The sequence below is a fragment of the Streptomyces sp. CNX435 genome, from assembly GCF_059570575.1.
Genome location: NZ_JCANTA010000014.1, coordinates 56,810 through 165,330 on the forward strand (window position 1 = coordinate 56,810; position 108,521 = coordinate 165,330).

The following is a 108,521-nucleotide window of genomic DNA, read 5'->3' on the forward strand; positions in this document are numbered from 1 at the left end:
TGCGGTAGGCGATGCGGTCGGCGGCGGCGCGCTCGCCGAGGGCGGGCAGGCCGGTCGCGCCCAGCGGACGGGGGGTGGCCCAGGTGCCGGAGGCGTCGACGACGGCGCGGGCGGCGATGCGTGTCTCGGTGCCGTCGGCCCGTACGACGTGGACCGCGAAGGGCTGCGCCGCGCGGTCGGCGTCGACGATGCGGTCGCGGCCGGCGCGGGCGACGCCGGTGACCGTGGTGCCGTAGCTCACGCGCTCGCCGAGGACGTCGGCGAGCGGCTGCAGATACTGCTCCGCCCAGTCGCCGCCGGTGGGGTACGCGGTCTCGTCGGGCCGGGTCCAGCCGGTGGGGGCGAGGAGCTTCTCGGCGGCCGGGTCGGTCAGCTCGGCCCAGGTGGAGAAGAGCCGCACATGCCCCCATGCGCGTACCGCGGTGCCCGCGTGCGGCCCGGCTTCCAGCACGAGCGGTTCGATGCCGCGGTCGAGGAGGTGGGCGGCGGCGGCCAGGCCGATCGGGCCGGCACCGATGACGGCTACGGGCAGATCCTGCGCGGTGTCCATGGCGGCTGGTTCCTCGATTCCGGTACGGCGCCGTGCGGCGAGCGGGCGCGCTCGCCCCAGCCAGCATGGCAACTGATTCGACGAACGTCAACATAGACGTTTATCGAAGAAGCGCAGGGACGTCGGCCTGCGGGCCTACGGGGCACGTATGGCACGGCGGGGCGCGGCCCGTACTAAGGAAACGGCCGCACGGCTACGCCCCCACCACGTCCGACTCGCGCAGCATGCGCAGGTGGTGGGGGAGGTTCGGCTGCGAACCCGTCTAGAGGGCCGCCGTCAGAGCTTTTCCATGGCGGCGTACGGAGCGGTGACCCGGACCCGGCGGGAGCCGAAGTCGACGAGCATCGCCACTCCGTCCTCGGCGGACACGATCGTGCCCAGGCCGTACCGGTCGTGTGTGACCCGGTCGCCGGGTGCGAAGCTCTTGGCCGCCGGAACGGCGGGGGCCTTGAAGGGACTGGTGGGCAGGTGACGCCGGGGCGCGGATGCTTTCCTCATCGGAAGGCCAGTATGGACCCCGAGGGCGCCCCGTGGGGAGGCCGCGCCGCAATCCACGTCACGCGGGCGCCGCACGCGTACGGGGCCGCACCCCGCGGCGCGGCCCCGTACCCGGCGGTTTTCGCCGCGTCTGCGTACGTGATCAGACGATGTTGATGTTCTCCGCCTGCGGGCCCTTCTGGCCCTGCACGAGGTCGAACTGCACCTTCTGACCCTCGGTCAGCTCACGGTAGCCCTGAGCGTTGATGTTGGAGTGATGGGCGAAGACGTCGGCGCCGCCGTCGTCCTGGGCGATGAAGCCGAAGCCCTTTTCACTGTTGAACCACTTCACGGTCCCACTGGCCATGATCTTGTCTCCTTCTGGGGGGATGCTGGGGATCAGCAGATGCGTGATCCCGCGTCGTCGCGATGAATTCCCGTCCGGAGCAAGCACCGAAAAACAAAAAATGCGCCCGAGGTCAGAGCCGACAGGCGCACACAAAGTACATGGGAACCACAACTGCAACTGACGCACACTAACACAGGACGACCGACCGGCTACGGAACGGCCGCGACACGAGCGTCAGCCGCGCAGTGCCGCGGCGGCGGCCATGAGCCGCTCGGCGTCGAACTCGGAGGTCTCGGGCGGGACGACCAGCAGCAGCTTCCAGCCGCACGCGGTGCCGGCCAGCCGGAGCACGTGCCGGTCACCGGGCCCGGACAGCCGGTGCAGCCGTACGTCGTGACCGACGATGCGGGCCGCGGGATGGGCGGCCACCCACATCGAACCGTGGACCCTGACCTCGTCGATCTCCCCCCAGCCGGCCGGCAGCGCCTCGAACAGCGGCGGCAGCTCCATGGGCAGGTCGCGGGAGCGGGGCCACCACGCCCCGTCGACCCGGCGGGGCACGGAACTCTGCGGCGCCAGCCGCAGCCGGGCAGGCGGCTGCACCGGCATCGGACGGGGGCGGTAAGCCATGGGAGACCGTTCCGGGTTCGGCGAGACACCCACTGTTGTCCTGCGCCGACGACGAAACCGGCCTGTGTGCCGGGATACGAGGTGCCCTCGGGCCTTCAGCTTACTCACCGCACCCGTGACTCCACCGGTTGCAGTTCCGGCGGCGCTCGGGTCAGGAGGGCAGGGGATCAGGGGATCAGGGGATCAGGACGGTCTTGCCGGCCAGCTCTCCGGCGGCGGCCGGGGCGCGGACCGCGGCCGGGTCGGCGCGCAGCCGCTCGGCCAGGTCTCCGCCCTCGACCCGAGCGGCCAGCTCGGCGATCCGGGCGAACCGGCCGGCGGCGCGGGCGTGGACCGTGGCCAGGTCGGCCAGTGGCAGCCGCTGGGCCACCTCGATCGCCAGTTCCCCGGCGTCGACGCGGGCGACCAGCCCGGCGAGCTGGGTGACGTCGCCGCGCACGAACACGTGCACCGTACGCACCCCGCGCCCGGCGTCCTCCGGGCCGGGAGTAGTGACGCTGACGAAGGCTCCGCCGTTATCGACCAGGTCCACCAGTCGCGCGTTCTCCTCGGGGCCGGCGGGAGCCAGCTGCAGCACCACGTCGAAGTACTGCCCGGCCAGCGCCTGCACCACGGGGGTCACGGCGTAGTCGACGATCCGGTCCGCGCCGTAGGAGCGGACACGGTCTCGGCTGCGCGCACCGGCGGTCGCGGTCACGGTGGCACCGGCCCGCGCGGCAAGCTGGACGGCGTACCCGCCCACCGCGCTGCCCGCGCCGTTGATCAGGATGTTCTGCCCGGGCCTGAGGTCGGCGTATTCGAACAGGGCCTGCCATGCCGTCAGCCCGACGAGGGGCAGGGCCGCGGCGTCGGCCAGCTCGACGGTGCGGGGGGCTGCGGCCAGCGCCTCCGCGGATACGGCGACGTATTCGGCAGCCGCGCCGGGCGAGCCCGCCGGCAGCAGCGCGACCACCGCGTCCCCCACGCTCCAGTCGGGCACGCCCTCACCGACCTCGGTGATGACTCCGGCCAGGTCGAGGCCGGGAATGTGCGGGAAGGCCAGTGGGAGCAGGTCCTGTCGCAGTCCCGCGCGGAGGCCGGCGTCCGCGTCGTTGTACGAGGTGCCGGCCACCTGCACCACCACGTGGCCCACACCTGGCACCGGCCGATCTGCCTCCTCGTAGACGAGGACGTCGCTGCCGCCGTAGGAGTGGTAACGCACCGCCATCATGATTTCTCTCCTTCGCTCGCTGCCTGGCTCATCGGTCATCTCCCCGGCGGGTCAGCTGGTGAAGGTCACGTGGCCGAAGCGGCCCCACGCCACGAAGGCGGTTAGTGCACCAGCGAACATGAGATGCCGACGACTCGATCTTTGTCACAGCGCAGCCGCGTGATGTACGTCACGAACAGGTACTGCTCAGCGGTTTCGGTGCCCAAGCCCCGCCGAGGAGCGGGTGCCTGGGCGGAGCCCGGGTGACAGGGAGGGGAGGCGTCAGCGTGCAGTTCGGCGCGCGGCGAACCGTCCCGCGAGCCGGCTCTACACTGTGACCTGCGGCCACTGCATGAGCTTCAGTCTTCACACACCGGTGATCAAAGGTGGCCGCACCCGTCTCCACAGCGCGTCAGGGTCACGAAGCTTCCGCCTGGCGTCCAGTGTCAGGAGGACTTGTGCAACGTGGCGACGTCTGGTGGGTCGAGTTCGACGAGCGGCGGCTGGTCGTACTGCTGTCGGGAGACGAGGCGTCCGGGATCCGGGTGATGCAGGTCGTCGCTCCGGCGGGCGTCGACATCAGCAGTCTGGGCATCGAAGTGGCGGTGGGCGCCATGGACGGACTGCCCTGTGAAGGCGTGCTGCGGGTCGCGTTCCCGCGTCCAGGCCTTACCCCTTGCACGTGGCTGACCACCGTGTCCCGGGACGACCTGATCGAGCGGGCGGGGGCCCTGTCCTCCGCGAAGCTCAGCGAGATTGAGGATGCCCTCCGTCTCGGTGGACTCGGGTAGCGGCGAAGGAGGGGCGGTCTCGTACGGCCGGGCCGGCCTGCCGGGACGGCCTTCTGACCCGGTGTCCGCCCCGGCTCCGGCCGGGGCGGATCGCGCCGTGTCGGTCAGCTCGTGGCCGCGTTGAGGGCGGCCACGAGCTGTTCCTCCTCGTAGTCCAGGTGGGCTTCCAGTTCGTCCACGAGCCGGTCGACCTCGCTCAGCACCGCCGCCGGGGCGGGGGCCGGCGCCGGGGGCTGCGCGGGGGCCGCGTCCTCCGGGGTATCGAGGCCGACGAGGGCGCGGAGCCGGTGGACGCGGTCGGCGACCACCTCGTGCTCGCGCCGCAGGCGCGCGAGCGGCTCGGCGAGTTCGGGGAACTGCTTCGCCAGCCAGGGGAAGATCCTCTGATCCTCGCCGGTGTGGTGGAACTCCAGCCCGTGGCAGAACGACAGGCAGTTGACCCGCAACTGCAGCACCAGCTCTCCGACGGGCCCCCCGTCGGCCGCCGCCCTCGCGACCTCGGCGCGGAGCAGGGCGAGTTCCTGGCGGAAGGAGCGGTGGATGGTGATCAGCGCGTCGCCCATGGGGCCGGCCGGCGGGCCCTCGTCGACGGGCGTCAGCGCGACGACGGGAACCGGGTCCTTCGCCGCGTCCCGGGCGGCGCGCAGCTCCGGGTCCGCCTCGGCGGCGCGGGCGAAGAGGCGGTCGCGCTCCGCCCCGCGGACGATCTCCACCGCGGCCCGGAACGACCAGGTGCCCACCTCGACGCCGACCTGCTCGACGCCGGCCTGCTCGTCGCCGGCCTGCTCGTCGCCGGCCAGCTCCCCGTACCAGGCGGGCGGCGCGCCGCCGGGCGCGGGCGCGGCGACGACCAGCATCCGCGGCTCTGCGTCGGGCCGGTGGTCGGGCACGTAGGCGAGGGGGGTGGTGCGGGCGGCGGTGCCGTCGGGTCCGGCGGTGGTGAGCAGCAGCAGGCGGCGGTCCGCGTAACGGCCGCCGACCAGGCCGGAGTTGGCGCGGAACTCCTCGATGACCTGCTGGACGTCCCGTTCCTGTATGTGGTTCATGGTCTCCTGTTCGGGGTCTTCCGGTCTTTTTCGGGCAACATGGAGCGCGTGCGCGAGCAGGCACGCGTACGAGGTGGTGGCACGCGGACAGCGCGAAAACCCCGGGGTGCACCGGGCGCGACGAAGCTGCGGGCCCCGGCGGTACACGGGGCCACCGGACGCGGGGGGAGGGGCGCGTCCGCGAACGTCAGCGGATCAGACGGTCCTTATGGCGCAGGCCATCACGATCATCCCCTTCAGGTCGAGTGCCACCCGCCCGCACCCGACCCGTCGGCGGTCACGCGGCACCCGATCAATGTAAATCGTGCGCTCCCCGGCTGTCAGCCCTCGAAGTAGGCGGCGGTCCGCGCGTCCGCCGGATAGTACGACTCGATCGCGACCTCGGCCAGCGTGACGTCCATCGGCGTACCGAACGTGGTGATCGTGGAGAACAGCCTCAGTTCCCGCCCGGCCACCCGGAGGATCATCGGGATCACCACGTCGGACTCGACGGTACGGGCCGGGTGCCCGTCCTCCGCCCCCGGCGCCAGCAGCTCGTCGTAGAGCGCGGCCAGTTCGGGGTCGGGCGCCACGGCGAGCTGGCGGCCGATCCGGGCGCGGAACACGGTGCGTACGTCGTCCAGGTTGACGACCAGCGGGGCGAAGCCGCGCGGGTCCAGCCCCAGCCGGAGGAGGTTGACCGGCGGGCGGAGCAGCTCGGGGTCGACGTCCGCGAGGAACGGCTCGATCGCGCGGTTGGTCAGCACGATGTTCCAGCGGCGGTCGAAGGCCACCGCCGGGTACGGCTCGTGGGCGTGCAGCACTCGCTCGACCGCGGCCCGCGCCGCCGCGAGCGCCTCGTCGCCGAGCGGCCGTTCGGGGTAGCGGGGGGCGAAGCCGGCGGCGAGGAGGAGGCGGTTGCGCTCGCGCAGGGGGACGGCGAGCTGGTCGGCGAGGCGGAGCACCATGTCGGCGCTCGGGTTGGTCTTGCCCGTCTCGACGAGGCTGACGTGGCGGGCGGAGACGTCGGCGGCGATCGCGAGGTCGAGCTGGCTGAGCCGGCGGCGGAGCCGCCACTGCCGCAGGAGGTCGCCGATCGTGTGCACGAGCGTCGAGGGTAGTCGCCGTGGCCCCGTACGCCATGAAATGCCACTTCATCGACATCCGGCACGGCTGCGGCGAGGCTGCCCCCATGAGCGTAGACAACAAGAGCATCGTCCAGTGGGCACTGACAAAAGTGATCGAGACGGGCGGCGTCGACGGCCTTGCGCCGCTGCTGAGCGACGACTTCGTCCACCACCGTCCGGACGCGACCACCTCCACCAAGGCGGAATGGCTCGCCGCGGTCACGCAGGCACTCACCCCGCTCGCCGCCATGCGGGTCGAGGTCCACCACCTGCTGGCCGACGGCGATCACGTCGTCATGCACTCGCGGCGGTGGCTCCCCGACGGCGGGCCGGAGATCGCGGTCGTGGACGTCTGGCGGATCGAGGAGGGGCTGATCGCCGAGGGCTGGGAGATCATCGAGCCGGTGGCGGAGGCCGCCGCCCACCTCGCGTGGTGGGCGGAGCCCGCCGGGCGGTGACCGGATCCTTCCCCCGGGCCGGGAGCACACCGGACGGCAGGGCCGTCCTCGGCGTAGCCTCGTCGTCCACCGGCCGGCGCGCGCCGCACGCCGTGCGCCGTGCACCGTGCACCGTGCACCGGCGAGCCGGTGGCCGGGCTCGACCAGGGGATGCGGGGAGGGGATGCGGATGTTCGGGATCATCCGGCCGTGCCGGTGCCGGCTGCCGAAGGGGCTCGCCAAGGAGTGGCTGGGGCACTTGTGCGGGCTGTGCCTGGCGTTGCGCGGCGAGGGCGGGCAGGTCGCGCGGGCGGCCACCAACCACGACGGGCTGCTGATATCCGTCCTGTACGACGCACAGGCCCCGGCCGCCGAGAGCAGGAGCGGCGGCGGCTGGCGCACCGCCGGGCCCTGCCCGCTGCGCCGGATGCGGCGGGCGGAGGTGGCGCGGGGCGACGGGGCGCGGCTGGCGGCGGTGGTGTCGCTGCTGCTGGCCTCCGCGAAGATACGGGACCACGTGGCGGACGGCGACGGTGCGCTGGCCCGGCCGGTGCTGGCCGGGCCGGCGCGGCGGGTGGCCGGGGGCTGGGAGGCGGCCGGGGCGCGGGGCGGGGCCGGTCTGGGGTTCGACACGGCGGTGCTCGTGGCGGCCGTGGAGCGGCAGCGCGAGGTGGAGGCGCTGGCCGGGCCGGGTACGCCGCTGCTGACGGTGACCGAGCCCACGGAGCTGGCGACGGCGGCTGCGTTCGCCCACACCGCACGGCTCGCGGGCCGGCCCGGGAACGCGGAGGCGCTGGCGGAGGCAGGCAGACTGTTCGGACGGATCGCGCACCTGCTGGACGCCGTACAGGACACCGAGGACGACCGCCGTACGGGGGCGTGGAACCCGATCACGGCGACGGAAACGCCGGGCGCCCGGGTGCGGCAGCTGTGCGACGACGCGACGCGCGGCGTCGCGCTCGCCCTGGCCGACGCGGAGTTCACCGACGACCGGCTAGTCCGCGCGCTGCTGGTCGGCGAGTTGGAGCGGGCGGTACGCCGGACGTTCGCCCACGCGGGCGGCGGGTTCGGGCCGCCGCCGCCGGATTTCGTACCGCTGGGGCAGGAGGGCGGGCCGGCGGAGGAGCACAGGAGGAGCGGCTGGTGCGACTGCGGCGGCTGCGGTGATCTGTGCAGTTGCTGCCAGTGTTGCGGCGGCGGAGGCGACGACGGGGGTGACGGCGGCGGCGGTTGCTGCGACTGTGACTGCGACTGCGACTGCGGTTGCTGCGACTGCAACTGCTAGCCAGCGCCGCGTCAGTCAACGACGCTTCGGACGCCGCCCACCGTGTGGTGCCTGCTCAGATCTGGTTCGTGCCGCCGTCGACGTAGATGTTCGCGCCGACGACGTAGCTGCTCTGTTCCGAGGCCAGGAAGGCCACGACCGCGGCGGCCTCCTCAGGCTGGCCCATGCGGCCCTTGGCCACGGTCGCGGCGACGTTCTCCTTGACGGCCCGGGCGGTCTCCTCGTCGCCGAAGGCGGCGGTGCCCCCGGGAGTCTCGATCCATGCCGGCGAGATCGCGTTGACCCGGATGCCGCGGCCCTTGAGTTCGTTGGACCACGTGCGTGCGAAGGACCGGACGGCCGCCTTCGACGCCGCGTACGCGCCGAACGCCTCCACTCCGCGGTCGCCGGCGGTCGAACCGACCAGGACGATCGAGGCTCCGTCGTTGAGCAGCGGCAACGCCTTCTGCACCGTGAACATCGTGCCTCGGACGTTGACCCCGAAGGTCTGGTCGAAGTGCTCCTCGGTGGTCTGTTCCAGCGTCACGAACGAACCGACCGCCGCGTTCGCCACGAGCACGTCCAGACCCCTGCCGCGCGCCCGCACCGCCTCGTAGAGCCGGTCCAGGTCCGCCGGCTTCGCGATGTCGCCGACGACCGCGGTGGCCCGGTCGGCTCCGATGGTCTTGACGGCAGCCTCCAGTTCGGACTCGCGCCGCCCGGTGACGAACACGTACGCGCCCTCGTCCGCCAGCCGTACGGCGGAGGCCAGACCGATACCGGTGCTGCCCCCGGTGACCACCGCCGTCTTGCCTTCCAGCTGCCCCATGGGAGTGTCTCCCTCACTCTCTCGATGCCGATGCGTTCGACCTCGATAGTGCGGGAGATCGCGGATACTATCCATGATGCAGAGTCCGTCGTTCTTTACGTATCGTCCAGGAGGTGCCGTCGGTGCTCGGCTTTCAGGATCCAGTGGCGGACGCGATCGGCCTGCTCCGGCCCCGCACGGTGGTCGGGCCCAGCCTCCTGGCCGCGGGAGAGTGGGCGTTGCGCTTCGACACGTTCCTGCACGTGCGGATCGGGGGCCTCGTGCGCGGCACGTGCTGGTTGATCCTCGAAGGGCACGAGCCGGTGCTCCTGAAGGAGGGTGACACCTTCATGCTGGGCAACCCGCCGCCCTACGTGCTGGCCAGCACGCTCGACGCAAGCCCGCGCCCTGCGGAGCAGGTGTGGGCGGGTGCCGAGGACGGGTTCGTGCGGATCGGCCCGGAGTCCGAGGAGGACCTCTACCTCTGCGTCGGGCACATCGCGTTCGACGACAGGAACGCGGCTCTCCTGACCGATCTCCTGCCGCCGCTCGTGAACGTCCACGTGGCCGATCCGCACGGCAGGCGGCTCGCGCAGCTGATCGATCTCCTGGCCACCGAGGTCGGGATCGCCGCCGCCGGCGGCCCGCTGGTGCAGAACCACCTCGCACAGATCCTGCTCGTGCACATGCTGCGCGCTCACGCCGGTCAGACGGACCGGCCCACCGGCTGGCTGGGCGCCCTGAACGAGGACGGCATCGGTGCCGCCCTGCGCGCCGTGCACGCGGACGTGGCCCACTCCTGGAGCCTCAAGGAACTCGCCGAGATCAGCCACATGTCGCGCTCCGCGTTCGCCCAGGCATTCAAGACCCACGTCGGGGTCCCGCCTCTGGAGTACCTGATCCAATGGCGCATGAGCCTCGCCCGCGACGCCCTCGCCCGCGACACGCTGTCGATCTCCGAACTCGCACGGGCCACGGGCTACCTGTCCGAGAGCGCGTTCAGCACCGCGTTCCGCCGCGTGGTCGGCTCATCGCCCGCGCAGTTCCGGAACCAGGCACGGCAGCCATCACGCTCGGCCGCGAACGGAAGCTGAGGGACGCGTCCTCTGCAGTGCCCGTGCCCGTGCCAGGGCGGGCGCGCGACCGGCGCCCGCCCTGGGCGCTGCCTGCCCGTCAGCCCTTGTCGAGCAGCGACTTCATCGCGTCGATCTCGGCTTCCTGGGAGCGGATGATCTGCCCGGCCATCTTCCTGGCCGGGGCGTACGAACCGTCGGCACGCTCGGTCTCGGCCATGGCGACGGCGCCCTCGTGGTGCTCGATCATCATCTCCGCGAAGGCGGTGTCGAACGCGGCGCCCGACGCCTTCTCCAACTCCGCCATGTCCTCGGCGGACATCATGCCGCCGGCGGAGCCGTGCATGGAGTGGTCCATCTCCCCTTCCGCGGGCACGTCCTCGCCCCAGGAGGTGAGCCACCCGGACAGCGTCTCGATCTCCGGGGCCTGGGCGTTCTCGATGGCGGCGGCGAGCTTCTTCACCTCGTCCGACTCCGCCCGGTCGGGCGCCAGTTCCGCCATCTCCACGGCCTGGCGGTGGTGGGGGATCATCCCCTTGGCGAAGGTGACGTCGGCGGCGTTGTGCTCCTCCTGGGCGGCGGGGGCGGAGGCGGAGGCGTCGTTCTCGCGGTCGTCTCCGGCGGAGTCGTCGTCGTTGCCGCCGCAGGCGGCCAGGACGAGGGCGACCGCGCCGGCGGTCGCCGCCGTGGCGCCGCGGCGGATCAGGGAACGTGTACGGATCATGGAAGTGCAACTCCTTCACGCGCGCCCGTATCGGCGCGCGAGCGTGTACGTACGGATGTACGGGGTGTACGGATGTGAAGGCACGCGGCAGCGCGGCACCCGGCCCCGGTCGGGGCGTACGCGGGTGCCGTGCGGGCGGCTCTATATCCGCAGGAGTTGCAGCTCGGAAAGGTCGGGCGGCGCCCGCCCCCACACCGTCGAGGCCGGGGCGGCAGCCGGGCCCCGCCCGGCGTCCGGGGCGCCGGACAAGGCGGCGTCGAGGGCGGGCGGGGCGTACGCAGAGGCGATGCCGGCCGCCGCGCAGGTACGGTCCGCGTGGGCGAGGTGCCCGGGACCGCCGTCGGTGTGCGCACACGCGTCGCCGGCCTGGGCGAGGGCGGGTGCGGACACCGGAGGCGCGGACACCGGAGGCGCGGACACCGGGAGTACGGACGCCGCGGGCGCGGGCCGCGCCATGGGCGCCTGCGCTGCCGCGGGGGCGTGCGCCGCGACGGATGTGTGCGCCGAGGGCTGCGACGGCATCTCCTCCGGTGCCGGCATCGCCACGGGCGCCTGCACCGCGGGCGCCTGCACCGCTGCTGCCGGCTCCGGGGCCCGCGCCCCCGTCGCGTCGTGGCTCATCTCGATGGCCGCCGGCCGCTCCGCGGCAGGCATGCCCCCGGGACCCAGCGCGTGCATACCCAGCACACCCGCCAGCACCGCGAGCACCAGCAGCACGAACTGCCGCCCGGCGGGGCGGTGGCGCGGTCGGATGCTGCCGGTCATGCCGCCAGCCTACGCACCGCCACCGACAACGCCCCCGGCCCTCCGCCCCGCCGACGCCCACGCCAACGCCGCCTGCCCCAGCCCCGGCCCCGGCCCACGCCGCCCTAGCGTTCTACGCGCCGCAGCCCCCGTACCGCCGGGACCGCCAGCAGCAGCACGCACGTCACCACCGCCATCGTCGAGGACACGTACAGCAGCGGCACCGTCCCCACCACCCCCGCCAGCGGCCCCGCCGCCGCCTGCCCCACCGGCTTCATCACCAGCGACCCGGCCGCGTCGTACGCGTGCACCCGCCCCAGGACCTCCTGCGGGACATGCGTCTGCACACTCGTGTGGAACATGACGGCCCAGAACGCCGCCCCTATCCCGCTGATCCCGTAACACACCGCCACCAGCGGCGCGGAGAGCCCGAGGGCCACCCCCAGCGGCATCAGCGCCCACACCGTCATCGACAACGCCCCCGCACGCAGCGGATACCGCGGCCGGAGCCTGATCGCGACAATCCCGCCCAGCACGCTGCCCGCCCCGAGGGAGGACATGACCAGGCCGAACGTCGAGGCGCCGTAGTCGGTGACCAGCGTGCTGTTGCCGAGGGTCGTGGTGGGTCCCGAGCCGGCGAGCTGCCAGAGCATGAAGACGACGATGACGCTCCACAGCCACGTCCGGACCGTGAACTCCCGCCAGCCCTCGACGAGATCGGCCCGGAACGACGGCGCGCCGTCCCGTACGGTGCCCGGGCCCATGGGGACCGCGCGGAGCAGGAGCAGGCAGGCGCCGCTGACCGCGTACGTCAGGGCGTCGAGGGCGACGACGACGGCGGGTGAGGAGACGGCGAGCAGCAGGCCGGCGAGCGACGGGCCGAGCACGAGGGTGACGGACTCGGAGATACGAAGGGTGGCGTTGGCCTTCTGTACGTCCCGGGCGACGCGCGGCGTGACGCTGGCGACGCCGGGCTGGAAGAGCGCGCTGCCCGCCCCGACGAGGGCCAGCAGCACGAGGATCTGCCACAGCCGCGGCGTGCCCAGCAGGAACAGCAGCGCGAGTACGGTCTGGAAGCCCAGCCGCGCCGCGTCCGAGACGACCATCAGCCGGCGGGCACCGAAGCGGTCGGACAGCACGCCGCCGAAGATGATCAGCGCCGCGAACGGCGCGACGAGCGCGGCCAGGGCGTAGCCGACGCCGCTCGCGCCGTAGCCGGCGTGGAGCACGGCGGCGGTGATGGCGACGGGGAGCATGGCGTCGCCGAGCAGGGAGGTGGTGCGGGCGGTGAAGAACAGCCGGTAGTCGGCCGTCCAGAGCGGCGTTGCGGCGGGGGACTTCGCGGTGTGCGTGTCCCGGGCCATCTCCGAGCCAGTCACTGCACACCGCCCCAGGTACGCCGTCGATCCGGACCAGGCGCCACTGTGCCGCCCCAACCGATGGCGGGTCAACGGAATATGTGGTCAGCCGGCTTCAGCCGGCCGGCCGGAACCGGCCCCGAGGCGGCGAACAGCGCGGCACGCGGGCCCCCGGGCGCCGGGGCGCCGGGGCGGCGGAGGGTCACCTGGCTTCGTCCACTTCAATCGGCAGCGTTTGTTCGTCGGTTCGGGAGGCAGCCGACGGTCTTCCGATAGTTGCCGTGCGCCTTCGATCAAGCAGGGGCTCACTTGATCGAAGGCTGCCCTTTGACAGCGAAGACAGTCAGGCGCAGGATGCTGACCTGCGGCGACTGAGTTCGGGTGTCCGACTGGACCTCGTTCAGTCGATGCCTTCGACGATGCGGAAGTCGCGCTCGACGCCGTCGGAGAGGGCGACCAGCGCCTCCTGGTAGGCCGCACTCTCGTGCGCCGCGACGGCCTGCTCGAAGCTGTCGAACTCGACCAGGACGGTGCGCTCGGCGATTCCGGCGTCATACGCCACGACCCGACCGCCACGGACGAGGGTCCGGCCGCCCCAGGGCTCGACGGCCAGGCGGGCCAGGTTGTTGTAAGCAGCCAGCTTTTCAGGGTCTGAAATGGTGCGGTAGACGCTGACCCAGTAGCCCTTGGGCATGGAACCTCCAGTGTTGGGATGAGTGCATCTGACTTGCGGGTTGGTCTCGGACGAGCGTCGGCGGGCGAGAGCGAGGCTTGTCAGCGTCGTGATCGCCATGGCGCCGATGCCGACCAGCGCCGCGGTGGTGTAGGCGCTGCCGTCGGGGAAGAGGTGCCCGCGGCGGGGATCAGGCCGCCGATGGCGCTGCCCAGGGAGTACCCGACGCTGCGGACGACGTAGTTGAAGCAGAGCGATGAACATCATCGAGGGGACCGGCAGCCGCGCCTCGGAGCGCTCCCGGGTAGTGCTCACCGGTTGGTCGCGGTCGTGATGGGGAGGAAGTCGGCGAAGCGAGGCGCGCCGGGCTCGTGCGGCAAGCGCGTGGCGCGCGCGGCGAAGCTGACGGCGTGGTACCACCCGCACAGCAGAAGCAGATCGAGCAGTTGGAGCTCGTCGAAGACCGACACGAGTCGTGTCCACAGCGCGTCATCGATGTCGGAACGCTCGTGCAGCGCGTCGACGGCGAGGATGAGCAGCCGTTCCCGCTCGGACGTCCAGCACGCGTCAGCGGGGTCGCCGTGCACCAGGGATGCCGCCTGCTCGCGGGTGAGCTCGACCCGCTCGGCGAACGTCATCATGTGCACGCCCCACTCGTACTCGCAGCCGCACAGCGCGCATGTCCGGTCGATGGCGATCTCGCGCTCCCTCATGGTCAGGGTCAGCTGTCGGCCCAGCTCATAGCGCCCCCATCCGTGCATGGCGCCGGCCATCGGGAGGTTTCTGGCGAACATCCGGAACAGCCCGATCGGCGGCACGTCCCCGGGCATCATGCGCGCGAGCAGCGCGCCGGCCTCGTCGGTGTACGGCGGTTCCAGCAGGGCAATTCGCGACATCGGCGCTCCCGTCGAGGTTGTTTCGAAATTCGAAACACGCTCGGATGCTAGTGTTTCGAATAACGAAACGCAAGGAGGGGCATGCCGACACCGCGCCCAGGAACACCGGTTCGTGGATCGACGACCGGCCGTCCGATCATGGCCGCGATGGACCTCTTCGGCCGTCGGTGGGCGCTGCGCATTCTCTGGGAGCTGCGTGCGGGTCCGCTCGGCGCCCGCACGCTGCTGGCACGGTGCGAAGGACTGTCGTCCAGCGTCCTCTACCAGCGGCTTCGCGAACTCACGACAAACGGCATCATCGCCCCCTCAGCTGAGGGCTACGAGCTCACTCGCCTGGGGGCCGCACTCGGTCACGCCCTACAACCACTCAACGAATGGGCGATCACCTGGGCGCAGGCGCAAGAGCAGAACGATCAGAACCCTGCGGAGGCATGAAGGTGGAGCCCGCGGTGGGTTGCGTCCTGGGCTGGGTGCGCGTTGATGGGTAGAAGACGAAATGTGGGCCTGGTTTGTCGGGATTCTTAGGGTATGTTGCCGCCAGTTCGTAGCGGTTTACGTTCGTCCGGGGGCTCGGGGTGGGTCGGTCTGCCCGGGGTCGGTGAGCGTGTGCCGCGGGGTGGAAGACTGGCCGTGTGGGCGTGAGTTACCGAGAGTTCCTCTCCTGGGGCGTCACCCCGGTCACCTCGGGCTCCGGAGCCCGTGGGCGTGCGCGTGCGCGTGGCGGAGCGGAACTCGGCCTCGGTGGGCGTGGTCTCCTCGTGTGCGCATCGACCCGGCCACGCTCGCCGTGCACCTCGTGTCAGCCGGGCGCAGCGCCGAGTCGGCCGACTCCTGGGCCTCCCACCGCGCGGCTTGGCGAAGGCCGACCCGAAGGCCGTCGACGCTTTCGCCCGAGCCGGTCGCGTCCGCACGTCCAGTCGCCGGCACCGATCCGAGCCGGTGCGCGGCTTGTCCGCGAGCGGGGTGGTCTCGCCGCGGCGGCGTCGGCCCCCGTCCGCCGGGGACCGATCCGTAGGGCCTTCGACGGGGTGCCGCTCCCCCCGGGCCACTCATAGCCGCCGGTCTTTACGGGCCGGAGTCCGGTGTCAGGGGTGGGCGAAGCCCATCGCGTAGCGACGCTCCCGTAGCGAAGCGGAGGGGGCTCCCTTGACGCCGGACGGAGGCCCGCATCATCAGGAGATGGGTGGCCCGGGGGGTGCCCGAGCGACGCCGGCAACCCCGACGCCGCCCCCTCGGACGCCGGGTTGGTGCCGTTACAGCAGGTGGTCGGCTTTGCCGGCCTTGATGTCGCGGATAAGGGTGCGGAGGGCGTCGATGGAGTCGGTGATGTGGTGGTCTTCCTGGCCTGCCACGGCGATGTGCGCGTTGCCTTCCTCGTCGGTTCCGATGCGGAAGCAGTTACCCGAGTCCTGGGAGGGTGCTGCCTCAGTGCTGGATCAGGCCGCCGACGGGGACAGGAGCGACGTGGCCGGTTGCGGGAAGGTTCTGCGCCAGCGCGAGGCCGATGTCCACCAGCGATGAACGACGCAGGCGAGCGACATCAGAGACCGCGGTCCAGACCGACTCCGCGATGTCGCCGTTCGGTTCGGGCCGGAGTCGGCCGCCGGCGACGCGGACCCGATAGAAGATGCCGACGTTCTGGTGCTCGACCCCCGCCCGTGCGACGGCCGCGGGGATCATCCTTGAGTCCACTCCCAGCAGGCGCTCGGCCACCGCGGCACAGCCGGTCTCCTCGGCGACCTCCCGGATCACCGCATCGAACGGATCCTCCCCGTGCTCGACCCCGCCGCCCGGAAGAGTCCAGTTGCTCTCCCCCTCCGGTGGTACGTGGCGGGGCGAGCAGCACCCGCCCGTCCTCGATGCACACGGCGTACGCCGCCAGCCGGAAACTCATCCCCGCACCCCCGCCGGACCCTATCCGACGTCCACTTGAATCCGCCCCGTCCATCGCTTCGCGAAGTGGAGCGAGCCGGATCGACCCCACGCCTGGAGCCACTGTTCCGTTGGAGCCGGGTAAGTGCCGGCGAACAGGCCTCCGGCCCCGGCGGCGTGGGGGCGCCGCCGGGGCCGGGTTGGGGCGGGGACGGTGTCAGCCGAGGGCGCGTACGGCCTGGTAGTAGACCCAGGCCGTGCTGTTGCAGGCGGTCTCGGTGGCGCCCGAGTAGCCGTTGCACACGCGCTTGAGGTCCTCGTAGAAGGCGCTGTCGAGGCGGGACTTGTTGGCGGAGAAGGTGCCGATCTCCTTGTAGTTGCGGTAGCCGAAGTCGTGGCGCTGGCAGGACTTCTGGAAGGGGAAGCCGAACGGGTTGTCCGGTGAGCTGCTGCAGTAGTCGGTCGACCAGTTGAACCCGTACGCCGACCAGGCGCCGCGGTTCGCCTCGGCCGACGCCCAGGCGTTGTAGCTGCTCGCGCTGGTCTGCGTGAAGCTCGCCAGCACCTGGGGCTTGTCGGCGGGGGCGGCCTCGGCGGTCGTGGCCGTCGCCAGGAGGGCCGCCGCGGTGACGCCCGCGGTGACGCCGGCGGCGACCAGGCCCTTTGTTGCGGTGGGGCGCATGGGACTCCTCGGGTAGGTGCGCCGGGTCGCGGCGCACAGCCTGGGGGTGCTCCAACTGCCGCGTACGTTCCGGCAGTCGGCCGTGCCGCGCTCAGACTATGCGCGTAGATTGACGGAGGGAAGTCATGCTCCTGACAGAATCGTGAAGTCCGTGTACGTCCCCAGCCCGCGCAACCGCGGCGCAACCGGCGTGCATTACCCGTGCATTACAACGGAAAGCGGCCGAGTCCCCACCGACGAACGAACCGACGAACGGACGGACGATGAAGCGACGCAACCTGCTCACCGGAGCCCTCGCCGGCGCGGTCGCCGCGCCCGCCGCTGTCACTCTCGGGGCGTCCACCGCACGGGCCGCGGTGGCCAACTACCCCATCGCGCTGACCGATCAGGCCACCAACAGCTTCCAGGTCTTCGACCGCACCGGCGACTGGTCCGGGGCGTCCACCTGGAGCTTCACCCCGGGCACCACGAACGGCTGGGACGACCCCTTCGAGATCCGCTTCCGCGCGACCACGCGCTACGGCACGATCGCCCTGATGACCGCCGGCCAGCCCGGCAACGGCCGCGCCGGCATCGTGGCCGTCACCGGCAACGGCAACCGGCTGGACCGCGGCGACCTCATCTGGGAGACGTCCGTCGCCAGTTATCCGCACTGCATCGAGCGCATCCCCAACGTCGCCGCCGTCGTCGTCGCCGGCACCCGCGACCGCATCCACGTATACGGCGGCGCCAACAGCGACCACTCCACGCTCCGCGAGGTGCAGACGATCACCGACATGCCCAAGCCGCACGCGGTGCTCTGGGACGACGTGAACGACCTGCTCTGGGTCACCGGCGGCACGGTCATCCGCACCTACCGGGTCACGGGGGCCAACTCCACGGCCCGGCTGGTGAAGTCGGGTACGGACATCGCGTTCCCCGGCAACGGCCACGACATCCAGCCCGACTACACCGATCCCGGCAAGCTGTGGGTCACCGACAGCGGCCGGGTGTACTCGCTGGACAAGGCGACGCGGAAGGTGACGATCATCTCCGAGGAGAACTACGTCAAGTCGTACGTCCGCTACACCGACGGCGAGGCGATGTGGACCCTGGACCCGACCCCCGCGGATCCCCCGTGGGGCGGCCCGACGGTCTACTTCTCCGGCGGCCAGTCCAAGACCCGCCCTGGCGCCCAGATCTACAAGGCCCGCATCGTCACGACCCGCTTCCACTGACACCGCCCGGCCGGCTTCGCCCCCGGGCCCGTCAGCCCGTCAGCCCGTCACGGTGGCGGGTCAGTCCTCCGCCGGCGTACGGGCCTCCGAAGCCGAAGCCGAAGCCGAAGCCGAAGCCGGAGTCGGAGTCGGAGTCGACACCGAAGCGCCGTCCCGCCGCCGCAGGTACACCGCCGTGCCCAGCGCCCCCACCGCCAGGGCCACGATCGCCCACTCCGGCGCCGCCCCCACCCGCGTCGCCAGCGTCTCGTCGGTGCGCAGCGGCACCTCCGCGGTCAGCACCTCGCGGCGCCACGGGCCCGTCTCGTCGACCGTCTCGCCGTCCGGCGTGACGATCGCGCTGATGCCCGTCGTGGAGGCGACCAGCGTCGAGCGGTTGTGCTCGACCGCGCGCAGCCGGGACATCGCGAGCTGCTGCTCGGGCTCGCCCAGGTTGTTGTCGCGCATGTACGTGGCGTTGTTGGTGGGTACGGCGAGCAGGTTGGCGCCGGTGCGGACCTGGTCGCGGACCTGGCCGTCGTACGCGACCTCGTAGCAGATGGACTCCGCCAGCCGGACGTTCCCGGCGTCCAGGCGCACCGCCTCGTCGCCGGGCTCGAAGTCGCGCGGGATGAGCTGCAGGTCGCCGAAGCCGCCGAGCAGCGAGCGCATCGGGATGTACTCGCCGAAGGGCACGAGCTGCCGCTTCGCGTAGTACGGGCCGGGGCCGCTGCCGGGGAGCCAGAGCAGGCCGGCGTTGCGGATGCGGTCGCCGGGGGCGTCGAGGATGGCGCCGACGACGACGGGGGCGCCGAGGTCGTCCACGACGTCGGAGATCTGGGCGCTGAGGTACGGGTCGTTGCGCGGGTCGCGGTCGGTGGCGTTCTCCGGCCACAGCACCAGGTCGGGCCGCTCCGCCCGGCCCGCCTCGATGTCCTCGACCAGCTCGCGGGTGGCGGCGATGTGGTTCTCGGCGACCATCTCGACCCGGGCCTGCTCCGCCAGGCTGCGGGCCCGCGGCACGTTGCCCTGCACCACGGCCACCTTCGCCCGCTCGTCGCCGCCGTCGCCGCCGTCGCCGGCGCTCGGCACCAGCAGCGTGCCGCCCGCCCCCAGCGCGACCGCCGCGGCCAGCGCGACCGCCGGCCCCCGCCGCCGCGCGGCCGGCGCCGTGACCAGCGCCGCGAGGCACCCGGCGGCGAGCGCGACGACGGCGCTGACCACCGGGGCGCCGCCGACGGAGGCCCAGCCCAGCGTCGGGGCGTCGGCCTGGCTGAAGGCCAGCCGGCCCCAGGGGAACCCGCCCAGCGGCGCCCGGGAACGCAGCGCCTCGACCGCCACCCACCAGGCCGCCGCCCACAGCCACCACGCCGGCAGCCGGACCAGCGGCGGCACGGCGCAGCACAGGGCGCCGAGGATCAGCGCCTGGATGACGCTGAGCAGCAGCCACGGCAGCACGCCGAGGTTCGACAGCCACCACAGCAGGGGTACGAAGAACGCCACGCCGAAGGCCGTGCCGAGCCAGAACGCGTCCCGCTTGCGGCGGGCGCCGCGCAGCAGCACGAACAGCGCCGCGGGACCGGCGACGGCCAGCGGCCACAGCCCGTACGGCGGGAAGGCCACCGCGAGCAGCACCCCGGCCACGGCGGCGAGCGCCGGCCGGAACCACGCCCGGCGGCCCAGCGCCGCCGCCCAGGGCGCCCGGCGCCACGCGGCCGAGGCCCACGACGCGCCGGCCGGCGTGGTCCCCGGCCCCTCCGGGGCGCCGGGGGCGGGCGCGGCTGTCGTACGCGGTGGTGCGGCGGTCACGGAGCCTCCTGGATGTGCGCGTCGTCGGGGCGCCGCGTGGTGCCGTGGCACCCCGCCGGTGGTCCGGCACACGTACGCCGCCCCCCGTATTCTCGCCCCGCGACCCCCTTCGCGCGCCAGTGACGTTCGACTCGGTCTCTTCAGCGCCCCTCGGTGGGCCCGGGAGCACGGGGTTTGCGGGTCGCTTTCGGCCGAGGGGCGCCGGGCCGCCGCCGCGGCGGCCGTGGCGGCGGCCGTGCCGGAAGCCCACGGCGCCCGCGTCGTCACGTGAGCTCCGCCCTTGAACTCCGCCCCTGAACTCCGCCCCGGGCGGCGCCCCCCGCGGACGCGCTTCCGTGCGCCAACTGCCGGGACCGGGTGAGGTTAGGTTAGCCTAAGCTCTCGTGAGAGTCGGAGAGAGCACGCCCACCGCCGCGGGACCCCGCGGGCACGCCCTGTCCGCCGCCGGCGTCACCGTGGCGTACGACGGCGTCGACGTCGTCCACGACGCCTCGCTGCGGCTGCGCCCCGGGGAGGTGACCGTCCTCGTCGGGCCCAACGGCAGCGGGAAGTCGACGCTCCTGCGCACCCTCGCGCGGCTGCAGCGGGCCCGGCGGGCGAACCTCGTCATCGACGAGGACACCGACGGGTTCGCCCTGTCCACCCGGCACTTCGCCCGGCACGTCGCGCTGCTGACGCAGGGGCGGCCGACGCCGAGCGGGCTGACCGTGCGCGACGTCGTGGAGTTCGGGCGCTACCCGTACCGCGGTCGCTGGGGCGCCGCCGACCCCGGCGGGCGGGCGGCCGTCGAGAAGGCGCTGGCCATGACCGGCGTCACCGAACTCGCCGAGCGCGGCGCCGAGCACCTGTCCGGCGGGCAGTTGCAGCGCGTCTGGCTGGCCGGCTGCCTCGCGCAGGACACCGGCGTGCTGCTGCTCGACGAGCCGACCAACCACCTCGATCTGCGCTACCAGGTCGAACTGCTCGACCTGGTACGCGACCTGGCCGACGACCACCGCATCGCGGTGGGCGCCGTCCTGCACGACCTCGACCAGGCGGCGGCCATCGCCGACCGCATCGTGCTGCTCGACGAGGGCCGTATCGCCGCCGACGGCCCGCCGGCGGACGTCCTGCGGCCGGAGCTGCTCAGCAAGGCGTACGGCATCCGCATCGACGTCGACGACGACCCGCTCACGGGCCGGCTGCGCACCCGCGCCATCGGCCGGCACCACAAGCGAAGCCACGACAAGCGAAGCCACCACGAGCAAAGCCACCACAAGCGAAGCGAAAGGCTCAGCACTTCCTCATGAGACGCCTCCTGCTGACCGCGGCGGTCGCCACCGCCGCGACGCTCACCCTGGCCGCCTGCGGCACCACCGAGGACGCCGCGGACGACGACGACAAGGGCGGCGCCGGCAAGGGCGCCGCGCAGCCGATCACCCTCACCGACGGCACCGGCAAGAAGGTCACGCTCGAAGACGGCCCGGCCACGAAGGTCGTCGGCACCGAGTGGAACGTGGTCGAGCAGCTCGTGTCGCTCGGCGTCGACCCCGTCGGCGTAGCCGACGTCAAGGGCTACAACACCTGGGACTCCGCGGTCCCGCTGACCAACGAGCCGGAGGACATCGGCCTCCGCGGCGAGCCCAGCATCGACACCATCGCCTCGCTCAACCCGGACCTCGTCATCGCCACCAACGACCTCCCCCAGTCCGCGGTGAAGCAGCTGAGCAGCAAGACCACGGTGCTCACCCTGCGCTCCGCCGACGCCTCCGACCCCATCGGCCAGATGACGGAGAACCTCGACCTCATCGCGAAGGCCACGGGCACGACCGAGCAGGCCGAGAAGCTGAAGAAGGACTTCGACGCCAAGCTCGCCGAGGGTAAGAAGACGCTCGACGAAGCGGGCCTCGGCGGCGCGAACATCGCCTTCGCCGACGCCTACGTCGTCTCCAACCAGGTCTCCATCCGCCCCTTCACCGCCGGCTCGCTGCTCGGCGGGGTCAACGAGCGGCTCGGCCTCACCAACGCCTGGGACGTCGAGGGCGACAAGGACTACGGCCTCGGCGCCACCGACGTCGAGGGGCTGACGAAGCTTCCCGACGACACGCAGTTCGTCTACATCGCCAACGACGAGGACGACTCCAGCACCCCGTTCACCGAGGGCGGCGAGCTGGCGGACAACTCGGTCTGGAAGTCGCTGCCGTTCGTGAAGGCGGGCGACGTCCACCGGCTGGACGACGGCATCTGGATGTTCGGCGGTGTCGAGTCCATGAACCAGTACGTCGACGCTGTCGTCGGCGCGCTGACGAAGTAGCCGATGGCGGTCACCGCCCCGGCCACTCCCGCCCGCGCCCCCGCCCGTCCGCCGACCGCCCGGTCGCGGACGGGCGCGGCGGCGGTGGCGGCCGGGCTCGCGCTGCTGGTCGCCCTCCTCGCGGTCGTCGACCTCACCCAGGGCACCTCCGACGCCGGCGCCCCCGAGGTCTGGAAGGCGCTCACCGGCCGGGCGGACTCGACCGACTCCTCCGTCGTCATCGCCTCCCGGCTGCCCCGGATGGTCGCGGGCCTGCTGGTCGGCGCGGCGCTGGCGATCGCCGGCACCGCGCTGCAGGCGGTCAGCCGCAACGTGCTGGCCTCGCCGGACACCCTCGCCGTCAACGCCGGTGCGTACGCCGCGCTGGGGCTGGCCGCCGCCACCGGGGCGTCGCTGCCGCTGCTCGCCTCCTCCGGCGTCGCGTTCGCCGGCGGGCTCGCCGCCGCGGCGGTGGTGCTGGGTCTTTCGGGCCTCGGCTCGGGCACGGTGCGGCTGGTGCTCGCGGGCACCGCGCTGACGCTCGGGCTGTACGCGATCACCGAGGGGATGCTGCTGCTCTTCCCCGAGGAGACGGAGGGCCTCTACGACTGGCAGCAGGGCAGCATCTCCCAGAGCGGCTGGGACGGCGTGGTGCAGATGCTGCCGCTCGTCGTCGCCGGGCTCGCCGGGCTGCTGCTGCTCGCGCGGCGCGTCGACGCCCTGGCGCTGGGCGACGACGCCGCCCGCGGACTCGGGGTGCCGGTGCGCGCCACCCGCGTCACGGCGGTGCTGCTCGCGGTGCTGCTCGCCGCGGCGTCGGTGACGCTCGCCGGCCCGATCGGCTTCGTCGGCCTGTGCGCGCCGGCGCTCGTACGCTCGCTGGCCCGCAGGTTCCGTACGTACGGCAAGTCGCGGGCGGGCATTCCGCTGGCGGCGCTGCTGGGCATGGCGCTGGTGCTCGGCGCGGACGTGCTGCTGCGGGCCATGGTGCCGGCGGACACGGCGGTCTCCGTACCGACGGGCGTGGTCACCAGCCTCGTCGGCGCGGTGTTCCTCGTGGTGATGGCCGCCCGGCTGCGCGACACCGCGGGCGCGGCCGACACCGACAAGCTACGCATCCGCTCCCACCGGACGTTCGTGGTCACCACGGCGCTGCTGCTGGCCGCGCTGGTGGGCGTGACCGTCACCGCCCTGCTCGTCGGCGACACCAAGCTGCTGCTCGGCGACGTCGCCAACTGGCTGCAGGGCCGCGCGGGTCCGACCACCGAGGTCGTCCTCGACACCCGGGTCCCGCGGGTGCTCGCCGCGCTGCTGGCCGGCGCCGCGCTCGCGCTCTCCGGCACGATCGTGCAGGCCGTGACCCGCAACCCGCTGGCCGAACCGGGCGTCCTCGGCGTCACCAACGGCGCGGCCCTCGGCGCGGTGCTGCTGGTCACGACGGTGGACGTGCCCACCCCGTGGGCACTGTCCGGCGCGGCACTGGGCGGCGCGGCGCTCACCTCGGCCGGGGTCTTCGGCCTCGCCGCCCGCGGCGGGTTCCAGCAGAACCGGCTGGTCCTGGTCGGCATGGGCTTCGCCACCGCCGCGACGGCGCTGATCAGCCTGCTGATCGTACTGACCGACCCGTTCAACGCGACCATGGCCCTGACCTGGCTGTCCGGCTCGACGTACGGACGGACGCTGCCGGACCTCGTACCGCTGGCGATCGTCCTGGCCGCGGGCCTGGCGATCACGGCGGCCCGCCGCCGGGAGCTGGACCTCGTCTCGCTGGACGAGGACACCCCGCGGCTGCTGGGCCTGGACCTCGGGCGCAGCCGCCTGTGGCTGCTGATCCTGGGCGTCGCGCTGGCCGGAACGGCGGTGTCGGCGGCGGGCACGATCGGCTTCGTCGGCCTGGTGGCACCGCACGCTGCACGGGCACTGGTGGGCCGCCAGCACACCCGGGTGCTGCCGGTGGCGGTGCTGCTGGGCGCGGTGCTGGTGTGCACGGCGGACGTGATCGGCCGCTCGGTCATCGCCCCGGCCCAGCTGGGCGCGGGCCTGATGACGGCGGTCATCGGCACGCCGTACTTCATGTACCTGCTGGTACGCAGCCGGGGCGGCGGCCGGTAGTTGGGTCTGCCGGAGGAAGCCTATTTGTCGAGTTTCACGAGCACTCCGCGCCCGTTCGGCCGGTATGTTCGCGCTCGGTTTTTTGTGATCTTTTTTTCCACTTCTTCCTGCAGGTCGATGCTGTTCATCTCGGCCAGGGCGGTGAGATAGAGGAAGACGTCGGCCAGTTCCTCGCCGAAGTCGGGGAGAGACTTGCGCCAAGCGGTGAAAGCTTCACCTACTTCTGCTGAGAGCAGGCCGAACTCAAGGGCGACATCGGTGGTGTTGAAACCTTTGTTGATCTTGTTTTCCCATGCGAGCTTCTGCGCCGAACGGATATCCAAGACTCCTCCAGTGGCTCCTGGGGATCGCGAGCGCTGCTGAGACTAGCGAGCCAGGGCCTGGCGGGGAGCGGCACTTCGATGATTCGTCACCCGGTAGAGCGGAGATCGTGGCGCGCTGTGTCAAGTGTGATCACGGTGGCGTAGTCGGCGAGAGTGCGGAAGGCGCGTTCGTAGGCGGCGAGCAGGTCGGTGAGAGTCCCCGGTTCGTCGGCTTGTCCGTCGCGTAGGAGGAGGCGCGCGCGCACGACATCGACCGGGGCGGTGAGGTGGATGAAGGCGCCGTTGCGCTGGGTAACGGCTTCCGCGAGGTCGAGGACCTGGGCCCAGGTCAGCCGGGAACGTCCGCGCTGTAGGGGGCCGTAGACGAGTTCGCTGACGAAAGAGCGGTCCAGGACCAAGCGGCTGTCTGTATCCAGCATGCGGAGGTAGCGGGTGGTCAGGTCGAGGTGGTCTGGCGTGCGGGTGGCGTGGACGTGGGAGAAGCCGTGCTCGCCGGTCAGCCGGCGGGCGAGGGTGGTCTTGCCGGTGCCGTCGCAGCCTTCGATGACAACGGTGCGGTACTGGGCGGCCGTGGTCACCAGGTCCATTGCGCCTGCTCCTCGGCCAGCCCTGCGGGGTCGGTGAGGAGGTAGCGACTGGCGTATTGGATCATGAGGTTGCGCCAGTTGGGTTCTCTGCCGGGTGCGTGGGTGTACTCGGGGCGGGGCGTGTAGCTGATCGCGGTGTGGCCGAGAGCCGCGGCGGCTCCGATGAGCAGGGCGGCGCCGGGCGGTGTCTCGGGGCCGGAGACATCGGCAATCACGGTGTCGGCGTGGAGGGCGGTCTGCCAGTCCTGCTCTGCGCCATCCAGGGGGTCTGGGGCGGTGAAGCGGTGGGCGCCGATGACCTGGCCGGATATGTGGAGCCTGAGGGCGGTGATGAGCCGGTCGGGTTCGGCGTCGTAGCGGGCGGGCTCGACGTACGTCGTACGCGTTGATCGGGGTGCCTGAGGGCGACGGCGTGGGGCGTGCTCTAGGAGGGCGGCGATGGCCTGGGTGCAGGCGTGATCGATCTGTGCGCGGTTGCGAGCGGCGAAGGCTGCGAACCGCCGGGCTGGCGCCGGCGCTTGGGCTTCCGGACCCAGATGCGCGGCTCGGATCACCGAGGTGGCCGTGGTTTCGACGAGCGGGTCGGCGAAGGCGAGCTGCTGTCCGTCGGGGGTGAGGGAGTAGGTCTGGAAGTCGGTGGTCAGGATGATCGTCGGTACCCCCAGGGCAGCGGCGTAGCCGAGTTCCATGCATACGCCGTCGTCGAGGCTGGGGCCGTGGAGGAGGGCGATCATGCCGTCGAGGTGGTTCAGTCGTTCCCGGTCGAGTTCGTACAGGCGGCGACCCTTCTCGTCGGCGACGAGGTCTTCCTCGTTGGTGTCGCAGAAGGGCAGGAAGACGTTGTCGGCACCGACCTTCCGCGCGAGGCGGTCGGCGAGTGTGGCGGCTAGGACGCGGTCGTGGGCGGCGAAGAGGCGGTGCGCGATGTAGTACAAGGCGTGCTCCCTTCAGGGCCGAAGGCGAGTGATGTGCGCGGATGCGGCGGTGATTGCGGCATGGAGGGCAGCGGCGTCGCTCGCGCCGCGCGCGTGATGGGCGAGGAAGGTGCCGGTGACGGTGTCGCCGGCGCCGCTGACTTCCACAGCCGTGGTCGGTGGCGGTGTCTGGGATGCGGTGAGGGTGCCGTGGCGGTAGACGCGGGCCGGGCGGGGACCGTCGGTGACGACGATCAGGGGCAGGCGGCTGGTGTCGCACATGCGGGTGATCAGACGGTGTTCGTCGGTGCTGGTGAAGATGGCGCCGGTGTCCGGCAGCCACGGCAGGACCGCGGGAAGAAGGCTTGCGATACTGCTGGTGATGAAGTCGACGCTGACGAACGGGCGGCTGAGGGCCTGGGTCAGCAGGCCGGGGGCGTCCAGTGGCGTGCGGCAGCAGATGTGGATCAGGTCGGCGGTGCAGGCGGCGAGGTGGTCTTGGGCGTGGCCGGTGAGGCGTTCGGTCGCGACGCCCTGCTGTGCGTCCAGGCCGGTGAGCTGGTCGTGCTGGTCGTAGGAGAGGCGGAAGGTGGCGGACGAGCCGGGCGCGGTGTGTACGGCGCTCAGGTCGAGCCCGGCCCGAGTGGGCAGCGGGGACAGGTCGTCGCCGATGACGGCGACCGGGTGGGCGAGGCGGCCGGCGTCGGCGGCTGCGGTGGCGATGTGCCAGGCGGCGCCGCCGAGGCGCTGGTGGTGGCGTCCGTCGGGGTAGTGGCTGTGGTCGACGGAGATGTTCCCGATGACGCACAGGGGTGTCATTGCAGCTCAGCCGCGCTGCGTAAGGCGTGTGGGCAGTCAAGAACGCGAGGGCAGACCGGGCGGCGGCGGCAGAGGCGTTCGTGCGGCTGGTTGAGGTAGAGGCGCTTGAAGTAGATCAGCACCAGGTGGGCCCACCAGGTGGGGGCGGCCTCTATGGGGACGGTGACGGTGTGCTGGTGCTTGGTGATCAAGTCTCGGTAGGCATCGGATGCGCTGGTGACGCTGTGCTGGAGGTGCTGCCGGAGCCGTTCGTGGGCGAGCGGGCCGGACGGCAGGTTGATACCCAGGAGCGGTGCGAGGCGGGTGACCATGCCGGAGTCGACCGGGATGATGCCGCAGTGGTAGCCACGTGCGTACAGCGTGGCGCATTGCGCGATCTTGTAGGAGGCGTGGTCGACTTCGGTGGCGAAGCGGTGGATGAACGTGTCGGCGTCTACGGCGGCGCTTGCGGGGTCCACGCCGTCCTTGTCCAGGTGCGTGATGAAGTCGGCCAGGGAACGCAGGTAGCCGATGCGGGCCTGGGTCAGGCCCAAGGGGCTGACGATGTCGGTGAGGTCGGCGTCGACCGATTGGGCCAGGACGTCGAAGCCGCGGGTGTCGGCCGCGCGGATGGCCTCGCGGTAGGTGCCGACCATGCGGTAGGAGATGCGGGTGGACCAGCCGGCGGCGAGCATCCGGATGCGCGGGTCCGTCACTCCAAGGGGCCACCAGCGGTTGTCGTCGTGGTTGGCTTCGACCTCTGCGCGAATGTCGGGCTGGGCGGCGGCACGGTCGATCACGGTACGGATGCGGATTGACTGGGCGGGGGTGATCACGGTCAGGCTCCGGAGGTGGTGGCGAGGTGGGCCGCGTACATGGCGATGGCCAGGTTCGAGGAGAGTACGGGCAGCCCGTGTTGGTGTTCTAGATGCCTGAGTGAGTCCAGTGTCGGCCAGCCGGTGCAGGAGAGCACGAGCGCATCCGCTTGTGCCAGCGCCTTGCCGAGGCGGGCCACGAGCTCGCCGATCACGTCCGCGGTGATGTCGGGGTAGCCGTCGGCCAGGTCCAGTGATGCCTGGCCGGTGAGGGCGAAACCGTCGCGTTGCAGGGCGGCGGCTTCCGCCTCGGTGATGTCCGTCGGGTACGGGGTGGCCAGGGCCACGCGCTGACACCGCAGGTTCTTCAGGGTCGCGCAGAGCGCGTCGTAGGCGGTGATGATGCCGAGTGGTTGGCGCGTGGTGGTGGTGAAGCCGGCAGAGGTGCAGGCGAGCACGGTGCTGGCGAGTTGGATGCGGGAGAGTGAGTCGGCGGCCTGGGACGCGGCAGCTTGAAGGTCGTGGAGGAAGGTGGCATCCAGAGCGGTGGTGCGAGAGGCAGGGACCAGACGGGCGTGGTGGAAGACGCAGTGCCGCAGGCCCAGGCGTGGCAGCTCGGTCTCGACTTGGGTGTTCGCCCACGGCACCAGCACGCCGAGACGGACGGTGCGTACCGCGTCGTCATCATGCTGGCGCAGCAGTGCGAGGGCGGATCTAGGCGGCATCCCGGGCGCCGTAGATCAGGCGGGGGGCGTGGCCGGTGACGATCAGGTCTGCCTGGGTGCCCAACTCGGCCGCCGTTTCGGACTCGACGATCTGAATGGGGTACGAGCCCAGCCTGCGATACCAGGTGCCGCGGTTGGTGACGAAGAAGGCGCGCAGACCGGTGATACGCGATCCGGTCGGATAGACCCGGGCCTTCATCGGCGCGTCCCAGCAGTGGTCGATATCAGACTTCCACCCCTCGAACCGCTCCACCGAGGGTGGAGGCTGTTCCTCCTGCAGTGCGGCCAGAGGGGTGCCCGGGAAGACCCGCGCCTGGCGCACGTTGGTGCGGTGACACAGCATCCCGGCGTCCAAGATCCGCTGCAGCCAGGTCAGGTTGGCCACATGCGTACGGTGGGTCTCCCCGGGAAGGCCGTAGATCAAGTTCAGGCCGGGCAACAACCTGGGCAGGCCGCCGGGTCCGCGTTCGGCACCGGCTTCGTTGATGTGTTCCATGGCTCGCAGCAGTGCCTCCGGCGTACAGGTGAGCAGGTTGCGCTTGATCACCTCAGGGTCAAAGGACTCGATGCCCATCGGCGCGCAGTTGCCCTCACTGCAGTACTCGGCGACCAGCTTGGCGATGCGCCGTCCCACTGGCGAGGCCACAGCCAGCGGGTCGGCGTTGTCGATGTGCAGCACCTCAAGCTCCGGGCACGCCTCACGGATCCCGGCCAGCAGGGCACGGATGGCTTCCTCGTTACGGTGCTCGTAGGAGAAGAAGCAGGTCTGCTGCCCCAGGCGGAAGTTGCGCACGCCTGCCGCGTACAGCAGGGCGATCTCCTCCAGCACGTCGTCGACGTCGCGGAACTCCACCCGTGCGGCTTTGACCGGCTCGTTGCAGAAGGTGCAGAACCTCCGGCGCGTGCATCCGCGATACAGCTCGATCTCCGCGATCGGCCGCCACCGCATCTGCTGGACCAATTCCTCGTAGGCGACCCGGTCGGCCCGTAACTGCGCGAAGTCGGCAGCCGCGCGGCTGCCGGTCAGTACGTCGTTGGAGGTGACCGTATGGGTGTGCACGGCGTCGAAGAGCCCGGCGTACACGGCCGGCTCATCCAGGGCATGGGTGGCCAGCGGGCCGAGCAGCACACACCGGCCCCGAACGCACGCCAATGCCCGCGCGATCTCCTGAAGTGATCCGTTCACAGCGTGCAGATGCACCGACGGCACCTTGTCACCTGCGACAACGAGCACCTCGGCGGCATCGCGCAGCAACTCGATCGCCTTGTCGCGGTTGGTGGTCGCAGAGTACGTCAGGGCGTCGCTCAGCGGCGGCGCGGCCAACGGTCGACCGCCTGCGAGGCACCAGCGCACGTCGTCGATCGTCAAATACTTGATCGCCGCCTGTGGGCGGGCACGGGCCAGGGCGGCGTACGCGGTGCGCACGTAGGTCGAGAGATACGGCGGGACGCCCAGACCGCTGGGCTCGACGGTGTAACAGTCCAGGATGACGACGGGCTGGGTCACCAGGACCCCCTCCGGTTATTGATGGCAGGCACCGTCAGTTTCAGCGCGCCCTTACCCGCGGCAGGAGGGGGCATGGGGGTTGTACGGCTGTACGTGGGTTGCATGAAGCGCCCGCTCTCCCGAACTGCTGGAACTCTGACGCGCTGACGGGCATCATCAGCAGATGGCCCCAGCCCTCCGACGCCCAGGCGGAAACAATCGACTGGCTGCTGTCCTGGCTGACTCCGGGCTGTCCAACGCAGGGTTAGCCCGGCGGGTGAACGACCTGGCACTTCGCCAGGGAGTAACCACCCGGTACGACAAGGCATCAGTCACCCGCTGGCTGCAAGGCAAGCACCCCCGTGGCCGAGGGCCGGAGTTCATCACCACCGCACTCGCCGAGCGCTTGGGCCGTACCCTTATCCCCGCCGATCTCGGCTTCGTCGAATCGGATGCGCCCCCGATCACGGTGCGCGCCCTGACCTACGCTGAAGACGTGTCCGACTCTCTGCACACGATCGCCGAACTGGGCTCCATCGACATCTCCCGTCGCAGCCTGCTGGGCGTAGTGCCCTTCACCCTGGGCTCACTCGCCGACCCGCAGCGACACTGGCTGCTGTGGCTGGCCGAACTCGACGACAGCCTGCCGCCGAAATTGGCCGCCGCCTGCGACGGCGGTGTAGTGGAGCCCGTGCACTTCATGATTCAGACCTTCGACGAGATGGACAATCGCTTCGGCGGGGCCCACGTCCGCGCCGCGATCGTCCACTACCTCACCACCGAGGTCATCCCGCTCCTGCAACGCCACGGCATCCCCGAGAAGCAGCGGCGGCCGTTGTTCACCGCCGCAGCCAAGCTCGCCGCCACAGCAGGCTGGAGCTCCTACGACTCGGCCGAGTACGGACTCGCAGAGCGCTACATGATCCAAGCACTGCGGTTCTGTCAGGAAGGGGGCGACCAAGTGCTCGGCGGCCAGATCTGGGCTGGCCTCTCACACCTGACCACGAACCTCGGGCACCCCCGAGAAGGCGTGGATCTTGCCCGCACCGGATTGGCTACTGCCAAGCACAGCGGCAGCCAGCTGGGCCTGATGCGCCTGCACGCCATGGCCGCCCGCGGCCACGCTGCCCAGGGCAACACGCACCAGGCCACGGCCTCACTCACCGCCGCCGAGGCAGCTCTGGATGCCAGCCGCGGGCCGGACCACGAATCCCCTTGGGTGCGCTACCTCGACCGCCACTACCTCGAAGCAGAAGCCGCCCGCTGCTTCCGTGACCTGGGCGACGCCCACAACGCCGCAGCCAGCGCCGCATCATCGGTCCGCGCCAACGCCCAACGCGGACGACGGCACGCCATCAGCCAGTCCCTCCTGGCCACCGCCCAACTCCAGCAGCACCAGCTCGACGCCGCCTTGCACACCGCCACGCTCGCGCTGGACAAACTCGGATCTGGGGCAGTGCACTCCGAACGCTCCGTGCAGACCCTACGCGACTTCCGCACCCGCCTGGCACCCCATCGAAACGAGTCGGCCGTCCGTAACTTCGAACAGCGCACCATCCCCGTTCTCGGCGCTGCCTGAGTCCTAATACCCATGAGCACTGGGTGCGTTCTGGGCCCGGTCGACCGGGATATTCGCACCCGATATCCCGCTGGAGAAATCTGACAACAGGAAGGCAATCACCCTGGCGACCTCCGACGGCTCCACTAGTCGCCCACCGGGGAACTCGCCCGTGAACACCGCGAACTCCTCCGGGCTCTGCTCCCGCATCCGATCCCACCGCTTGCCCGGCACCAGTGTGGAGCCGGGCGACACCGCATTGACCCGGATACCGAACGGCCCCAGCTCCCGGGCCAGCGATGCCGCCATCGCGATCTGAGCGGCCTTGGCCGCCCCGTACTGGGCCTGGGGCGACGGCTTCCAGCCGGAGATCGACGAGACGAGCACCGCTGAGCCGCCGCCTACTGCCTTCAGATGCGGAACCGCTGCAGCGAGCAGCCGGGAACTGTAGCCGGCGTTCAGCTCCCAGGTGACTGCCCACTCCTCGCCGGACGCTTCCCCCAACCCGCGCCCACGTGCCCCACCTGCACAGGCCACCACGCTGTCCAAACCGCCGAGGGCAGCCGCTGAGCGCTCGACGAATGCCTCCACGCTGCCGGGCGCGGCCACATCCAGAGCCTCACCATGGACAACACCGGAGCCGTCAGAGCGCAACTGCTGACACGCAGTCTCCGTACGCCGCTGATCCCTGCCGCAGAGGGCCACGTCAGCCCCCGCCGAAACCAGCAGTTTGGCGAGGCTAAGGCCGATGCCCCGAGTCCCACCGGCCAGGACGCACCGCTTGCCCTCAAGACCGAAATTGCTCATGCCACCGCCTTTCAACTTGAGCAACCTACAACGCCCCGAACAACCCCGAAGCCCACTCCCCACCCCCGTCCGATCTCCGCTTTGCTAGCGGTCGACCCCGAGGGCTGCCCGGGGCAGAGCAAGTTACGACCGAAATAGTGCACGTCCCCCCGGTACTTCCCAGACCAAGGAGCGTGGTGATGACCACACTCAAGCGCGTCGCTGTCGAGGTGACGGAGGTTGGGGATCCCCTCGACTTCGCCGTCATCGCCGACATCATCGAGTCCGTCCGCATGCGGCTTTACCCGCCCGGAGGCGGGACGTTGGACGGCGCTCACCGGAGCGTGCCGTGCTCGCCCGGGCCCTCGGCCCGTGGACGTGGAGGATCAGGGAGCAGCGGGGAACTCTCCGGCCCGAGAGGCGGTGTGAGCACGATGCCGAAGTCGTCCGCTACGGCTGTGCCTGCCTACTGCGCGACTCTGCCGCGCACGGAGGCATCGGTGGCCAAGGCCCGGCGGCTGGTCTCCGCCTCGCTGCGTGTCTGGTCGCTGGAAGCCTGCGACGCCACGGCGTGCCTGGTCATCAGCGAGCTGGTGACGAACGCAGTGCGGCACGCGCGCCTGGCAGCGGTTCTCGTCCGGGTGTCTCGGGTAGGGCCCCGGCGCGTCCGGGTGGCAGTCGTCGACCTCGCCCGAACCCCGCCGACGCTCATCAACGCCGGCGTGAACGACGAGTCGGGACGGGGCCTGGCCACGGTCGCCGCGGTCTCCACGGCGTGGGGTGTCGACGCGCTGCCGTGGGGCAAGCGGGTGTGGGCGGAGTGCACCGTTCCCCTGGATGACTCGTGAACGGCCGCATCGCCGAACTGGTCTACGCCGACATCCTCATCGGCGTCCTCGTCCTCCTCGCCGTCGGGATCGCCTCGGCGGACTGAACAGACTCCCCTCGGCCCGCCAAGGTGCGCTTCAGGTCGAGGGTGAGCGGTCCCGGGCCGGCGCCAACCCCCGCCACCCGGCCCGGGACCAGACCCCCGTGCGCGCTGCCGACACAAGGACTGCAATGGACGACACCTGGAAAACGATCGAGGCGCTCTGCGAGTGGCTGGACGCCGAGAGCCCCGTCACGGGCCAGACCGCACGCCTGCTGCGCATCCTCAAAATCGGGGAAGAGTTCGGCGAGGTCGCAGAAGCCGTACACGGCATGCTCGGCACGAACCCGCGGAAGGGCAAGACCCATACGGTCGACGACCTCTGCAAGGAGCTGTGCGACGTGATCACGACGAGCATGGTGGCGCTCGCTTCGATCACCGATGACCCCGACGACGTCTTCGACGCAAGGCTTCGGGAGATCGCGGATCGTTCACTCGGCTGAAGTCAGCGGTGCGGCGTAGATCCGGAGATGGCCCCATAGGTGGTCGTGGAGCCGGTCCGCGCGCCCGCCACGCGCAGGTCCGATGGGGCGCCCGGCGGCGGGAGCGGCGGTGTACGGCGGTGTGCGGCCCGGTGTCAGCGGGGGGCGACGGTGACGTGGCGGACCTCGCGGTCGATCGGGGTGCGGGTTCCGTCCCCGTCCCTGACGTGCAGCTTCCAACCGTCGCGGGTCACCGTCGCCCCGCCGCGGAGCCGGTGCGTCTCGTCGGCCGCGTTGCCGGCGGGCGCGACCCACGTGCCGCCGTCGAGGCGGCGCTGGCCGTCCTTGGCGCCGGGAGCGTCCTCGGAGGCCTGGAAGTAGACGTTGGGGGTGCCGTCTTCGTCCCACCACAGGCTGTCGATGTACACGTCGACGGCGTCGCACTTCGTGCCGGGCTCGGCGTGCACGGGGGCCGTCTCGCCCTTGCCCGACGCGATGTCGGCGACGGTCACGGTGGCGCAGGTGTCCTCCTGGTTTCCCATCAGCGCCACTTGGGTGCCGTCGGGGCTGAAGGCCGCCGCGTCGATGGAGTCCGGGCGGTCCGGGTCGAGCTTGCGGGGTTCGGCGCCGGCGGTGACGACGTACGCCGGGAGGAGGTCGTCGCCCGGGAGGCCGGCCGGCGGGTAGGCGGCGAGCGCGGCGCCGTCCGTGCCGGCGATCAGCGTCGGCTTGATCTTCTCGTCCAGGAAGCCGTCCGCGACGGGGACCGTGGCGTCCAGCGTCCGCGGTTCGCCCGGCCGGCCGCGCGGCCCGGCGGCGAGGTCGAGGGTCGTGAGGCGGTTGCCGCGGCCGAGCCAGGCGACCTCACTGCCGCCGAAGGGCACGACCGTCTGGCACTGGCATTCGAGGTTGCGGTCGCTGCAGCCGTCGCACGGCGCGGTGGTGACCTTGCCCGTCTTCGCCGACACCACCACGATCTCGTCGCCGAGCGTCAGGGTGAAGGCGTACCTGCCGTCGCTGGTGAACAGCGGGCTGGTGCCCAGGAGGGAGATCGGGGCGCGGCCGACGCGCTCGGTGCCGTCGGCGACGATCAGCTCGGAGGTCGTCTCCTCCCAGCTCTCGCCGAAGTCCACCGTCATGTACGCGTAGACGCCCGCCGACGGCGGGGTCTTCGCGTCGCCCCCGGACGCCTCTCCGTCCCCGGGCGAACCGGTCAGCACGACGACGAGCGCGATCCCGGCCGCCGCCAGGACCGCGCCCACGCCCCATGCGATCTTGCGCAACGCCATCTCTCCACCACCTCCGGATCCGACCCGTCAGGTCTATCCGTACGGGGGCGGGACCCCTCCCCGGCCGTCCCGCGACGGCCGGGAAGACGGCCGGGGAGGGGAGGCTCCGCAGGCCCCGGCGGGTCAGCCCGGCGGGGGCGGGCTGGGGTCGGGGGCGGAGTCCGGGGCGGGGGACGGGGCGGGGGACGGGGCGGGGTTCGGGGCGGGGTTCGGGGCGGGGGGCGAGTGCGGGCGTTCGGCCAGGTCCTTGATGCGCAGCAGGCGGGTCTCCCAGGCCCGGCCTATCCGGTCCAGTTCGCGGGCGAGCGCGTTCAGCCGGGCGCCCACGGCCACGTACACGACCTCGCGTCCGCGCTGCTCGGACGCCACCAGCCCGACCTCGCGCAGCACGTCGAGGTGCTTGCCGATGGCCTGCCGGCTGACCGGCATGACCTTGGCCAGCGCCGACGCCGACATCGGGCCCTCGCCGAGACGGGTGAGGATCGTCCAGCGCGTCGGCTCGCCGAGCGCGGCGCACACGACGGGGAGGGGGGCGGCGGCTGCGGTCACGGCCGCGGCGCCGGGGCGGCGGCCGGGCCGTCGGCGGAGGCGGTCTTCTCGACGTACGCCTTGCCGGCCGCCAGCTCCTCCAGCCAGCCCTTGTCGTTGCCCTCGCGCTCCTTCAGCCACACCGCCGGGTCGTCGGAGAGGCCGGAGAACCCGCTCTCCACGACGCGCAGCGTCACCCCGCCGCCGGGGCGCTCGTCGATCCAGAACTCCACCAGCGTCGAGCCCTTCGACTCGTTCCGGGACGGGGTGGAGAGCCAGCGGAAGGCCGCGTAGCGCGGCTTGTCCAGCTCCACGGTGCGGAAGCGGAACTCGCCGTACGCGGGGTGTCGGACGACGGTCACGTCACCCTCGTGGCGCAGGTCGGGCTCGGGGTCGACCGCGCCCTCGTTGATGTACCAGCCGGGCCGCGAGACGAGGTCCCAGACCCGGTCGGCGGGGGCGTCGATGTCGATCTGCCGGGCGATCCGGTCGAGTTCGGCCAGCTCCGCGTCGGTGTACGCGATATCGCTCACGGTTCCTCCTCGTGCGTCGATCGATCTGCAACTGAAGCATTGCACATGGCCTCCATTACTGCAACCCTTGAGTTGCAGTAAGCCCGTGACACCTGCGGCGGCGATGAGTTACGGCCGTTTGAACCGTCTGCACTGGCGTGGACGGCGCTCCCGGCGGGGGTGCCTGAGCGGAAGCCGGCTACGGCACGTACAGCACATACAGCAACCTCAACCGCACCAGGACAGCCGCGGCGCGGGCCGGACACGGGGCCGGCCCGCGCCGCGGCGTATGCGGGCACGTTCGTCACGTATGCGGGTACGTTCGTCACGGGCCGGGCTTTCGACATCGACGACGCCGTTCTCCACGCCACCGGGGCCCTCCTCGGCCACCTGCCCCTCGGCCGCCGCCCCGGACGGCCGGTTGAAGAACCGGTAACCCGCACGCGACGGCCGAGGCGGTAGACAAGAGCGGTAGACAATGAGCGGAGCGAGCGAAGAACGGAGTCTGGACCGATGAAGCGTGGGGTGCACGCCCGGGGTGGGCCGTCGGAGTGGGCGCGCTACCGCGCCGCCCTGCGCCGTACCCCGGTGGCCCTGTGGAACGACGACGTCACCGACTACGCCGCCGCCCTCACGTACTACGCCATCCTCACCGTCCTGCCCACGCTCTTCGTCACCCTCACCCTCATCAGCCTCGCCGACCCCTCCGGCACCGAGGCCCTCATCGCCTACGTCGCCGGCATCGCCCCCGCCGGCTCCGGCGCCGCCCTCAACGAAGCGCTGCACGACGTCTCCCGCGGCCACTCCGCCGCCTGGATCCTCACCGCCGCGGGCGCCGCCAGCGCCGTCTGGTCCGCCTGCAGCTTCCTGTCCGTCTTCCGCCGCGCGCTGCACGCGATGTACGGCACCCCCGACAGCCGGCCCGTCCTGCGCCGCGCGCCGGCCATCCTGGCGATGGCGCTGCTGCTGCTGACGCTGCTGGTGTCGGCGGCGCTCACGCTGGTCGTCACCGGGCCGGTGGCGCGGGCGGTCGGGCGGCCGTTCGGGATCGGCGAGCAGTCGGCGGCGGCGTGGGAGTTCCTGCGCTGGCCGTTCCTGGTCTTCGTGGCCGGGCTGCTGGTGCTGCTGCTCTTCCGCTCCGGCCCGCCCGAGTCGCGCGCGGTGTCGCACGCGGTGCCGGGCGGGCTGCTGGCGGGCGGGCTGTGGCTGCTGGCGTCGGCGGGTTTCGCGCTGTACGCGTCGTACGCGGCGGGGACGTACAGCAGGCTGTACGGGTCGCTCGCGGGGGTCGTCGTCTTCCTGATCTGGCTGTGGTTCTCGAACCTGGCGCTGCTGGCGGGCGCGCAGTTCAACGCGCTGCTGGCGCGTGGGGCGGCGCCGCCGGAGGAGGAGGCGGCGCGGCCGTCGCGGCGCCGGGCGGTGCCGGCGGTGCCGCGGTAGGGGCGTGCCGCGGTGGCCGCGTACCGAGGTGGCTGCGTACCGCGGTGGGCGTGCGGTGGGTGCGTGCCGCGGGCGCGGGTACGTACCGCGGTCGCGGGTGCGTCAGCGCCGGGCCAGCCGGCGTTCGCCCGCCGCGCCCGGCTCGTATGCCAGCTCGTAGTGCCCGAAGACCGCCGGCTCCTCCCCGGACGCCAGCTCGCCGTCCGTGTCGATCGACGGCGCGCCCTTGACCAGGCCCTTGTCGTACGCGACATTCAGGTGCTCCGGGCTGACGGAGGCGCCCGCCAGCGGTACGAACACCAGCCGCCGCCGTCCCGGCACCCCGGCCTTGACGGTGGCGAAGGCCGGCGCGTCGGTGCGGGTGTCGACGTAGATGGCCTCCAGCTCGCCGATCTTGCCGCCGTCCGCGCCGCGGACCGAGTAGCCGCGCCACTCACGGATGTCGTGTGCCTCGAACATCGGGCCTCCCGGGGATGCGTCAGTCCTTGGCCGGCCGGTAGACGGTCAGCGCTCTTTCGAGCTTATCCACCAGGAACGCGGTCGGCGCGCGGGCGACCTCGCCGTCGTACGCCATCCGCGTGCCCGCGGCCGGCCGGCCCCGGGGCCGGGGACCGGAAGCCGGATGCGTCAGCCCTCGCCCCCGGCGCCCCCTTCGCTCTCGTACTCTTCGTCATCCCCTTCATCGAAGAAGATGTTGCCCTGCTCATCCATGGTGGGGTGGATCTTCGTCGGGCCCTGGTGGTCCTGGTCGGAGGGGCGGGGCGGCTCGGGACCGTCCGGTCCGATCCGCATCATCCGTTCGACGCGCACGATCTGGAACGTACGCCCCCGCGCCCGCATCTCGTTCGGGCCCCGCTGCCGCATGAACCGGTCGGCGGCCTTCCCGAAGACCTCGATGTCCCGCTCGGAGTATTCCGACTCCCAGTCGATGATCTCCCGCAGCATGGGCACGGTCCTGAGGAAGTAGCCCGCCAGGGCGCGCCGGGCCGCCTGGGGTGTGCCGAACGGCTTCGCCAGGAACATCGTCCAGGACTCCTCCAGCTGCTCCAGCACCCGGAACGCGGGCGGCAGCAGCACCACCCCCGGGTGAGTCCGCAGCGCGCGCCGGGAGTCGGCGAGGACGTCCGGCGGGAAGCGGGACGAGGTGTAGACGCTCTCAAGCAGCCCGAGCCGCTCCAGCCCTTCCGAGAGCTGCACCTCCGCCGCATGGTCGACCACGAACCCCGCGGTGCGGGAGGCGGGGTCCTTCTTCTCCAGATCCCAGTGGTCGTCCTCGGGGTGATCGGTGGGGCGGGGCGGCTCCAGCCCGCCGTCACCGATCCGGGCGAACTCGTCGGTCCGCACGATGCGGTAGCGGTCCCGTCCGACGTGCACCTCGTCGGTCCGCTCCTTCTCCAGCCGCGCCACGGCGGCCAGCAGCCGCCGCCGCTCGCGGTGGTCCTTGGCCTCGTCCCTCGCGTAGAACCACAGGTACGAGTTGAGCCCGTCCCGCGCGTCCTGGGGGAACCCGGTGTCGATGGCGTCGAGCAGCCGCCACCGCGGCCGGTCCCGCGGCGTCTGCACGGCGAACCCGAACAGCGGTCCCCGAATCCGTACGCCCGGATACCGCCGCCCGCCGTGGATCGCGTCCAGCTCGGTGACCTGGGAGACGGGGTCGTCCCGGTGAGTGACGCGGATGGTGAGATGGTCTGGCGTTGCCGGTAGCTTCCCGTAATCCCGCATGTACCAAGTGTGTTGGGACGCGGAGTGCACTGTCAGGAATTCGCGCGTAATACACACGGTCACGCACCGCTCAGGGTGTCTTGAACGCGCACCAGACGACCTTGCCGGGGCCGTTGCGCTCGGAGGTGCCCCAGTCGTCGGCGAGGGCGGCGACCAGGAGCAGCCCGCGCCCGCGGTCGTCGGTGTCCGCGGGGGAGCAGAGGCGGGGCTGGCCGTCCCCGGCGTCGTGCACCTCGACCTGCACGAGGCACTCCTCCACGACGGCCCGCACGAGGAAGACCCGCCCGGCGGGAGTGTGGCGGAGCGCGTTCGTGGCCAGCTCGGAGACGCACACGCGGATGTCGTCCGCCCGGTCCGCCGCACCCACCAGCGAGGCGACGAAGTCGCGCGCCCGGCGGACCGAGCGGGCGTTCTTGGTGAACGTACGGGCCTGGGTGGTCATGGGGTGTACCTCGTTCCGGGTCGAGCCGCGCCGCGGTCCGGAGGCCGTGCCCCCTTCGTCACTCACGCGGGTCGGATACTCACGCTTTGTACTCACAGCATCACCACCGCGACGTACGCTCACCAGGCCGGGACGCTTTCCAGACCACCTGGAACAAGGGGGATTGAACCCATGACCGAGTCATCGCCCGAACTGAACGGTGAACCCGCGAACGGCCTGGAGTGGTTCGGGCGCGAGGTGGCGGCGGCCCTTGCGCACAAGGGCGCCAGTCAGCGCGAACTGGCCGACGCCACGGGCTACAAGGAGCCGTACGTGTCCAAGGTCAAGCACGGCAAGGCGAGGGCGTCGATGTACTTCGCCGAGGGATGCGACCGCTTCTTCGACACCTCCGGGTACTTCGCCCGGTTACTGGTCCGGGTGAGCGAGCGCGGGCACCCCGGGTGGTTCGTGCCGTACATCAATCTGGAGAAGCAGGCCAAGCGGATCGAGGACTACTCCAACACGCTGATCATGGGGATGCTGCAGACGGCGGACTACGCGGAGGCCACGTTCCGGGCAACGCACCCGCGCGAGACCGACGACCAGATCAAGGCCCGGGTCGATGCCAGGCTGACCCGTCGGAAGGTCATGGTGCGCGAAAAGCCGCCCGGGCTGTGGGTGATCCTTCACGAGGCGACGCTGCGCACCGAGGTGGGCGGCCGGGCCGTCATGGCCGACCAGCTCCGACACCTTGCCTCGGAGGCGGGAAACCCCCACATCACGCTTCAGGTTCTGCGCTTCTGCGCGGGGGCTCCCGCGTCGTCGCTGCCGTTTATCCTGCTAACGCCAGACGAAGGGGCAACAGTCCTGTACTCGGAGAGCAGGGGGCAGGGGCACGTGACGGACTCCGCCGCGGCGGTGGACAACGCGCGCACGGCGTACGAGCGTCTGCGGGCGTCCGCCCGCGATCCCGAGGAATCCCTGGCCCTGATCCGAGAGACCGCGGAGGAGTACACCAGATGAGCGACACGCATGCCCCTCGCCCCCTGCAGTGGGTCAAGAGCACCTACAGCGGCGGCGAGGGCGGCAACTGCGTCGAGGTTGCGTGGGCCAAGAGCACCCACAGCGGCGGCAACGGCGGCGAGTGCATCGAATGGGCGCCGGAGCACGCGGCGACCACCGGTGAGTTCCTGGTCCGGGACAGCAAGGACCCCGACGGCCCGCACCTCACCCTGACCCGGGAAGCGTTCATCGGTTTCGTGGAGTTCGCCAAGCGCCACGGCTGACCCGCACCTCCACCGACCCCGCGCAACCGGCCCCCGCCACCGGCGGGGGCCGTCCCGTCAGCGGGCGAGTGGGAGGGCCTGCCTCATCAGCTCGCCGTCGTCGAGGGTGAGGGTGCCGGTGTGGAGCGCGTCGTGGCCGTACATCGTCCTGGCGAGTTCGATGCGGCGGTCCAGGCGCAGGCTCCAGGCGGTGTCCCTGACGTCGAGGCGGCGGCCGGAGCCGCCGATGCGGGCGGACCAGCCGGTGCAGATGACCCAGCAGGCGCAGGCGTGGTCGTGCCCGCCGCCGGAGCCGTAGAGCCCCGGGGCGTGATGGTCGGCGGCGACCGCGAGCAGATCGGGGTGCTCCAGCTCCGGCACGGGCAGGACGCCGACGACCGCGGTGGAGCCGAAGGCGCCGGTCGTGGTGTAGGCGAGCAGGCAGCGGCGGTCGGGCCAGCGGTGGGTGAGCCGGTAGACGGTGACGCGGCCGGTGCCGTTCTGCTTGCTGCCCATCGTGCTCCTCGGTCCAGGTCGGCCCCCGCGGCACCGTAGCCGCGGGGACTGACATTTCCGGCTATGTCAGCGGTGGCCGGGTGACGGGTTGCCGCCCTTGGACACCGGGAACAAGAACAGCCCGACCGTGTGGATCGACCAGAAGCAAGGGGATCTCGTACTTCAGGGCTGGAAGCCGGGTCCTGAACTCGCAGCGGAATGCGCCCGGTTCGAGGTCCCCGGCCACGCCGAGGGGATCCCCGAGGGGGAGGCCGTCATCCGCATTCCCGCCAGGATGGTGCCGATGATCAGGGAGGCGTGCGATGCCGTCGAGCGCGCCGGGATTCGATGAGTTGATGGCCGACTGCACCCGCTCAGCAGTGCACCTGGAGATGCGCGACGCCTACGGAGTCGACGACGAGGCAGAGGACTTCGCCAACTGGCACCGCACCGGACGGCGGGACACCGATCCCGCCTCGGCATACTGGGCTCCGTGGGTCGACTTGATCTCACGCACAGTTGCCCGCGGTGTCGACGTTCGCCGCGCCCGCATCGTGTCTGAGCCGGTCAGCGCATACATCCGCTTCGAGCACGGTGGAACCTCGGTCAACGTCCTGGCCGGCGAGCAGGTGCGGTGGCTGCCGCGTCGGCGCGCGTCGGACGTCGCCCTGCCCGGGAACGACTTCTGGCTGTTCGACGAGCGTTGGGTGCACTGGAACCACTTCAGCGGCGAAGGCGCGTGGACCGCCGACGAGGTCACCGAGGACCCGGCCGTGGCCAAGCTGTGCGCCGCCGCCTTTGCGGCGGTGTGGGAGCGCGCCATCCCGCACGACCAGTACGAGATCCGCTGAGAGAAAGGACCGGCAAGCCGCCTCATGCCCGTCTCCCCGTCCTCCTCCGCCCAGGCCGCGCGTGAAGTCGTCGCCGGACGGCTGCGCGCCCTTCGCAAGGAGGCCGGACTGACCGTCATCGAGCTGGCTCGCCTGTGCGGCTGGCACCACTCCAAGACCTCCCGGATAGAGAACGCCCTCACCGGGCCGTCGGCGAAGGACATCCGTGCCTGGTGCACCGCTGCCCACGCGGAGGGCGAAGCCCGGGACCTGATCGCTCAGTCCCTCAACGCCGAGTCGATGTACAGGGAGTGGCGTCACCAGATCCGCGGCGGGCTCAAGCAGTTGCAGGACAGCCTCATCCGGTTCTATCGCGACACAGCGCTGTTCCGGATGTACTCGACCACTCTCGTCCCCGGTCTCCTGCAGACCGAGGGCTACGCGGCGGCCGTGCTACGGGCCGTTGTCGATGTCGAGAACCTGCCCGCCGACGACGCCGCGGAAGCGGCACGTGCCAGAGTCGAGCGCTCCCGCATCATCCACGAACCGGGGCACCGTTTCGTGCTGCTGATCGAGGAGGCCGTCCTGCACTATCGCGTCGGTGACGCCGACGCGATGGCCGCCCAACTCGGCCATCTGCTGACCGCAGGTGCCCTTCCGGCAGTGTCGCTGGGCATCATCCCGGCAGCGACCGAAGACCGCGCCCAGTGGCCGCGGGAGACGTTCCACGTCTTCGACGACAAGCTCGTGTCGGTGGAGTTGGTCTCCGCCGAGATCAACGTTACTCAGCCGGCGGAGATCGCCCTGTACCTGAAGGCGTTCGAGGAGTTGCGCCAGCTCGCGGTGTACGGGGCCGAGGCGCGGGCGCTTGTCCTACGCGCGATCGAGGCCCTGGGCTGAGCTGGGCCACTCGGCCCCGCCGCGCGGGGCGGCGGCGTCCTCGTACGCGCCGCGCGCCGCGGCCCGCGGCCCGCAGGAGCCGCGCCGCCCGGCCGCACGCCGGGGGCGCCGGCCCGCGCCGCCCGCGGGGGCGGGGTGCGGTCACGCCGGCTCGGTCAGCCCGTCGCGCAGGCGCCGCAGGATGCCGCTCAGCAGCCGCGACACGTGCATCTGGGAGACGCCCAGCTCGGCGCCGATCTCGCTCTGCGTCATCTCGGCGCCGAACCGCAGGTCCAGCACCTTCCGGTCGCGCTCCGGCAGCGCCTCGACCAGCGGCTTGAGCGACACCAGGTTGTCGACCTTCTCCAGGTCCGGGTCCGGCGCGCCGGTGCGCCGGGCGAGGAAGGACTCGCCCTCCTCGTCGACGGCGTGGTAGTCGAGCGACGACGTCGTGTACGCGTTGGCGGCGACCAGCCCCTCGACGACCTCGTCCGGGTCCAGCCCCGTCTGCTCCGCCAGCTCCGCGACGCTCGGCCCGCGGCCGAGCGTCTGCTCCAGCCGCGCGCTCGCCTTCGCCAGCGTCAGCCGCCGCTCCTGCATGCGGCGCGGCACCCGCACCGCCCAGGAGGTGTCGCGGAAGTGGCGCTTGATCTCGCCGACGATCGTCGGCAGCGCGAAGGTGGGGAACTCGGTGCCCTCGGCGAGGTCGTAGCGGTTGATCGCCTTGATGAGGCCGACGGTGCCGACCTGGACGACGTCCTCGCGGGACTCGCTGCGCAGCCGGAAGCGGCTGACGGCGTAGCGCACGAGCGCGAGGTTCAGCTCGACGAGGGTGTTGCGGACGTACGAGTACGCGTACGTGCCCTCCTCCAGTTCCGCCAGCCGGGCGAAGAGGACGCGGGACAGGGCGCGGGCGTCGTCCGCACTCACCTCGCGCAGCTCGGGCAGCGGCGGGAGGTCGAGGCCGGCGAGCGGGTCGGCGCCGAGTACGGTCTCGGGGCCGAGTACGGTCTCGGGGCCGGTCCCGGGCCCGCGGTCGCGCGTCACGAATGTCGTCATCGTGTCCCCCTGATGTGGACTTCTGCTCGACAGGCGTTGTATGCAGCTACCCGTCATCACGGCGCCCATACCTGACCGTTACTTTGCCGCCGCAATCAACGTGACCGGAGAATCCTCCTTCCAGACGGTTTTTTCACCTGCACCTGGTCCGTTTGCAGCATGCCGGAACCGGCTACGAAGAAGACGCGAAAGCGGGCTCACCCCAATGTTCGGGGAGAGCCCGCGGTTCGGCACTCGCGTCGGTGACGGATCAGTTGTGCTCCTCGTCGATGGTGACGGCGCTGCCGTTGTCGATGTCGACGACGACCCGCACGCCGCCCTTCTTGGCCGCGGCTTCGAGGTCGCCCTCGGTGCAGCGGTCGAACCCGCCCCCGCCCTCGCCGCAGATCCAGCCGTCGCCGTTGATGGTCGTGGCGGTGGCGGTGTAGAACGCCCTCTCGGAGCCGTCGCTGTCCACGAGGGTGTACTTGCCCGGGGCCAGGTAGCCGAGTTCTCCGGAGAAGAGACCGGACGGCTTGCCGGTGTCCGAGCCGTCGCCGCCGCCGCTGCTGGCGTGGTCCTCGACGATGCTGACCGCGGTGCCGTTCTCCAGCGTCACCTTGGCGGAGACGCCGTTCTTGGCGGCGGCCTCAAGCTCCTCCTCACTGCACGGGGTGGCAGCCTGGCCGTCGGCGTCGCCGCAGATCTCACCGGCACCCTGGATGTCGGTGTCGGTCGAGGTGAAGAACGCCTGCTCGGTGTCCTTCATGTCGGTGACGGTGTACTTGCCGGGCGCCAGGTAGGAGACGGTGCCGAACCAGGTGCCGGTCGCACCCTCGCCCCCCGACTCGCCCCCCGACTCAGCCCCCGGCCCGCCCCCCGACTCGCCGCCGGCCTGCGCCTCCGTGTCGTCGACGGCAGCCGCACCGCCGCCGTCGGACTTGGCGTTCGCGTCGGAGTCCGAGACCGACGACCCCCCGGAACCGCTCGACTTCTTGCCCCCGCCCGAGTCCCCTGAACAGGACGTGAGCAGAGCGGTCGTGGCCAGCAGAGCGGCGGCGGTGAGGACGGCCTTGCGGCGGTGGCTGTGAAGCATGGTGTGGTTCCCCCCACGGTGGTACGGACATGTGGCCCGTTGGTCGGCAGGCCACGCTGTGCGTTTGTTCGATCTTGAGCCTGCCTGATCCGGTGCGCTGCCGGGAAGGGCGGTTACGAGGTGATGACCTTCTGGGCGTACCCCTGAGACGCACGGGCACGACCCGGGCACGACCCGGGCACGACCCGCCGGAACAGGCATACTTCCCACACGATCCCCGCCGTTTCGGACACGGTCGGCTTTGCTGATATCTACGGAGGTGCAAGGTGAGTCGTACGGTGATCGACCTGAACAACGGCCAGACCCTCGGCACGAGCACCACAAGGGAGGCCGTCGACACCGCCCTGCGCGAGGCGCTGGAGCACCGGCGGCGGGCTCTGGCGCTCACCCGGCTGCGGGCCGCGGTCGAAGAGGGCGCGTTCGAGCTGGACCTGATTGAGGTCAAGAGGAACCGCCGGGGGTGAACGCGGCGCGGTACCTCGGTCGGGGGCCCGTTAGGGTGTAATGCATGGATAGCGATAGTGACCCTTACGAGATACGCCCCGGCGTGCCCTCCGTCGACGTCTACCGGCGGCTGCGGACCGATGCCGGGCTCTCCGACAAGGCGCCCGAGGCGGCGGCCGTGGCGTTGCCGCGGACCTGGTACGGCGTCGTGCTGTACCACCACGGGGCGGCCGTCGGGATGGGGCGGGTCGTGGGGGACGGGGGGACCGCGTTTCAGGTGGTGGACGTGTGCGTGCACCCCGCACACCAGGGGCGGGGGCTCGGGAAGCGGATCATGGGCGCGCTCACCGCGGAGCTGGAGCGGCGGGCGCCCGTCACCGCGTACGTGTCGTTGATCGCGGACGGGCCCGCGCGATTCCTGTACGAGAAGTTCGGCTTCGCCGACGTCGCCGCGCACGACTCCGTCGGCATGTACCGCTTCATGAGCCCCCGTTGACCCCGACGGACCGGCCTAACCCGCCGGACCCCGCCGGCCGCCTCGTACGGCCATACGATGGGCACATGCCGGAGCGCGACACCGACCCCTCGCCAGCCGCCCCCGTCCACCGCCACGAGTGGACCCCCGACCGGGAGCAGCTGGAAGCCGCCAGCACGGTCTTCGCGCTGCTCTCCGACGCGACGCGGCTGCACCTGCTGTGGCTGCTCGCCGAAGGCGAGGCCGACGTCACCGAGCTGGCCACCGCCAGCGGCGCCGCCCGGCCGGCCGTCAGCCAGCACCTCGCCAAGCTGCGCCTCGCCAACCTGGTGCAGGCCAGGAAGGAGGGGCGCCGCGTCGTGTACTCGCTGCGCGACGGACACCTGCGCGGCCTCGTCGCCGAGGCGCTCAACCACGCCGACCACCTCATGACCGGCGAACCCTGGCACTCCTGAGTCCGGATCCACCGCCGCGGGAATAGTCCCCCGCACTCCTGCGTTCGACGTGTGCGTACATGCGTACATGCGCACATGAGCAAGGGATGAGGGTCAGGCCATGTTCTCCGTACTCCGCAACCGCACCTACCGGCGCCTCTTCGCCGCCCAGGCCATCGCCCTCGTCGGCACCGGCCTCGCCACCGTCGCGCTCAGCCTCCTCGCCTACGACCTCGCCGGCGGCAACGCCTCCGCCGTCCTCGGCACCGCCCTGGCCGTCAAGATGGTCGCCTACGTCGGCATCGCCCCCGTCGTCGGCGCCCTCGCCGACCGCATCCCGCGCCGCGCCCTGCTCGTCACGGCCGACCTCGTGCGCGGCGTCGTCGCGCTCGCGCTGCCGTTCGTGACCGAGGTCTGGCAGGTCTACGTGCTGATCTTCCTACTCCAGTCCGCCTCCGCGGCGTTCACCCCGACCTTCCAGGCCACCATCCCCGAGGTGCTGCCCGCCGAGCGCGACTACACCCGGGCGCTGTCGATGTCACGGCTGGCGTACGACATGGAGAGCCTGTTCAGCCCCGTGCTCGCCGCCGGGCTGCTGACGCTCATCACGTACGACCGGCTCTTCCTCGGCACCGCCGCCGGCTTCGCCGCCTCGGCCGTGCTGGTCGTCGCCGTGGCGCTGCCGAAGCCGGCGCCCCGCGAGACCCGCGGGGACGGCGGGGCGTTCGCCCGGGCCGCGTACGGCATGAAGCTCCTCGGCTCCGCGCCCCGGCTCCGCGCGCTCCTCGCGCTGAACCTCGCCGTGGCGGCGGCCGGCGCGATGGTGGTCGTGAACACCGTCGTCCTGGTCCGCGACCACTTCGACCGCCCGGTCGGCGACGTGTCGCTCGCGCTCGGCGCCTTCGGCGCCGGGTCGATGGCCGTCGCGCTGACGCTCCCCCGGGTGCTGGAGCGGGTCGGCGACCGCGCGGTGATGCTGCCGGCGGCGTTCGTGCCGGCGCCGGTGCTGGCCGTCGTCGGGGCGGGCCTCGCGGCGGGCGTACGGACCTGGCCGGCGCTGCTCGGCGCGTGGGCCGTCCTCGGGGCGGCGACCTCGGCGATGGTGACGCCAACGGGGCGGCTGATCCGCGGCGCGGTGCCGGGGAAGGCGGACCTGCCGGCGGCGTTCGCGGCGCAGTTCTCGCTGTCGCACGTCGCGTGGCTGCTGACGTACCCGCTGGCCGGTTATCTGGCGGCGCGGGCGGGGGCCGCCGTGGCGGCGGGCGCGCTGGCGGCGATCGGGCTCGTGGCCGCGGTGGCGGCGGCGCTGCTGTGGCGGCCGGAGCGTACGGGCGGGGAGGCCGCCGCGGCGTACCGGGTGGCCCGCGGCGCACGCCTCACCCGGGAGCGTACGACCACCGCGGCATAGGCACCGTCATATACCCCCCGGGGGTATATCTGCTACGCTCGTCACCACACAGCCCGAACGAACCGGACCCGAAGGGCAGGACACCCACCATGAACGCCACCCACCACCACGCTCACCACGACGCCCACGCCCACCACGGCCCCGCCGGCCCCGCCGGCCTGCAGAGCTCCGAAGCCGGCTACACCCTGGCGCTGCAGACCACCACCCTCCCCTCAGGCGTCGAGACCGAGCTGCGCTTCCGCCTCCTCGGCAGCGACGGCCGCCCGGTCGCCGACCTCACACCCATCCACGACAAGCTCGTCCACCTGATCGTCGTACGCCGCGACCTCACCCGGTACGTCCACGTCCACCCCGCCGAGGCGGACGACGGCACCTGGTCGGTCCGCGTCACGCTGCCCGAACCCGGCGCGCACCGCGTCTTCGCCGACTTCGCCCCCGCCGCCCTCGGCCGCACCCTCACCCTGGGCGCGGACCTCACGGCCGGCGACGGCGACGGCCCCGTGCGCGAACTCCCCGGGCCCGCCGCCACCTTCGCCGTGGACGGCCGCGAAGTGACGCTCACCGGCGAGCCGGCGGCCGGCGAGGGGCGGCGGCTGGAGTTCGCGTTCGCCCGCGACGGCAGACCGGTCACCGACCTGCAGCCCTACCTCGCCGCCTACGGGCACCTGGTGGCGCTGCGCCTCGACGACCTCGCGTACGTCCACGTCCACCCGGACGGCTCCCCCGGCGACGGCACGACCGAGCCCGGGCCCGTCGTGGCGTTCCACGCGCAGGTGCCGGGCCCGGGGACGTACCGGCTGTTCCTCGACTTCAAGCACGAGGACGCCGTGCGCACAGCGGAGTTCACCCGGGTGGTGAAGTGACCACGCTCAGTCCTTGTCGACGGGGAAGTTGCTGCGGAAGACGCCCTGCGGGTCGCGGGCCCGCTTGACGGCCCGCAGGCGCGCCAGGCTCTCGGCCCCGAAGGCGTCCGCCGCGCGCTCGCCCGCGCTGAGGAACGTGTACGGCTTGTGGCCCGGGACGTAGTCGCCGAGCGCCTCCAGCAGCGCGCCCCGGCGGGCGACGACGCCCTCGGCGACCTCCGGCGAGACCGGCACGCCGAAGAAGTAGAGGACGTACGGCTCGGTCAGCGCCCCGTGCGGCGAGTCCGACGGGCGGGCCAGCGCACCGCCGACGTGGCGCAGCTGGACGCCGAACAGCGGGGCGATCGGCTCCGCGAGGAGCGTGTCGACCACGGTGTCGTCGAGCGCGGTGAGCATCTCGCCGCGGAGGATCCCGGGGCTGGGGACGGTGGGCTCGTTGGTGATGGTGCCCAGCTCGTGCACCGGCAGCAGGGCGCGGTTGTCGTCGAGCCGGCCCTCGACGGCGTCGAACGGCCGCAGCAGCTCGGGCCCGGCGTCCCCGGCGCCCTCGCCGAGGTACGTGGCGTGGACGGCGATCACCGGGTCGGCACCGGGGAAGCTCAGCAGCCCGGTCCAGACGGTCAGCTCGTCGGGCGCCTTCGCCGTCACCGTACGGAAGACGTCCAGCACCTGCCGGGCCTGCGTCCCCGGCCACAGCATCTGGCCGCCGTAGAGGGCGGGCGCGGGGTGCAGCCGGAACTCGGTCGCGGTGACGAGCGCGAAGTCACCGCCGCCGCCACGCAGCGCCCAGAACAGCTCAGGGTCGGAGTCGGCGGTCACCCGGGCCGGCTCGCCGTCGCCGCCGACGACCTCGAAGGCGGTGACGGAGTCGGCGGCCCAGCCGTGGGCGCGGCTGAACCAGCTGACGCCGCCGCCCAGCGTGTAGCCCGTGACGGAGACGACGGGCGAGCTGCCGGGCAGCCCGGTCAGCCCGTGCCGGGACGCCTCTTCCTGTACGCGCCCCCACTTCACCCCGGCGCCGACGCGGGCGATACGGGTCGCGGGGTCGACGCGCACCTCGTCGAGGCGGCGGGTGCGCAGCAGGACGGCGCCCGCCACGTCGCCCGAGGCGCCGTGCCCGCTGGGCTGGGCGGCGATCGGGACGCCGGCGCGGCGGGCGTAGCGGACCAGCGCGGCGACGTCGTCGGCTTCGGCCGCCACTACGACGGCGGCGGCGGAGGGCTGCGGCACGGCGGCGTTCCACGGCCGGGTGGCCGGCTCGAATCCGGCGTCGCCGGGCAGGAGCACCTCCCCGCGGACGGCGGAGCGAAGCTCGTCGAGGTTGCTCATTCTCGGATCCTTAGGGGTTGCGCGGAGAAGTGATCAGGATTCGAGCATCGCGCGTGGGTCTGACATCGGGCGCACGGGGTGCCTGCCGGCGGTTCGCACCGCGCCGCCAGCTTGCGCCGCGCAGCGCTATAGTGACGCTATGGCGACGGACAACACGACGATCCAGACCACCAGGGCGACCCGGGACCGGCTACGGAAGCTTGCCGAGGAGCGGGGCCTGACGATGGGCGAGCTGGTCGAGGAACTGGCCGACGCGGCGCTGACCGCAGCGGAGCTGGAAGAGCGGGCCCTGCGGGCCAAGGCGGACCTGGAGGCGACGCTCGGTGTCAGGGTGAAGCAGGAGGACGAGGCCGCGGGCCGGGAGCTGTGGGCGCGTATCGCTGCTCATCAGGGCGGCGGGCAGCGGGGCGCTGCCGCGTGAGGGTCTCCGTCATCCTGGATCACACGGCGCTGCTTGCGCTGTACCGGGCTCACCCGGTTCTGCTCGGGCTGTACGTCGAAGCCGGCCGGGGGCAGGGCAGCCTGCATGTGCCGGCGTTGTCGCTGTATGCCGCCGAACGCGACAAGCACGGCGTCGGGGACTACGTCCGCTCGCGCGAGCTGTTCACCATCGAACCGTTCGGCACGGATGAGGTGCTCGCAGCCGGGACCGTGAACGGTGACTGGCGGATCGGCCACGCCGTGGCCGCGAGCCTGCCCTCGGGCACCTGGCCGGACGGCAGGCCCGTGCTGTCCCTGCAGCCCGACCTGTACGACGCCACCCCGGTCACCCCGATCGATCCCGGCCCCGCGTCCTAGCAGGGTCCGGCGGACGTAGCGGACGTAGCGGACCTAGCGGACCGACACCGCGTACATCCGCCCGTCCATGCCGCCGACGTAGCCCGCCCCGCCGGCCACGAACGGCGACGACGTGACGGCCCCGCGGGTACGGAACGCCCACCGCCGCCGGCCCGTGGCGGCGTCCACCGCGTACAGGTGCTTGTCCAGGCTCTGACGTAGACCGCACCGCCCGCGGCCATCGGCGAGGAGTACGGCTCCGGAGGCGGCCGGGGCCCGGCGTCCGTACGGCTGCGAGGCGTGCCTCCGTGCGCCCCGAATGAACCTGCCGACACGCGCCGTAGGGCGTCCGCCCTTCCTGCGGTACGCGTGGGGCGACGGTGGCGGCGGGCGCGGGTGCGATGTCCGGAGAAGGGACGGTCTGCACCACTTCCGGGAGTGTGAGATAGGTCTCACCCCTGCACTTCTTATGGGGATTCTTCGTGCTCCGCGGGATTCCGGCGCTGGCACATTGTTCGATCGTCGAGCACTCCTCCCCCAGGGCGACGGAAGGACGGCAGGACCGTGACGACGATCTACTGCCCGCGTTGCGACAGTCGGCACGACCCGGCCGGAGCGCCCTGGTGCGCTCCGCCGCGCGGCGTGCCCGAGGGTGGCGTGCCCGGGATGGACCTGCCCGGGGCGGACGTGCCCGCGACGGGCGCGCCCGAGGTCTACGGGACGCTCGAGGGGCCGGCGCTGCAGCTGCCCGCGGTGCCGGCGGGCGGGCCTGCGCCCGGGGACCTGGAGCTGTTCGCGGACGGTGACAGATCGCAGCGCGCGGACCGGGACGCGGCAGAAGCCGGTGCCGACCGCGACGCCGGCGGCGTCGGCGGCGTCGGGGCCGAACTCGTGCCATACCGACCCAAGTCGCGGCACCGGCGGTACAAGCGGCGGAGCCGGCGGCTGGCCGGGCTGGCGGCGGCCGGCATGACCGTGCTGTCCGGCGGGCTGCTCGCCGCGAACGCCCTCGGCGGCGGAGGCGGGGCCAAGACCGAAAGCTCCGCGGCCCGGGCGGACGTCCCGGTGCAGCCGCTGCCGTCCGAGGAGCCCGACGACGACGGCAGGGCCACCCCGGACGGCGACCGGCCCTCGAAGGCGGCGGCGGACGACACGGAGCCCACGGAGGCGCAGACGCCGCCGGCGCAGCAGGCGCAGCCGGCCGGCGACGCGGACCGGCCGGTGGCGGAGAGCCCGGCCCCGGCGACGGACCGCCCGGCTCCGTCGACCACGACCCCGGCGGAGGGCCGCGTCACGGCGCCGGACACCGCCGCACCCGAGTCGGCGCCCCCGTCCACCGCCACCCCGACGCCCACGCCGAGCCCGGAGGACGGCAGCGACGGCGACGGCAGCGAGAGCGGCAGCGGCAGCGGCAGCGGCAGCGGGTCGGACGGCTCCGGAGGCTCCGGCGGCGGTTCGGACGACGACTCCGACGGCGGCGGCCTCGACCTCGACCTCCCCCTCCTCCCGGACCCCCTCTGACCCCGGTGCCGTAGGCCACGGACACGATCACGCCCCGCAACGGGAGCGCAGGGTTCAGAGGGCTGACGGCGTGACCGAACGCCCCCGCCCTGGCCGACTCAGCGCTCGACACGACGCGCACGCCACCCGACCGGCCCGGGGGCGGCACACCGATTTCCGGTGCGTACGCCCCGCCCCGCCGACCCGCCCCGGGCCCGCGGCCCGGCTCTCGCGCCCCGGGGGACTCAGCCCCACACCGCCTCCGCCACCGCCGCGCCGACGAAGGCCGCGCCGAGCCCGGCGACGACGCCGGCGACGACGTTGGCGGCGGCGAAGAACTTCGCCCCGGTCTCCGCCAGCCGCATCGTCTCGTACGAAAACGTCGAGTAGGTGGTCAGTGCCCCACACAGCCCGGTGCCGACCAGGAGCCGTACCGAGTCGGAGGCGGCGCCGTAGGTGACGGCGCCGGTGAGCAGGCCCAGGGCCAGGCAGCCGGCCACGTTCACGGTGAAGGTGCCCCAGGGGAACACGGTGTCGTGCCGCTTCTGCACCGTCAGGTCGGTCAGGTACCGCAGGGGCGCGCCGACGGCGGCGCCGGCGATGACCAGCAGCCAGTTCACTTCGCGTGCTCGTCGCTCCTGCCGACGTACCGGATGACCTCGCAGTCGTCGAGGATCACCAGGCCCTCGGTGACCAGGTCGTCCAGCTGCGGCAGGAAGTTGCGGACGCGCTGTTCGTCGTCGACGATGACCACGGCGACGGGCAGGTCCTCGCTCAGCGACAGCAGCCTGCTGGTGTGGATCATCGACGAGGCGCCGAAGCCCTCGATGCCACGGAACACCGACGCCCCCGCGAGCCCGACCTTGCGGGCCCGGTGCACGATCTCGGTGTACAGCGGCTTGCGGTGCCAGACGTCGTTCTCTCCGATGAAGATCGTCACGCGCAGCGCGCGACCGGTCAGCCTTGTCATACCTGCCTCCACGTCACGATCCAGCGTGTCGTCCACGCCGCACTCCACACCGCCGCCAGCGCCACCAGCGGCGTCAGCCCCAGGTAGGCCAGCCCCACGCGGGCCCGGTCGGCGTCGACCAGCTTCTGGATGTCGACCGCATAGGTCGAGAACGTCGTGAACCCGCCCAGTACCCCGGTGCCGAAGAACGGCCGCACCAGCCTGTGGGCCGCCCACACATCGCTGATCACGACCATGAACACGCCGATCAACGCGCAGCCGACCGCGTTCACCACCAGCGTGGTCCACGGGAAGCCGCCGCCGGCCGTGGGCCACAGCAGGGACGCGCCGTAGCGGGCAGACGCGCCTGTCGCGCCGCCCAGCGCCACGACGGCCACCACGGGAACCTGCGCCCGCCAGGTGCCGAGGCGCTGCACGGGGACGTGGAGGTCGACATCCGGGTCGACGGGCTCGCCCACGGCCGGGGAGTGCGGGGGCTTCATCAGGTACGACGTCTCCTACTCGCCGGGCACCGCGGTCTCAGGGTACGCGTCATCGCAAGCAGGGACCGTTGGCGGCGTCCCCCAGGGATCGACCGCGGTTCGGGTACGGCGGGCCCCACCGCCGCAGGGACGGCCCGCCCGGCGAACCGGTGGCCATCACCGTCACCAGGCTACCCGTGCCGCCCCCACCCCGCCCGGCCACCCCGCACGCCGCTCACCTGCGTAAGAAACCCGTCAACGCGGTCCCCCGCCCCGTCAGGGCACCGTCAACAACGGTCGCATCCGCCCCGCCCCGGGGTTTCTCTGGACACGTCCGTTCGATTCGACTCCGTCCAGGAGCAAGGAGCATCCGATGGCCGACGTGGCCTTCGTCGTCACCACGCTCGCGGTCTTCGCGCTGGTGGCGCTCATCGCCCGGGGGGTGGCCAAGCTGTGACCGCCGACAACCTGGTGGGTCTCATCGTGGCCGTCGCCCTGCTGGGCTACCTGGTCCTCGCCCTCGTCTTCCCCGAGAAGTTCTGAGGTCCCGCGTGAGCCCGATACTCGCCGACGTGCTCCAGGTGTCGGCGCTGGTCGCCGCCCTGGCGCTCGTCCACCGCCCCCTCGGCGACTACATGGCCGGGGTCTACTCCGGCACGAAGCACAGCCGCGTCGAGCGCGGAATCTACCGCGCCATCGGCGCCGACCCCGACGCCGAGATGCGCTGGCCCGCGTACCTGCGTGCCGTGCTCGCGTTCTCCGTGGCCGGCGTCGTGTTCCTCTACCTGCTCCAGCGGCTGCAGGACAAGCTGCCGCTCTCCCTCGGCTTCGCGGCGATCAGCCCCGACCAGGCGTTCAACACCGCGGCCTCCTTCGTCTCGAACACCAACTGGCAGTCCTACTCGGGCGAGTCGGCGATGGGCCACCTCACCCAGACCGGCGGACTGGCCGTGCAGAACTTCGTCTCGGCCGCCGTCGGCATGGCCGTCGCGGTCGCCCTGATCCGCGGCTTCGCCCGCGCCCGCACCGGCGAGCTGGGCAACTTCTGGGCGGACCTGGTGCGCGGCACGATACGTATCCTGCTGCCGATGGCCGTCGTGGCGGCCGTGCTGCTGGTCGCGTGCGGCGCGATCCAGAACTTCTCCGACACGCAGGCCGTGACGACGGTGACCGGGAACACCCAGCACCTCACCGGCGGCGCCGTCGCCTCCCAGGAGGCCATCAAGGAGATCGGCACCAACGGCGGCGGCTTCTACAACGCCAACTCCTCGCACCCCTTCGAGAACCCGAACGGCCTCTCCAACCTCCTGGAGATATTCCTCCTGCTCGTCATCCCGTTCGCCATGCCGCGCACCTTCGGCAAGATGGTCGGCAGCGTCCGGCAGGGCTACGCGATCGTGGCCGCGATGGCCGGCATCTGGCTGGCCGGCGTGATCGCCGTGACCGCGGTGGAGACCGCGCACCCGGGCACCGCCGCGCAGCTCGCGGGCGGCGCGATGGAGGGCAAGGAGCAGCGCTTCGGCGAGGGTGCCTCGTCGCTCTTCGCCGTGTCGACGACGATGACGTCGACCGGCTCGGTCAACTCCTTCCACGACTCCTTCTCCGGCCTGTCCGGCGGCGTGCTGCTGTTCGGCATGATGATCGGCGAGATCGCGCCCGGCGGCGTCGGCTCCGGGCTGTACGGAATGCTGGTCATGGCGATCGTCGCGGTGTTCATCGCGGGGCTGATGGTGGGTCGTACGCCCGAGTATCTCGGCAAGAAGATCGGGCCCCGCGAGATGAAGCTCGCGGCCTGTTACATCCTCATCACCCCCGCGCTGGTGCTCGCCGGCACGGCGCTGGCGATGGGCACCGGCAACGGCGAGTCGTCGATGACGAACACCGGCCCGCACGGCTTCTCCGAGGTCCTCTACGCCTACACCTCCGCCTCCAACAACAACGGCAGCGCCTTCGCGGGCTTCTCGGCGAACACCGGGTTCCACAACACCGCGCTCGGCCTGTGCATGCTGCTCGGCCGGTTCCTGCCGATGGTGTTCGTGCTGGCGCTGGCCGGCTCGCTCGCCAAGCAGCGGCCCGTACCGGCGACGGCCGGGACGCTGCGTACCGACAAGCCGCTGTTCACCGGCGTACTGGTGGCCAGCATCGCCATCATCGCCGGGCTCACCTTCTTCCCGTCGCTCGCGCTCGGGCCGCTCGCCGAAGGACTCGCCGCATGACCATGCAGACACAGAAACCCCCGCACACCCCCGCGGGTCCCGTACCGCACGAGCCCGGACCCCGGATCGCCGGCGGGCTGTTCGGCCCCGGGCAGCTGGCCCGGTCCGTACCCGGCGCGCTGCGGAAGCTGGACCCGCGGGCGCTGGTGAAGTCGCCGGTCATGTTCGTGGTCGAGATCGGCTCGGTGCTGACCACGGTCCTCGCGGTCACCGACCCGGGCGACTGGTTCGGCTGGGTCATCGCCTGCTGGCTCTGGCTCACCGTGATCTTCGCCAACCTGGCGGAGGCCGTCGCCGAGGGCCGCGGCAAGGCGCAGGCCGACACCCTGCGCAAGGCGAAGACGGGCACGGTCGCCCGCCGCCGTACCGCTGCCGGCGAGGAACGAGTCCCCGGCACCGACCTCCGCGTCGGCGACCTCGTCGTCTGCGAGGCCGGCGACATCATCCCCGGCGACGGCGACGTGGTCGAGGGCGTCGCCTCCGTCGACGAGTCCGCGATCACCGGCGAATCCGCCCCGGTGATCAGGGAGTCGGGCGGCGACCGCTCCGCGGTCACCGGCGGCACGAAGGTCCTCTCGGACCGGATCGTCGTACGCATCACCGCCAAGCCCGGCGAGACGTTCATCGACCGCATGATCGCGCTGGTCGAGGGCGCGGCCCGGCAGAAGACGCCGAACGAGATCGCGCTGAACATCCTGCTCGCCTCGCTCACCGTCGTCTTCCTCCTCGCCGTCGTCACGCTCCAGCCGTTCGCGGTCTACGCGGGCGCCGAGCAGTCCCTCGTCGTGCTCGCCGCGCTGCTCGTCTGCCTCATCCCGACGACCATCGGAGCGCTGCTGTCCGCGATCGGCATCGCGGGCATGGACCGGCTGGTGCAGCGCAACGTGCTCGCGATGTCCGGCCGCGCCGTCGAGGCCGCCGGCGACGTCGACACGCTGCTGCTGGACAAAACCGGCACCATCACCCTCGGCAACCGCCACGCCGCCGAGTTCTGGCCGGTCGGCACGGTGGAGGTGGCCGACCTGGCCGACGCCGCCCAGCTGTCGTCGCTCGCCGACGAGACGCCCGAGGGCCGCTCCGTCGTCGTACTGGCGAAGGAGAAGTACCGGCTGCGCGAGCGCCCGGAGGGCGAGCTGGCCCACGCCACCTGGGTGCCGTTCACCGCCCAGACCCGGATGTCCGGGGTGGACGTGGACGGCCGGCAGGTCCGCAAGGGCGCCGCCGGCGCGGTCACCGCCTGGGTCCGGGAGCACGGCGGCGAGGTGGCGGCCGAGGTGCACGAGGTCGTCGACGCGATCTCCGAGTCCGGCGGCACCCCGCTGGTCGTAGCCGTGGCCGAGGACCGCGGCGCACGGGTCCTCGGCGTCATCCACCTCAAGGACGTCGTCAAGGAGGGCATGCGGGAACGCTTCGCCGAGCTGCGCCGGATGGGCATCAGGACCGTCATGATCACCGGCGACAACGCCAAGACGGCCAAGGCCATCGCGGACGAGGCCGGCGTGGACGACTTCCTCGCCGAGGCCACCCCCGAGGACAAGATAGCCCTCATCAAGCGCGAGCAGGCGGGAGGCAAGCTCGTCGCGATGACCGGCGACGGCACGAACGACGCCCCGGCCCTCGCCCAGGCCGACGTCGGCGTCGCCATGAACACCGGCACCTCCGCCGCCAAGGAGGCCGGGAACATGGTCGACCTCGACTCCGACCCCACAAAGCTCATCGAGATCGTCGAGATCGGCAAACAGCTCCTCATCACCCGCGGGGCGCTGACGACGTTCTCCATCGCCAACGACGTCGCGAAGTACTTCGCGATCATCCCCGCGATGTTCGCCGTCGCCTACCCGAGCCTGGACGACCTCAACATCATGCGGCTGTCCTCGCCGGAGTCGGCGATCCTCTCCGCGGTCGTCTTCAACGCGCTGATCATCGTCGCGCTGGTGCCGCTGGCCCTGCGGGGCGTCCGCTACCGGCCGGTCAGCGCCGACCGGATGCTCCGGCGCAACATCGGCATCTACGGCCTCGGCGGGCTGGTGGCCCCGTTCGCCGGCATCAAGCTGATCGACCTCGTCGTCTCGCTCATCCCCGGAATCGGCTGAGGAACCTTGATGAACACTTCCGCACGCTCCACCGCCCGGCTGCTCTTCAGCGCGCTGCGCGCGCTGCTGGTCCTCACCGTGGTCACCGGCGTGATCTACCCCTTGGTCATCACGGGGATCGCGCAGGGCGCGTTCTCCGACAAGGCGAACGGCTCGAAAATCGACTACGAAGGCCGGGAGGCGGGCTCGAAGCTGATAGGCCAGACCTGGAACATCAAGGGCACGGACAAGCCCGACCCCAAGTGGTTCCAACCCCGCCCCTCCAACAGCGCCTACGACCCGCTGGCCACCGGCTCCTCCCAACTCGGCGCCTCCGACGCGACCCTGGTGAAGTCGGTGAGGGAGGCCCGTAAGCAGGTGGCGGCGTTCAACGACGTCCCGGTCGCGGACGTCCCGAAGGACGCGGTCACCGGCTCGGCTTCGGCGATCGACCCGCACATCTCCCCGGCGTACGCGGAGATCCAGGTGGACCGGGTGGCGAGGGAGAACGGTCTGTCCAAGCCCGAGGTGGAGAACCTGCTGAAGGACCACGAGGAGGGCCGCGACCTGGGCTTCCTGGGCAACGAAAAGGTCAACGTCCTGGAGCTGAACCTGGCCCTGGCCCGCCTGGCGAAGGGCTGACCAGCGCCGCGTCTTCCGCGGCATCCTGGCCGCCCTGCGCGACGAGGGCCGCGTCCTGATGTCCACCCACGACATCGCGGCCCTCGCCGAGGAGGCAGATCACGTCACCGTCCTCGACGAGGGCCGCGTCGTCCACACGGGCACCACCGAATCGTTCTTCCGCCACACCCCGCCGGACACCCCGCCGGACACCGCGCCGGCCCGCGCCGCGGACGGCGCCTGCACGGCCCTACTCAACCGCGGCTAACCGGCCGCCGTGGCGCGTGCCTCGCGGCACTCCTTCTCCGTCGTGCCCTGGTAGAGGCAGACCCGGACCGTCGGTGAACTCGCCGTGCCCGCCGGAGCGTTGAAGGTGTAGCAGCGGTCTGCGAAGGCTGGGTCGTTGCCGGTCACGGACGTGCCGGAGACGTACGCCCGCACGCCCCATCCGTCCGCCCGGTTGTCGCAGACGCGGAGCCGGAGGCTGGCGTCCGCGTAGGCCGTGACGTTGGCCCAGCCGGCGTCCTGGCCGGCGTCGGCCAGCGCCGTGCCCGTCGTCGCGAGGGCCGGGTCGTGGGCGGCGACGTCGACGACCACCGGGCGGTGGTCGGAGGCGCCGGTGGTGACCGTCCTGGCGGCCGTCACGTCGAAGGCCGGGGTGGCGTAGACGTAGTCGATGCGCGCGTCGTCGCCGTTCCCCGGCAGGGTGACGGTGTCGGCACCGGTGTTGGCGTTGAGCTGGGTCCACGCGTCCAGCCAGCCGGGCGCCGCGAACCAGGGCCGGATGGCGTCGCCCGGCCGCACGTTGAGGTCCCCGGTGAGCAGCGCGGGCGTCCGCATGATCGCCGACGACGAGACGCGGTCCACGACGGCCCGCGCCTGCCGCGCCCGCCGCTCGGTCGCCTCGGCGCCCACGCCGGCCGACAGGTGCGTGGTGTAGACCCGGACGTCGGTGCCGCCGACGTCGATCCGCACCCCGCCGAGGCTGCGGCGCACGGCGGTGGTGTCCGCCGGATACTGCGGCAGCAGCACCGTCAGCCGCTCCTGGATCGGATAGCGGCTGAGGATCAGGTTCCCGGCCGAGCCGCCGAACGCGTTGTCGTCGCTGCGCGCGAAGTGCGCCTGGTAGCCCGGGAATTCGTCCAGCAGCCGCTGCCACTGGTTCTCGCCGCCGATCGCCCGGTTGTCGTGCAGCTCCTGCAACGTCACGACGTCCGGGTTCTGTTGCCTGATCACGGACACGATCCGGTCGAAGTCCGTAACGCCGTCGGTGCCCTGTCCGCCCTGCACGTTCCAGTCCATCACCCGTAACGACACGGCGGCAGCCGCGGCAGCCCGCCTCTCGCCCGTCGCCACCGCGGCCGCCGTCGCGAGCAGCACCATGGCCAACGCCACTATCAGACCTCGTCTTTGGCTCATGGTCACCAGCATCGGGCAGCGCGGTAGACGTTCTCCACCCCTCAGGGGTGGAGATTCCCACCGGGCCGCCGTTGTTGAGCGGTGGTCGCAGGTGGCTGCCGAGGCTCAGGCGGTGGGGAACTCGCCGTCCTTGACGGCGTCGACGAACGACGACCAGGCGGCCGACTCGAAGATGAGCGCGGGGCCGTGCGGGTCCTTGGAGTCACGGACCGGAACGCCGTGGGGGTATCCGTCCGACACCTCTACGCAACCGCCCTGACCGTTCTCGCTGTAGCTGGACTTGCGCCAGGCGGGGAGGGCCGATGCGTCAGGAATCGTGTTCATCTGCGTACTCTTTCAAATATGTGCGGATCAGATCCAGGGATTCTTCATCCGTGAGGGCCAACGTGCGGACCATGTCGAACCATTGCGTCAGCACGAGAACCCTGCTCGGGGACTCTACGGGTTCACCGGAGCCGAAGCTCTCGATCCCGGCAATGGTTGCGCCGTCGGGCATCGTGTGCAAGGTGAGGCTCCCTCCGAGAATGGGGTGTCCCCCGCTGCCGAAGGGGAGGATCTGCACGGTGACGTGCGGACGGGCGGCGAGCTGCAGCAGATGCTCCATCTGCCCGGCCATGCACCGTGAGTCACCGATGGGGCGCCTGAGCGCCGATTCATCCATGATCCCCCAGTAGTACGGCGGCCCTCCCCGGTCCAGGATCCGCTGCCGCTTCACGCGGACGTCGATCAGCTCATTGATCCGTTCCTCGGATCTGCCCAACTGGGATGCCCGGAACATCGCTCGCGTGTATTCCGGGGTCTGCAGCAGGGCCGGGACGGCGCTGCTGTTGAAGACCTGGATGCGCTCCGCCTCGGGCTCCCTGCTGATGACTCTCCGGCTGTAGTCCGGAACGATCCGGTCGTGCTCCATCTCCAGCAGTTCGGCCAGCACACCGTCCGTATCGAAGAATTCGTCCAGGGCGTTGACCAGCGCTTCCGAGGGCAGCTGTTCCCCGAGTTCCACCCTGCCCAAGTAACTGTGCGGGAAGCCGCCTACGCGTTCGGAGAGCTGACGGAGGGACAGACCCCTGCGCTCCCGGAGCCGGCGAAGCCGCCGGCCGAGCCTGACCCGCGGCGTGAGCTTGCCTTCTTCTCTGTTCAACTCCACCTCGTCGAACCCCTCTGCGTATCAATTCGCTGTCACCCACGGCTATTCGGTGACGACTCCCGCATGTACCCGGCAGCCGCCATCGGCCATGTTGGGTGATGGTTGGCGCACAGAAAGTAACCAAGTGCCCTGCGAGGGGCTCACACAAGGGGCGTACGGGCGCACAACACCACCGCACCCGCGGACACAGCTCGGCTCGACCCGGAACGAGGTAAGCACCATGACCACCTATGCGCGCGGGTTCACCCGGAGTGCCGTCTCGGTCGGCAAAGCGCGCGACTTCGTCGCGGCCCTGGTGGGCACGGCCGACCGCGCCGACGACATCCGCGTGTGCGTGTCCGAACTCGCCACCAATGCGCTCGTGCACGGCACCCCTCGGGGACGCGAGTTCCGGGTGCACGTCACCGTCGAGGACGACGCCGTGCGCGTCGAGGTCCACGACGCCAGCACCGCACCCCCGCACCTGCGCCATCCCGACGCCATGGACGACTACGGCCGCGGCCTGCACCTGGTCGACGCCCTCGCCGACGACTGGGGCACCTCCGACCGCACCGGCCCCGGCAAAGCCGTCTGGGCGCTGTTCAAGCTCCCCTGCACCGCGCCCCCGGAGGCGGCGGCAAGCCTCCAGCCGACTCCGCGCCTGTGCACCGCGCACGGAGCAATGCTCAAGACCTGTGGATCGGCCTCGGGGAGCGCGCGAAGGGCGTACCTTCCCGAGTGATCGATTGATGGTCACCGAGTAGGCCGACGCTGCGAACGTCGGTCGGGAAGGTACGCCCCGTGCTGAGCGTAGTAAACGCCGATGGCTCCACCCCGAACGGCTCTCTGATCGACGAGATAGTCCGCGAGGGCGCGCGGCGGATGCTGGCCGCCGCCCTGGAAGCGGAAGTCAACACTTATATATCCGAGTTGGCCGACCAGCGCGACGAATCCGGCCGCCGCCTGGTGGTGCGCAACGGCTACCACCAGCCGCGGAAGGTCACCACTGCCGCCGGGGCGGTCGAGGCCAAGGCGCCGCGGGTGAACGACAAGCGGATCGATGAGGCCACGGGCGAGCGACGGAGGTTCTCCTCGGCGATCCTGCCGCCGTGGTGCCGCAAGTCCCCGAAGATCAGCGAGGTGCTGCCGCTGCTCTGCCTGCATGGCCTGTCCTCCGGCGACTTCGTGCCCGCCCTTGAGCAGTTCCTCGGTTCGGCGGCCGGCCTCTCCCCGGCGACCGTGACCCGGCTGACCACGCAGTGGCAGGCCGATCACACCGCATTCCAGGATCGCGATCTGTCGGCCACCGACTACGTCTACGTCTGGGCCGACGGCGTCCACCTGCGCATCCGCCTGGAGGAGGTGAAAGCCGCTGTGCTGGTTCTGATGGGCGTGCGGGCCGACGGCACGAAGGAGCTGATCGCGATGAGTGACGGCTACCGCGAATCATCCGAGGCATGGGCGGGGCTGCTGCGTGACTGCGCCCGCCGTGGCATGCGTGCCCCGATGCTGGCCGTGGGCGACGGCGCGCTGGGCTTTTGGAACGCGCTGGGCCAGGTGTTCCCCGAAACATGTCATCAACGGTGCTGGGTGCACAAAACGGCCAACGTCCTGGACGCGCTGCCGAAGTCGGCCCAGTCGGCGGCCAAGCGCGCGATCCAGGAGATCTACAACGCCGAGGACAAGGACCACGCCGTCCAGGCCGTCCGCGCCTTCGAGCGGGCCTATCAGGTGAAGTACCCCAAGGTCGTCAAGCGGCTCACCGACGATGAGGACGAGTTGCTGGCGTTCTTCGACTTTCCCGCCGAGCACTGGATCCACCTGCGGACCACCAACCCGATCGAGTCGACCTTCGCCACCGTCCGGCTCCGCACAAAGGTCACCAAGGGCGCCGGCAGCCGGGTCGCGGCCCTGGCCATGGTCTTCAAGCTCATCGAGTCCGCCCAGGCCCGATGGCGAGCCGTCAACGCACCCCACCTCGTTGCCCTGGTCCGCGCCGGAGCCACCTTCAAGAACGGAAGACTCATCGAACGACCCGCCACCGAGACTGCCCAGCAGGAAGCCGCCTAGGAAGTTATCGGCTGGGCGCTCTGGGCTTCTACGGGTACTCGTCAGGCGGGGACGGGCAGCCTGTGCTCGCGGGCGTACGCAGCTCGGCAGGCGGATGCACAGAAACCCATCGTCCGGCCCTCGTGCTTGAGTGTGAGGGCGCCAGGCCGCAGCCGTACGTGCATGCCGCACATCGGGTCGATCACGACCCCTTCGGGCAGGTCGGTGCCGTCGGCATCGTTCTGCGCCCGGTACTCAGCGGTCATGCGTCCGACGACTTCATCAGCGGTGCAAGATTTGCCATCCATCCCGATGCTCCCGTCGGCGATGCCGACGAGGTTGACCCACAGGTCGCCCTCGGCGCGCTGCCACGCGTGCAAGCGATCGAGGCGGCGCACCCCGCGACGCACCGCCCCAATGGCGGTCCGTGACATCTCAGCGCGCCACGCCTCCGGCACCGTGAGCGTGACCCACAGTGGCGGCGCATTCCCGGGTGTCCATGGACCATCGCCGGTGGTCCAGCCGTCAAGCTCACGGAAGCCGACATGGGTCATCGCGCGGGCACGGCGCATGGTCTCCTCCGCCGCGCCCTTCTCTGCGCCGAGCAGCACCTGGCACACCTCGCCGGCGAGCGCGCTTCGATCGTCATCGGTCAACGCGCCGCGCGGGCAGGCGATCTCGATGAGAAACATCCCGGCTCCTCCGTCGCTCGGTAACTCCACCACTATACCCCAGGGCGGTATTGACGCCATGCAGTCCGTGTCACCTCATCGCTCGCGCCAGCTGTGCCGCACGACATGTCACTGCCAGGGCCTGGAGCAGGGCGGCCTGCGTCACGATGGCGTTCAAGCTGGTCAAGTTCGCCCCAGACCCGCCGGCGCGCCGTGAACACCCGCACTTGGTCGCGCTGGTCCGCACCAAGCCAAGAATTCGAGAACGAGATCACCGAACGACCAGACGATCAAAGGGCGTGAAACTCAAGCCGCGTGACACGCCGATCCACAGGTCTTGACTATTCCTCCCGCGCACGCAGGCGCGGGTGGTGCGCCCTTGTCGGTCGACACCGACTTCCGCACCGTTTCGAAGGACGACACCGAGCAAGAAAGGAGCGCGGCATGAAGATGCCCGGTCACATCGATGCCGATCCGGTCGACCTCGTCCTGTACTCGCCCGACGGCGAGTCGCGCGGGATCCTCTTCCGGACCGGCGATCTCTTCCCGCTCAACCCGATTCGGCACATCCTCTCCAGCACCGACGAGCAGCCCACCCCGGCGCGTCCGTGGGGCCTCCGGTTCCTGACCGTCCCGCGGCCGTCCGCCGGTGCGCACGAGGGCGGGTCGAAGGAGACGAGTGAGGGCTCGCCCGACGGCAGCGGTCCACACAACGAAGAGATGCAGAGCGACTGAGAAAGGGGACCAACGTGGCACACGTCCTTGTCATCACCGACGAGGACGACCGGACGGCGAGCCGGGTCACCTCCGAGCTCGCCGTCCGCGGCGTCCCCGTAGCACGCATCGACGCAACTGACTTCCCGACCAAGCTGCGCATGTCTGCTCAGATCGGCGCCGGCGCCACATGGGCCGGTCAGCTCGTCGACACCGACACCGGGCGCGACATCGTCGACCTCGCTGCCGTGCGCAGCGTCTACTACCGCCGGCCGACACAGTTCACCATGCCCGAGGGCATGAACCGCGCTGAACGCGTCTTCGCCTACGGCGAGGCACGCCGCGGATTCGGCGGAGTGCTGCAAGCTCTCGACGGCGCCCTGTGGGTCAACGACCCCGCCGCCGCGGCCCGCACCGAGTACAAGCCCAACCAGCTCGCCGCAGCCGCAGCCGTCGGCCTCGACATCCCCCGGACCCTCATCACCAACGAGCCCGAGCGCGCCTACGAGTGGGCAAAGGAACTCGGGCGCCCCGTCATCTACAAGCCGCTCGCCGGTATCTGGCATGCCGACGAAGGCAAGGTGCGCATCATCTACACCAGCCCCGTCAGCGTCCTCGACGAGTTGCGCGACCCCGCCCTCGAACGCACCGCCCACATGTGTCAAGAACAGATCGACAAAGATCACGAGGCTCGCGCGATCATCGTCGGTGAACAGGTCTTCACCGTCGCGATCGACGCCGCATCCGAAGCCGCTCGTACCGACTGGCGATCCGACTACGACTCGCTCACCTACCGGACCATCGAGCTGCCTGATGAGACAGCGCAACGGCTCGTCGCCCTGCACCGGCGCCTCGGACTGCGATTCGGCGCGGTCGACCTCATCCGCGACACCTCCGGCCGCTGGATCTTTCTGGAGACAAACCAGAGCGGCGAATGTGGATGGCTCGTTGCCAAGACGGAGATTGGCGTAGCCGGCGCCCTCACCGACCTACTCATGAAGAGGGCCGACACATGACGAGAACGGGGACCGCCCGGGCGACGCTCGCGGACGCACTCACCGCATCGGGCCGGCTCGCGCCCACGTGGCGACCGGTCTACGAGGCCGTGCCGCGGCACCAGTTCATTCCCGCCACGGCGTGGGTCGTACCCGACGGCCCCGAGCCCGGCTACCCGATCGACCGCGATGAGAACCCCGAGGGCTGGATGCGGGCCGTCTACTCCGATGCGTCGATCGTCACCCAACTCGACGACGGTGCGGGCGACCTGCACGCCGGGAAAGGGGTGCCCAGCAGCTCGGCCTCCGCCCCCGGCATCGTGTTCGCCGCCCTCGACGCCCTCGACGTCCGCGATCACCATCGCGTCCTGGAGGTCGGCACGGGAACCGGGTGGACCGCTGCCCTTCTCTCGCGCAGGGTCGGCGCACCCAACGTCGTGTCCGTCGAGGTCGACGCACAGGTCGCCGCGCAGGCCGAGAAGAACCTCACGGCCGCCGGGTACACCCCGCACCTCGTCGTCGGCGACGGTGCCGACGGCTGCCCGGCTCACGCCCCCTACGACCGCGTGCACGCCACGTGCGCGGTGGCCACCGTCCCGTACGCGTGGGTCGAACAGACTCGTCCCGGCGGCGTCATCGTGACCCCCTGGGCACCTCTCTACGGTTCCGGACAGCTCACCCGCCTCATGGTCGACGACAACGACCGCGCGATCGGACGGTTCCCGGGCCCCGCCTCGTACATGATGCTGCGATCCCAGCGGCGCACGGTGAAGTGGAACCCGCACCACGCCACCGAGGCCCGCGAAACCACGACCCGGCTCGACCCGCGGGCCCTGGCCGACGGCTCGTACGGGGCAGACCTGATGATCGCTGCCCTCGTACCCGGCGTCGCCCGCATCCCGACACCGGCCGGCGACGGGTCGGGCGCGTTCTCGATGCTGCTCGCCGAGGGCGACCGGGACGAGGGTGCGTGGTCCGCCGTCGACTACGTTCCCGGAGCGACCGACTACCGCGTCACTTCATTCGGGCAACGCGACCTGTGGCAGGAGGTCTCCGACGCCTTCCTGCGCTGGATCGCGCACGGGCAGCCGGAGCGCCGACGGTTCGGCCTGACGGTCACGTCGGAGGGCCAACACCTCTGGCTCGACGACCCGCGCCATCCCCTCACCCCATGACACCGCCCCTGCTCTGCGCCCGTCGTCCCGGCATGGGCCGTCCCCGACATCCCGAGCCGGGCTATCCGATCGGCCGCGGACAGTACCGGGCCGACGACAGCGCGGGCGGCTACTCGACCCTGGAGGTCTGGGGGACGGTCGCGGGGTCGGGGGGGGCGGGTGCGGGTGAGGTACTGGGGTACGGGGGTGCGGTTGTCGCCGGTGTCGCGGACGAGGCCGTAGCGGACGAGGCCGGCCGCGGGGTCGGGGGCGGTGTGCAGGTCGGCGAGGAGGTCGTCGCGGGTGGTGGGCTGGATGATGATGTTGTAGTCCGCGCCGCGTTCGTTCTGGTTGAGGGTGACGGCCCCGTCGAGCCAGAAGTACTCGTTCTGCCACATCTGCTGGGTGCCCGCGGGCAGCACCGTGGTGCCGATCGCGGGCGAGCCCATCCAGGTCTCGTCCGGGCTGCCCGGCTTCAGGTCGTCCATCCGCCGGCCACCGCCCGAGACCACGTGGAAGAGCCGGCCCTCCAGCCCGGTCCAGGACGCCATGACCAGACCGCCGGGGCGCTCATGCGGCACGATCTGCCAGCGCACCCGTACGTATCCGGTACCGCGCAGGGTCACGCTCTCGCCGCGGTGGGTCAGGTTGGCGCTGGGGCCGCCGGTGCTCGTCAGGCCCGGCTCCGGCCGGCGGGGGAGCGGGCCGGGGGGCCGGTCGGGGGCGGGCGGTTCGTCGACGGCGTCGACGACGCTGCCGTAGCGGGGTGTGGGGCGCGGATCGGACGGCTCGTCGGACGGTGGTGGGGCGGCGCGCGTGGCCGGTGGGACACAGGTGGGAGCGCCGCGGTGCGGATGAGCGGCCCGAGTGGGAGAGCGTCGACGAGACCGGCGCAACGCGCCCGTGCCGGGCCACCGGACCTCGGGTGGCCGCTCACCGCGGCGGCGGGCCGGTCGTAGCGTCGGCGGCACGGGGCGCCGACACCGGCGTACCGAGGAGGGGACCACTGATCAGAAGTGGCCGCAGGCTTCCCCACTCTACGGCTGGGCTGCCAGGTCGCGCTGATACCAGATGCCCGGCTTTCCGCCGAGGTGGGCGCTGTCGGCAGGGTCGGCCGGGACGAACCCGGCCTTGGTCAGCACCCTTTGGGACGCGACGTTCTCGCGGGCCGTACCCGCCCGCAGTGTGCGCAGGCCGTGTCGCGTCGCCGCCAGGCGGCACAACTCCCGGACCGTCGCGGTCGCCACGCCGCGGCCGGCGACGTGCTGCGCGACCCGGTAGCCGAGTTCGGCGGTGCCATCTTCGAGGTCGTAGAGGTTGAACCGGCCCAGGACCGAGCCGTCCTCGGCGACGAGCAGGTAGAAGGCGGAGATTCCTGCGTCCTGCTCGGCCAGCAGGGCGCTGTACCGGTCGGTGAACTGTTCGTAGAACTCGTCGCCGCGGTCGGCGATCGAGGCGGCGAAGTAGGCGCGGTTCGCCAGCTCGAAGGCCAGGACGGCCGGGGCATGGCCGGCGGCCAGCCGCTGCAACTCGGGCACCGTCCGACACTAGGCGAGGCGGCGCGTCGAGGTCACCCGGGTTTCCGCCGCATCGCGGTTTGTGGTGATGAGAGCGCTCTACTGTGAGTAGAGTGCGCCCATGGGGCACCACACCGACACCAGCATCAAAGTCTCCGTGACGGCGCGCGACCGCCTGGGGATACTGGCCGCCGAGCACGGCACGACCATTCGGGCGCTGGTGGAGCAGCTGGCAGCGGAGACTCCCACCCGCGCGGAGCTCCGGGCCCGCGGCGATGTGGCCCGGGGGTACTTGCGCGAGCACATGGGAGTCGATGTCACCGCCGAGGACGAGGCCGCCGGCCGTGAGCTGCTCGACACCATCGCGCGCCGTACCGGCGGCGGCCGTGGGGGGACTGCCGCGTGACGCCTTTCCTCATGGACCACACGGCACTTCTCGCCCTGGGGTCTGGTCACCGGCAGTTGTCCGGGCTCGCGGTGGCGGCAGCCGAAGGGGAAGCGATCGGGCACGTGCCTGCGCTCTCCCTGGCCGCCGCCGAGAGTGGACGCGGAGGGCTGGGCGAGCACATCGCCTGCCTGCCCGGCCTCGATGTCGAACCGCTCGACCTCGTCGCCGCGCTGGCCGCCGGGGCGCTCATCGGTGACGGCGTGGACTGGCGGATCGTCCATGCCGTGCACCTCGCCCGGCCGTCGGCGGAGTGGCCGGCGGGGCGGGTGGTGCTCTCGCTCCAGCCGGAGTTGTACGCGGGGACGGGGGTCGTACCGGTGAACCCCGGGAAGTCGTAGACGGCGGCACGGCCGTACCGGAGCGGGAACCGCACCATGGCCCGTGCTCGCGCCTCTCAGCCGGTTCCGCTCCTGTCCCGCCTGCGCCAGGCGCCAAGCAGTTCCTCCGGGCCGTACGCAGCCTGAAGGCCGGAACAACCGACCCCGCTTCGGGAGACCGCCACGAGCGGTACCGGCTCGTCGGTGAGGGCCGCCCGGTGCTTCTGCAGCGAGGCCAGATCGTGTCCGTCGAACGCGGAGTTCTCCAGCCACTTGACCGAGCCGAGGAAGAGCAACTGCTTGGCCACCGGCTGCCGGTCGGCGCCCACCAGGTCGATTTCGACATCGTTGCTGCGGGTCCAGTACCCACCGATCGCCGGGGCTGCGGGCAGGTGCCCGTCCGGCAGGAGGCGGGCGAGGGACTCCCGGACGAGGGGCTCGATCGCGCGGCCCCGCCAACTCGTCCACTGTTCCTTGATCCGGCTCAGCGTGAGGTCTCCCCGTAGCCGCTCGATCTCCGCCATGTGCGGATCCAGAAACGCGAGCCAGAAACGCAGGTAAGGGTCGGCCACTCGGTAGCGGCGTTCCTTGGAGGGCCGCCGTGAGAGCGGCAGCTCGGCGGCCACGACTCGTTTCTCGGTCAGGACGTCGGTGGCTCGGGTGAGAGTGGTGTGGGCGATGCCGCCGGCCGCGCGCGCGATGTTGGTGAAGGTCCGCTCGCCGGATCCGATTGCCCGCAGGACTTCCCTGCTCATCGCCCGCGGTGGAAACTCCGCGGCCAGTGAGCGTTCGGCGGAGACCAGCAGCGCCGAGATCGGGTTGTCCAGCGAGTCGCGGAGGAACGTCCAGACATCCGCTCCGGCCTGCCACTCGGCGCAGATCAGGGGGAGGCCTCCCGTGATCAGAGCGGCGTCGAGGGCGGCTGCCGGGGACAGGCCGAGCATCTCGCCGATGTCGGCCGGGTTGAGCGGTCCCACGACCATTTCCCGGCCCCGTTGGTGAAAGGGGCGGTCGTAACTGTTCAGCGCCTCCATCATCGACAGATCGGACCCGACGAGGAGGAGAAGCACCGGCTTGCGGCTGAGCTGCCGGTCCCACGCCCGCTGGAGCATGCCCTCGAAGGCGTCGATACGGTTCATGAGATACGGAACCTCGTCGATGACGACGACGCTTGGGCTGTCGTCGGGCAGGATGTCCGAAAGCAGCCTCAACGCCGCGTTCCACTGCCCCGGGGTCTCCTCCGAGAACAGTCGCCGCTCCGGCAGAGTGGATGTGGCGACGGTGTCGACCAGCTCCGACAGCTCGTCCTCCGCGGTGCCGCCCGCCGCGGTGAAGAAGAGGTTCGGCGTCCCGGAACGCCGGAGGAACTCCTCGACGAGGCTGGACTTGCCGACTCGCCGCCTTCCCCGCATGAGGACGCACCGGGCTGGCTTCGCCGACCCGACGGCGTCCTGAACCGCCTGCAAGGCGTCGCGGAGCACGCTCAGCTCGTGGTTCCGCCCGATGAAACGACGCATCAAGACTCCCGGAGCCAATAGTAGCGATAGAGATACTATCGCCGTCGATACTGTCGCGCCTGGTGTGAGCCTTGCATTCCGCTTCACGATGTCCCGGACCAAGGGGAAGCCACGCAGGTGGCCGTTCACCGCCGCCGGGCCACCGGCTCCGAAGTGGCCGTTCTCCGGCGGCCGGGGCGGGACGTAGCGTCGGCGGCACGGGGCGTCGGCGTCGGCGTGCCGGGGAGGGAGCACATCGTGGCCGTGATCGCGCATATCAGTGACATGCACATCGACGACGAGCGCAGCGTCCGCCGGGCCCGGGCGGTGGCCGAGTACCTGGAGGAGCTGCCGTACGACCTGGATCTCGTCCTCGCCACCGGTGACATCGCCGACCACGGCACGCCGGAGGAGTACGCGACCGCCCGCGGCCTGCTCGCGTCGCGGCATCCGGTGCTGGTCTGCCCCGGGAACCACGACGACCGGGCCGCGTTCCGGCGCGGGCTGCTCGGGGAGCCGGGTTCCGGGGCGCCGGTCGACCAGGTGCACCGGGGAGCGGGGTTCACGGTGGTCGCGTGCGACTCGTCGGTGCCGGGGAAGCCGGAGGGGTGGCTCGGGGACGGGACGCTGGCGTGGCTGGACGAGGAGTTGCGGCGGGCGCCGGAGGGCGACGCCCTCCTCGTCGCGTTCCACCACCCGCCGATCGAGTTGCACATCCCGTACGTGGACGGCATCCGCCAGTTCGACGAGCAGCGCCTCGCGGAGCTGGCCGGCCGCCACCCCCGGCTGACCGCCTTCCTCGCCGGCCACGCGCACACCGCCGCGGCCACCACCTTCGCCGGCCGCCCGCTGCTCGTCGCCCCCGGGGTCGTCAACACCACCCGGCTGCCCTGGGAGCACCGCGCGCACGCGGACGACCATGTCCACCTCGACCAGCCGCCGGCCGTGGCCTTCCACGTCCTTGACGGGGACCACCGGATGACCACCCACTTCCGCACAGTGTCAACCGAAGGTTGACGTCGGCCGAAGTGTCAACCTAGGGTTGTCACCATGACGGAACCTGAACGCACGACCAACCCCGTACGCCTCGACGACCTGATCGAGGCCATCAAGAAGGTCCACACCGACGTTCTCGACCAGCTCACCGACGCCGTCGTCGCCGCGGACCACCTCGGCGAGGTGGCCGACCACCTCATCGGCCACTTCGTCGACCAGGCGCGGCGCTCCGGCGCCTCCTGGACGGACATCGGCAAGAGCATGGGCGTCACCCGGCAGGCGGCGCAGAAGCGGTTCGTGACCAAGGGCGCGGAAGGGGGCCTCACCCTCGACCCGAACGAGGGCTTCGCCCGCTTCACGCCCCGCGCCAAGAACGTCGTGATGGCGTCCCAGAACGAGGCGCGCGCCGCCCGCAACACCGAGATCGGCCCGACCCACCTCGTCCTCGGGCTGCTCACCGAGCCGGACGCCGTCGGCGCGGCGGCGATCAAGGCGCAGGACATCCTGCTGGACACCGTGCGGCAGGAGGCCACGGCGGCGCTGCCGCGGCCGGCGGAGGGCACGGTCCCGGAGCTGGTCCCGTACAACGCGGAGGGGAAGAAGGTGCTGGAGCTGACCTTCCGCGAGGCGCTGCGGCTGGGGCACAACTACGTCGGTACGGAGCACATCCTGCTGGCGCTGCTGGAGCAGGAGAACGGCGACGGCGTGCTGTCCGGGCTCGGCGTCGACCGCGCGGCGGCGGAGGCGCACATCGCGGCGGCGCTGGCGCCGCTGCAGAACCCGGGCGCGTAGGCCCCGTCACACCTGTTCGAAGTGGAACGCCTTGATGAAGCAGTCCCGGGGCTGGGAGACCGCGAAGAGGACGCACTCCACGAGCGACTTCGCCGTGAGGGCGTCCTCCGCCCCGCGCGGTGTGGTCTCCCATTCCTCCGAGAGCGGGTCGGGGTTGTCGAAGTCGGGCGGGTAGAGGGAGATCACCCGGACTCCCCGGGGCCGCAGGCGCTTGGAGAGGATCTCGGCGAACCCCGCCTGGGCGCTCTTGGCCGCGTAGAAGGCGTCGTGCGCGTCCGAGCGGTGGTGCCCTGCCGTGCCGCAGGCGGAGACCATGTTCACCACGTCCGGCTTCTCCGAGTTGAGCAGGAGGGGCAGGAAGTTCTTCACGGTCAGTACGGTCCCGGTGGCGCCGGAGGCGACGGTGTCGACGACGTCGGCGTCGGAGGCGGACAGCAGGTCCGGGCCGTGCAGGTAGCGGGAACCGTTGTTGATCAGGACGTCGACATGGCCGGTGTGCCGCCCGACGTCCGCCGCGAACTCCCGGATCGACGCGGGGACCGTCAGGTCGCAGGCGAAGGCGTGCGCCTGCCGGTGCCCGCGGTCGCGGATCTCGTCGCGGACCCGCTCGGCGGCGGCGAGGTTCCGGGCGGAGAGGAAGACCTCTGCGCCGAGGTCTGCGAGGCGGATCGCCAGGGTGCGGCCGAAGTCACGGCCAGCGGCCGTGATGACCACGCGGTGGTCGTCGAATCTCATGTCGGCGCTCCTGCCTGGTGGATCGGGCGTCGTGTCACGATCTTCTCAGTACGCCCCGCGGGCCCGGGCCCCGCGACGACGCGGCCCCGGTCTGGCCGGTGCCGCCGAAGGCGGTGATACGCATCAGGCGGCGCTCCTCTGCCGTGCGGGGCGGCCGGCGGTCGTGGCGGCGCCGTCCGGCGCACGGCCCCGCGCCGCCCCCTCCCCGGCGCCCGCGACCGCCCCCTGCCCGGCGTCCCGGGCACCCCGCGCCGCCGCCACCCGCTCCGCCGCCCACAGCACCACCGTCCCCGCCGCCAGCACCGCGCCCAGCGCCGACACCGCCGGCCACCCGCCCCGCGCCCAGACCACCGACGTCAGCGCGGAGCCGACCGCCCCGCCGGCGAAGAAGCTGGTCATGAAGGCGGAGTTGATGCGGTTGCGGGCGTCGGGGCGGATGGCGTACACGACCGCCTGGTTGCTGTTGAGCACCGCCTGCTGCGCGACGTTCAGGCCGACGATCCCGGCGACGAGCCACGGCAGCGACTCGCCCGCCACGCCCAGCACCACCCACGAGACCGTCAGCAGCAGCACGCCCGCGCCCGTCACCGCCTGCACATGACCGCGGTCGTTCAGCCGCCCCGCGAACGTCATCGTCAGCACGCCCAGCGCCCCGACGAGCCCGAACAGCCCGATCGCCGACTCCGACCAGCCGTACGGCGGCCGGGCCAGCAGGAACGTCAGCGCCGTCAGCTGCACGCTGTACGAGGCCAGCGACAGCGCCCCGATCGCGGACCGCCGCCGCAGCACCGGCTCCTCGCGCAGCAGCGCGACCGTGGAGCGCAGCAGCGCGGGGTACGACATCCCCGCACCCGGCGACGCCGCCGGCAGGCGCGGCAGGTGGCGGTGGAGGAGCACGGCCATGCCGGCCATCAGCAGGGCGTTGACCCAGTAGATCGTGCGCCAGCCGCCGAGTTCGGACAGCGCCCCCGAGGCGGTACGGGCCAGCAGCCCGCCGAGCAGGATGCCGGACATCACGACGCCCACGACCCGCCCGCGCTCCTCCGGCGCCGCGAGCCCGGCCGCGTACGGCACGACGACCTGCGCGCCGACGGACGCCAGCGCGGTGAGCACCGTACCGGCGAGCAGCACCGGGCCGTTGGGCGCGGCGGCGGTGAGCGCGAGGAAGGCGGCGGTGGCGACGAACAGCGCCACCGACAGCCGCCGCCGGTCGGTCACGTCGCCGAGGGGGACGAGGAGGATCAGGCCCAGCGCGTACCCGGCCTGCGCGGCGGTGACGACGAGCGCGGCCAGGGTGCTGCCGACGTGCAGGTCGCGGCCGATGAGGTCGAGGAGGGGCTGGGCGAAGTAGTTGCCCGCCACGGACAGGCCGGTGGCGGTCGCCATGAGCAGCAGCAGCCCGCGCCCGAGGGTGGCGGGTTGCGCTCGCTGGGATATCGAGTCCGTTGTCATGAGCCCAGGGTCGGCCCGGGGGCATCGATGAGTCCAACACATGGTTGTCATCTGATCCATCTCGTATCACGATGGATCGTATGGAGCTGCAGCAACTGCGCTACGTCGTCGCCGTCGCGGACACCGGCGGGTTCACCCGCGCCGCCGAGCGCTGCCACGTCGTCCAGTCGGCGCTGAGCCACCAGATCGGCAAGCTGGAACGGGAGCTGGGCGCCCGGCTGTTCGACCGTACGAGCCGGAGGGTGCGGCCCACCCGCGCCGGCGAGGCGTTCCTGCCCGCCGCCCGCGCGACGCTCGCGGCGGCGGAGCGGGCCCGCGCGGAGGTCGCGGCGGCGACGGGGGAGGTGCGGGGGCGGCTGGCCATCGGTTCGATCCCGACGGTGGCGGCGGTGGATCTGCCCGCGGCGCTGCGGGAGTTCCACGACACGTACCCGCAGGTGCAGATCAGCCTGGCGGTGGGGGCGAGCGAGCACCTGGTGCGGGCGGTCGCGGAGGGCACGTACGACCTGGCGCTGCTGGGGGTGCCGGCGGGCTTCCGCGCGGAGAAGGTCCGCGAGCGCGTCCTCGTACGGGACCGGCACCTCGCTGTCGTGCCGCCGGACCATCCGCTGGCGGGCGCGGGGGAGACGGATCTGGCGCGGCTGGCGGAGGAGACGTTCGTCGACTTCGCGGCGGGTTCGGCGGCGCGGGCGCAGTCGGAGGAGGCGTTCACGGCGGCGGGGCTGCGGCGGACGGTGGGCTTCGAGGTGTCGTCGATGGACTTCCTGGCGGACCTGGTCCGCGCGGGGCTGGGCGTGGCGCTGCTCCCGAGCACGTTCGCGCCCCGTCTCACGGGGCTGGCCACGGTCCGCGTGGCGAACGGCCCGTCGCGCGAGGAGCGGCTGGTCTGGCCGCGCACCCGGCCGTCCCCGGCGGCGGCTGTGTTTCTCCACAGCCTGGGGGTAGATCCGGACGGGGAGGAGACGTAGCCGGAGGGGGGGAGAAGTAGCCGGACGGGGCGGGAAGCAGACAGCGGACCCGGGCCTCGTCGGCCCGGGTCCGCTCGCCCCCGATTCCCCGTGGTTCAGCCGGCGGTCGGCCGGCGGTCAGTCGGCGGTCAGTCGGCCGCGGTGACGTACTCGCGGTCCTCCGCCGGCTTCTGCTCCTCCGCGTGGCGCGGCCCGCGGATGCCCGTCACCGCGATGACGAGGCCGATCAGCGCCATGGCCGCGACCACGTACAGCGCCGGGTCGAAGCCGTTCAGCAGCGCCTGCGGGCCGGTCGCGCCCTCCGCGTTCGCGGTCAGCACCGCCGTCACGATCGCCAGCCCGATCGCCCCGCCCACCTGCAGCGAGGTGTTCAGCAGCCCGCCCGCGAGCCCCTGCTCGTGGTCCTCGATGCCCGCGGTGGCCTGGATGTTGAAGGACGCGAACGCCAGCGTGAAGCCGATGCCCAGCAGCACCATGCTCGGCAGGGTGCCGACCGCGTACGGCGCGTCCCGGTCGATGGCGAGGAACAGCACGTACGCCAGGAGGTGCGCCAGCACCCCGCCCGCGATGGTGCGCCCGGTGCCGAACCGCATGATCAGCGGGACCATCCGCGGCGAGCCGAACGCGACGATCAGCGCCGCCGGCAGGAAGCCGAGCGCCGTCTCCAGCGCCGACCAGCCCAGCACCGACTGCAGGTACTGCATCACCAGGAACTGGAAGCCCAGGTATCCGCCGAAGAACACGGCGCTGCCGAGGTTGGCGCGGGCCAGCGGGCCGGAGCGCAGGATGCCCAGGCGGATCAGCGGGTGCTTGCTGCGCTGCTCGATGACGATGAACGCGGCCAGCAGCGCCGCGGCGGCCACGAACTGCAGCAGCGTACGGGCCGCGCCCCAGCCCACCTCCGGCGCCTCGACGACGGTGTAGACGAGCAGCAGCATGGCGCCGACGCCGGTCACCGCGCCGGGGAGGTCGTAGCCGCCGCTGCGCTCCTGCGGCCCCTCCTTCGGCAGCACGCGGAAGGCGGCGATCAGCGCGATGACCGCGACGGGGAACGGCAGGAAGAACGTCCAGCGCCAGCCGACCTCGGTGAGCAGGCCGGAGAAGACGAGCCCGGCGCTGTAGCCGCTGGCGCCGAAGACGGCGAAGATCCCGAGCGCCTTGTTGCGGGCGGGGCCCTCGTGGAAGGTGGTGGTGATGATGGAGAGCGCCGCGGGCGCGGTGAACGCGGCGGAGACGCCCTTCAGCAGCCGGGTCGCGATCAGCAGCCCGCCGTCGTCGACCAGCCCGCCGAGCAGCGAGGTGACGGCGAACACCGCGACGGCGACGAGGAACACCCGCCGCCGGCCGAGGAGGTCGGCGGTGCGGCCGCCGAGGAGGAGCAGGCCGCCGTAGGTGAGGACGTAGCCGCTGACGACCCATTGCAGGGTGCTGGTGGACAGCCCGAGGTCGGCCTGGATGGAGGGAAGGGCGACCCCCACCATCGACACGTCGAGAGCGTCGAGGCCGACCACGAGGGAAACGGTCAGCAGGATGCCCCAGAGGCGGGCGTCCCACTTGGTCGAGTTCGTGGACAGATGTGGTGCGGAAGAGCTCATGGACGACCACACTACATGCACAGACATCTAATGCCAACGCAATTAATGAGGTGGCATTAAGTTCACGCACATGTTACTTTGGCCTACGTGAGCGTGAGCGACATCGGCGCCGAGCGCGCCCTGGTTGACCGCTGGCAGGGCCTCATGGCCTGTCACGCGGCGGTGTGGGGCGCGCTGGAGCGCGAGTTGCAGAGCCGGCACGGGATCGGCGTCAGCGAGTTCGAGGCCCTGGAGGGCCTGGCGACCTGCGACCACGACAAGTGCCGCGCGGCGGAGCTGGCCGACGCGGCGCACCTGAGCCAGAGCGCGACGTCGCGGCTGACGGCACGGCTGGAGCGGGCGGGGCTCGTACAGCGGGCGATGTGCGACATGGACCGGCGGGGCATCTTCGTCCTGCTGACCGAGAAGGGCCGCCGGCTGTACGAGGACGCCAGGCCGACGCACCGCGAGGTGCTGGCGCAGGCGCTGCCGGACACGGCGTCGGCGAACGGCGTCTAGCGGCCCCAGCGGGCCCCGCCCGCCGGCCCCGGTTCGATCGCGACGCTACGCCACCTCAGGACTCGACGGCGCCGTCGCCGTCGCGCGCGACCTGCAGGCCCGCCTGGAAGCGGGTACGGGCGCCGAGGCGCTGCATCAGGGCGCTGACCCGGCGGTTGAGGGTGCGGACGCTCACGCCCAGGCGTCGCGCCACCGCCTCGTCCTTCAGCCCGGCGGCGAGCAGGCTGACCAGCTGCCGGTCGGACTCGTCGGCGGCGGCGGGCTCGCCCGCCGCGCCGCCGGCGCCGGGGGGCCACGGGCCGGGCACGGGTACGGGTACGGCCGTGGCCCACAGCAGCTCGAAGAGCCGGACCAGCGCGTCCAGCAGAACCCCCTCGTGGATGACGAAGGCACTGTCGACCATCTCGTGCGCCTCGCGGCTGAAGGGCAGGATGGCCGTCGAGGCGTCGGCGACGGCCAGCTTGAGCGGCACGTCGGTGTGGACACGGGCCTGCTCGCCGGCCGCGACGACCTCCTCGAAGACGTCGAACGCGCCCGGCACCTCCAGCGCCTCCGGCGCGTACAGCCCGCGCACCCGCGCGCCGCGCGCCAGTATCTCCAGCTCCGCCCGGTTGGACGCGGCAGGCTCCTGGGCGTAGGGCGGCCGGTCCAGGACCAGCAACTCGCGCTCCACCGACCGCTCCAGCCGGTCGAAGCGCGCCGCGACCGAACCACGGCCGAAGAGGATCTCCACCTGGTCCTCGGGGCGGTGCCGGCGGTCCACCGGAAGCTCGGCGAGCAGGGCGGCGGCCGCGGTCCGGGCCCCGGAGACCTGGTCCTGCCAGCGGGCCGTGAGCTGGTCGACGGCCGCGTCCGGCCGCGTCGCGACCAGCCGGACCGGGGCGCCGGGCAGCAGCGTCGCCAGGCCGAGATCCGCGAGCCGGTCGACGGCCGGGGCGATCTCGGCCGCCGGGCGTCCGGCCACCGCGGCCAACTGCGCGGTGTCGAGGGGCGGATGCCGGAGCAGCAGGCGGTACAGGGCCTCGTCGGAGGCGAGAACGCCGAACGGTTCGAACATACGGAACAGCCCCCCTCGGGCACGTATCGGACATGTCCTGCCTGATGGGGGCAGAGCGAGCGACGCATGGATGCCATGGCGTCCGTTCGCCAGCCGAAGGACGTGGACATCCAGACGATCACGGTACTTCCTGGTGAGGACAACGTCCTCAGGAGGAGATCCGGTGAGACCTCATCACCGCGCGATGACCACCGTGGCGGCCGGCACAGCGCTCGCCGCAAGCCTGTTCACGGCCGCCGCTCCGGCACACGCCGCCCAGCACGGCAACCACTGGGACGCACCGACGTGCGAACGGGTCGTCAGCGACGGCTCGCTCTCCCACACCCGGGACGGCGGCGCCACCTTCGCCCCGACCACCACCGCCGAACGCCCGCCGTACTACCAGCTGGTGACGGGCCTGGAGCCCCTCGCCACCCCGAACCGGCTGCTGGCCACCGACATCAACGGCCGGGTGACCCGGTCGACCGACTCCGGCTGCCACTGGCGCACCATCGCCTCGCTCGGAAACGGCCACTGGTTCGTCTCGCCGGCGCGCGACGGCAGCGCCTACGTGTGGGAACTGCGCGGCGACCGGGTCTACCGGGTCCACGGCGGCAAGGTCGTCCCGCTGCCGGCCTTCGACGCGGAGGCGCTCGGCGGGCTCTACGGCCTCACCGCACACCCGCGCCGCCCCGACCACCTGCGGGCCGTCACCGACGAGGGCCGGGTGCTGGAGTCCCGGAACGGCGGGCGCACCTTCCGCGCCGTCGGCACCCCCGTCCCGCTGGCCGAGGTCGGCCCGCACACGATGTTCTACGACGCGAAGATCTCCGCGAAGGACTTCGACCGCATCGTCGTCGGCGTGAGCGACGCCGGGGGCTTCACCAGCGACGACGGCGGCCACACCTGGCGACGCGCCCGGCTGGGCGCCGCGGGCGACGACGTCAACGGCTTCTCCCTGGCGATCTCGCCCGCCGACCCGCGCGTGGTCTACGCGAAGGCGCTGAACGTCACCGAGCTGGAGGCGGGCGAGAGCGGCCGGCACCTCTACCGCTCCACCGACGGCGGGCGCACCTTCCGGCCCGTGGTCGACCAGTTCCAGGACGGGCGGGACGTGGTGATCTACAACGGCGGCTGGATCCGCCCGGACCCGACCGACCCGGACGTCGCCTACTTCGAGTACGGCGACCAGTGGACCGGCACCAACCTCTACCGCCACGACGCAGACAGCGGCGAGCTGACGATCCGGCACTCGAACCACCACGGCATCGGCTCGCTCGCCGTCAGCCCGGCGGACCCGGAGGTGCTGCACGCCGGCCTGACCTCGGTGCCCGGCCACGCGCCGGCGGCGGGGGGCGGCGGGTAGCGGCGCCGGGGGACCGGCGCGGCGGCCGCTGCAGGATTCGGGTGCGGGTGTGCGCTCGGGATTCGTACGATCCCGAGCGCCGGCCGGGGTCTCACGGGTCGTACCGTTGTTCTCACCTGCCCCGGCAGGCTCAGGAAGCGAGTGCACGGATGCGGCAGCACACCGAGGTCAACGGGAGACCGGCGACCGTCGAGGATCTTGAGATCCCGGCCCTGGTCAACTATGGGCACTTCACCTACGGTCAGGTCCGCGACTACGCGCTGCGCGGCCTCGACCTGCACCTGGACCGGCTGGACCGGAGCACCCGCGAGCTCTTCGGGCTGCCGCTCGACACCGCCCGGGTGCTGGACTACGCGCGCGGCATCCTGCGGCACACCAACGGTGACGCGACGCTGCGCATCGCGGTCTTCACCCGGGACATCGGGGCCCTGGTCAACGGCGACCCCGCCGAGCCGGAGATCCTGACAACCGCCCGAGCACCGGCCGAGCCGGACACGACGCCTCAGCGGCTGCGGACCGTGGAGTACGAGCGGCTGCTGTCGCGGCACAAGCACGCCGGCACCATGGGCATCATCCACCACGGCCGTCGAGCACGGCAGGAGGGCTACGACGACGCCCTGCTGACCGACCGCACCGGCCGCATCACCGAGACCGCCATCGCCAACATCTGCTTCCACGAGCACGGCGCCCACGGCACCCACGACGACCACGAAGGACGCTTCGTCTGGCCCGACTCCACCCATGCACCGGGACTGCCCGGAATCATGATGCAGCTGCTACGACGCGGCATGGACCGCCTCGGCATCCCGCACACCACGCGCCCCGGCCTTCTCGCTCGGCGCCCTGATCGCCACCCTCTCCAGCACGGCCAACACCCGACTGGTCAGCCGCTACCCCGCGCAATGGCTGCTGCGCATCGGCCTGACCACGATGACGATCGCCACCACGACGGCACTGCTGATCACCCTCGCCGGCCAACTCGGCCGCGCCCTCGGCCTCGGGCTCATAGCGATCGCGTTCATCGGGCTCGGCCAGGTCTTCGGCACCGCCACGGCACTCGCCCTCGGCCGCGCCCCGCAGGCAGCCGGAACCGCCTCGGCCGTCCTCGGAACCCTGCAGAGCGCCCTGGGCGGCGTCGCCGCACCGCTCGTCGGACTGGGCGGCGACGACACCGCCGTGCCGCTCTTCGCCGGCATGGCCGGCTGCTCCCTGACCGCGGTTCTCGCACTGCTGCTCACCCGCGGCGGCACACAGCCACCGGACGCACCCACCCGCGCGTCGCGAAAGGCGGAACCGCCGACGGCCACGACCACCATGACCTGATGTGCCGAGCTGCTGTCCGCGCAGGATGCGTCGCGGCCGGGGCCGTTGCCGGGGCGCCGCAGCGGTGCAGCAGTGCAGCCCGCCGGCCGGCCGGCGCCGAAGGTGCCGCACCGCGGCGGCGTGCCGGATGCGCCCGCGCTGCCCAGCGACCACCAGCGGATGCGTGAGATCGCCAGGGCCGCGGGCGGGCAGCTCTACGGCGCGCTACGTCGCCGACCGCCGCGCAGCAGCACCGGCACGGCGACGGCGACGACCAGATACGGCAGCGCGCACACCGCGAACGCCGCCCCGTGCCCGAGTCCGGCCGCCGAGCCGAGCAGGCCGTACGAGCCGTAGACCGCGATCGTCCCCAGGTCCGTACCGACGCCGGCCAGCGAGGTCAGGGTGGCCCGGGCCGGGCCGGTGATCCGCTCCTGCAGCCGGGCGTCCGCAAGCACGGTCGCCACCTGGAACCCGCCGAAGGCGACACCCACCAGCGCGATCCCCGCACCGGTACCCAGCAGCCCGCCCGCGGCCAGCGCGACCGCCGACCCGGTGAGTAGCGCGGCGAGCACACCCGCCGGCGCCCGACCGGCCCGCCCCCGCCCCCGCTCCTCGACCCGGCCGGCCAGCAGCCCGCCGGCGGCGGCGCCGGCCCAGACGAGCAGCAGGTACAGCGGGACGGCGGGATCGGCGACGCCGGCGTCGCGGACGAGGTAGGGGGTGTACTCGTCGAGCGAGCCCCAGACGGCGGAGACGACGGGGACGAGGAGGAGGGCGCCGCGGACGGAGGGGTCGGCGCGCAGCTCGGCGAGGCCGGCGCGGAGAGTGCCGACCCAGCCGAGGGAGTCGAGGCCGCCGCCGGCGCCGCCCCCGTCCCGTACGACGCCGCCACCCGACGGCGGCTCCCCGACCCGCGCCCCCACCGTCGCGGCGCCGGCGGCAGCCACCCCGTGCTCGGGAAACCGCGTCGCCACCGCCGCGCCCAGCAGGCACGCCGCCGCGCTTGCCGCCCCCACCGCCGCGTACCCGCCCGCCGCGAACACCGGCGCCGCGGCCGCCGTCGACGCCGCCACGCCCACCGTGCCCGCCGCCCGGGACCGGCCCATCGTGCGCGCGTACTGGTCGGCCGCGCCCGCCCGGCCCAGTTCCTCGTAGACCAGCGCCTCCAGCGCCCCCGACGCGAACGCGCCCTTCGCGCCCCACAGCACGAACCCCGCCGCGAACGCCCCGTACGACGGCGCCAGCACCCACAGCGTGAACCCGGCGCCGGTCAGCAGCGGCCCCGCGCAGAGCGGCAGCCGGCGGGAGAAGGAGTCGGCCCAGGCGCCGGAGGGGACTTCGAGCAGGACGGACGACAGCGACCAGATGACGAACAGCGAGGAGACCTGCCACAGCGACAGCCCGTGGTCGGCGAAGAGCAGCGCGTACACCGGGTAGAGCAGGACGAAGTCGTCCAGGAAGGCGTACGCGTAGAGACAGGCGGCAAGCCGCCGCTCCGGAGAGGCCGTGCCCGTGAATCAATGTCGCCAGGTCATACGCGCAACGCTACCCGTCCGCCAGCACCTCGTCGATGACGAACTTCGAGCTGGCGACCATGACCGGGTTGGTGTGCCGGTAGTACGGGAGCTGGATCAGCGAGATCGACAGCGCCCAGCCGCGCCCGCGCGCCCACGCCGCGTCGTCGACGCCGCCACCACCGTCCTCACGGTCGCCGTCCGCCAGGGCGGCGCGGAAGGCTTCGCGCGCCGGGCCGGTGAAGAGGTTCCAGGCGGCGATCAGGTCGACGGCGGGCTCGCCGAGGCCCATGCAGCCGAAGTCGAGGACGCCGCCGAGGTGGCCGGCGCCGTTGGCGCGGCCGTCGCCGCCGCGCGCGGAGTCGCCGGTGACCAGCACGTTCCCGGGGGAGAGGTCGCCGTGGAGCCACACCGGCGGCCCGGGGTGCGCCGGCGCGCGCAGGGCGGTCTCCCAGGCGGCGGTGACGGCGGGCACGTCCACGCCGTCGTCGGGGCGGAGGAGGGCGAGGGCGGCGCGGGTGGCGGCGTCGCGGTCGGCCAGGGTCTCGCTGCGGTACGAGAGCGGGGCGCCGGCCGGGTCGACGGCGCGCATGGCGCGCACGAAGGCGGCGAGTTCGCCGGCGAGCGGCCCGGGGGCGGCGACGCCGGCGTCGGGCGGCAGGGTCGTACCGGACAGCCAGCGGCACACGGACCAGGGGTACGGGTAGCCCTCGCCGGGCTCGCCCTTGGCAAGGGGCCCGGGCACGGGCACCGGGAGGCCGGCGGCGAGCCGGGGAAGGTGCCCGTACTCCAGGTCGACGTCCTCGGCGCCGCCGGCGGTCAGCGGCAGCCGTACGCTCAGCTCGCCGCCGAGCCGGAAGACGGCGTTGACGGTGCCGCCGGAGGGGACCCGCCGGACGGGCAGCCCGGCCCACCGCGGGAACTGGGTGGCGATCAGCCGCCGTACGAGGCCGGCGTCTATCTCCGCCTCGTCGGCGTGCATCCGGACAGCAGACATGGGCGCGACCCTACGCCGATCACCCCCCGGCCTCACACCGTATATTCGGCGGTGATGCGTACCGTCAACCCCGAGCAGCACGCGCGCAAGCGGGCCCGCATTCTGGCCGCGGCGGCCGAGGAGTTCGCGGCGAACGGCGTCGACGGCACGTCGACGGCACGCATCTGCCGCCGGGCCGGCATCGGCTCGGGGACGCTCTTCCACTACTTCCCCACCAAGAAGGCGCTCTTCCACGCCCTCTTCGCCGACGACCTGGCCCGCACCGCCGAGATCCGCGACCGTGCACTGGCCGCCGACGACCCCGAGGAGGGCTTCGCCCTCCTCTTCGACCGCCTCGCCGCGGACCTCGACGACCCGCTGACCCCGGGCCTGATGGCGGCGGCCCTGCTCCAGGCGAGCCGCGACGAGAAGTTCGCCACCCTGCTGGGCGACGACGAGGCCCAGACCCTGGCGGCCCTGACCACCCTCCTGACCCGCCTGGCCGACCGGGGCCGCCGCCCGCCGTTCCCGCCGGCGCGGGCGGCGCGGTGGCTCGTCACGCTGATCGACGCGGCGTACCTGGCGGCGACGGACGACGGCTACGACCCCCGCGCCCACGCGGCGGAGCTGCGCGAGGTGACGGCCTGGCTGACGGGCGGCCCGGTACGGGCCACGCCCTGACCGCAGCCGTCGGGACCACCTCAGGCGGCCCGCCGCAGGTCCAGCATGTCCGGCAGCCGCCGGAGTCCGGCCGACTCGTACGTGGCGACGGCGGCGGTGTTGGAGCGGGGCGTGTCCACGACGACGCTGGAGGCGCCCATCTGCTGGAGCGTACGGGCCGCGGCGACCGTGATCGCCCGGCCGTAGCCGTGCCCGCGGTGGTCCGCGTGGACGCCCATCGGCTCGATCATCCCCGGCCTGCCCTCGCCCGCCGACCACACCGTCACGGCGGCCACCGGCTCGCCCCGGTCGTCGCGGGCGAGCAGGCAGCGCGCGTCGGCGTAGAACGGGCCCGCCGCCATCGTGTGCCAGCGTTCCTCGGTGAACGTGGGCCGGCCGAACGCCGACCGCTGGACCGCGGCCCGCTCGGCCGCCTGCCCCGGCCCGACCTCCTCGACGTGCACCCCGGGATCCGGTACGGGCTCGGCGAGGTCGCGGCGCAGCGGCGTCCAGGGCTCGTCGACCGCCCAGCCGTCCCGCGCCAGCAACTCCTGTACGAGCGCGCCGGCCGGGGCGGCCACGTACACCTCGCCCGTGGGCAGCACACCGTGCTCCGGCACCGACACGTCCTCGGCCATCTGCCGCGCCAGCTCCCCGTCCCCCAGCGCCCCCGGCGCGACCGCCAGCCGCAGCAACTCCGCCCCGTCCAGCAGCCCGACTGCCAGCACCTCCCCCGCCCGGCTCCACGTCCGCACGGCCGCCGCGGTTCGCTCCGCGCCGAACCGCCAGAACCACCCGAGATCCCCGGGATGCAGCTGCACGGGCCCGTCGTCGCGCTGCCACGTGCTCAACACCCGGGCGGTGTGGCCGAGTTCGTCGACAGCGGGCGTATTCCTCGTGATCGCCATCCCCCGATTGGACACCAGCCCCGCCCTCGTACGCACCCGAATTCGGAGCGGGTGGCGGTGGGGGCCATGTCCCCGGAGGGGCGTGGACCGCTACGCGCGATGGCTCGCGCACACGCCTGAGGTGATCCCGCAGGGGCTACGCGAACGGGACCACGCCGGCGCGGGTGCCACGTGAGGTGCTCAGATCACGGGGGGCCGGCCGAGCCGGGTGAGGGCGAACACGGTGCGCCAGTGCATCGGGCTGCGGCCACCGCACGGCGTGCGCCAGCCCTCGGCGAACCCGCGGAACCAGGTCCGCAGCCCGGACAGACTGCGCGTGCGGGCCAGCGTGAGGCCCACCCACACCCCCAGGTAGACCGGCACCAAGGGCACGGGCAGGTGGCGGCGAGCCAGGTAGACCCGGTTGCGGGCGTTGACCCGGTAGAAGAGCGCGTGCCGGGCCGGGGAGGTACGCGGGTGCTGCAGGAGCAGTTGCGGCTCGTAGCGCACCCGCCAACCGGCGTCGATCGCCCGCCAGGCCAGGTCGGTCTCCTCGTGCGCGAAGAAGAACTCCTCCGGCCAGCCACCGATCTCGTCGAGCATCCGTGCCGACAGCACGTGCGCGCCGCCGAGGAAGCCGGTCACCTCTCCGGCGCGCATCGGGTCGCCGGCCCGCAGCCGCGGCACGTGACGCCGCTGGGTGGCGCCGGTCTCGTCCGCGATACGGAAGCCGACGATGCCCAGCTTGTCGTCCGCCTCGAAGAGCGCGGCGATCGTCGCGAACACGGAGTCGTCGACGAGCAGGCCGTCGTCGTCCAGGTCCAGCACCAGATCCATGTCGCGCAGGTGCTCCAGGGCGGCGTTACGGCCGCCGGTGACCCCGCGGTTGTCCGGCAGCCGCACGGTTTCCACCCAGGACGGCAGTTCAGGCAGCTCACATCCGTTGGCGACCACCACGGTCCGCGCGGCCGGGGCCGTCTGCATCGCCACCGAGGCCAGCAGTTGTGCCAGCTCCTTCGGCCGCGTGCCCATCGTCAGGATCGCCACGCCCAGCTTCACGCCTACCCGTACCCATCCGTCGTCGGTGAAAGGAAACCCGTGCCTGTCCGCCCGCCAGCCGATAGATCTCATGACGCTGCGGTGTCTTTCAAGCAACCGGCCGGCGAACTTCGACGCCGAGGCAAGCTTCCCACGCCCGCGGCTGATGCTCATAACGCCGACAGGCTCGACGTCGCCCTCGTCCCCCGCCTGGCCGACCTCGCCATGACCGTCATGCGCCGAGACGCCACCGGCAAGGCCGCCGGCCGGCTCGTAAAAACAGGGATTGTCGGACTGCGGCGTACACCGTTGCGCGTTTCGCTCGTTGAACAGGACCGGACGGTCAGAGAGGAGCACGCCATGCCGCCGAGACGAGTAGTCACGGGCCGGAGCCAGGAACCGCGCCAACGGCTCATGGAGGAACTGCGGTTACTCCGGTCGCAGAAGGGCGAGAGCCTGCGTCAGGTCGGGGAAGCGCTGGGGTGGGATCCGTCGCTGTTCCACAAGCTGGAGACGGGTTACACCATGGGCAGCCCGGAGGTGATGGAGGCGCTCGACCAGCACTACGGGACCGGGAGGCTGCTACTCACCTTGTGGGAGCTGGCGATCCGCGATCCGTCGCTGTTCCGCGAGCAGTACCGCCGGTACATGTCGTTGGAGTCCCAGGCGCTCAGCCTGTGGCACTATTCGGCAGCCAACCTCCACGGCCTGTTGCAGACCGAGGACTACGCCCGGGCCATGCTCGAAGCGGGCGGACTGAGCGGTGACGAGCTGGCTCAGCAGGTCGAAGCCCGCATGGGGCGGCGCGAATTGCTGACCGCCGACGACGCTCCGCGCTTCCGGACGATCCTGTCCGAGGCCGTGCTGCGCACCCCGCTGAAGGATCCCGGACAGTGGCGCAAGCAGCTTGAACACCTGCTGGAGATGGGCGAGCTGAAGAACGTGTCGATCCAAGTCTTGGAGTACTCCGCCGGACTCCACGCCCTGACCAACACCGACGCCATGTTCCTGCGGACCCTCGACGATCGCACGGTGGCGTGGGTGGAAACCGGGTACACGGGTACCCTCGTCGAGGAGATGGCCGCCGTCGAGCGGCTCCAGGCTCGCTACGACTCGGTCCGCGACCTGGCCCTCTCCCCGGCGGCATCACGGACGTTCATCAAGCGGATGTTGGAGGAAGCCCCGTGCGATCCATCGACCTGAGCACCGCCACCTGGCACAAGTCCTCGTACAGCAACCAGGACGGCGGTCAGTGCATCGAGGTCTCCCGCGACTTCCTGAGCGCCGCCACCTGGCGCAAGAGTTCGTACAGCAACCAGGACGGCGGAGCCTGCATCGAGGTATCAGACGACTTCCTGAGCACCGCCGCCTGGCGCAAGAGCTCCCACAGCAACCAGGACGGTGGCGAATGCATCGAGGTCGCCGACGACTTCCCCGCCGTCGTCCCCGTCCGTGACAGCAAGGACCCCCAAGGCCCCGTCCTCCTCTTCGAACCCGCCGCCTGGGCGGCGTTCGTCGGCTCCGTCAAGGGCGGCGAGTTCTCCGCCTGAGCAACCCCGGCATCCCCTCAGCGAGACGGCAGGACGCCTGGACCACCGCCCGGGCCACGACCGGGCGGTGGTCCAGGGCCGGGCCTGCTCTTCGGCCCGAACGCGCCATCAGAGCGGGTCGTCCCTCTCGGGGACCCGCTCGTTGTCCGCGGTCCAGGCCCGGCCGTCGTCGTCGTAGAACACGATCCCCCCGGAGTCGCCGATGCTCACCCGGCGCACCAGGTCCTCCGCCTCGTCCATGTGCCCCGGGGTCGCGCACGCCACCGCGAACGGATGCCATCTGTCAAGCACCTCGTCCAGCGCCTGGCCGGAGAAGTCCGTGGCCGCGGCCATCCACTCCTGCTGAAAGCCCTGAAAGCCACTCCGGCTTGCGCTCCAGCGCACGACGGATGTCCTCCGGTGTACGGGGACACACAACCTGCTTCGCCGTCACCTCGCCCCCTCCTTGCTGCCCACGGGGATCTGGCCCTCACTGCCGGGATCGTGCAATGACCGCGTACCCGTGTTGTCACGATCCGCGACTGTGCCTGTGCACAGGCGTACGAAACAGTTGTGATTGCGGAGAGTGATCGCACGACCGAAGGAGGGGGACATGGCACGTTCGCATGCGCAGAGCATCAGGGGCGCGGCGCAGGCCGTGATGCAGGGGGCCGACCCGCGGCAGCTGGCCCAGGACGAGCTGCGCCGCCGGGGGGTGCTCACCGAAGGTGAGCAGGTCCGCGGGGGCGGGGACGTCGGGCGGGGGTGGCAGGCGCCGCGGGAGGACGGCATGGATCCGGCGGACTTCCCCGCCGCCCGCGACCAGGGCGGCAGCCTCGACACCGTGATGACCCAGCAGTCGGTGCCGCTGGACGAGGCGGGGGAGGTGCTGAACCGCAGTGTGCTGAGGCGCGAGGGGCTGGAGCAGGTGCACGCCATCTGTCCGATGGTGCTGCCGCGCGGGCGCTCGTTCCTCAGCATGCTGCCGGTGTCGCTGCTGCTGGTCGTCGGCGCGTTCGGCACGATCGTGGTGGCCGCCGCCGGCGACGACGTGGTGACGCACCCGCTGTTCGGCGCGCACTACTGGGCGCTGGCGGTCTTCGCGGTCGGGTTCGTGTGGTGGCGGCAGGGCATGGTGATGGTGCCCGATGGATGTCATGCCCTGATCACCAAGTTCGGCAAGCTGGAGCAGGTCGTCGGCCCCGGCCGGGTCATCCTGCTGAACCCGTGGAAGCGGGTCTCGTACATCCTCAACACCACCCGCGAATACCCCTTCAACGCGCCCGTACGCGAGGCCCCGACGAAGGGCGGGGTGAAGGCGTCCATCGACCTGTTCATCCAGTTCCGGATCAGCGACCCGGTGGAGTTCGTCTACACCCTCGGCGCGGTGCGCGGCTTCGAGGAGAAGCTGAACAACGCCGTCAGCGAGACGATCCGCAGCCTCATCTACGAGCAGGAGGCCGCCGGCATCTACGACATGGTCGGCGAGGACACCACCCGGCTGCTCGACGCGCTGAACCACCAGTTCCGGCCCGCGGTCGAGCTGACCAACGCCAACATCACCAGCGCCGAGCCCTCCGACCAGCCGTACCGCATGGACCTCGCGGCGCCGGAGATGGTGCGGATGGCCAAGGAGGCGTACACCCACGAGTACTCGCTCCAGCTCCGCAAGGAGCAGGACGAGGGCGACCTGAGCAAGGAGCTGGCGACCCGCGAGGAGGAGCTGTCCGCGATCCAGGCGGACATCGCCCAGTACCAGGCCCAGATGGACACCGCCGTCGAGCGCGAGACCAACCGGGCCGAGGCGCTGGCGCGTCAGCGGTACGTCCAGGCCGAGTCGGAGGCGCGGGCGAACGCCGCGCTGCTGGAGGCGCAGGCGCTCGACATCCGCGCGGTGACGACGGCCGAGGCGCCGGAGATCCTGGAGTACCGCTACCAGCAGCAGGTGCTCGACACCCTGGAGGAGGTCGCCGACCACCTGCCGCAGCTGCTGCGCATCGGCGGCCCGGCGGACGGCGCGAACGGCGGCGGGGCGGGGGTCGACTTCCTGGCGCTCGCCCGGGAGCTGATCGGCGAGCACGGTGCGGACCTGTTCTCGGAGGCCGAGATGGCGGCCGTACGGGAGCGGCTGGCCGAGGTCGCGGCGCGGATCGCGGAGCGGGAGCCGGAGATCCGGGCGTTGCGCGAGGCCGAGCGGCCGGCGCCGGTGCCGGCTCCGGCGGGCGTCGCGGCGGAGGAGGCGCGGCCGGCGGAGGCGCGGCCGGCGGAGGCGCGGCCGGCGGAGGCGCGGCCGGCGGAGGCGCGGCCGGCGGAGGCGGCGGCGCCGCAGCCCGTCGGCGGTGGCGGAGTCGCGAACGAGGGATACGGAAACGAGGGATACGCGCCGGAGGGCTACACGCCAGCGGCACACGCGCCTGAGGGCTACGCGCCCGAAGGACACGGACACGGACACGGGAACCACGGGCCCGCGGGCTTCGGTCCCGCGGACTACGGGCACGAGGAGGCGGGGGCATGAGTACGGCGGTCATGAAGCGCAGGTCGGTCATCTCCGAACTCGTCGCGGCCTGGGGCGACATCCCCCAGCTGCTGCGCGGCGGCGAGGCCGGCACCCTGATCCCCGTCATCATCCCGCGCCACCGCCGCCGGCTGTGGTGGATGGTGCCGCTGTGGCTGTCGCTGCTGGCGCTGGCGACGGGCGTGATGGCCGGGCTGCAGAGCGGCGGCGGCGACGGCTGGAGCGCCGGCGCGTACGACGCGCTGGCGGCCACCTCGTACGTCGTCGGGGTCCTCCTCCTCGTCGTCGGGGTGCTGTGGTGGTGGCGCTCCTCGATCGTGAAGATCGAGCAGGGGACGAACGGCGTCCTCACCCGCTACGGCGCCATCTCCCGCACGCTCGGCCCGGGCCGGCACTTCGTCTGGCACCCCTGGTCGCGGGTCGACTTCGTGGTCGACACCGCCACCGAGATCCCGTACTCGGCGCCGGTGATGGCCTGCCCGACGCAGGAGAACGTGCCGCTGCGCTCGATCGAGTTCTTCCTGAAGTTCCGCATCACCGACGCGGTGCTCTTCGTCCGCACCATCGGCGCCGGCAACTTCGACCTGGTGCTCTCCAGCGCCGTCCAGGACGCGATCCGCCAGCGGGCCCGCCGGGTGCGTACGGAGCGGGCGTACGACCTGCGCGGCTCGGACGTGGCCGACATGCAGGAACTGCTCAACCGCCAGCTGGCCCGCTACGGCGTGCGCATCACCGGCTCCAACATCCCCGACGTCCAGCTGCCCGCGCAGTACCAGCAGCACCTCGCCACCCGCGAGCGGGTGGCGAAGGAGCGTACCGCGTACGAGCAGGAGTGGGGCCTCACGCGCAAGCGCCGCATCGACAACCTGCAGATGGACATCGAGCGGGCGAAGAAGGCGCGCGACGCGCGGTTCGTCGAGGTCAAGGCCGCGCTGAACCGGGCCCGCGAGGAGGTCGCGCGGCTGCTGGAGCAGCAGGAGACCGAGGCGCAGAAGGTCCGCTTCGAGATCGAGACCCGCGGGCGCAGCGGCCTGATCGCCGCCGAGAACGAGGCGAAGGCGCAGCGCCGGCTGGCGCAGGCGTACCGCGACAACCGCGCGGTGCTGCAGTACGAGCTGGCCCGGCGGCGGCTGGAGGTGGGCGCGGTGCTCGCGGGCAGCGCACCGCAGCCGACGGTCATCCGCACCGACGGGCCCGGCGGGGGCGGGGACGTCTCCGCGCTCTCGACCCTCCTCACGGCGCAGCTGCTCCCCCGGCTGACGGCCGGCTCGCAGGCGGGCGGCCACGTGCCGCCGGCGGGCGGGCTGCTCCGGGCGGTGGCGGCGGAAGGACACGGGGCCGGCGAGGAGTGAGCGGGGCCGTGCGGCGGGTGCGGGGGGCTCGCCGCACGGCTACCGTGCCATGTATGACCGCGCGGCACGCACCCCCTCGGGTGCGGCGCGTCTACGACGACCCGGATCCCGACGACGGCACGCGCGTCCTCGTCGACCGGCTCTGGCCGCGGGGCGTCGCCAAGGACCGGGCGCACGTCGACGAGTGGCTGAAGGCCGTCGCGCCCTCGGAGGAGCTGCGCCGCTGGCTCCACGCGGACCGCTCCCGCTTCCCCGACTTCGTCGAGCGCTACCGCGCGGAGCTGTCCGGCGGTGAGCGCGCGGAGGCGGTGACGCACCTGCGCGAGCTGCGGGACCGGGGGCCGCTGACGCTGGTGACGAGCGCGAAAGACGTGGAGCGCAGCCACGTGCCGGTGATCGCGGAGGCCGTGGAGCACGGCTGAGGGCGGAGGCTGGGGGCGGAGGCTGGGGGCAGCGGCCGAAAACAAGCTGAGGTCAGCGGCCCTTTCCCGCACTCCCGCCCTAGGGTAGGCCGCCCCTCTGACAAGCACGGGGTCCCGAGGGCCTTCGGGGCCCACGCGTCCCCGCGGCGTACGCGCACCCGAGGGCCCGCGTGTTGCCGGACGGTCGTGCGGGAACGGGCTGTCATTATGCTCGTATGAACGTCACCGTCCGTCTCGCGCAGCAGCCGGAGGCCGACGCGCTGCTCGGCCGCAGCCCGCTGGCCGCCCTGGTCGGCATGCTCCTCGACCAGCAGGTGCCCATGGAGTGGGCGTTCTCCGGCCCGTACACGATCGCCCAGCGCATGGGCGGCGACGACCTCGACGCCCACGCCATCGCCGCGCAGGACCCGGAGGCGTTCGCCGCGCTGCTCTCCGAGAAGCCGGCCGTGCACCGCTACCCGGGCTCGATGGCCAAGCGGATCCAGCAGCTGTGCGCGTACCTCGTGCACGAGTACGACGGCGACGCCGCGGCCGTCTGGCGCGGCGTGGACAGCGGCAGGGAGCTGCTGCGCCGGCTGCAGGCGCTGCCCGGGTACGGGAAGCAGAAGGCGCAGATCTTCGTCGCGCTGCTGGGCAAGCAGTACGGCGTCACGCCCGCCGGCTGGCGCGAGGCGGCGGGCGCGTACGGCGAGGAGGGCAGCCGGCGGTCGGTCGCGGACATCACCGGGCCGGACTCGCTGGGCGAGGTGCGCGCGTACAAGCAGGAGGCGAAGAGGACGGCGAAGGCGGCAAAGCCCGCGCAGGCGTCGCAGACAGCCGCGAAGTCGGCCAAGGCGAAGAAGACGCCCTGAACCGGGACGGGTTGCCCCCCGGCCCATTCCGCAACGCCGTTCGAGTCGCTAGGTTGCTCGCACCCCCGTCCGCCTTGCGGACAGGAGACCCCACACGCCGGACAGGTTCACCCACCTATGACGTCGGAAGGACTCCTGTGTTCCCTCGAAGACTCAACGCTGCGCTGGGCGCGGCCGCCCTCGCCGTCCCGCTGCTCCTCGTCGGCTCCGCGCCCGCCAGCTCCGCGCCCGCCGGCGCCGCGTCGCCGGCGGCGGACGGCGCGCAGCTGGCCCGTGAGCTGGTGCGCAAGTCGAGCGCCGCGGACGCGTACAAGCACCTCCAGACGTTCCAGCGGCTCGCGGACCGCAACGGCGGCCACCGCGCCGCCGGTTCGCCGGGCTACGAGGCGTCCGCCGCGTACGTCTACGACCAGCTGAAGAAGGCCGGCTACGACGTCTCGTACGACTACTTCGACTTCACCTACTCCGAGACGCTGAAGGACGAGTTCGCGGTGGTCGCGCCGGAGGCGCGGGACGTCGAGATCTTCGCGATGACCTTCTCGAAGTCGACCCCCGAGGGCGGCCTCGACGCCCCGCTCGCCGCGGCGCCCGTGGACGCCGACGGCACCTCCGGCTGCGAGCCCGGCGACTTCGCGGGCGGCGACTACACCGGCAAGGTCGCGCTCGTGCAGCGCGGCGGCTGCGACTTCGCCGTCAAGCAGGCCAACGCCGCGGACGCGGGCGCCGTCGCCGCCGTGATCTACAACAACACCGAGGGCGCGCTGAACGGCACCCTCGGCGACGCCGAGGCCGTGAAGGTGCCCACCGGCGGCATCACCAAGGCCGAGGGCGAGGCGCTGGCCGCGCTGCTGGCGCGAGGCGACGACACCGTCACCGTCCACGTCGACATCCAGACGATCGTCGAGCCGCGGACGACGCGGAACGTCATCGCCGAGACGGGGCGCGGCGCCGAAGACCGCACCGTCATGCTCGGCGCACACCTCGACTCGGTCGCCGAGGGCCCCGGCATCAACGACAACGCCTCCGGCTCGGCGGCGCTGCTGGAGGTCGCGAAGGAGCTGGCGAAGGCGGAGGAGAAGCCGCGTAACCAGGTGCGCTTCGCGTTCTGGTCGGCGGAGGAGCTGAGCCTCGTCGGCTCCACGGACTACGTGAGCCGGCTGACCCCGCGCCAGCTGCGGGACATCGAGCTGTACCTGAACTTCGACATGGTCGCCTCGCCCAACTACGGGCTCTTCGTCTACGACGGCGACGACTCCGACGGCGCCGGCGAGGGCCCGGGCCCGGAGGGCTCGGCGCAGCTGGAGCGGCAGATCACCGACTTCATGGACCGGAAGGGCCTGCCGCACGAGGGCACCGACTTCACCGGCCGCTCCGACTACGGCCCCTTCATCGAGGTCGGCATCCCGTCCGGCGGCACGTTCACGGGCGCGGAGGGGACGAAGACGGAGGCGCAGGCCGCGAAGTTCGGCGGCACGGCGGGCGTCGCGTACGACCCGTGCTACCACGCGGCGTGCGATGACCTGGACAACATCAGCATGCCGGCGTTCGACGCGAACATCGACGTCATCGCGAACGCGGTCGGGACGTACGCGCACGACGTCAGCTCGCTGCGCGAGCCGGTGTCGTTCGTGCCGACCGAGGGCGACGAGGGCAGCGGCGGGGGTGCGCACGACGACCACGCGGAGCGGTGAGCGCGTGACGGCGTAGCACGCACGCCCGCGCGCGCACGCGCAGGGAGCCCGGGCGGGCAGGCGGCCCGGGCTCCGGTCACGTTCCGTTCCGTACCGTTGCCCTTTCCGCCCGCCCGCCCCCCTTGCCCCTTCCTTGTTCCGCACTTGCCGCTGACTTGCCGCTCCTGTGCATCACTGCTGCGCCCGGAGGCGCATCCCCGGTAGGCTTTCCGTGTGATCTTCAAGCGCATCGGAAACGGGAGGCCGTACCCCCACCACGGCCGGGAGTCCACCCGCCAGTGGGCTGACGTCGCACCACGTCCGGTTCGCCTCGACCAGTTGGTGACGACGAAGCAGCAGCTGGATCTGGAGACCCTGCTCGCCGAGGACTCGACGTTCTACGGCGACCTCTTCGCCCACGTCGTGAAGTGGCGCGGCGACCTGTATCTGGAGGACGGACTGCACCGCGCGGTGCGGGCGGCGCTGCAGCAGCGCCAGGTGCTGCACGCGCGCGTGCTTGAGCTGGACTGACCAGTCCGTTGCCCCGTTCGGGGGGACCGGGGTTCATCCCGTAGATCATCTAGTAGGCACGGCCCCCTCCGGCCACTACGCTGCCGCCATGAGCATGCTGACGCCCCCCGAGATGGGCGGGCAGTACCGCATCAAGGGCACCAAGTACCCGCGTATGCGGCGGAACCGCCGGCGCCGGAAGGTGCTGGCCCTGCTCGGTGCCGTACTCGCGGTCGCGGGCGTCGGCTGGGGCACGCTGCAGCTCGTCGACGTCTTCACGGGCGGCGACGAGGAGAAGACGGTGCAGGCCGGCAAGCCGGAGGACTGCGCGCGGGACACGGGCGCGAAGTCCGGCGAGGGCAAGAAGCCGGAGAGCAGCAGACCGGGCGGGAAGCCGGCCGAGCTGCCGGCGCCGGCGCGCATCGAGGTCAACGTACTGAACGCCACCACCAGGACCGGCCTCGCGCAGAAGACCGCCGACGAGTTGGAGAAGCGCGGCTTCAAGATCGGCGAGGTGGCCAACGCCCCGGCGGAGTACGACAAGAAGGTACGCGGCTCCGGCCTGCTGCTCGGCGCCCCGACGACGGTGGACGGCGAGCTGAAGGTGCTGGGCGTGCAGTTGGCGCAGGCGAAGCCGAAGGCGGTGGAGCGGAAGGGCGCGGTGGTCGACCTGATCATCGGGGACGAGTTCCGCGGCCTGACGAAGCCGGCGGAGGCGAAGGCGGCGCTGAAGGCGCTGGCGACGCCGGCGCCGAAGCCGGACGCCTGCCGCTGAGGCCCTCCGGGGGGACGTACGGGGCGGGATCGCGGCGCCGTCGCGGCCCGCAACCGACCCGGCCGCGACGGCTCCCGGCCGGCGCCCCGCGCCCGGCGCCCCGCGGCCGGCGCCCCGCGGCCGGCGCCCAGCTCACGGCCCGGCGACCGGCCCGCGCCGTCGCCCTCGTCCGACCGCACCGCCGCCCGGGACTCAGGCACTTGAGGCCCTGGCCCTCGCGGCTGCCCCGGCGCCCGTCGCTGGGCGGCGCGGTGCCCCGCGGCCAGGCGACGCGGAGCCCGCCGCCAGACGGCGCAGCGCCCACCGCCGGCTCCCCGGCGCCGCCGCTAGGCCTGAGGCTCCCCGGCGCCCGCCGCCAGGCGTAACGCGCCCGGCGCTAGGCGGTCCCGTACATCCGGTCCCCCGCGTCGCCCAGCCCCGGCACGATGTACCCCGCGTCGTTCAGCCGCTCGTCCATCGCCGCCGTGACCACCGTCACCGGCGCGCCCGCCAGTTCGTGCTCCAGGGCCTCCGTCCCTTCCGGCGCCGCCAGCAGGCAGATCGCCGTGACGTCGTCCGCGCCCCGCTGGATCAGCTCGCGGATCGCCGCGACCAGCGTGCCGCCGGTGGCCAGCATCGGGTCCAGGACGTACACCTGCCGCCCGGACAGATCCTCCGGCAGCCGGTTCGCGTACGTGCTGGGTTGCAGGGTCTCCTCGTCGCGGATGAGCCCGAGGAAGCCGGCCTCCGCCGTCGGCAGCACCCGCATCATGCCGTCGAGCATGCCGAGTCCGGCGCGCAGGATCGGCACGATGAGCGGCTTGGGACGGGCCAGGCGGACCCCGGTGGTCGGGGCGACCGGGGTACGGACGTCGACCTGTTCGGTGCGGACGTCGCGAGTCGCTTCGTAGGCGAGGAGCGTCACCAGCTCGTCGGCCAGCCGACGGAAGGTGGGGGAGTCCGTGCGCTCGTCGCGCAGCGTGGTGAGCTTGTGTGCCACCAGGGGGTGGTCGACCACGTGAATCCGCATGCTCCCGAATCTATCCGAGTCCCGGCCGGCCGCGGATACGCATGAGGGCCAGGGGGTACGCGTGGAGAAACAGGCCGGGTTCGTACGCAACCGCCAACCGGGTGCAAGGTGGATATGTCCGCCCGGCCCGCCCCGCCGCGGGAGGTACGTGATGCCGCATCGTGACCTGCGCAGCGGCGAGCCCCTGCCCGAGACCCCGGACTGCCGCCGCCGGCGCCGCGCCGCCTTCCTGCGCGACCTGCACGAAGCCGAAGAGCTGCTGGCCCGCGTCCAGCCGCGGCGCGCCCGGGCCGCGCGCCGGCGGCACATGCACCGTATGCGGACGTTCCGCTGGTAGACGGCGTATGGGCGACGGAACGAGGGCCGGGCGGCGGCCCAATTCACGACGCACAGCGGAAGACCCCGCAGACAGCGCTTGTTTCTGTCACGATTCCGGTGAGGGCGGGTCCCCGCCCCAGGTCGGGGGGAGAGCGCAGGTAAGGCTCGACCGCCCGGCCCGGCACACCTAGGACCTAGGACCAGTGGGAGAGTCACGGTGTACTTCGCCGCACTGCTCGCGCGCACCGAAGACGGGTGGGAAGCGAGCGATACAGAGCTCGACGACGTGGAGACGCTGGACGACCTGGCCGAGTTCGCCCGCGGGGCGACGGCCGATGACGACGAGACCGTGCTGGTGCTGCTCGAACAGGAGGACATCTGGTACGGGGTCGTCCGCATAGACGGCGAGGACGACCCGCGCGTCTTCGTCTCGAACGCCGCCGCGGCCGGACGCAGCGCGTACGGGGAGATGCTGCTCACCCCCGAACTGCTCGGCCGGGAGCCCGAGGACGACAGCGCGCTGGACAGCCTGACGGATCTGGACGGCACTGAGGACGGCGAGCCGGACGCCGACACCGGCCCGGACGCGGAGGCGGACGCGGACCCCGACGCTCCGCCCGGTGCGCCGGCGGGCCCGGTGGGCGACACGGAGCTGCTGGAGGACCTCGGGGTCTCGGAGAAGCAGCTGCTGGCGCTGAACGGCGACGCGGTCAACGAGATCGCCGAGATGCTCGGCGCGGCCGATGTCCTGGAGACGGTCCGCTGACGGAGCGCGGCGGAGGAGGGGAGCGCGGCCCGTACGAGGAGCTGTGGGAGCCGCCGATGCGGCTGGCCCTTGCGGAGGCGAAGCGCGCGCTGGAGACGGGTGACGTCCCGGTGGGCGCGGTGGTGCTGGCCCCGGCGCACCCGAACGCGTCCGACGCCTCGTACGAAGCCCTGATCGAGGCGCCTCCCCGGGGCCGGATCCTGGCCCGGGCCGGGAACGAGCGCGAGGCGACGGGCGACCCCACCGCCCACGCCGAGGTCCTCGCCCTCCGCGCCGCGGCGGCGGCGCTCGGCGGCTGGCGGCTGACGGGCTGCACGCTGGTCGTGACGCTGGAACCCTGCACGATGTGCGCCGGCGCTGCGGTCCTCGCCCGCGTCGACCGCGTCGTCTACGCCGCCCGCGACCCGAAGACCGGCGCGGCGGGGTCCCTCTGGGACGTCCTGCGCGACCGCCGCCTGAACCACCGCCCCGAGGTCATCCCCGACGTCCTCGCCCCGGAGTCCACCGCCCTCCTCACCGCCTTTTTCCGCGACGGGCCGGCGCCCGACCGCGGCGCCGGGCGGCCGGGCCGTAACGATTTCTGATCATGGCGGCGGGTGGGCTAAGCTGCGTGGCGGTAGCGTGTCCGAGCGGCCGAAGGAGCTCGCCTCGAAAGCGAGTGTGGGGGCAACTCCACCGTGGGTTCAAATCCCACCGCTACCGCCGCTGAAGTGCAGAAACACGAAAGGCCGGGCCCGTAGCGGGCCCGGCCTTCGTGTATCTGGTCTCAGTTTTGGTCTCAGTTGGCCGGTACGAGGGCTCCCGCAAGGCCGTCGTCATCGTCGTCCGGCCCGTCTCCGTCCGGCTTCCAGATGAGCCCGTCAACCTGTCGCGCGACGTTGGTGCGGACAGAATCGACCATGTGCTGATACCGCGCGGCCATGGCGGTCGTCGACCATCCCATGAGCCCCATGACGGCGCGCTCGGAGACTCCGAGGATCAGCAGTACTGTCGCCGCAGTGTGCCGGGCATCGTGCAGCCGGCCGTCCCGCACCTTCGCGGCGCGCAGCAGCTCCTTCCAGTCGTCGTAGTCAGTGCGGGTCGAGATGCCACGGCCGGTCTCGGTCGCGAAGAGCCAGCATTGATCCGTCCACGCACCACCCGCCGTAACGCGCTCGGTGTCTTGACGAACCTTGTGCTTGCGGAGCAGATCCACAAGCTGTGGAGGAAGCCCGACCGCACGCCGACCGGCGCGAGACTTCGTGTCGGCCGTCTCGGGATTGGTCCGCCGGCGCTGCGGGCAGTACCCGGCCTTGCGCCCACACGGGCGGCTGCCGCATCCGTGCCCGTACCGGGGTCGCCGCCGACTACGCCGGACCATGAGAACCCCTCGGTCCAAGTCCACATCGGTCCACTTCAACCCGAGCGCTTCACCCTGCCGGAGTCCGAGGGCGAGTGCCACGGCCCACCGTGCCGAGTTGCGGCGCCTGTCGGCCGCGCGGAGCAACCGCCGCACCTCTTCGACGCTGTACGGCTCCACCTCTTGTTCGCGCACCCTCGGCGCCTTGGCCAACTGCACCGGGTTCCTCGCCAGGTGGCCACGGCGCACCGCCTCATTGAGAGCGGTGCGGAACGTGCGGTGCACCTGGTGGGCGGTCGCGGGCTTGCTTCCGTTGGCCTGCATCTTCGCGTAGAAGACCTCGATGTGCTCCGGCTTGAGCTTGTCGAGACGGTGAGCCCCCAAGCCGGGGATCAGGTGCTTCCGCACGGCCACGCCGTACCCCACCATCGTGTTCTCGTTGACCCCGAGCGGAGCAATGTTCTCGATCCAGTGCGTCAGCCATGCCTTGACCGTCCACGGCTTGCCCGGCTTGCGCACGGCGTTGGCGTCACGCATGCGCTCCAGCTCCCTCACGGCCTCGACGACTGCCGCTTTCGTCTTCCGGCCGACGTGGCGTCGGTCCGGCTTGCCGTCGTCGCGTACACCGACCGTGACGCGGCCGTGCCAACGACCGTCCTTCCCGAGATAGATCGAGGACCGGCCGTTGGGCTGCCGGACGCGCTTCTTGTCGTCTCCCACGGGTCTCACCTCTCTCAGGCTGCGGACTGGACGAAGGGACGGCCAAGCGCCCGCAGGCGGGCGACGTACTCGGGAATCGCGTCTGCGGGGACACGCCGGAGGCGGCCGACCGTGACCGACTCCAGCTCTCCAGCGCTGATGAGCCGGTAGCAGACGGTCCTGCCGATGCAGAGCCGACGGGCAGCTTCTTCAACCGAGAGCAGGGCAACAGTCGGGTCGATGTCGCAGTGATCACGAGGGCTCAGGGTGTGCTGCACGGTGTTCCCTTCAGCGCTTGGGGTACGGAGGTTCGCCGCAGAAACCGCAGAATCCGCAGAAACCAGCGGACTTGGCTCCTGACCTGGGGATTCGTCGGTGACAGGGCGGCTTCCGCAGAAAGCATCGAATGTGCCGCAGAAATACGGGTCGGCTTGGCCGTCCAGGCTGTGAGCATTGATGCGCGGGTATTTGTGCGGCGGTTCCCCCGCTTTCTGCGGCGGCTGGCTCGGCACCGGGCCGAGGGTGCTACGCCACTGGTCAGCGCGTGAGGTGAGGGGTTTTTGTTGTTTCTGCGGTTTGTGCGGCCGGACCGCGCCGCGCAGGGCGGTGCGTGCGGTCATGCCAGCCCCTCACGTACCTGCGGGTGGATGAGGTAGCGCGGCGCCGGCGGACGGCCGCGCTTGCCGTTCCGGGGTGGTGTGTGGATGCGCAGGTAGCCGTGTTCCTCCAGGAGGGAGACGGCCGGCTCCATGTCGGCAACCGTGGGGAACTCGGCGCGGGAGAGCTTGGCGAAGAGGTCGCGACGGCTGACCGTCTCCCAGCCGTTCGCTGCCAGCACCTCCAGGAGCGTCCTGGCCCGCGACTGGGCTGCGTCAGCGCCCATGAGGTCGAAGACGTTCAGCGCGTGGCCGGCGAAGTACTCGCCGAGTTCGATGGCACCCAGCATGGTGCTGTCATCGATGGCCTTGCCGTACCCGTCGTGCAGGTGGGCGGCCAGGTGCAGCAGTCCGGCGATGCGCGCGACGGTGCCCACCAGCTTGCCCGCCCACTTCTGAAGATGGCCCAGCTTGCCGCCCTTGGGACGGAGCTGGATCTCCAGCTCCTCCTGGTAGCTCTTCAGCGTGTTGTCGGCGGCCGGGGTGAGCTGGAGTACGGCCGGGCAGCGCGCGCCTCAAGGGTCTCGCCGACGTCGTCTCCACTGGGGAAGCCCTGGACTTCGGCGCCCTCCTGGACGACCTCGGCGAGCGCGGCATCCAGCGCCTCATGGTCGAAGGCGGTGGTCACATCCACACCGCGTTCCTCTCGCTAGACCTCGTTGACGAGATCCACTTGGCCATAGCCCCGCTCGTCGTCGGCCAGGCCGATGCTCCGCGCTTCCTTCACCCTGCCGACTACCCCTGGACGTCGACTCGGCGCATGGTGCTCGCCGAGGTCCGGACGATCGGCGATGTCGTGCTCATGCGCTACCTCCCGAAGGAGGAGAGCGGCACATGACCGCGGAGCCATCCGCCGCGGACGAAACCTGGATGCGCCGAGCCATCGACCTCTCCCGCCTTTGCCCGCCTAGCGAGATGGCGTTCTCGGTCGGCGCGGTCATCGTGGACGCGGCCGGCAACGAGATCGCGAACGGCTACTCGCGCGAGACGGATCTGCATGTTCACGCCGAGGAGTCGGCTCTCGGCAAGCTCGCGGCCGATGACGCGCGCCTTGGCTCCGCGACGATCTACAGCACCTTGGAACCCTGCGCCAAACGACGCTCGCGACCTCGTACGTGCACCGAGCTGGTTCTGGCCGCTGGCATTCCCCGCGTCGTCATCGCCTGGCGAGAGCCGGACTTGTTCGTCTCCGATGTCGACGGAGTCGAGATCTTGCGTACCGCCGGAGTATCAGTCGTTGAGCTGCCGCACATGTCCCCGGCTGCCCGCGAGGCGAACGCACACCTGCCACTATGAAAATTGACCGAAGTTCAGACTCATTCGATGTGATCCACGGCGAACAACTTACCTGCGATCAAACCATGGAGTTCCCTTCCTGCAACGGGGATTATCCGGTCTCCTATTCGTTGCGGAATCAGGAAGGCGCTTTCGAGGGCCGCGCCCCCGATGACAGCTCCTTCCACAATGAAAGGCTTGAGTTCACTCGACTGGGGCGGCACTTCAAACAAGAGAAGATGGCCACCCTTCACCGCCAAGTAATCGATGCGCATCCTCTGAATTGACGGATAAATCCGACGATCGACGATATCCCGAATCACAGTAAGTTGACGTGACTCCGCAAGGAGAGGCGTGAACTTCCTGGCTACATCCCCGCGGCCGTCATTCTTGGTGCGCACACCGTAGATGAGCAGGCCGCCGCTAAATGAGTTCGCGAACTGGGCGACATCCTTTGCCAACTCGATTCGGCCAGCCGGACCAGCGGACTGAGCCAGGTCAGGCAGGATAGACTTGAACTCCAGCCATGAGGACTCCCTTAGGCCAAGTAGCACGTCAGATGCACCGCTACGCAGCGCACGGAGGACCTCGCCCTTCGTCACACCCTCCAGAGGTTCCTCATACTTGAGGGCAGCCGAAAGTTGGCGTGCAACCGTCCAGATATCTCTGACTCGATGCGAGTATCTGTAAATCCGCGACTCGACAGCCCAATGCCGACCGTCGTTGCCGGGGTCGTCGTCGTCGTTTATTACATTGTGAACAGCGAATCCTTGACGTGACAGAATGGCATGTGCTCGATCCTTGACTTGCTCCTCTTCTATTTCCTCATCATCGCGGCAGCCGAATAAAATTTGTGACCTACCGTCGCGATAGAGAACAATGTCCACCCACGGGTACCGATGGGACTTGCGACGAATTGCAAGTATCACGTCCGGATCGCGTTCGTCCCACCCATCAGGGAGATCGCGAATCCCTGGGTCGGGGATAGGCAGCTTCAGCGCCGAGAAGCCAGCACGCGCGATATCGGTCACCGATACGGTCGTGAGGTCGTCTGGGTGGGCAAATGCATGCCACTGGTCCGGGTCAATCTGAAGGGGTGAGTCAAAGGGAAGATCCACCTGCGGCGCGTCACTCATGAACCGAATGGTTCCACGATCCTCTCTGAAGCGGCAACAAGATTGCCAACCCGTCGCCCGTCGAGGTCCAAGTGTGAGCGGATTGCACCGGTGGACTGACACGCTGGAACTGGTCGACGCCCTACGCGCGCGAATAGGCGGCCTCCCCAGGCGCCACAACGGGGACGCGGCGGCCGTATTCCCCGTTCGCCCCTCACACTTCGGGGCTTATCTCCAGTTCGTACACGATCTCCGCGCGGGCGGCGGGAATGACGATGTCGGCAGTCTCGACCGGTCGCCCATCGTCCGCGTAGTACGTGCGTTCAATGCGCGTGACCAGAGCCCCACGCGGGATGCCGAGCAGTTGCGCCTCGCGAGCGGACGCTTCCCCGGGCTCCGGCCGCTCGACGGCGCGGCTCACTTCGACGCCGATCACGGACATGCGCTCCACCACGCCGCGGCCGGCATGCGGCCCGCCTTCCGGGAGCACGACGATGGTGCCGCCCGTGATGCTCAACGGCTCCCAACTCACTGAGAGCTGCACCGGCTTGCCCTCGGCCATGAACTCGTAATCCGTCCGGACACAAGGGTCACTCTCCGTGATCCGCAGGCGGTCCGCGATGGCGGGCGGGGCCGGCACCTTCGCCTCGCTCCGGGCCTCCCAGGTGCCGGTCTTGCCGAGGTCGGCCATGTCCGCGCGGAAGGGCGAACCGTCCCGCCGGGTGCGCTGGAGGGAGCGGACCATGCGCAGGCGCTCGCGTGGCTCGGCGACGTAGGTGCCTGAGCCCGCGCGTCCCTCCAGAAGGCCCTGGGAGATGAGTAGTTCCTGGGCACGGCGGACGACCGCGTCACCGACTCCGTAGTCGGCGGCGAGACGCGCCCGGGACGGCAGCCGCTCGCCCGGCGGCCACTCGCCGCCCGAGATGCGGCGCCGGAGCAGGTCGGCGATGTGGAGGTAGGGCGGCTGCTCAGGCATGTGGAAAATCTAGCTCACTAGCTTTAATCTAGCTAACTAGCTTCACTCACTGTGAGTCCTAGCGGCAGAGGATCACCATGCCCGAACACGAGGCCGTGGCCCAATCGATCGCATCCGCGATCACCGTGGCTGGGCTCACCCCACACATCAAACGTCAGGTCGGTTCCATCCGGGTCGAGGCGGTCACCCCCGAAGCCATGCCAGAGGCGGCGTGGAAGGCGCTCTTAGCTGCGCTGCACAGAGGTGATCGGTTCGGGATGGAAATCAGTGCGCAAGGGTCCGTGGCGTGGGCTGTCGTCCTCACCGACGCCCCACCGGGCGAACGTGCTGCCACTCCAGAGGGGACCGAGCCTCCGGCGTAGGGAGCTGCTACTCATGACCCGATACCTCGTCCGAGCCTTAGGGCACTTGGCCCGCTGGCTCTTTCCTGCCACCGGGCGTCACCGGTCGGTTCCACCTCCGCGTGCGAGTGGATACCTCCGTTCCTCACCGAAGCCCTCCGCACCCACGTACACAGAGGACCGCTCCAGTGCTCTCGTACGCCCGTACCTCCTGGCACATGAGGCCCGTACGCGGCAGAGCAGCGCGCAGGGCCACACGCTCCGGCTCTACCCCCGTTCGGGCACGGCGCACGTGGGCGGTGGCCAGGCGTGAGCTACCGATCCCCCGTTTGCCACGTCGGGGAGCACAAGGACTGCCGCCACGCCGGCCGCAAGCAGCCCCGAGCAACCGCTGGCATCTCCTACGAGACGTGCGATTGCCCGTGTCACCGCGCCAGTTCCGAGAGGTCCATGCCCCGTGGAAGGCCCAAGCATGACTCGAAGTGAGAGGCAGGTCGCCATCGAGGTCGACGCGGCCTCTGTCCTCCTAGGCGACGAGATCCGGATAGGTGGTCGAGCCCTGAGCGTGCATGACCTCGTCCATCTCTCCGGAGGCGGCAAGCGGGTCACGTTCACGAGCGGCGAGACCTTGATCATCACCCCCACGACCACACTCACTGTCCTTCGGACAGCCAAGGGATGGGACGGACCATGCTGACCACGATCACCGATTCCCGCGTCGGAGGGCGAGAGCGTTGAGCTACGAGCGGGAAAAGACCGCCGCACCCTGCCCGGGGCTCCGCCTCTTGCCATGGGTGACTGAGACGGGCAAGCCCTGCTTCCTCAGCTCGGGAGACGGCGAGAGCGTGCTCGCGCCCCTCGCCGATGCAACCGAGGAGGAACAACTGTGCGACGCCGATGCGGCGCGCAAGGATGTGCAGGAGGTGCTGAGCGACAGCACGGCAGGAGTGCCCGCGCTCCGCCGAGCGCTCGAAGCCTCCAACCGCGCGTTGGCCAACGCGCTGCGCGTCGCCGATAGCAGAGGTGCCCGTCTGGCGGACTATGAGGACGCTGACGACGACGGGGACGACGACCAGGGTGGAACTCCTGGTCCCCGAGGAGAAGCCTCAGGCTGAACGGGTGTGGGGAGGCTGCGCCCCTGGTCTCACTTTTGGTCTCATTCACGAACGTCCGGCGCCGTTCACCAGGGTTCGCCCGACGCGGCCGGAGCCCGCTCTGAACCTTCCTGAACAACCCCGTACAACCCTCTGACCAGCCCGAACAGACCTCGAAAGCGAGTGTGGGGGCAACTCCACCGTGGGTTCAAATCCCACCGCTACCGCTGTGAGCAGGAAAGACGAAGGGGTGACTCCCTCAGGAGTCACCCCTTTCGTGTTGTCCGTCTCAGTTTCCGTCTCAGTTGGCCCGTACGAGGGCCCCGGCGGCGCCGTCATCGTCATCGTCCGGCCCGTCGTTGGCCTCCCATAAGCTCACTGCGCGGCTCCCCCTCGATCCCGAACACGGCGACGCCGCTACCGAAGCAGACGACGATGTGCCCCGCCTCGTCCACGGCAACGGCTGTCACAGCGTCGGGGAGGTGAAGGCGGGGGACGATCTGCTGGTGGGTGGTGAGGTCCCATACCTCCACTGCACGACCGCTGGCTGTGACGGCAACGGGGTGGCCGTACACCGATGTCACCGTGAGCACCTGCACGTTGACAGCAGGCAGTTTCCCGAGGTGCCGGCCGGTTTCCACCTCCCACAGCCTCACCGACACGTCCTCTTTCCAGTTCCAGTGCTCCACATGGCCGTTCGTGGTGAGGGCGACCGGCTGCCCGCCGACGACGGTGGTGGCGATCTGCTGCACGGGAAGGCCTTGGCGCCGAAGGGAAAGAGAGCTGGTCTGCCGATTGGTGCCCAGCTCCCGAACCCGGAAGGCGCCGTGGAACGAACCGGCCACGGAGACGGGTGTGCCGTCGACCACCGCGGTGTCGACGGCGCGGACCCAGCGGCGGTGGCTGACGCCGGGCGCGCCGATCTGCTCGCCGGTGGCGACGTTCCACACCCGCACGGTCTTGTCTGTGCCGGCGGTCACGGCCAGGGGCTGCCCGGTGGCCGAGGTGGTGGCGACTGAGCGGACGGCGCCCGTGTGGCCGATCAACGGAGCGCCGAGTTGCTTACCGGCGGCCAAGTCCCAGATCCGCACGGTGCAGTCGTCGCTGCCGGTGACGGCGACGGTGCGGTCGTCGACGAGGGTGGTGGCGAGCGCCCGTACCGGTCCGTTGTGCCCCGTGAGCGGCTGCCCGAACGGCTGGCCTGAGGTCAGGTCCCACAGGCAGACGGTGTGGTCATCGCTGCCGGTGACCACCACGGGCCGTCCGTCTACTACAGCGCTGGTCACCGCCCGCACCTTCCGGCGGTGGCCGATGGCGGACTCCGCGGGCTCCAGCCCGAACCGCAGGTCCCATACCCGCACCGTGCCGTCGCTGCTGCCCGTGACGGCGACGGGCCGGCTGCCGCGCACGGTCAGGTCGACCGACCACACGAAGTCGGTGTGTCCGGTGAAGACGTGAAGCTGCTCCCCGGTGGTGAAGTCCCAGAGCCGCACGGTCTTGTCGGTGCCGGCGGTCACGGCCACCGGCCGACCGTCGAGCGTGGTGAAAGCGATACCGTCCACGCCCCGTTCGTGGCCCACCCACGGGTTTCCGACCAACTGGCGGGTGGCCAGGTCCCACACGCGCACCGTGCCGTCGTAGTGGCCTCCGGTGACGGCTACCGGTCGTCCGTGGAGCGTGGCCGTGGCCAGTGTGGACACGGTGTCCTTATGAGTGGTGAACGGTTCACCGAGTTGTTCGCCGGTGGCCAGATCCGACACTCGTATCTCCCCGAGGGAGCCGTTCGACACCGCCACCGTTCTGCCATCGAGCTCGGCCAAGGCCACATGGGACGCCATGTACTCGTGACCGGTGAACGGTTCACCGAGGTGTTCGCCGGTGGCCAGGTCCCACACCCGCACGGCCCCGTCGAATCCGCCGGTGACCGCCGCCGGCCGGCCGTGAAGCGTGGTCGTGGCGACGCCCCGCACGATCGCCGCATGCGCCGTGAACGGGCTGCCGAGCTGCTGGCCCGTGGTGAGGTCCCACACCCGTGCCGACTTGTCATTGCTGGCGGAGACGGCGACCGGCCGGCCGTCGAGCGTTGCGGTGGCAAGTCCATACACCGCGGCCGTGTGCCCGGTGAGCGGACTGCCGATCTGCTGCGCGGTGTCGAGATCCCACAGCCGTAGCGAGCCGTCGCGGAGGCCGGTGACAGCAACGGGGCGGCCGTCGAGGACTGTGGCGGCAACCGCGTACACCGTGCGTCCAGCGGCACGCTGCTGTCCAAGGGGCGGTATGGACGTCACTTCCCCGGTCGACCTCCAAGCCCACCGCAGGGCGCACCCCTTCACGCCGCCGAGCGGCGCTGACACAACGGACGTCTCACGCTCTGACATGGCGCACACCGTACAGCCGGGGTACGACACCGACAGACGGACACCATTGGGCGGCGGTCTCCGGGACGGCGCCTTTGTGCTTGCAGGCCGTCACACCTCGGGCAGGGCCCTCTGACCACCCCGAACAGACCTGGTCTTGGCGCACGCATGGGCCCGTTTCCTTCGGTTTCGCCCTAAATAAACCCACGCACTTCGCCCTTCTGACCCCGCCCTGGAGGCTGAAGTTCGCCGTCCGGCCGGGTGCGGAGGTGTCGTCGCGGGTGCCGCACAGGGTCAGCCGGTTCATCAGCGAGGGCAGGACCAAGTCGCGGTCCTGTGGTGCGATGCCGCTGTGTCAGGGCTTCGACCCGACGCCGCAGAAGTGGGTGACGTCGACGATCTCGCCCAGCTCCATGTCCGAGGGCCGCCAGCGCGAGCAGGACACCACACCCGGGTCCACCAGCGTCACGCGGTCGAAGAGGCGCGTCAGCTCGTCCCGGGTGCGCAGGCGCATCTGCGCGGTCCCCTGGGAGTTCCAGTAGTCCACCGCGCCGGTCATGGCCTCGCCGTCGACCTCGGTGGTGGGGTGCGAGATCACCAGGTAGCTGCCGGAAGGCGTGGCGTCGAGGAGCCGGTGGACGATGTCCTGCGCCTGCTCGTCGTCGAGGACGAAGTTCAGGATTCCGAGCATGGTGATCGCGACGGGACGGTCGAAGTCCAGGGTCCCGGCGGCCTCCCGCAGA

The 108,521-nt window shown here is 71.6% G+C and carries 121 protein-coding genes, 1 tRNA gene and 3 pseudogenes (2 of these 125 running past the window's edge); 63 read left to right on the forward strand and 62 right to left on the reverse strand.

Translation table 11 applies throughout. The features are described 5' to 3' along the window. The 5 genes from T328_RS22470 to T328_RS22490 form a co-directional block, all read right to left on the reverse strand. A protein-coding gene (locus T328_RS22470) for an FAD-dependent oxidoreductase (RefSeq protein WP_496497927.1) crosses the window boundary here: on the reverse strand, positions 1-550 show its 5' end (the start). 836 nt of this gene lie to the left of the window's left edge; only the first 550 of its 1,386 coding nucleotides appear in the window; it begins with the start codon at positions 548-550; its stop codon lies beyond the left edge, outside the window. 276 nt (positions 551-826) lie between these two features. Further along, positions 827-1,048: a hypothetical protein gene (locus tag T328_RS22475; protein WP_496497928.1), complete on the reverse strand. Its 222-nt coding sequence runs from the start codon at positions 1,046-1,048 to the stop codon at positions 827-829. A 142-nt stretch (positions 1,049-1,190) separates the two neighbouring features. Beyond that, a complete protein-coding gene (locus T328_RS22480) occupies positions 1,191-1,394 on the reverse strand; it encodes a cold-shock protein (RefSeq protein WP_496497929.1) in 204 nt (67 codons plus the stop codon). A 216-nt stretch (positions 1,395-1,610) separates the two neighbouring features. Then, a complete protein-coding gene (locus T328_RS22485) occupies positions 1,611-2,006 on the reverse strand; it encodes a DUF5994 family protein (RefSeq protein WP_496497930.1) in 396 nt (131 codons plus the stop codon). A 175-nt stretch (positions 2,007-2,181) separates the two neighbouring features. Beyond that, positions 2,182-3,216 carry an NADP-dependent oxidoreductase gene (locus T328_RS22490; RefSeq protein WP_496497931.1) on the reverse strand — a complete coding sequence of 345 codons (1,035 nt, stop codon included), beginning with the start codon at positions 3,214-3,216 and terminating at the stop codon, positions 2,182-2,184. 437 nt (positions 3,217-3,653) lie between these two features. Between T328_RS22490 and T328_RS22495 the strand changes: the two genes are divergently transcribed. Then, a complete protein-coding gene (locus tag T328_RS22495; RefSeq protein WP_496497932.1) occupies positions 3,654-3,986 on the forward strand; it encodes a type II toxin-antitoxin system PemK/MazF family toxin in 333 nt (110 codons plus the stop codon). 104 nt (positions 3,987-4,090) lie between these two features. On the opposite strand, the gene T328_RS22500 is transcribed toward T328_RS22495, so the two are convergent. Together T328_RS22500 and T328_RS22505 are read right to left on the reverse strand one after the other, a co-directional pair. Then, positions 4,091-5,032: a nitroreductase/quinone reductase family protein gene (locus T328_RS22500; RefSeq protein WP_496497933.1), complete on the reverse strand. Its 942-nt coding sequence runs from the start codon at positions 5,030-5,032 to the stop codon at positions 4,091-4,093. A 320-nt stretch (positions 5,033-5,352) separates the two neighbouring features. Continuing rightward, the gene (locus T328_RS22505; RefSeq protein ID WP_496497934.1) at positions 5,353-6,117 is read right to left on the reverse strand and encodes an MmyB family transcriptional regulator; all 765 of its coding nucleotides are present in this window, start codon (positions 6,115-6,117) and stop codon (positions 5,353-5,355) included. Between the two features lie 86 nt (positions 6,118-6,203). On the opposite strand from T328_RS22505, the gene T328_RS22510 reads away from it, so the two are divergent. Both T328_RS22510 and T328_RS22515 read left to right on the forward strand, forming a co-directional pair. Then, positions 6,204-6,596 (forward strand): nuclear transport factor 2 family protein, encoded by a 393-nt coding sequence (locus tag T328_RS22510; RefSeq protein ID WP_496497935.1) that lies wholly within the window; start codon positions 6,204-6,206, stop codon positions 6,594-6,596. Between the two features lie 169 nt (positions 6,597-6,765). After that, complete coding sequence (locus T328_RS22515) at positions 6,766-7,860, forward strand: DUF5685 family protein (protein WP_496497936.1); 1,095 nt, start codon at positions 6,766-6,768, stop codon at positions 7,858-7,860. 55 nt (positions 7,861-7,915) lie between these two features. Here T328_RS22515 and T328_RS22520 read toward each other — a convergent pair whose 3' ends face one another. Next, entirely contained in the window at positions 7,916-8,668 is a 753-nt protein-coding gene (locus T328_RS22520; RefSeq protein ID WP_496497937.1) for an SDR family NAD(P)-dependent oxidoreductase, read from the reverse strand. Between the two features lie 113 nt (positions 8,669-8,781). Between T328_RS22520 and T328_RS22525 the strand changes: the two genes are divergently transcribed. Continuing rightward, a complete protein-coding gene (locus T328_RS22525) occupies positions 8,782-9,741 on the forward strand; it encodes an AraC family transcriptional regulator (protein WP_496497938.1) in 960 nt (319 codons plus the stop codon). A gap of 79 nt (positions 9,742-9,820) precedes the next feature. On the opposite strand, the gene T328_RS22530 is transcribed toward T328_RS22525, so the two are convergent. From T328_RS22530 to T328_RS22550, 5 genes are all read right to left on the reverse strand, one after another. Then, positions 9,821-10,444, reverse strand: a complete 624-nt coding sequence (locus T328_RS22530) for a DUF305 domain-containing protein (protein WP_496497939.1) — start codon at positions 10,442-10,444, stop codon at positions 9,821-9,823. A gap of 141 nt (positions 10,445-10,585) precedes the next feature. Next, positions 10,586-11,209 (reverse strand): DUF6153 family protein, encoded by a 624-nt coding sequence (locus tag T328_RS22535; RefSeq protein WP_496497940.1) that lies wholly within the window; start codon positions 11,207-11,209, stop codon positions 10,586-10,588. 104 nt (positions 11,210-11,313) lie between these two features. Continuing rightward, positions 11,314-12,552, reverse strand: a complete 1,239-nt coding sequence (locus tag T328_RS22540; protein ID WP_496498060.1) for an MFS transporter — start codon at positions 12,550-12,552, stop codon at positions 11,314-11,316. Positions 12,553-12,946: 394 nt separating this feature from the next. Beyond that, positions 12,947-13,240 (reverse strand): DUF1330 domain-containing protein, encoded by a 294-nt coding sequence (locus T328_RS22545; protein ID WP_496498061.1) that lies wholly within the window; start codon positions 13,238-13,240, stop codon positions 12,947-12,949. Positions 13,241-13,530: 290 nt separating this feature from the next. Next, complete coding sequence (locus T328_RS22550; RefSeq protein WP_496497941.1) at positions 13,531-14,115, reverse strand: carboxymuconolactone decarboxylase family protein; 585 nt, start codon at positions 14,113-14,115, stop codon at positions 13,531-13,533. Positions 14,116-14,253: 138 nt separating this feature from the next. Between T328_RS22550 and T328_RS22555 the strand changes: the two genes are divergently transcribed. Next, positions 14,254-14,550: a winged helix-turn-helix transcriptional regulator gene (locus T328_RS22555; protein WP_496498062.1), complete on the forward strand. Its 297-nt coding sequence runs from the start codon at positions 14,254-14,256 to the stop codon at positions 14,548-14,550. Between the two features lie 990 nt (positions 14,551-15,540). Here the strand turns inward: T328_RS22555 and T328_RS22560 are convergent. Both T328_RS22560 and T328_RS22565 read right to left on the reverse strand, forming a co-directional pair. Next, positions 15,541-16,009 (reverse strand): annotated as a pseudogene (locus tag T328_RS22560) (NUDIX hydrolase). Positions 16,010-16,204: 195 nt separating this feature from the next. After that, complete coding sequence (locus tag T328_RS22565; protein ID WP_496497942.1) at positions 16,205-16,669, reverse strand: phospholipase; 465 nt, start codon at positions 16,667-16,669, stop codon at positions 16,205-16,207. 263 nt (positions 16,670-16,932) lie between these two features. Here T328_RS22565 and T328_RS22570 point away from each other — a divergent pair, with 263 nt between their 5' ends. Further along, positions 16,933-17,886, forward strand: a complete 954-nt coding sequence (locus T328_RS22570) for a DUF6528 family protein (RefSeq protein WP_496497943.1) — start codon at positions 16,933-16,935, stop codon at positions 17,884-17,886. Between the two features lie 60 nt (positions 17,887-17,946). On the opposite strand, the gene lnt is transcribed toward T328_RS22570, so the two are convergent. Beyond that, complete coding sequence (lnt, locus tag T328_RS22575; protein ID WP_496497944.1) at positions 17,947-19,674, reverse strand: apolipoprotein N-acyltransferase; 1,728 nt, start codon at positions 19,672-19,674, stop codon at positions 17,947-17,949. 383 nt (positions 19,675-20,057) lie between these two features. Between lnt and T328_RS22580 the strand changes: the two genes are divergently transcribed. The 3 genes from T328_RS22580 to T328_RS22590 are packed head-to-tail and all read left to right on the forward strand — an operon-like array spanning position 20,058 to position 24,058. After that, the gene (locus T328_RS22580) at positions 20,058-20,963 is read left to right on the forward strand and encodes an ABC transporter ATP-binding protein (protein WP_496497945.1); all 906 of its coding nucleotides are present in this window, start codon (positions 20,058-20,060) and stop codon (positions 20,961-20,963) included. After that, entirely contained in the window at positions 20,960-21,967 is a 1,008-nt protein-coding gene (locus T328_RS22585; protein WP_496497946.1) for an iron-siderophore ABC transporter substrate-binding protein, read from the forward strand. The genes T328_RS22580 and T328_RS22585 overlap by 4 nt, the downstream gene beginning before the upstream one ends. 3 nt (positions 21,968-21,970) lie before the next feature. Beyond that, entirely contained in the window at positions 21,971-24,058 is a 2,088-nt protein-coding gene (locus tag T328_RS22590) for an iron ABC transporter permease (RefSeq protein ID WP_496497947.1), read from the forward strand. Between the two features lie 20 nt (positions 24,059-24,078). Here T328_RS22590 and T328_RS22595 read toward each other — a convergent pair whose 3' ends face one another. The 7 genes from T328_RS22595 to T328_RS22625 form a co-directional block, all read right to left on the reverse strand. Continuing rightward, positions 24,079-24,381 (reverse strand): nucleoside triphosphate pyrophosphohydrolase family protein, encoded by a 303-nt coding sequence (locus T328_RS22595; RefSeq protein WP_496497948.1) that lies wholly within the window; start codon positions 24,379-24,381, stop codon positions 24,079-24,081. Between the two features lie 86 nt (positions 24,382-24,467). Further along, positions 24,468-24,968, reverse strand: coding sequence for a nucleoside/nucleotide kinase family protein (locus T328_RS22600; RefSeq protein WP_496497949.1), 501 nt, complete (start codon positions 24,966-24,968; stop codon positions 24,468-24,470). Next, the gene (locus tag T328_RS22605) at positions 24,956-25,903 is read right to left on the reverse strand and encodes a nucleoside 2-deoxyribosyltransferase (RefSeq protein WP_496497950.1); all 948 of its coding nucleotides are present in this window, start codon (positions 25,901-25,903) and stop codon (positions 24,956-24,958) included. The genes T328_RS22600 and T328_RS22605 overlap by 13 nt, the downstream gene beginning before the upstream one ends. 12 nt (positions 25,904-25,915) lie before the next feature. After that, positions 25,916-26,701, reverse strand: coding sequence for a PfkB family carbohydrate kinase (locus T328_RS22610; protein WP_496497951.1), 786 nt, complete (start codon positions 26,699-26,701; stop codon positions 25,916-25,918). Then, on the reverse strand, positions 26,698-27,516 hold the full coding sequence (locus T328_RS22615) for a hypothetical protein (protein ID WP_496497952.1): 819 nt from the start codon (positions 27,514-27,516) through the stop codon (positions 26,698-26,700). Before T328_RS22615 ends, T328_RS22610 begins: the two co-directional genes overlap by 4 nt. A 2-nt stretch (positions 27,517-27,518) precedes the next feature. Beyond that, positions 27,519-28,220, reverse strand: coding sequence for an aspartate racemase/maleate isomerase family protein (locus T328_RS22620; RefSeq protein WP_496497953.1), 702 nt, complete (start codon positions 28,218-28,220; stop codon positions 27,519-27,521). After that, on the reverse strand, positions 28,210-29,727 hold the full coding sequence (locus tag T328_RS22625; RefSeq protein ID WP_496497954.1) for a radical SAM protein: 1,518 nt from the start codon (positions 29,725-29,727) through the stop codon (positions 28,210-28,212). The genes T328_RS22620 and T328_RS22625 overlap by 11 nt, the downstream gene beginning before the upstream one ends. Positions 29,728-29,890: 163 nt before the next feature. On the opposite strand from T328_RS22625, the gene T328_RS22630 reads away from it, so the two are divergent. Next, positions 29,891-31,285 (forward strand): NsdA family TPR-like regulatory protein, encoded by a 1,395-nt coding sequence (locus T328_RS22630; protein ID WP_496497955.1) that lies wholly within the window; start codon positions 29,891-29,893, stop codon positions 31,283-31,285. A gap of 3 nt (positions 31,286-31,288) precedes the next feature. On the opposite strand, the gene T328_RS22635 is transcribed toward T328_RS22630, so the two are convergent. Then, positions 31,289-32,071, reverse strand: a complete 783-nt coding sequence (locus T328_RS22635) for an SDR family NAD(P)-dependent oxidoreductase (RefSeq protein ID WP_496497956.1) — start codon at positions 32,069-32,071, stop codon at positions 31,289-31,291. Positions 32,072-32,484: 413 nt separating this feature from the next. Between T328_RS22635 and T328_RS22640 the strand changes: the two genes are divergently transcribed. Both T328_RS22640 and T328_RS22645 read left to right on the forward strand, forming a co-directional pair. Continuing rightward, positions 32,485-32,898 carry an ATP-binding protein gene (locus T328_RS22640; RefSeq protein ID WP_496498063.1) on the forward strand — a complete coding sequence of 138 codons (414 nt, stop codon included), beginning with the start codon at positions 32,485-32,487 and terminating at the stop codon, positions 32,896-32,898. Positions 32,899-33,109: 211 nt separating this feature from the next. Beyond that, entirely contained in the window at positions 33,110-33,421 is a 312-nt protein-coding gene (locus tag T328_RS22645) for a MazG-like family protein (RefSeq protein ID WP_496497957.1), read from the forward strand. 134 nt (positions 33,422-33,555) lie between these two features. On the opposite strand, the gene T328_RS22650 is transcribed toward T328_RS22645, so the two are convergent. The 3 genes from T328_RS22650 to T328_RS22660 all read right to left on the reverse strand — a co-directional run bounded on the left by T328_RS22650 (position 33,556) and on the right by T328_RS22660 (position 35,750). Next, a complete protein-coding gene (locus tag T328_RS22650; RefSeq protein WP_496497958.1) occupies positions 33,556-34,689 on the reverse strand; it encodes a hypothetical protein in 1,134 nt (377 codons plus the stop codon). A 123-nt stretch (positions 34,690-34,812) separates the two neighbouring features. Beyond that, positions 34,813-35,238, reverse strand: a complete 426-nt coding sequence (locus T328_RS22655; protein ID WP_496497959.1) for an ArsR/SmtB family transcription factor — start codon at positions 35,236-35,238, stop codon at positions 34,813-34,815. Continuing rightward, positions 35,235-35,750, reverse strand: coding sequence for an SRPBCC domain-containing protein (locus tag T328_RS22660; protein ID WP_496497960.1), 516 nt, complete (start codon positions 35,748-35,750; stop codon positions 35,235-35,237). Before T328_RS22660 ends, T328_RS22655 begins: the two co-directional genes overlap by 4 nt. A gap of 492 nt (positions 35,751-36,242) precedes the next feature. Here T328_RS22660 and T328_RS22665 point away from each other — a divergent pair, with 492 nt between their 5' ends. Beyond that, entirely contained in the window at positions 36,243-37,169 is a 927-nt protein-coding gene (locus T328_RS22665; protein ID WP_496497961.1) for a YihY/virulence factor BrkB family protein, read from the forward strand. A gap of 102 nt (positions 37,170-37,271) precedes the next feature. Here the strand turns inward: T328_RS22665 and T328_RS22670 are convergent, their stop codons facing one another. The 3 genes from T328_RS22670 to T328_RS22680 form a co-directional block, all read right to left on the reverse strand. After that, positions 37,272-37,628: a PRC-barrel domain-containing protein gene (locus T328_RS22670; protein ID WP_496497962.1), complete on the reverse strand. Its 357-nt coding sequence runs from the start codon at positions 37,626-37,628 to the stop codon at positions 37,272-37,274. Between the two features lie 168 nt (positions 37,629-37,796). Then, positions 37,797-38,891: a DUF5954 family protein gene (locus tag T328_RS22675; protein ID WP_496497963.1), complete on the reverse strand. Its 1,095-nt coding sequence runs from the start codon at positions 38,889-38,891 to the stop codon at positions 37,797-37,799. Positions 38,892-38,961: 70 nt separating this feature from the next. Continuing rightward, positions 38,962-39,333 (reverse strand): ATP-binding protein, encoded by a 372-nt coding sequence (locus T328_RS22680; RefSeq protein WP_496497964.1) that lies wholly within the window; start codon positions 39,331-39,333, stop codon positions 38,962-38,964. Positions 39,334-39,504: 171 nt separating this feature from the next. Between T328_RS22680 and T328_RS22685 the strand changes: the two genes are divergently transcribed. Continuing rightward, on the forward strand, positions 39,505-40,335 hold the full coding sequence (locus tag T328_RS22685) for a helix-turn-helix domain-containing protein (protein WP_496497965.1): 831 nt from the start codon (positions 39,505-39,507) through the stop codon (positions 40,333-40,335). Then, positions 40,332-40,598 carry a DUF397 domain-containing protein gene (locus T328_RS22690; protein WP_496497966.1) on the forward strand — a complete coding sequence of 89 codons (267 nt, stop codon included), beginning with the start codon at positions 40,332-40,334 and terminating at the stop codon, positions 40,596-40,598. Before T328_RS22685 ends, T328_RS22690 begins: the two co-directional genes overlap by 4 nt. Before the next feature lie 57 nt (positions 40,599-40,655). Here T328_RS22690 and T328_RS22695 read toward each other — a convergent pair whose 3' ends face one another. Then, positions 40,656-41,093 (reverse strand): hypothetical protein, encoded by a 438-nt coding sequence (locus T328_RS22695; protein WP_496497967.1) that lies wholly within the window; start codon positions 41,091-41,093, stop codon positions 40,656-40,658. 97 nt (positions 41,094-41,190) lie between these two features. Here T328_RS22695 and T328_RS22700 point away from each other — a divergent pair, with 97 nt between their 5' ends. From T328_RS22700 to T328_RS22710, 3 genes are read left to right on the forward strand one after another with little or no spacing between them, the layout of a single operon-like run. Next, a complete protein-coding gene (locus tag T328_RS22700; protein WP_496497968.1) occupies positions 41,191-41,424 on the forward strand; it encodes a hypothetical protein in 234 nt (77 codons plus the stop codon). Then, positions 41,396-41,923 carry a DUF6879 family protein gene (locus tag T328_RS22705; protein WP_496497969.1) on the forward strand — a complete coding sequence of 176 codons (528 nt, stop codon included), beginning with the start codon at positions 41,396-41,398 and terminating at the stop codon, positions 41,921-41,923. The genes T328_RS22700 and T328_RS22705 overlap by 29 nt, the downstream gene beginning before the upstream one ends. A 24-nt stretch (positions 41,924-41,947) precedes the next feature. Then, on the forward strand, positions 41,948-42,802 hold the full coding sequence (locus tag T328_RS22710; RefSeq protein WP_496497970.1) for a helix-turn-helix domain-containing protein: 855 nt from the start codon (positions 41,948-41,950) through the stop codon (positions 42,800-42,802). Positions 42,803-42,943: 141 nt separating this feature from the next. On the opposite strand, the gene T328_RS22715 is transcribed toward T328_RS22710, so the two are convergent. Then, entirely contained in the window at positions 42,944-43,840 is an 897-nt protein-coding gene (locus T328_RS22715) for a SigB/SigF/SigG family RNA polymerase sigma factor (RefSeq protein ID WP_496497971.1), read from the reverse strand. 250 nt (positions 43,841-44,090) lie between these two features. Further along, positions 44,091-44,915: a hypothetical protein gene (locus T328_RS22720; protein WP_496497972.1), complete on the reverse strand. Its 825-nt coding sequence runs from the start codon at positions 44,913-44,915 to the stop codon at positions 44,091-44,093. A 266-nt stretch (positions 44,916-45,181) separates the two neighbouring features. On the opposite strand from T328_RS22720, the gene T328_RS22725 reads away from it, so the two are divergent. From T328_RS22725 to T328_RS22745, 5 genes are all read left to right on the forward strand, one after another. Continuing rightward, positions 45,182-45,379 (forward strand): type II toxin-antitoxin system VapB family antitoxin, encoded by a 198-nt coding sequence (locus T328_RS22725; RefSeq protein ID WP_496497973.1) that lies wholly within the window; start codon positions 45,182-45,184, stop codon positions 45,377-45,379. Between the two features lie 44 nt (positions 45,380-45,423). After that, positions 45,424-45,855: a GNAT family N-acetyltransferase gene (locus T328_RS22730; RefSeq protein WP_496497974.1), complete on the forward strand. Its 432-nt coding sequence runs from the start codon at positions 45,424-45,426 to the stop codon at positions 45,853-45,855. A 65-nt stretch (positions 45,856-45,920) separates the two neighbouring features. Continuing rightward, positions 45,921-46,289, forward strand: a complete 369-nt coding sequence (locus tag T328_RS22735; protein WP_496497975.1) for an ArsR/SmtB family transcription factor — start codon at positions 45,921-45,923, stop codon at positions 46,287-46,289. Between the two features lie 100 nt (positions 46,290-46,389). After that, complete coding sequence (locus tag T328_RS22740) at positions 46,390-47,676, forward strand: MFS transporter (protein ID WP_496497976.1); 1,287 nt, start codon at positions 46,390-46,392, stop codon at positions 47,674-47,676. Between the two features lie 89 nt (positions 47,677-47,765). Then, on the forward strand, positions 47,766-48,539 hold the full coding sequence (locus T328_RS22745) for a DUF8832 domain-containing protein (RefSeq protein ID WP_496497977.1): 774 nt from the start codon (positions 47,766-47,768) through the stop codon (positions 48,537-48,539). Positions 48,540-48,545: 6 nt separating this feature from the next. Here T328_RS22745 and T328_RS22750 read toward each other — a convergent pair whose 3' ends face one another. Continuing rightward, on the reverse strand, positions 48,546-49,868 hold the full coding sequence (locus T328_RS22750; RefSeq protein WP_496497978.1) for an FAD-binding oxidoreductase: 1,323 nt from the start codon (positions 49,866-49,868) through the stop codon (positions 48,546-48,548). 139 nt (positions 49,869-50,007) lie between these two features. Here T328_RS22750 and T328_RS22755 point away from each other — a divergent pair, with 139 nt between their 5' ends. Then, complete coding sequence (locus T328_RS22755) at positions 50,008-50,289, forward strand: hypothetical protein (protein ID WP_496497979.1); 282 nt, start codon at positions 50,008-50,010, stop codon at positions 50,287-50,289. Beyond that, entirely contained in the window at positions 50,286-50,666 is a 381-nt protein-coding gene (locus tag T328_RS22760) for a PIN domain-containing protein (protein WP_496497980.1), read from the forward strand. Before T328_RS22755 ends, T328_RS22760 begins: the two co-directional genes overlap by 4 nt. 33 nt (positions 50,667-50,699) lie before the next feature. On the opposite strand, the gene T328_RS22765 is transcribed toward T328_RS22760, so the two are convergent. Further along, positions 50,700-50,834 carry a hypothetical protein gene (locus T328_RS22765; protein ID WP_496497981.1) on the reverse strand — a complete coding sequence of 45 codons (135 nt, stop codon included), beginning with the start codon at positions 50,832-50,834 and terminating at the stop codon, positions 50,700-50,702. Positions 50,835-51,311: 477 nt separating this feature from the next. On the opposite strand from T328_RS22765, the gene T328_RS22770 reads away from it, so the two are divergent. After that, positions 51,312-52,166 carry a hypothetical protein gene (locus tag T328_RS22770; protein WP_496497982.1) on the forward strand — a complete coding sequence of 285 codons (855 nt, stop codon included), beginning with the start codon at positions 51,312-51,314 and terminating at the stop codon, positions 52,164-52,166. A gap of 224 nt (positions 52,167-52,390) precedes the next feature. Here T328_RS22770 and crcB read toward each other — a convergent pair whose 3' ends face one another. The 3 genes from crcB to T328_RS22785 are packed head-to-tail and all read right to left on the reverse strand — an operon-like array spanning position 52,391 to position 53,597. Next, positions 52,391-52,765: a fluoride efflux transporter CrcB gene (gene crcB, locus T328_RS22775; RefSeq protein WP_496497983.1), complete on the reverse strand. Its 375-nt coding sequence runs from the start codon at positions 52,763-52,765 to the stop codon at positions 52,391-52,393. Next, complete coding sequence (locus T328_RS22780) at positions 52,762-53,115, reverse strand: DUF190 domain-containing protein (protein ID WP_496497984.1); 354 nt, start codon at positions 53,113-53,115, stop codon at positions 52,762-52,764. The genes crcB and T328_RS22780 overlap by 4 nt, the downstream gene beginning before the upstream one ends. Continuing rightward, positions 53,112-53,597, reverse strand: a complete 486-nt coding sequence (locus T328_RS22785) for a fluoride efflux transporter FluC (protein WP_496497985.1) — start codon at positions 53,595-53,597, stop codon at positions 53,112-53,114. The genes T328_RS22780 and T328_RS22785 overlap by 4 nt, the downstream gene beginning before the upstream one ends. Before the next feature lie 432 nt (positions 53,598-54,029). Here T328_RS22785 and kdpF point away from each other — a divergent pair, with 432 nt between their 5' ends. The 5 genes from kdpF to T328_RS22810 are packed head-to-tail and all read left to right on the forward strand — an operon-like array spanning position 54,030 to position 58,753. Continuing rightward, positions 54,030-54,119 (forward strand): K(+)-transporting ATPase subunit F, encoded by a 90-nt coding sequence (gene kdpF, locus T328_RS22790; RefSeq protein ID WP_496497986.1) that lies wholly within the window; start codon positions 54,030-54,032, stop codon positions 54,117-54,119. An 8-nt stretch (positions 54,120-54,127) separates the two neighbouring features. Then, positions 54,128-55,792 carry a potassium-transporting ATPase subunit KdpA gene (gene kdpA / locus T328_RS22795; protein WP_496497987.1) on the forward strand — a complete coding sequence of 555 codons (1,665 nt, stop codon included), beginning with the start codon at positions 54,128-54,130 and terminating at the stop codon, positions 55,790-55,792. 2 nt (positions 55,793-55,794) lie between these two features. After that, entirely contained in the window at positions 55,795-57,885 is a 2,091-nt protein-coding gene (gene kdpB, locus T328_RS22800; RefSeq protein ID WP_496498064.1) for a potassium-transporting ATPase subunit KdpB, read from the forward strand. Between the two features lie 9 nt (positions 57,886-57,894). After that, complete coding sequence (gene kdpC / locus T328_RS22805) at positions 57,895-58,506, forward strand: potassium-transporting ATPase subunit KdpC (RefSeq protein WP_496497988.1); 612 nt, start codon at positions 57,895-57,897, stop codon at positions 58,504-58,506. Positions 58,507-58,564: 58 nt separating this feature from the next. Beyond that, on the forward strand, positions 58,565-58,753 hold the full coding sequence (locus T328_RS22810) for a hypothetical protein (protein WP_496497989.1): 189 nt from the start codon (positions 58,565-58,567) through the stop codon (positions 58,751-58,753). Here T328_RS22810 and T328_RS22815 read toward each other — a convergent pair. The 3 genes from T328_RS22815 to T328_RS22825 form a co-directional block, all read right to left on the reverse strand. Then, positions 58,750-59,904, reverse strand: a complete 1,155-nt coding sequence (locus T328_RS22815; protein WP_496497990.1) for an endonuclease/exonuclease/phosphatase family protein — start codon at positions 59,902-59,904, stop codon at positions 58,750-58,752. The genes T328_RS22810 and T328_RS22815 overlap by 4 nt on opposite strands. Positions 59,905-60,009: 105 nt before the next feature. Beyond that, a complete protein-coding gene (locus T328_RS22820; protein WP_496497991.1) occupies positions 60,010-60,228 on the reverse strand; it encodes a DUF397 domain-containing protein in 219 nt (72 codons plus the stop codon). Next, on the reverse strand, positions 60,212-61,051 hold the full coding sequence (locus T328_RS22825) for a DUF5753 domain-containing protein (RefSeq protein ID WP_496497992.1): 840 nt from the start codon (positions 61,049-61,051) through the stop codon (positions 60,212-60,214). Before T328_RS22825 ends, T328_RS22820 begins: the two co-directional genes overlap by 17 nt. Positions 61,052-61,271: 220 nt before the next feature. Between T328_RS22825 and T328_RS22830 the strand changes: the two are divergent. Both T328_RS22830 and T328_RS22835 read left to right on the forward strand, forming a co-directional pair. Continuing rightward, positions 61,272-61,637: pseudogene (locus tag T328_RS22830) on the forward strand (ATP-binding protein); the annotation flags it as partial. A 194-nt stretch (positions 61,638-61,831) separates the two neighbouring features. Next, positions 61,832-63,100: an IS256 family transposase gene (locus T328_RS22835; RefSeq protein ID WP_496497993.1), complete on the forward strand. Its 1,269-nt coding sequence runs from the start codon at positions 61,832-61,834 to the stop codon at positions 63,098-63,100. A 41-nt stretch (positions 63,101-63,141) separates the two neighbouring features. Here T328_RS22835 and T328_RS22840 read toward each other — a convergent pair whose 3' ends face one another. After that, positions 63,142-63,771 (reverse strand): hypothetical protein, encoded by a 630-nt coding sequence (locus tag T328_RS22840; protein WP_496497994.1) that lies wholly within the window; start codon positions 63,769-63,771, stop codon positions 63,142-63,144. A gap of 423 nt (positions 63,772-64,194) precedes the next feature. On the opposite strand from T328_RS22840, the gene T328_RS22845 reads away from it, so the two are divergent. Genes T328_RS22845 through T328_RS22855 form a run of 3 tightly spaced genes read left to right on the forward strand, consistent with a single transcriptional unit; the run spans position 64,195 to position 66,634 of the window. After that, complete coding sequence (locus T328_RS22845) at positions 64,195-64,485, forward strand: hypothetical protein (RefSeq protein ID WP_496497995.1); 291 nt, start codon at positions 64,195-64,197, stop codon at positions 64,483-64,485. A gap of 14 nt (positions 64,486-64,499) precedes the next feature. Then, a complete protein-coding gene (tgmB, locus tag T328_RS22850) occupies positions 64,500-65,480 on the forward strand; it encodes an ATP-grasp ribosomal peptide maturase (RefSeq protein ID WP_496497996.1) in 981 nt (326 codons plus the stop codon). Continuing rightward, a complete protein-coding gene (locus tag T328_RS22855; RefSeq protein ID WP_496497997.1) occupies positions 65,477-66,634 on the forward strand; it encodes a methyltransferase domain-containing protein in 1,158 nt (385 codons plus the stop codon). The genes tgmB and T328_RS22855 overlap by 4 nt, the downstream gene beginning before the upstream one ends. Positions 66,635-67,650: 1,016 nt before the next feature. Here T328_RS22855 and T328_RS22860 read toward each other — a convergent pair. Then, complete coding sequence (locus tag T328_RS22860; RefSeq protein ID WP_496497998.1) at positions 67,651-68,151, reverse strand: GNAT family N-acetyltransferase; 501 nt, start codon at positions 68,149-68,151, stop codon at positions 67,651-67,653. Between the two features lie 100 nt (positions 68,152-68,251). Between T328_RS22860 and T328_RS22865 the strand changes: the two genes are divergently transcribed. Both T328_RS22865 and T328_RS22870 read left to right on the forward strand, forming a co-directional pair. Continuing rightward, entirely contained in the window at positions 68,252-68,536 is a 285-nt protein-coding gene (locus T328_RS22865; RefSeq protein WP_496497999.1) for a hypothetical protein, read from the forward strand. Next, positions 68,533-68,916: a PIN domain-containing protein gene (locus tag T328_RS22870; protein ID WP_496498000.1), complete on the forward strand. Its 384-nt coding sequence runs from the start codon at positions 68,533-68,535 to the stop codon at positions 68,914-68,916. The genes T328_RS22865 and T328_RS22870 overlap by 4 nt, the downstream gene beginning before the upstream one ends. Before the next feature lie 56 nt (positions 68,917-68,972). On the opposite strand, the gene T328_RS22875 is transcribed toward T328_RS22870, so the two are convergent. Continuing rightward, positions 68,973-70,412 (reverse strand): ATP-binding protein, encoded by a 1,440-nt coding sequence (locus tag T328_RS22875; protein ID WP_496498065.1) that lies wholly within the window; start codon positions 70,410-70,412, stop codon positions 68,973-68,975. A 237-nt stretch (positions 70,413-70,649) separates the two neighbouring features. On the opposite strand from T328_RS22875, the gene T328_RS22880 reads away from it, so the two are divergent. Next, positions 70,650-71,408, forward strand: coding sequence for a metallophosphoesterase (locus T328_RS22880; RefSeq protein ID WP_496498001.1), 759 nt, complete (start codon positions 70,650-70,652; stop codon positions 71,406-71,408). A gap of 33 nt (positions 71,409-71,441) precedes the next feature. Continuing rightward, on the forward strand, positions 71,442-72,179 hold the full coding sequence (locus T328_RS22885) for a Clp protease N-terminal domain-containing protein (RefSeq protein WP_496498002.1): 738 nt from the start codon (positions 71,442-71,444) through the stop codon (positions 72,177-72,179). A gap of 6 nt (positions 72,180-72,185) precedes the next feature. On the opposite strand, the gene T328_RS22890 is transcribed toward T328_RS22885, so the two are convergent. Then, positions 72,186-72,914 (reverse strand): SDR family oxidoreductase, encoded by a 729-nt coding sequence (locus tag T328_RS22890; RefSeq protein ID WP_496498003.1) that lies wholly within the window; start codon positions 72,912-72,914, stop codon positions 72,186-72,188. Between the two features lie 123 nt (positions 72,915-73,037). Further along, complete coding sequence (locus tag T328_RS22895; RefSeq protein ID WP_496498004.1) at positions 73,038-74,366, reverse strand: MFS transporter; 1,329 nt, start codon at positions 74,364-74,366, stop codon at positions 73,038-73,040. Positions 74,367-74,446: 80 nt separating this feature from the next. On the opposite strand from T328_RS22895, the gene T328_RS22900 reads away from it, so the two are divergent. Continuing rightward, complete coding sequence (locus T328_RS22900) at positions 74,447-75,334, forward strand: LysR family transcriptional regulator (protein WP_496498005.1); 888 nt, start codon at positions 74,447-74,449, stop codon at positions 75,332-75,334. 128 nt (positions 75,335-75,462) lie between these two features. On the opposite strand, the gene T328_RS22905 is transcribed toward T328_RS22900, so the two are convergent. Further along, the gene (locus tag T328_RS22905; RefSeq protein WP_496498006.1) at positions 75,463-76,929 is read right to left on the reverse strand and encodes an MFS transporter; all 1,467 of its coding nucleotides are present in this window, start codon (positions 76,927-76,929) and stop codon (positions 75,463-75,465) included. Positions 76,930-77,022: 93 nt separating this feature from the next. Here T328_RS22905 and T328_RS22910 point away from each other — a divergent pair, with 93 nt between their 5' ends. Continuing rightward, positions 77,023-77,427, forward strand: a complete 405-nt coding sequence (locus T328_RS22910; protein ID WP_496498066.1) for a MarR family winged helix-turn-helix transcriptional regulator — start codon at positions 77,023-77,025, stop codon at positions 77,425-77,427. Positions 77,428-77,482: 55 nt separating this feature from the next. Here the strand turns inward: T328_RS22910 and T328_RS22915 are convergent, their stop codons facing one another. Beyond that, entirely contained in the window at positions 77,483-78,484 is a 1,002-nt protein-coding gene (locus tag T328_RS22915; RefSeq protein WP_496498007.1) for a helix-turn-helix domain-containing protein, read from the reverse strand. A 163-nt stretch (positions 78,485-78,647) separates the two neighbouring features. Here T328_RS22915 and T328_RS22920 point away from each other — a divergent pair, with 163 nt between their 5' ends. From T328_RS22920 to T328_RS22930, 3 genes and pseudogenes are all read left to right on the forward strand, one after another. Continuing rightward, positions 78,648-79,829, forward strand: a complete 1,182-nt coding sequence (locus tag T328_RS22920; protein ID WP_496498008.1) for a sialidase family protein — start codon at positions 78,648-78,650, stop codon at positions 79,827-79,829. Positions 79,830-79,978: 149 nt separating this feature from the next. Beyond that, positions 79,979-80,641: pseudogene (locus T328_RS22925) on the forward strand (aminotransferase class IV); the annotation flags it as partial. 118 nt (positions 80,642-80,759) lie between these two features. After that, positions 80,760-81,152 carry a hypothetical protein gene (locus tag T328_RS22930; protein WP_496498079.1) on the forward strand — a complete coding sequence of 131 codons (393 nt, stop codon included), beginning with the start codon at positions 80,760-80,762 and terminating at the stop codon, positions 81,150-81,152. Positions 81,153-81,346: 194 nt separating this feature from the next. On the opposite strand, the gene T328_RS22935 is transcribed toward T328_RS22930, so the two are convergent. Both T328_RS22935 and T328_RS22940 read right to left on the reverse strand, forming a co-directional pair. Continuing rightward, on the reverse strand, positions 81,347-82,564 hold the full coding sequence (locus T328_RS22935) for an MFS transporter (protein WP_496498009.1): 1,218 nt from the start codon (positions 82,562-82,564) through the stop codon (positions 81,347-81,349). Between the two features lie 115 nt (positions 82,565-82,679). Beyond that, complete coding sequence (locus T328_RS22940; RefSeq protein WP_496498067.1) at positions 82,680-83,630, reverse strand: aminoglycoside phosphotransferase family protein; 951 nt, start codon at positions 83,628-83,630, stop codon at positions 82,680-82,682. 69 nt (positions 83,631-83,699) lie between these two features. Between T328_RS22940 and T328_RS22945 the strand changes: the two genes are divergently transcribed. Continuing rightward, complete coding sequence (locus T328_RS22945; RefSeq protein WP_496498010.1) at positions 83,700-84,305, forward strand: TetR/AcrR family transcriptional regulator; 606 nt, start codon at positions 83,700-83,702, stop codon at positions 84,303-84,305. A 20-nt stretch (positions 84,306-84,325) separates the two neighbouring features. On the opposite strand, the gene T328_RS22950 is transcribed toward T328_RS22945, so the two are convergent. Further along, a complete protein-coding gene (locus T328_RS22950) occupies positions 84,326-85,192 on the reverse strand; it encodes a GNAT family N-acetyltransferase (protein WP_496498011.1) in 867 nt (288 codons plus the stop codon). A gap of 180 nt (positions 85,193-85,372) precedes the next feature. Continuing rightward, the gene (locus tag T328_RS22955) at positions 85,373-86,203 is read right to left on the reverse strand and encodes a glycosyltransferase family 2 protein (protein ID WP_496498068.1); all 831 of its coding nucleotides are present in this window, start codon (positions 86,201-86,203) and stop codon (positions 85,373-85,375) included. Positions 86,204-86,569: 366 nt separating this feature from the next. On the opposite strand from T328_RS22955, the gene T328_RS22960 reads away from it, so the two are divergent. Together T328_RS22960 and T328_RS22965 are read left to right on the forward strand one after the other, a co-directional pair. Then, the gene (locus T328_RS22960) at positions 86,570-87,412 is read left to right on the forward strand and encodes a helix-turn-helix domain-containing protein (RefSeq protein WP_496498069.1); all 843 of its coding nucleotides are present in this window, start codon (positions 86,570-86,572) and stop codon (positions 87,410-87,412) included. Continuing rightward, on the forward strand, positions 87,403-87,759 hold the full coding sequence (locus T328_RS22965; protein WP_496498070.1) for a DUF397 domain-containing protein: 357 nt from the start codon (positions 87,403-87,405) through the stop codon (positions 87,757-87,759). Before T328_RS22960 ends, T328_RS22965 begins: the two co-directional genes overlap by 10 nt. Before the next feature lie 108 nt (positions 87,760-87,867). Here T328_RS22965 and T328_RS22970 read toward each other — a convergent pair whose 3' ends face one another. Next, on the reverse strand, positions 87,868-88,092 hold the full coding sequence (locus T328_RS22970; protein WP_496498012.1) for a hypothetical protein: 225 nt from the start codon (positions 88,090-88,092) through the stop codon (positions 87,868-87,870). Between the two features lie 259 nt (positions 88,093-88,351). On the opposite strand from T328_RS22970, the gene T328_RS22975 reads away from it, so the two are divergent. From T328_RS22975 to T328_RS23005, 7 genes are all read left to right on the forward strand, one after another. Next, a complete protein-coding gene (locus T328_RS22975) occupies positions 88,352-90,253 on the forward strand; it encodes an SPFH domain-containing protein (RefSeq protein WP_496498013.1) in 1,902 nt (633 codons plus the stop codon). Next, entirely contained in the window at positions 90,250-91,605 is a 1,356-nt protein-coding gene (locus T328_RS22980; protein ID WP_496498014.1) for an SPFH domain-containing protein, read from the forward strand. Before T328_RS22975 ends, T328_RS22980 begins: the two co-directional genes overlap by 4 nt. A 53-nt stretch (positions 91,606-91,658) precedes the next feature. Next, positions 91,659-92,027, forward strand: coding sequence for a DUF488 domain-containing protein (locus T328_RS22985; RefSeq protein ID WP_496498015.1), 369 nt, complete (start codon positions 91,659-91,661; stop codon positions 92,025-92,027). Positions 92,028-92,242: 215 nt separating this feature from the next. Beyond that, positions 92,243-92,878 (forward strand): HhH-GPD-type base excision DNA repair protein, encoded by a 636-nt coding sequence (locus tag T328_RS22990; RefSeq protein ID WP_496498016.1) that lies wholly within the window; start codon positions 92,243-92,245, stop codon positions 92,876-92,878. 137 nt (positions 92,879-93,015) lie between these two features. Further along, the gene (locus T328_RS22995) at positions 93,016-94,569 is read left to right on the forward strand and encodes a M28 family metallopeptidase (RefSeq protein ID WP_496498017.1); all 1,554 of its coding nucleotides are present in this window, start codon (positions 93,016-93,018) and stop codon (positions 94,567-94,569) included. 213 nt (positions 94,570-94,782) lie between these two features. After that, positions 94,783-95,079, forward strand: a complete 297-nt coding sequence (locus tag T328_RS23000; RefSeq protein ID WP_018836497.1) for a type II toxin-antitoxin system VapB family antitoxin — start codon at positions 94,783-94,785, stop codon at positions 95,077-95,079. Positions 95,080-95,173: 94 nt separating this feature from the next. Further along, entirely contained in the window at positions 95,174-95,833 is a 660-nt protein-coding gene (locus T328_RS23005; RefSeq protein WP_496498071.1) for a LytR C-terminal domain-containing protein, read from the forward strand. A 376-nt stretch (positions 95,834-96,209) separates the two neighbouring features. Here the strand turns inward: T328_RS23005 and upp are convergent, their stop codons facing one another. Then, positions 96,210-96,842 carry a uracil phosphoribosyltransferase gene (gene upp / locus T328_RS23010; RefSeq protein WP_496498018.1) on the reverse strand — a complete coding sequence of 211 codons (633 nt, stop codon included), beginning with the start codon at positions 96,840-96,842 and terminating at the stop codon, positions 96,210-96,212. Between the two features lie 151 nt (positions 96,843-96,993). On the opposite strand from upp, the gene T328_RS23015 reads away from it, so the two are divergent. The 4 genes from T328_RS23015 to T328_RS23030 all read left to right on the forward strand — a co-directional run bounded on the left by T328_RS23015 (position 96,994) and on the right by T328_RS23030 (position 98,628). After that, the gene (locus tag T328_RS23015; protein ID WP_496498019.1) at positions 96,994-97,179 is read left to right on the forward strand and encodes a hypothetical protein; all 186 of its coding nucleotides are present in this window, start codon (positions 96,994-96,996) and stop codon (positions 97,177-97,179) included. Positions 97,180-97,377: 198 nt separating this feature from the next. After that, positions 97,378-97,926, forward strand: a complete 549-nt coding sequence (locus T328_RS23020; RefSeq protein WP_496498020.1) for a tRNA adenosine deaminase-associated protein — start codon at positions 97,378-97,380, stop codon at positions 97,924-97,926. A gap of 56 nt (positions 97,927-97,982) precedes the next feature. Next, the gene (locus tag T328_RS23025) at positions 97,983-98,510 is read left to right on the forward strand and encodes a nucleoside deaminase (RefSeq protein ID WP_496498021.1); all 528 of its coding nucleotides are present in this window, start codon (positions 97,983-97,985) and stop codon (positions 98,508-98,510) included. Positions 98,511-98,541: 31 nt separating this feature from the next. Then, a tRNA-Ser gene (locus tag T328_RS23030) sits at positions 98,542-98,628 on the forward strand. 76 nt (positions 98,629-98,704) lie between these two features. Here T328_RS23030 and T328_RS23035 read toward each other — a convergent pair. The 4 genes from T328_RS23035 to T328_RS23050 all read right to left on the reverse strand — a co-directional run bounded on the left by T328_RS23035 (position 98,705) and on the right by T328_RS23050 (position 101,254). After that, on the reverse strand, positions 98,705-99,985 hold the full coding sequence (locus T328_RS23035) for a tyrosine-type recombinase/integrase (RefSeq protein WP_496498022.1): 1,281 nt from the start codon (positions 99,983-99,985) through the stop codon (positions 98,705-98,707). A 14-nt stretch (positions 99,986-99,999) separates the two neighbouring features. After that, a complete protein-coding gene (locus T328_RS23040; protein WP_496498072.1) occupies positions 100,000-100,230 on the reverse strand; it encodes an excisionase family DNA-binding protein in 231 nt (76 codons plus the stop codon). 350 nt (positions 100,231-100,580) lie between these two features. Then, complete coding sequence (locus T328_RS23045) at positions 100,581-101,084, reverse strand: DUF3987 domain-containing protein (protein WP_496498073.1); 504 nt, start codon at positions 101,082-101,084, stop codon at positions 100,581-100,583. After that, on the reverse strand, positions 101,081-101,254 hold the full coding sequence (locus T328_RS23050) for a hypothetical protein (protein ID WP_496498023.1): 174 nt from the start codon (positions 101,252-101,254) through the stop codon (positions 101,081-101,083). The genes T328_RS23045 and T328_RS23050 overlap by 4 nt, the downstream gene beginning before the upstream one ends. On the opposite strand from T328_RS23050, the gene T328_RS23055 reads away from it, so the two are divergent. Both T328_RS23055 and T328_RS23060 read left to right on the forward strand, forming a co-directional pair. Next, a complete protein-coding gene (locus T328_RS23055) occupies positions 101,192-101,458 on the forward strand; it encodes a RibD family protein (protein WP_496498074.1) in 267 nt (88 codons plus the stop codon). The genes T328_RS23050 and T328_RS23055 overlap by 63 nt on opposite strands. Next, positions 101,455-101,916 (forward strand): cytidine/deoxycytidylate deaminase family protein, encoded by a 462-nt coding sequence (locus T328_RS23060; protein WP_496498024.1) that lies wholly within the window; start codon positions 101,455-101,457, stop codon positions 101,914-101,916. The genes T328_RS23055 and T328_RS23060 overlap by 4 nt, the downstream gene beginning before the upstream one ends. A gap of 20 nt (positions 101,917-101,936) precedes the next feature. Here T328_RS23060 and T328_RS23065 read toward each other — a convergent pair whose 3' ends face one another. Next, a complete protein-coding gene (locus T328_RS23065; RefSeq protein WP_496498025.1) occupies positions 101,937-103,031 on the reverse strand; it encodes an AlbA family DNA-binding domain-containing protein in 1,095 nt (364 codons plus the stop codon). 193 nt (positions 103,032-103,224) lie between these two features. Beyond that, on the reverse strand, positions 103,225-103,986 hold the full coding sequence (locus T328_RS23070) for a GntR family transcriptional regulator (RefSeq protein WP_496498026.1): 762 nt from the start codon (positions 103,984-103,986) through the stop codon (positions 103,225-103,227). Between the two features lie 77 nt (positions 103,987-104,063). On the opposite strand from T328_RS23070, the gene T328_RS23075 reads away from it, so the two are divergent. Both T328_RS23075 and T328_RS23080 read left to right on the forward strand, forming a co-directional pair. Then, positions 104,064-104,348 carry a hypothetical protein gene (locus tag T328_RS23075; protein ID WP_496498027.1) on the forward strand — a complete coding sequence of 95 codons (285 nt, stop codon included), beginning with the start codon at positions 104,064-104,066 and terminating at the stop codon, positions 104,346-104,348. 713 nt (positions 104,349-105,061) lie between these two features. Further along, positions 105,062-105,442, forward strand: coding sequence for a hypothetical protein (locus T328_RS23080; RefSeq protein WP_496498028.1), 381 nt, complete (start codon positions 105,062-105,064; stop codon positions 105,440-105,442). A gap of 320 nt (positions 105,443-105,762) precedes the next feature. Here T328_RS23080 and T328_RS23085 read toward each other — a convergent pair whose 3' ends face one another. Together T328_RS23085 and T328_RS23090 are read right to left on the reverse strand one after the other, a co-directional pair. Then, the gene (locus T328_RS23085) at positions 105,763-107,661 is read right to left on the reverse strand and encodes a WD40 repeat domain-containing protein (protein ID WP_496498029.1); all 1,899 of its coding nucleotides are present in this window, start codon (positions 107,659-107,661) and stop codon (positions 105,763-105,765) included. A gap of 472 nt (positions 107,662-108,133) precedes the next feature. Continuing rightward, a protein-coding gene (locus T328_RS23090; protein ID WP_496498030.1) for an SAM-dependent methyltransferase crosses the window boundary here: on the reverse strand, positions 108,134-108,521 show its final stretch. 434 nt of this gene lie beyond the right edge of the window; the window shows 388 of its 822 coding nt (coding positions 435-822); its start codon lies off the right edge, out of view; the stop codon is at positions 108,134-108,136.

Excerpts from the sequence above, each read along its gene's own strand:
- T328_RS22875 (WP_496498065.1), bottom strand. The coding sequence starts at position 70,412 with ATGCGTCGTTTCATCGGGCGGAACCACGAGCTGAGCGTGCTCCGCGAC.
- T328_RS22905 (WP_496498006.1), bottom strand. The coding sequence starts at position 76,929 with ATGAGCTCTTCCGCACCACATCTGTCCACGAACTCGACCAAGTGGGAC.
- T328_RS22535 (WP_496497940.1), bottom strand. The coding sequence starts at position 11,209 with ATGACCGGCAGCATCCGACCGCGCCACCGCCCCGCCGGGCGGCAGTTC.
- T328_RS22565 (WP_496497942.1), bottom strand. The coding sequence starts at position 16,669 with ATGCGCCCCACCGCAACAAAGGGCCTGGTCGCCGCCGGCGTCACCGCG.
- T328_RS22475 (WP_496497928.1), bottom strand. The coding sequence starts at position 1,048 with ATGAGGAAAGCATCCGCGCCCCGGCGTCACCTGCCCACCAGTCCCTTC.
- T328_RS22550 (WP_496497941.1), bottom strand. The coding sequence starts at position 14,115 with ATGTCGCGAATTGCCCTGCTGGAACCGCCGTACACCGACGAGGCCGGC.
- T328_RS22710 (WP_496497970.1), top strand. The coding sequence starts at position 41,948 with ATGCCCGTCTCCCCGTCCTCCTCCGCCCAGGCCGCGCGTGAAGTCGTC.
- T328_RS22590 (WP_496497947.1), top strand. The coding sequence starts at position 21,971 with ATGGCGGTCACCGCCCCGGCCACTCCCGCCCGCGCCCCCGCCCGTCCG.
- T328_RS22480 (WP_496497929.1), bottom strand. The coding sequence starts at position 1,394 with ATGGCCAGTGGGACCGTGAAGTGGTTCAACAGTGAAAAGGGCTTCGGC.
- T328_RS22845 (WP_496497995.1), top strand. The coding sequence starts at position 64,195 with ATGAAGATGCCCGGTCACATCGATGCCGATCCGGTCGACCTCGTCCTG.
- T328_RS23065 (WP_496498025.1), bottom strand. The coding sequence starts at position 103,031 with ATGAGTGACGCGCCGCAGGTGGATCTTCCCTTTGACTCACCCCTTCAG.
- T328_RS22670 (WP_496497962.1), bottom strand. The coding sequence starts at position 37,628 with ATGTTCGAGGCACACGACATCCGTGAGTGGCGCGGCTACTCGGTCCGC.
- T328_RS22975 (WP_496498013.1), top strand. The coding sequence starts at position 88,352 with ATGGCACGTTCGCATGCGCAGAGCATCAGGGGCGCGGCGCAGGCCGTG.
- T328_RS22990 (WP_496498016.1), top strand. The coding sequence starts at position 92,243 with ATGAACGTCACCGTCCGTCTCGCGCAGCAGCCGGAGGCCGACGCGCTG.
- T328_RS22865 (WP_496497999.1), top strand. The coding sequence starts at position 68,252 with ATGGGGCACCACACCGACACCAGCATCAAAGTCTCCGTGACGGCGCGC.
- T328_RS23075 (WP_496498027.1), top strand. The coding sequence starts at position 104,064 with ATGCCCGAACACGAGGCCGTGGCCCAATCGATCGCATCCGCGATCACC.
- T328_RS22500 (WP_496497933.1), bottom strand. The coding sequence starts at position 5,032 with ATGAACCACATACAGGAACGGGACGTCCAGCAGGTCATCGAGGAGTTC.
- T328_RS22730 (WP_496497974.1), top strand. The coding sequence starts at position 45,424 with ATGGATAGCGATAGTGACCCTTACGAGATACGCCCCGGCGTGCCCTCC.
- T328_RS22545 (WP_496498061.1), bottom strand. The coding sequence starts at position 13,240 with ATGCCCAAGGGCTACTGGGTCAGCGTCTACCGCACCATTTCAGACCCT.
- T328_RS22510 (WP_496497935.1), top strand. The coding sequence starts at position 6,204 with ATGAGCGTAGACAACAAGAGCATCGTCCAGTGGGCACTGACAAAAGTG.
- T328_RS22555 (WP_496498062.1), top strand. The coding sequence starts at position 14,254 with ATGGCCGCGATGGACCTCTTCGGCCGTCGGTGGGCGCTGCGCATTCTC.
- T328_RS22840 (WP_496497994.1), bottom strand. The coding sequence starts at position 63,771 with ATGTTTCTCATCGAGATCGCCTGCCCGCGCGGCGCGTTGACCGATGAC.
- T328_RS22665 (WP_496497961.1), top strand. The coding sequence starts at position 36,243 with ATGAAGCGTGGGGTGCACGCCCGGGGTGGGCCGTCGGAGTGGGCGCGC.
- T328_RS22620 (WP_496497953.1), bottom strand. The coding sequence starts at position 28,220 with ATGCCGCCTAGATCCGCCCTCGCACTGCTGCGCCAGCATGATGACGAC.
- T328_RS22915 (WP_496498007.1), bottom strand. The coding sequence starts at position 78,484 with ATGTTCGAACCGTTCGGCGTTCTCGCCTCCGACGAGGCCCTGTACCGC.
- T328_RS23025 (WP_496498021.1), top strand. The coding sequence starts at position 97,983 with ATGCGGCTGGCCCTTGCGGAGGCGAAGCGCGCGCTGGAGACGGGTGAC.
- T328_RS22680 (WP_496497964.1), bottom strand. The coding sequence starts at position 39,333 with ATGACCACCCAGGCCCGTACGTTCACCAAGAACGCCCGCTCGGTCCGC.
- T328_RS23015 (WP_496498019.1), top strand. The coding sequence starts at position 96,994 with ATGCCGCATCGTGACCTGCGCAGCGGCGAGCCCCTGCCCGAGACCCCG.
- T328_RS22890 (WP_496498003.1), bottom strand. The coding sequence starts at position 72,914 with ATGAGATTCGACGACCACCGCGTGGTCATCACGGCCGCTGGCCGTGAC.
- T328_RS22675 (WP_496497963.1), bottom strand. The coding sequence starts at position 38,891 with ATGCGGGATTACGGGAAGCTACCGGCAACGCCAGACCATCTCACCATC.
- T328_RS22645 (WP_496497957.1), top strand. The coding sequence starts at position 33,110 with ATGGACGACACCTGGAAAACGATCGAGGCGCTCTGCGAGTGGCTGGAC.
- T328_RS22945 (WP_496498010.1), top strand. The coding sequence starts at position 83,700 with ATGCGTACCGTCAACCCCGAGCAGCACGCGCGCAAGCGGGCCCGCATT.
- T328_RS22630 (WP_496497955.1), top strand. The coding sequence starts at position 29,891 with ATGGCCCCAGCCCTCCGACGCCCAGGCGGAAACAATCGACTGGCTGCT.
- T328_RS22985 (WP_496498015.1), top strand. The coding sequence starts at position 91,659 with ATGACCGCGCGGCACGCACCCCCTCGGGTGCGGCGCGTCTACGACGAC.
- T328_RS22940 (WP_496498067.1), bottom strand. The coding sequence starts at position 83,630 with ATGCACGCCGACGAGGCGGAGATAGACGCCGGCCTCGTACGGCGGCTG.
- T328_RS22685 (WP_496497965.1), top strand. The coding sequence starts at position 39,505 with ATGACCGAGTCATCGCCCGAACTGAACGGTGAACCCGCGAACGGCCTG.
- T328_RS22810 (WP_496497989.1), top strand. The coding sequence starts at position 58,565 with ATGTCCACCCACGACATCGCGGCCCTCGCCGAGGAGGCAGATCACGTC.
- T328_RS22895 (WP_496498004.1), bottom strand. The coding sequence starts at position 74,366 with ATGACAACGGACTCGATATCCCAGCGAGCGCAACCCGCCACCCTCGGG.
- upp (WP_496498018.1), bottom strand. The coding sequence starts at position 96,842 with ATGCGGATTCACGTGGTCGACCACCCCCTGGTGGCACACAAGCTCACC.
- T328_RS22750 (WP_496497978.1), bottom strand. The coding sequence starts at position 49,868 with ATGAGCAACCTCGACGAGCTTCGCTCCGCCGTCCGCGGGGAGGTGCTC.
- T328_RS22640 (WP_496498063.1), top strand. The coding sequence starts at position 32,485 with ATGCCGAAGTCGTCCGCTACGGCTGTGCCTGCCTACTGCGCGACTCTG.
- T328_RS22520 (WP_496497937.1), bottom strand. The coding sequence starts at position 8,668 with ATGGGGCAGCTGGAAGGCAAGACGGCGGTGGTCACCGGGGGCAGCACC.
- T328_RS22720 (WP_496497972.1), bottom strand. The coding sequence starts at position 44,915 with ATGCTTCACAGCCACCGCCGCAAGGCCGTCCTCACCGCCGCCGCTCTG.
- T328_RS22960 (WP_496498069.1), top strand. The coding sequence starts at position 86,570 with ATGCCGCCGAGACGAGTAGTCACGGGCCGGAGCCAGGAACCGCGCCAA.
- T328_RS22785 (WP_496497985.1), bottom strand. The coding sequence starts at position 53,597 with ATGAAGCCCCCGCACTCCCCGGCCGTGGGCGAGCCCGTCGACCCGGAT.
- T328_RS22705 (WP_496497969.1), top strand. The coding sequence starts at position 41,396 with ATGCCGTCGAGCGCGCCGGGATTCGATGAGTTGATGGCCGACTGCACC.
- T328_RS22570 (WP_496497943.1), top strand. The coding sequence starts at position 16,933 with ATGAAGCGACGCAACCTGCTCACCGGAGCCCTCGCCGGCGCGGTCGCC.
- T328_RS22690 (WP_496497966.1), top strand. The coding sequence starts at position 40,332 with ATGAGCGACACGCATGCCCCTCGCCCCCTGCAGTGGGTCAAGAGCACC.
- T328_RS22755 (WP_496497979.1), top strand. The coding sequence starts at position 50,008 with ATGGCGACGGACAACACGACGATCCAGACCACCAGGGCGACCCGGGAC.
- kdpB (WP_496498064.1), top strand. The coding sequence starts at position 55,795 with ATGCAGACACAGAAACCCCCGCACACCCCCGCGGGTCCCGTACCGCAC.
- T328_RS22515 (WP_496497936.1), top strand. The coding sequence starts at position 6,766 with ATGTTCGGGATCATCCGGCCGTGCCGGTGCCGGCTGCCGAAGGGGCTC.
- T328_RS23060 (WP_496498024.1), top strand. The coding sequence starts at position 101,455 with ATGACCGCGGAGCCATCCGCCGCGGACGAAACCTGGATGCGCCGAGCC.
- T328_RS22715 (WP_496497971.1), bottom strand. The coding sequence starts at position 43,840 with ATGACGACATTCGTGACGCGCGACCGCGGGCCCGGGACCGGCCCCGAG.
- T328_RS23005 (WP_496498071.1), top strand. The coding sequence starts at position 95,174 with ATGCTGACGCCCCCCGAGATGGGCGGGCAGTACCGCATCAAGGGCACC.
- T328_RS22955 (WP_496498068.1), bottom strand. The coding sequence starts at position 86,203 with ATGGGCACGCGGCCGAAGGAGCTGGCACAACTGCTGGCCTCGGTGGCG.
- T328_RS22770 (WP_496497982.1), top strand. The coding sequence starts at position 51,312 with ATGGACCTGCCCGGGGCGGACGTGCCCGCGACGGGCGCGCCCGAGGTC.
- T328_RS22585 (WP_496497946.1), top strand. The coding sequence starts at position 20,960 with ATGAGACGCCTCCTGCTGACCGCGGCGGTCGCCACCGCCGCGACGCTC.
- T328_RS22970 (WP_496498012.1), bottom strand. The coding sequence starts at position 88,092 with ATGGCCGCGGCCACGGACTTCTCCGGCCAGGCGCTGGACGAGGTGCTT.
- T328_RS22855 (WP_496497997.1), top strand. The coding sequence starts at position 65,477 with ATGACGAGAACGGGGACCGCCCGGGCGACGCTCGCGGACGCACTCACC.
- T328_RS22980 (WP_496498014.1), top strand. The coding sequence starts at position 90,250 with ATGAGTACGGCGGTCATGAAGCGCAGGTCGGTCATCTCCGAACTCGTC.
- T328_RS22600 (WP_496497949.1), bottom strand. The coding sequence starts at position 24,968 with ATGGACCTGGTGACCACGGCCGCCCAGTACCGCACCGTTGTCATCGAA.
- T328_RS22695 (WP_496497967.1), bottom strand. The coding sequence starts at position 41,093 with ATGGGCAGCAAGCAGAACGGCACCGGCCGCGTCACCGTCTACCGGCTC.
- T328_RS22900 (WP_496498005.1), top strand. The coding sequence starts at position 74,447 with ATGGAGCTGCAGCAACTGCGCTACGTCGTCGCCGTCGCGGACACCGGC.
- T328_RS22950 (WP_496498011.1), bottom strand. The coding sequence starts at position 85,192 with ATGGCGATCACGAGGAATACGCCCGCTGTCGACGAACTCGGCCACACC.
- T328_RS22815 (WP_496497990.1), bottom strand. The coding sequence starts at position 59,904 with ATGAGCCAAAGACGAGGTCTGATAGTGGCGTTGGCCATGGTGCTGCTC.
- kdpC (WP_496497988.1), top strand. The coding sequence starts at position 57,895 with ATGAACACTTCCGCACGCTCCACCGCCCGGCTGCTCTTCAGCGCGCTG.
- T328_RS22745 (WP_496497977.1), top strand. The coding sequence starts at position 47,766 with ATGAACGCCACCCACCACCACGCTCACCACGACGCCCACGCCCACCAC.
- T328_RS22540 (WP_496498060.1), bottom strand. The coding sequence starts at position 12,552 with ATGGCCCGGGACACGCACACCGCGAAGTCCCCCGCCGCAACGCCGCTC.
- T328_RS23070 (WP_496498026.1), bottom strand. The coding sequence starts at position 103,986 with ATGCCTGAGCAGCCGCCCTACCTCCACATCGCCGACCTGCTCCGGCGC.
- T328_RS22635 (WP_496497956.1), bottom strand. The coding sequence starts at position 32,071 with ATGAGCAATTTCGGTCTTGAGGGCAAGCGGTGCGTCCTGGCCGGTGGG.
- T328_RS22650 (WP_496497958.1), bottom strand. The coding sequence starts at position 34,689 with ATGGCGTTGCGCAAGATCGCATGGGGCGTGGGCGCGGTCCTGGCGGCG.
- T328_RS22530 (WP_496497939.1), bottom strand. The coding sequence starts at position 10,444 with ATGATCCGTACACGTTCCCTGATCCGCCGCGGCGCCACGGCGGCGACC.
- T328_RS22610 (WP_496497951.1), bottom strand. The coding sequence starts at position 26,701 with ATGACACCCCTGTGCGTCATCGGGAACATCTCCGTCGACCACAGCCAC.
- T328_RS22490 (WP_496497931.1), bottom strand. The coding sequence starts at position 3,216 with ATGATGGCGGTGCGTTACCACTCCTACGGCGGCAGCGACGTCCTCGTC.
- T328_RS22930 (WP_496498079.1), top strand. The coding sequence starts at position 80,760 with ATGACGATCGCCACCACGACGGCACTGCTGATCACCCTCGCCGGCCAA.
- T328_RS22885 (WP_496498002.1), top strand. The coding sequence starts at position 71,442 with ATGACGGAACCTGAACGCACGACCAACCCCGTACGCCTCGACGACCTG.
- T328_RS22740 (WP_496497976.1), top strand. The coding sequence starts at position 46,390 with ATGTTCTCCGTACTCCGCAACCGCACCTACCGGCGCCTCTTCGCCGCC.
- T328_RS22780 (WP_496497984.1), bottom strand. The coding sequence starts at position 53,115 with ATGACAAGGCTGACCGGTCGCGCGCTGCGCGTGACGATCTTCATCGGA.
- T328_RS22485 (WP_496497930.1), bottom strand. The coding sequence starts at position 2,006 with ATGGCTTACCGCCCCCGTCCGATGCCGGTGCAGCCGCCTGCCCGGCTG.
- T328_RS22820 (WP_496497991.1), bottom strand. The coding sequence starts at position 60,228 with ATGAACACGATTCCTGACGCATCGGCCCTCCCCGCCTGGCGCAAGTCC.
- T328_RS22735 (WP_496497975.1), top strand. The coding sequence starts at position 45,921 with ATGCCGGAGCGCGACACCGACCCCTCGCCAGCCGCCCCCGTCCACCGC.